This is a genomic window from Nostoc sp., assembly GCF_036917395.1.
Lineage (GTDB): Bacteria > Cyanobacteriota > Cyanobacteriia > Cyanobacteriales > Nostocaceae > Nostoc.
The window spans coordinates 1-89,476 of record NZ_JBALDI010000047.1 but is presented as its reverse complement, the minus strand read 5'-3'; the positions used below and the strand labels follow the sequence as shown (position 1 = coordinate 89,476).

Genomic DNA, 89,476 nt, shown 5'->3' with positions numbered 1-89,476 from the left:
GAATCTGACGTGAGAGGCTACGCGGCATCGGCTTTGGGTAATATTGGCAATGCAGAAGCTGTGCCGGAATTAATCGCCGCCCTCAAGGACTCTGAATCTGACGTGAGAGGCTACGCGGCATCGGCTTTGGGTAATATTGGCAATGCAGAAGCTGTGCCGGAATTAATCGCCGCCCTCAAGGACTCTGATTCATTTGTGAGAGGCGACGCGGCAGAGGCTTTGGGTAATATTGGCAATGCAGAAGCTGTGCGGGGATTAATCGCCGCCCTCAAGGACTCTGATTCATTTGTGAGAGGCGACGCGGCAGAGGCTTTGGGTAATATTGGCAATGCAGAAGCTGTGCCGGGATTAATCGCCGCCCTCAAGGACTCTGATTCATTTGTGAGAGGCTACGCGGCATCGGCTTTGGGTAATATTGGCAATGCAGAAGCGTTAAACGAAATCATCGGCCTTTCGGAAATAGACATTTATGAAGGCGAAATTTTTACTTCAGCAAGGACGTTAGCAGTTAGATTTAGCAAGCAAAAGGAGTTTTTTATTCCTGTTTATCCTGAGTTAGTTAGATTTAATCCAATACTGACATTTGTGAAGCGTCGTTTGCGAGTATTTAGATACCGAGTTCAAAAACTTGTTAACGAGTATCAAAGGTAGATTCATCCAGTTCAAAAACTTATTAAAGGAGTTCTGAGTTTCATTCACGATTATCAAAGACTCCACAATTACGTAGCTTGCTTTTTATGCTTTGGCGAGTATTACGTTAGCGTAGCCGATTACGAATTAGTCTTAAGAGGTTGTTTGAAAAGTGGTATGTTGTAATTTTAATCGAATTATTACCCCCCTTAATCCCCCCTTATAAAGGGGGGAAACCGTGAACTTAATTCCCTCCCCTTTGCAATATAAAGGGGGGAAACGGTAAAGTTAATTCCCTCCCCTTTGCAATATAAAGGGGGGAAACGGTAAAGTTAATTCCCTCCCCTTTCCAAGGCTACGGTGTACACACAAGTTATCGAATCATTACCAGTCCTCGAATTACCCCACCTTAACCCTCCCCGATGTATTGGGGAGGGAAGGAAAATCTCTTATTTCCCCCCTTCACAAGGGGGGATTAAGGGGGGTAATTCGACTTGTGTGTACACCGTAGCTTTCCAAGGGGAGGGTTAGGGTGGGGTAAAAAATATTTGATACATCAATCATGACTTCTCAAACATCTTCTAACTGCGTTGCCAAATTTTAATAGTCTTATCCAAACTCCCGCTAACTAACATCTCGCCGGAAGCTGTGAAAGCTAATGCTGTGACTATATGAGTATGACCTGTAAACGTACCCAGCAATTCCCCAGTTTGTAGATGCCACAATTTGATGGTTTTATCAGCACTACCGCTAGCGATTATTTGCCCATCAGGACTTAAAGCGATCGCATATACTCTATCTCTATGTCCTCTCAGAGTATGAAGTAATTCCCCAGTCTCCAAATGCCAAATTTTAATCGTTTGATCCCAGCTACCACTGACGAGTATTTTACCATCTGCACTAATCGCCAAGGAACGAACGATGTGAGAATGACCCATGAGGGTATGCAGCGGTTGTGCATCCTTTAAACTTTTAATCCCCGTCTTAGGTAAGGTGCGCCAGACTTTGATTTTGCGGTAGCTACCTGTCACCAGAGTTTCCCCGTCTCGACTCAAAACCAGGGAATGAGCTGCTGTATCATCTAAAGAGAGGGCGATCGCAACCTGACGTTGCATCAAATCCCAAAATAGAATTTTCCGATCATCTCCGCCTGTAGCTAACATTCTGCCATCTGGGGTGAAGGCAGCACACCGCACTACCCCATTATGTTTGTGCAAAATATCAATCAAGTCTAAAGCGCCGACGTGCCAAAGTTTAATTGTGGAATCTGCACCGCAACTCACTAAAGTCTGCCCATCTGAACTAAAAGCCAGAGAATTCACTTCATCCACTAGCCCAGATATCACCCAAGGATACTCTGATAATGTATCTATTAATTCACCCTTGCTTAAATCCCAGAGCTTCGTCTCTCCCCGACTACCACTTGCCAATATGGGTAAAGCTTTGCCATTCTTACACGCAGAACTGAAAGCCAAGCAATTAATCCCTCTGTTGTGCCCTTGTAAAGTCTGCCAGCATTCCCAGTCACCGATTATACCCTTAAGGCAATGCTCTGATGGTAGAGTTTGTATTGTCTCTGCGATCACTTTCTCATTAATTAATGGCGACGTATCTTTTTTAGCAACTAGTGATTCTAAATACCAACTCAACCCCCCCGCATACAATAAATTACTCGGACTGATATCCAGTTTTGCTTCAGTAAGTTCAAGGATATTTGTAGGTAAAAAGCCTGTTATTATACTTTGCTTTTCGTAACCTAATTTACCTGTAGATGGATAAAACAAACAAAGAAAAATTAATCCTTGGTGATTTCTCAAATCTTCTTGAGTAACTGACCACTTAATTTTGTCTTTCTTAATACCATTAAAACTTTCTCCATCAGCAACATAAACTTGAATACTCAGCTGAGGATTATCTTTTAGGACATAAGGAAATTTACTTTCGCCACACAAATTTCCTTCATCATCTAAAATCATGTTTTGCAAGGTATCTTGTGATACCTTTTTTACCAACTTCCCTAAGCGTTCAGTTATCACCCAGTCAACGATTTGCTCCCGCAAAAAATAATCTTCCGCTTGTCGTTGGAAGTATTTGGGAAAAGGTATCGTCCAGTCGGGAGGTTCAGGATATTCAGGCGGCGTCGGCGGCGGATTTTTGGCGAGAACTTCTGCTTGTTGGCGAGAAAGTTCTTGGAGTTTTGCCAAAGGCTCACCCCGAAATCCTATTATTTCAGTGTGAGAACCTTTAACTTGACTTTCCAGCAAAGATAAGTCATAAGTTTTAGGTTTTTTCACACGTTGAAGGAAGTCAGTTTGTTGAGCTTTGAGTAAGCTAATCCAATCCATCAGCATTCCTGCGGCAAACTATTGCATACCTAAGGTAAGCTATACCAATGCAATTACTCAAGTTTATAACCTTAGTTAATTAAAAATTCAGTAATGTTAGTAGTCTAAAAAAACACAGCCATTGGCAGATGTTTGCGGGAAAGAGATAGATGGATAGCACTTAGACATTTCATTCACTGATGCAACTGAAGTATATAGAATTAGTTGATGTCAGTTAATTCTAACGGAGATGGAGAGCGAGATACTGTTTCCCTAGAAACAGTTCTAGTTGCAAATAAAAGTTTTATGTGAGAGGGATTTCAAAGGTTGCAGTAACGTTAAGTCAACAAATACCTACATAAAAATAACCTAGTAGCGCTGATTCTAGGAAAGATCATCTGAAACAAGTATAAATGGTAAAGATTGGTTAATTTTAACCTTTGCGTTTTGGTTGTCTGGGTGTAGTACTTACATCAGAGGAGTTGCCAAAAGTATCACTTGCCTCTATATGTTTAATTTTCATTTGCAAGTTCAAGTCATCACTGCTAACAATTGTTTCTAAATTCGCTAATCTTTGCTCTAACAGTTCTATTTGCTGTTGTTGCAAATAGTTAGTTTTTGATTTTTGCTTATCAGAACGCCAAACAGCAACTGTACCAACAGCTGCGCCACCAATAGCAACTAAAGGAAGAATAGCACCGCTTCTGGTAACAGCTGACAGTGGGACGCAAACTCCGAGAATGGCGACTGTAATTACCCAAATTCTTGTGGTGGCAGATAATCTGACATCTTGATATTGTTCTAGATTAGGTTGAGATTTTTTAGCCATAAGTAAATCCCTTGAAAAGTTATTCGCTAGATTGGCACAATTGTTTACTAAAATACTTCCTACAATTGGGTTAAGTATAATTATTGTACTAATATTTTTAATTACCAATAGGTAAACAGAATTCAACATTAGGACTTACGCAAAAAACCTCTCAAATCATTCCTCCGTGTCGCGCCAGTTGCTTCTCCTAAGGGAGACGCTGCGCGTAGCAAGATTCCCGCAGGGGTACAAGTCTCTTAACCGCATCGCCCTTGGCGTCTCCCCTTGGGAGAAGGGCGCACTGGCTTCTCTGTGTCTGGAGTGGTAGCCTGCGGCAAGCCGCTTTGCGTCTACGTTCTTTCATAACCCGTGCGTAAATCCTGAACATAAAATCCCAATCAGCGAAATGATTTTCCTAACTCCTATACAGACGCGATTAATCGCGTTTTTACTGCTGCCTTCTGCTTTCTATTTAGTTACTTCGTTATTTTAGATCATTAGATTTTGCTTGCAAGGAACAGTTGTAGACTGAGAGGAAGATTTTCTTAAAGTCATAATCAGGAAGGTACAGATGACAGTTCGGGCTTTTTTTGAAGCTGCCAAAGTTGAGGGTGTCCAGTCACCTTACGATACCATTCACCTGAAAATTCTCTATCCAGCACAGATACCGGAGCAGCTAGAAAAAAGTACCCAAATTGAGCCAGCTAATCCAGAAAATGCACCTTTTCCAGTAGTAATTTTATTCAACGGCTTTAACTGTGATGCTCAACAATACCAATGGCTAGCGGTTAAACTCGTTGAACGTGGATTGGTAGTGGTTCTGTTTAATTGGATTACCGAAAGTCTACCAGGCGTAATTAGCCTCACACCTGGGATTGATTTGGAAAAGATGAAACCCACAATTTATCGTACTGCTCCCACAGCTTCGGCTTTGCCAGCACTCCTAGCTAAACTCGAACAGTTACAAAATCAGGGAATTTTAGCAGGAATGCTGGATTTACAACGGATCATTCTCGGTGGACACTCTGCGGGTGGTATAGTATCTATCGAAAATGCTGACCCTCGGTTTTTCCCTGGAGTTGTTGCATCTTTTGCTTATGGCGCAAGTAGCACAGGATTTCCAATCTTGGGGTATGAACCAGGAACCATCTTACCTTTACCAGATTCCCTACCACTTCTACTGATGGGAGGAACCCGTGATGGATTCATGGTTAAGAGTAGCGAAGTAAGTCCTGGGGATGCTACCACCCCAGTCATCCGTACATTCCAAGAAGCAATTACTGGGGGACGAAATGACACCTATCTAGTAATTTTAGAAGGAGCAAATCACTTTTCGATAGTTGATCAGCCAGACTCCACTATAGTTAGACCCTCTCTCGACTTAGAAGCTACTCAATCCCAAGAAAACTTGCGTTTGCTAATGAGTGAAATTATTGGTCTGTTTATTGACACTTATGTTCGCCACCAACCAGAAGCATCTCAGTTGCTTGAGCAATTATTGAATACTGCCAATCCTCTGATAAAATCCTTTGAGCGTAAGTAGTTAGGCTGATTATGACAAGTGCATCTTATATTTTTCTGGCTGGAGCAAGTCGCGGTGTTGGTCGAGAAATTGCCCAATCCCTCACAGGACAACAGCTAAAGGTCAAAGCACTCCTGAGAACAGCAGCAGTTGCTGCTGAACTAGAAGGAATCGGTATTGAGGTAGTTCTGGGAGATGCCTTGAATATTGGCGATGTAGAACGGGCAATACTGATAGATGAACCTATTGACACCGTTATCAGTACAATTGGCGGTTTACCAACAGATGTAGAAAGGCCGGATTACCCTGGTAATAAAAATCTGATCGATGCAGCAGTTAAAGCTGGGGTGCAAAAGTTTATTCTTGTGTCTTCCATTGGTGCTGGCAATAGTGTTGTTGCTGCGTCACCCCAAGTTTTAGAGGTACTGGGAAAAGTTTTAGCTGAGAAAGACAAAGCTGAACAACACTTAATTGCCAGTGGACTCACCTATACAATCATCCGTCCTGGTGGACTAAAGTTAGAACCAGCAACGGGTAATGGCGTTTTAACTGAAGATCCGCAGATTATTGGTAGCATTAATCGTGCAGATGTCGCGCAGTTAGTTGTTCGCTGTTTAAATAGCGATCGCGCCAATAATAAAATTTTGTCAGCCGTAGACCGAAACATGCTGTTTGGGCAAAGAGAATTTGCAGAATTTAGTTTAGGTTAGTGCCCCTAAAGCTTCTTCTCAATGCCCAATGCCCAATGCCCTTTTAGATCAACTTGTCAGGTGTAATGGGTAAATCACGGATGCGCTTACCTGTGGCATGGTAAACTGCATTGGCGATCGCAGCTGAAACACCTGTGATCGCAATTTCGCCTACACCTCGTACACCTGCTGGGTTGAAGTTGAAGTCAGGTTCGCCGACGAAGGCCACCTGAATGCGAGGAATATCTGCATGGGCTGGGAAGTGATAGGTAGCAAGGTCATAAACCACGGGGTAGCCGATGTTTGGATCAACTTGGCAATCCTCCATTAAAGCTTGCCCAATACCCATGATCACGCCACCACGGACTTGACTGGCGACTGTCTTAGAGTTGATGACTCGCCCGATATTCATCACTGACACCCAGCGCGTCACCCGCAAACGTCCGATTTCTTCATCGACGCTGACTTCGCAAAAATGTGCCCCCCAAGACTGGAATGCCCATTTCTTGGTTTCATCGCCAGGAGCGGAGGATGCTGTGGCCTCAATTGCTGCTTGGCCGGACTGACTCAGAGTTGCAAACGCCTCCTGTGCAGTCTTAACATTAGCAGTTTTCAGAACTTGCTCACAAGCTGACATGACCGCCGGGAGTAAAGATGCTGTCATCATGGAACCACCTGCCATGCCTCCATCTGGTAGCAAGGAGTCGCCCAACTCTACGTGTATCTGTTCGACGGGTAGCCCCAATGCGTCTGCTGCTGTGGCCGCAACAACGGTATATGCGCCAGTGCCCATGTCATTGCCGGCGGTGAGAATATGGGCAGTACCATCTGGTAGCAGCCGTACCTTGACTGATGCTTTCCCCCGCCTGCCAGGGTAAGTTGCTGCCGCCATCCCCCAACCAACGAGTTTGCCATCGCGTGTCAAAGAACGGGGCTGTTTTGGTCTGTCTTTCCAGCCAAATTGCTCCGCACCCAAGAGCAAACAGTCAGCAAAATGTTTGGCTGAAAATGGCTGACCTTGGCGTTGGTGTTCTTTAGTTTCATTTTTCAGGCGCAGTTCTACCGGGTCAATCTTTAGCATCCAGGCTAATTCGTCCATCGCCGACTCTAACGCCCACATTCCAGGATTCTCTCCTGGCCCGCGCATGAATGTTGGTGTACCGATGTTCAACACTGCTAGTTCCTGCTTCAGTTGCAAATTCGGTGCTGTGTACATAACTGGCGTGACCGCAGTACAGGGTTCTGTAAACACATCCACTGGTGAGGTATAGGATTTAACCTCATGGGCGATCGCAGTTAAACTACCATCAGCAGTTGCTCCCAAACGCATAGTTTGCTCGGTTTCGGAGCGGTGTCCGGCGTTCGCTGTCATTTGCCGTCGGCTGAGGACAACTCTGAGAGGACGCTGAATTTCACGGGCAGCCGCAGCACAGAGAATACCGTGGGGCCAGGGAAAAGCTTTAGAGCCGAAAGCTCCACCCAAAAAAGGTGTGACGACATGAACCTGTTCAGTGGGCACTCCAAAGAGTTGTGCATAGGTGCGCTGAGTTGCTAACACCCACTGAGACGGCTCATAAACAGTGAGTGAGTTTGCATCTTGCCAGTGGGCAATGATGGCATGGGGTTCCATCGGCGCGTGCATTTCCGTGGCTGTCTTGTAGGTGGCTGTAAGTTTCGTTGTTGCACTCGCCACCCCTGCTGCAAAATTCCCCTTTTCAAACTTTAGCTCTTGACCCATCTGCGGTGGAGCCTCCTTGAAAGTGGCTTTCGCAGCTTCCACGACTGGCTTTTGGCTTGTGTATTCCACCTTGACCAAATGCGCCGCATCACGCGCCCGCTCGAAGGTGTCTGCCACTACTAAACCGATAATTTGCCCTGCATAGTAAATTTTGTCATCCGACAACGGCAGACGAGCCTCGTAGATTTTCGAGGTCGTAAAGTCGTTGGCTGGCATAAACACTTTAGGCGAGTTTTTATGCGTGAAAACATCTATCACACCTACTGCCTTTTCTGCCACACTGGTGTCGATGCTTTTAATTTGCCCATTGGCAATACTGGCAGTGACAAGATAACCGTGAACCAGACCTGGAATTTCATGTTCTGCGGCGTAGGTTGCCGTGCCCATAACCTTTGCCCGTCCATCCTTACGGTTGATGGCAGTCCCAATTACTTTGTTCATACTACGCCTCCTCCTTTAGCTGATACCGCGAGTGCGCGACGAATTGCCCGCTTTGCCAAGTCAACTTTGAAACTGTTATAAGTTAATGGTTTTGCTTCTTGAAGTGCAATTTCTGCCGCCTCTTGAAACGTTGCAGTATTGGCACTCTTGCCGATCAAAAACTTTTCTGCTTCCTTTGAGCGCCAAGGTTTATGGGCTACACCACCCATTGCCAAGCGGACATTCTGAATCTGCTCACCCGCTAAGTCAACCGCAGCTGCCACAGAGACTAATGCAAAGGCATAGGAAGTGCGATCGCGTAACTTTAAGTAAACCCCTGATTTGGCAAACGGCACTGGGGGAACAATCACAGAGCTAATCAACTCACCTGGCTCTAAGTTTGTATCTCGCTGGGGTGTGTTCCCTGGTAGTCGGTGAAAGTCTGTCAATGGTATTTGCCGCTTACCGTTGGGGCCTTCCACAACAACAACAGCATCCAGAGCCGCAAGAGGAACACACATATCCGAGGGTTGAACTGCCACGCATTGGTCACTGGCCCCAAGGATGGCGTGCATCCGGTTGATGCCCGTTGCTGCCGGACAGCCACTTCCCGGTTGCCGTTTGTTGCAAGGGAAGGCGGTATCGTAGTAGTAGGGACAGCGAGTGCGTTGCAGTAGGTTGCCCCCTACGGTTGCCATATTGCGGATTTGCTGAGACGCACCAGAAAGAATCGCTCGTGACAGTATTGGATAATCGCGGCGAACATCAGGATGGTCTGCCACTGCTGTGTTAGTTACCAGCGCTCCAAGGCTCAGACCACCCTCACTTGTTTGTTCAATGCGCTTCATCTCTAATCGAGAAATGTCGATAAGTTGCGATGGCTCATCTAAGAAAACCTTGAGACGGTCAACCAAATTCGTACCGCCCGCAATCAATATCGCATTTTGGTCATTCGTTGCCCGTTCAACCGCATCTTTTACAGAAGTGGCACGGGCGTAAGTGAAGTTGTTCATCTGAGCATCTCCTGGGGTTCATTGACCATCACTGTTGCGGCAGGAGAGGGCGGTTTTTGTCCTATTACCTGCTGGACTGCTGCCACAATGCCGTTGTAAGCGCTACATCGACAGAGATTACCACTCAGTCGCTCTTTGATTTCAGCTTCAGAGAGTTCAGCAAACTGTGGGGGACTAGCCAAATCTGGGGTGACAACGCTGGCACAGCCGCGTTTGATTTCATCAAGTAAGGCAACAGAAGCACAAATCTGTCCTGGGGTACAATAGCCGCACTGGAAGCCATCGTTATCAATGAATGCTGCCTGCACTGGATGGAGAGTATCGCCTTTTGCCAGCCCTTCAATGGTGACGATCGCCTTGTCTTCTTGCATCACTGCCAAACTCAGGCAGGAATAAACTCGCTCACCATCGATCAGAACAGTACAAGCCCCACACTGTCCGTGATCGCATCCCTTTTTGCTGCCCACTAGCCCCAGGCGATCGCGCAGGGCATCTAAGAGTGTGACACGCGGCTCAAGGTCAAGGGTTTGCTGCTCACCGTTAACAGTAAGTTTTACGTTGATTTCACCAGGGTTACTTTGGCTAGCTTCCTTTGCTATAGTTGCCTGATTGAGTAATGAGGGAGCGGCTATAGCCGTTCCGGCAGCAGTCAGTGCCTGTCCCAAAAAACCGCCTTGGGATGTTATTTCTACCCTTTTTTCGTGTTCCATAATTCGTCCTTCTAGATAGAATAATGCGGTAATTCTGAGAACTTAGGGATATGCATTGCTATTTAGTATTGTGTACATAATTTAAGGTTGAGTGCAGGTAATAGTCTGGGTAAATAAGGAAAAAATCAGACAAAGTACACTTCCCCAAATAGCTGGATCATCTTCTCAGCCGTGGATTTAGCATAGGGCTTGCTGTTTGTCCCACCTCTATTAACTAGAGCGATCGTTGACTCAGTATTTCTTAACAAAACGAAATATTTTGTACTGGTTAAAATGTCTATTTGACGCTAAATTCTCGGTTTTGGTTTTTAGGCGATGTTTACGTCGTGGCAAGAGAAGTAAATCTGGTGTTGCAGAACAGTGGGATTACAGCTTTTTTAGGTAAATAGACCACGTGGTAGGGGCGCAAGACCTTGCGCCCCTACAACTGATGCGGTTCAAATACTTGAATTCTGCTGTAATTTGGGCAAGCAGGGAAAACAGGGGGAGAGATCAGCCTTAGTTGCTAAATCATCCCGCAAATATGCAACGCTGTAAATCTTAATTTTAAGCACGCCACCGGAGTATTTGACCCTTGACAGGATTGACAAATTCTCGTCTTTCAGCCACAGACCGAGCATACTCCCGCTTTAACTGGTAATACCACTGCGCCTGCATATCTGAGTCCTTAATCAGTCGCAGCACAGGATTATATTGCAAACCAATCTGCTGCTTTTCCACAACCGTTCGGTCTTGACCGAGGAAGGTTTGTGTTAGTACGTGCATCAATGGCTTGAAAAACCCTACCCAAGGCAGTGTCCAGTAAAGAGCAAAAGTTACCTCGGTTTCTGTGTCTGAAATGGGTGTAACTGCCGTTAAATTAACGACTCGATGGTTGCCAATCGTGGTTTCTTCAATTCTGACTCCAGGTAAACGAAAAGAAATTTCCGTTTCCGGCACACCACCGCCAATCAGCCAGTATAATCGACCCCCATTCGCTGGTAATCGGTGTCGTCGCATCGTGAAGCCATAGGGTGAAGCATCGAATTGCTTTACTTCCTCGTGCAGTTGTTCACTTCGCCACCACCAAGCGCGATGAACATAGGGTGAATGAGCAGGGTCCATCAAACCTACCACTGCATGATCTATAAAACAAGGGAATTTTACCACCTCTACGAACTGGTGCGATCGCTCATCAAATCCTGGAATGACCGGAATCTCCATGTCAGAAGCAGGCTGAGGGTTATCGGGATCAGTCATATATATCCAGATATTCCCTTGGGCTTCCCGAATTGCATAGGACTGGACATCGAAGCGACTCAAATCCATCTGCTGTTCTTCTACAAGAGACGGAATCGCAGTACAGCGCCCACCGGAGTTAAAGCGCCAACCGTGGTAGCAGCATTCCACTTCCTGCCCATCAAATCTACCACAACTCAAGGGCACGGCCCGATGAGGACAAATGTCCCGCATAGCAGAGACTTTGCCATCCTGGTCGCGGACTAGCAGCACCGGTTCTCCCAAGAAAATGCGGCTGATCATCATACCTGGCTTGATCTGATTACTAGGCAGAGCATAGTACCAAGTATTACGTAATACAAAATTATCGCTATTTTTCATAACTAATTGCGTCTGCCTTTGACACAACGAAAGTCCTGGTTTGTGGAAAGGAAGGTTATGCTTGAAAACATTCTTTCAGATTTTTAATTGCTGTAAGTAAATTTAACTGATACACTTGTTGGTCGTGTTCGTAATTCTCTCAGATTTGGGATAATCTGCGATCTCTCCAGGTGTTAAGTTGCATTATTCGCCAGAAATTTGCACAAATACCGTTCTTTTGCGCGGCCCATCCAACTCAAAAAACAACACAGATTGCCAGGTTCCCAAAGCTAATTTACCATCTACAACCGGAATTATCTCACTAGTAGTCAGCATCATTGCCATTAAGTGAGAGTGAGCATTAATCGGCTCATCTTCTGGGACATCTCTTAAATGCAAGTCATTATGCAAGTAACTGTCTGATTCAGGTGCTAATTTTAGCAAGAACATTTTTATGTCTTCTAACAATCTGACTTCATTTTCATTGATAGCTAAAGCTGTTGTTGTGTGTCGAGAGAATACTAAAATTTGTCCATTTTTAATTGATGTTGAAGCAAGAAAATCTTTGATTTGTGGTGTGATATTATAAATATTAATTTTTGGCTCAGTTTCAATTTCAATTAACTTATTAATAATTGGCATCTGTTCAATTTTATATTTGTAATTGCAAAGAAGGTACGCCAACACAGTTTAACGCCTTCATAAATTAAATATCAACTCCTGTACAGACGCGATTAATCGCGTCTCTCCTAACTCCTAACTATAGTTTCCAAACCTTGCACTAATCTTTCTATACCTTCTTTTGCCGTCTCTTTTTGTAGCGCCCCATAGGCAACGCGTAGGTAGCATCCATCATCCATACCAAAGGTTGTACCTGGAATGACTGCTACTTTATGTTCCTGGATTAGTCTTTTAACTAACTCAAAAGCATCCATCTGAGTATTAACCTTGAGGAAAAAATAGAAAGCGCCATTAGCGGGTGTAATGCTAGATAAACCTTGTAAGCGGTTAAGGGAGTCTAATACTAATTGCCGCACTTGAGCGATTGCACCTATATTACTCTTCAAATACTCCTCTTTTGCTTGTAATGCCCCGAAAGCTGCATATTGGGAAATCACTGGCGGACAAATCAAAATCGTATCCTGGACTTTTTTGACAGCAACAAATAAGTGTTTGGGAATCACCATGTAGCCAATGCGCCAACTGGCAAAACCGTATGCTTTAGAAAGGCTAAACAGAGAAATGGTGTACTTGCTACTATTCCCAAATGTACCAGGGGAAACGTGTTTTACCCCGTTATAGGTAAAGTATTCATAGGCTTCATCGCTGATGTGGTAAATGCCGCGATCGCCACAAATTTGATTTACTTGGCGCAATGCTGCTTCTGAATAGACAACTCCAGTCGGATTATTCGGGGAAATTGTAACCACAGCCCGTGTTTTGGGAGTAATTGCTTGAGCGATCGCTTCTTTTTGCAATTGATAATTTTCATCTGTCGCCACTAACACTGCACGACAACCAGCCATTGCGATCGCCATTTCGTGGTTGAAATAGTAGGGCGTATTCAGAATAATTTCATCGCCTGGGTTAGTGATAGCAAGAATGGCATTCATAAATCCCATATTGCTTCCCGCTGTCACGACGATGCAGTTTTCCCCATTGATTTCAATGTTGTTGAAAGCTTGCAATTTTCCTGCAAGTGCTGTCAACAATGGCGGAATTCCTTCAACTGATTTGTATAAATTATTAGTGGGTTCAGCGAAGAATTTGGGTAAAAATTCTCTGACTTCCGGTGGTGGGTTGTAATAAACAACACCCTGTCCTAGAGAGATTGTTCCAGGGGAGTTTTTAATCAGTTCCCCAACCACAGGAATAATTGGCGACTGTACCGCCTGCATACGAGAGGTTAGGGATTCCATATTTCCTTGCCACTTACCTAGCTTTAGTATCTCTTAATATGGAAGACATGGAAAGTTTCTCTGTGACAGACTCCCAGATTGATGCAAGCATACAGTGTGAGAGTCTGTCACCAAAATGATTAACCAGATTTGCGATTACCCAAAAATTTAGTCAATCGAAATCTGTTGAGGCCCACTTGCTTTGCCGTTATGTGCGTCTATTGTGGTGCTGGTGTAACTATTTGAGCGGATCTGTTGATCCAGCCAGCTTTTAACGGGATCGTCTGCAAGATTCAGCCGAAGCACACCAGAGAATAACCCACCCACAAATGAGACTGGATGCTGGATAAATTCTCTGAATATAGGTGACAATTCATTAATGAACATTAAAAGACTCCTGGCGGTGCCGTAAAAAATTATTACTTCTTAATTGATCGTAACCTGTTGAGCAATATATGGTTAGCGGTAGTGAAAGATACAAATTTTGTCTGCCATGAACTGGGAGTAAAGATGAAAGAAATAGCTAAATATTAGAATCGATTTTGAATGATCACAAATAATCGACGGTTCGTATTTGATACTAATGTGCTGATTAGGTTCCCATAAGGATAGGTGTAATTTGGACTTCAGTTGTACCTAGCGAGCGCTTTTCCATAACTGCTTCCTAATTCATTTCCCTAGATAGTTTCACACTTTATCGGTTTTAGGTTGAAATTAAATCAGAGTTACAGTAGATGCTGATGGAATTGACTACAACTTTTCATGCTCTCAAAGAATGGGCAGTCGCCATAAATGCTTTGGAAAATGGCAAAACAATTATGTTGCTCCGCAAAGGCGGTATCCATGAACGAAATGGACATTTCCAAGTTGCCCACAAGCAAATTTTGCTTTACCCTACTTATGAACATCAACAAGCTTTCATGCTCAAGGCTGAGTATGCCAATCATGTTTATCCAGTAACATCATGTTGGCATCCAGAGACAGTTCGCATCGGCAGTTGGGCTGAAATTACAGATATTTTGCCAATTAGTGACGAATTTCTTGTCAACGCCTTGCTTCCCTTCCATATTTGGAACGAGCATTTTATTAGCGATCGCCTCAAATGGAAACCACGCCAGCCGCTTTATATTCTCCTCCTGCGGACATATCAACTACCTGAACAAGAAATTCCCTACCACCCTAAATACGGCGGTTGTAAGTCATGGATTGATTTAGATCAACCAATTCACTTGCAAGGAGCAAAACCAGTTTTGTCTGACTTTGCATACACCCAATTAGTAGAGACAATTCGCAAGATTGTCGGCGATAAGTTGTATGCTCCATCTTTCTAATAACCCAACTTGCTGCCTAGATCCCCGACTTTTTGAAGAAGTCGGGGATCTAGGTTAAGTAACGCCATTCTACCCTACAGTTAATTTGATTTTTACTTTATAAATAATCTTGCTTCTAGATAAATACGGGATTGTGTCTAGTCATCAAACTGACGATTCAAACAACAAGCATTGCTGTTAGATTTTATATTGTTTGCTCGTAGTGTTTAATCAACAGAACTTTATAAGTAATTTCTCAAATCTGCGCTTATGTAACCAGAAATACAAATAGTCTGATTGTAAACTCTAGCTAAAATAGTAGTTATTGTTACACACACTCCTTAAAAGCGCGGATAACATTAGAAAAATCTCCCCTAGAAGCAAGGTGAGAGAAAGCTGTTGATCTTTGTGTCCTACAGCAGCTTTCTTAGGGTATGACTTGTTAAGTAATTATCCTGTAGTGGATAGAACTTAATTACACTTTGTCTAAAGTATTAGGCAAAAAAGTACTCTACAAAGGTGAGATTTAGCTTGACAAAAATCTGCCATTATGCGTTAGTTATTAGCTCAAAGCAAAGGAGTTTGCAATGCATCGACAAATGTGTTGGTTATCTAAGTCTGGTGGTGACGGAGAGAAAATTTTGTATTTGCAGACAGAACCCAATCAGCCTTGGCGTCCCTACACAGCTTTTGGACATTTTGCAGTCCCAGATTATCAAATACCAGGTGGTTCTAAAGGTTGGGCAACTTATCAAAAACTTCTCAAAGCAGGTTGGACACTAGTACCTAGCACACGGGCAAACGAGTTTGGCGGCAGCAGCTACGCAGAGTCAACAGCTCAAAATCAATAGAAAGACGCGATTAACCGCGTTAAGAGTAGAGACGCGATTAATCGCGTTAAGAGTAGAGACGCGATTAATCGCGTCTGTACAGGAGTTAGGAGTAGAGACGCGATTAATCATCGCGTCTGTTATTATTCTCCTTATCTGGCTCACAAGCCTTTTGGGGAACCTTCACCGCGAGGATCAGCCGCCCCTTCTAAAGTTCCATCGGCTGTAACCGCGATCGCGTTACCATTACCCCAAGGAGCAGTTTCCTTAATTTTATGCCCCCGACGGCGTAAGTCTTGCACAGTGAGAGCATCCAAACCCCAAGATTCGACGCGCAATTCATCTGGAAGCCATTGATGATGTATGCGTGGAACAGAAACAGCCGCACCAACATCCATGTTGTATTCCAGCACATTCAGGATCACTTGTAAAACCTGGGTGATAATGGTGCTACCACCAGGCGCACCTGCTGCCATGCGGAAATGACCGTTTTCTGTGACAATTGTGGGAGTCATGCTGGATAGAGGAGTTTTACGGGGGGCAATGCTGTTGGCATCGTTACCAACCAAACCAAAGGCATTAGGCACTCCTGGCGCAGAAGCAAAATCATCCATCTCATTGTTGAGGACAATTCCAGTTCCCGGTGTCACCACACCAGCACCAAAAATCAGATTAACCGTGAAAGTCAGACTTACGGCGTTGCGTTCTTCATCCACAACAGTAAGATGAGTGGTTTGGGGAGATTCATACCGAGTCGCGTTTGTTTGTAGAGATTGAGCAGATAACGGAATGATATTTTCTCCTAAACTCTGATTATTAGCTTGACTAAAACGTTGTAGTGTCTCTTTATCTACTGGCTTGACCTCGGTCGAGGGTCGAGCCACTTGCATATTAATTTCTTGACGACGTTTTTTGGCGTAAGCTAGACTGAGCAGTTCTTGTACAGGGACTTTGACAAAATCTGGATCGCCTAAATATTCTGAGCGATCGGCGTAAGCAATCTTCATTGCTTCTACTATTAAATGTATAGCATCGGGATGATGCCATCCTAAAGATTTTAAATCAGTGTCACCGATAATATTTAAAATCTGCAATAGATGAACACCTCCCGATGAAGGTGGTGGCATTGAGCAAATTTTAGCTTTACGAAAATTGCCACAAACGGGAGTGCGCCAGATTGGTTTATAGGCTTTCAGGTCTTCTAGAGTAATTAAACCACCATTTTTTACCATATCAGAGGCGATCGCCCGAGCAATACTTCCGGTGTAAAAACTTTGGGGATTTTGGGCAATTGCTGTTAAGGTGCGGGCCAAATCACTTTGCACTAGCTTCTCACCAGATTTGTAAAATTCGCCGTTGTGAGTGAAAATTTCCCGCAGTGCTGGATTCTTGAGAAGTGCTTGCTTGTTGGATTGGTTTGTTTGTAGAGAACGCCAAGTTGCTACATCGCCAATAATAAAGCCATCTTTAGCCAGTGCGATCGCAGGTTTCACCACCTCTTGCCAAGGTAGCTTACCATAGCGACGATGCACTTCATAAAGTCCCGCTACCGTTCCTGGTGTCCCTACTGCTAAATAACCATTGATACTTGCATTCGGACGCACCTTTCCTTCTGCATCCAGATACATATTTCTTGTAGCTTTCAGGGGGGCGCGTTCCCGAAAATCTAACGCTTTCATCTCGCCAGTTTTCTCAGAGTGCATCAGTAAAAATCCGCCGCCGCCGATTCCGGCTGAAAAAGGCTCAACTACCGAGATTGCAAAGGTTGTGGCTACGGCTGCATCCACTGCATTACCACCTTTGCGTAACATCAAAATTCCTGCTTCACTTGCTAGGGGATGGGCCGAAACTACCATTCCCTTTTTGCTGCGTAGGGGTAAAGTTAAGGCGGCTGATGCAACTTGGCTGTAAAGTAAGACGCCCAAAGAAAATATTACAAGCGTAACCCGTTTTGATTTAGCAACAGTAAGCATTTTTATGCCATTTTGTTTGATATTTCTTAGCCTACCGTTAAGGTGTGCATTTTATACGCTGCTTGTTGGTTACCCAGTTGCAGGGCGATCGCTAAATTCTGTTGAAATTTGTATCTATGTTTGTTACTATTAATTTGTAAGGACAAATGCCGTACACTGGATTTTTTTGGTAAACATTATTCTTATCACATAGAGGCTATGATGGCTAATACTCTGGCTCGAAGCCGCCGAGAAAATTTAACGCGCTCCAGAGATGAACGCCTGGAAGCTCGTATCAGCAAAGAACAAAAAGAAATTTTCCAGCGTGCTGCTGAGATTCAAGGTCGAACATTAACAGATTTTGTGATTAGCAGCGTTATGAATGTTGCCAAACAGATTATCCAGGAAAATGAAATGATGATTTTAAGCAGAGAAGACCAAGAAGTTTTTGTGGAAGCACTACTCAATCCACCAGAACCAAGTGCAAAATTAAAAACCGCAGCTCAACGCTATAAACAAAACATGGGTGTATAAGTGGCGTTATCTGATACTTTTGATGATTATTTAATAGAGCCGCTGGGAAAGCAAGACCGGGCGGCTTTTTCTTGCGATGTTGAAAAACTCGATATTTATTTAAAGCAGCAAGCAGGACAAGATGCCCGTAAACGGATGGCTGCTCCCTTTGTTTTAATTGAAAAAAGTTCTGGAATCGTTGCTGGGTATTACACACTATCATCAACAGGTATTAAATTTGATGAATTGCCAATTGAGATAACAAAGAAGCTGCCAAAATATCCAAATGTTCCTGCAACTCTTTTAGGTCGATTGGCAGTTGATAAAAACCATCGAAAAAAAGGGCTGGGGGAAATGCTGTTAATGGATGCACTATATCGCAGTCTACAAAGCGAAATTGCCACAATAGCTGTAGTGGTTGATGCCAAAGACGACGCAGCTCGCTCTTTTTATGAGCATTATAATTTTATTCAATTTCCTAATTTTCCTTATCGGCTGTTTCTGATGATGGAAACAATCAAAAAAATGTTTCATAAGTAATTTCAAATAACTTTTTAATGTATCTTGTAATCAACTGGCTAACTGAAATGGGTGAAACAGCCGAATATGGATACCGTAATTACACCACAAAGAATCGAGTTACCACCTGGTGCGGTGTTGAAACTTTTGGGAGACTGGCAAGACTATCAAGTATTGAGTCAACAATTAGGCGATCGCTCCTCGCCTCGGATTAAATATCGACCTGGAGAGATTTTACTGATGGCACCGCTACCAGAGCATGGAAGAGATGCGAGTTTGTTGGCAGATATTGCTAAGGTTTTGCTGGATCATTTAGAGCAAAGATACGACTCATTTACGCCCATCACCATGAGCTTACCAGAAATTAGTGGTATTGAACCAGACTATTGCTTTTACATTGAAAATTGGAGAGCAGTAGTAGGCAAAAAAAGAATTGATTGGCAATCAGATCCACCACCAGATTTAGCAATTGAAATAGATGTGACAAGCTACACCGATATTAATGATTTCTTACCTTATCGAGTGCCAGAGGTCTGGATATTAAAGAGTAATCAGTTATTAATTTATAGATTGCAAGCAGAAAGTTATCTGCTTACAGAAAGCAGCTACTTTCCTAATGTCAGAGAAATTGTACAGCAATGTGTCCAAATTGCAAACGAGCAAACAACAAGTGAAGCGATTCGGTGGTTAAGAAACTTTTTGCGTGAACAACATTAGACAAGCGGTAATAGTTAAACACGAAAAATGGTATAAGCGATTCCATCGTGCCTATGGTTGAGATGAACCTAATCCCTTAGATTTGCGAAAGTCGCGCACAACATCTTTAATATCTTGCAATTCGCCCTCAACTAAATAGTTTAATTGCCGCATTTCATCTGCCGAAATCTTTCCAGCAAGTTGAGCGATCGCTTTTCTTAATTCAGGATATTTTTTTAAAGTTTCTTGTCGAACAATTGGTGTAGCTTCGTAAGGAGGAAAATATTTTTTATCGTCCTTAAGTACAACTAAACCCAAGCGAGCAATCTGTCCGTCAGTAGAGTTACCTGCTACCATATCCACCTGTTTTTGAATCAAAGCCCGATATATTAAACCCAAGTCCATAATTTGGGGTGGTTTAGCAAAACGTAAATCGTAAGCTTTAGCTAATCCGGGAAAACCATCTTCCCGTTCTAAAAATTCGTAGCCGAAACCACCACGCCACTGCGGTGTATATTGAGTAGCTTCGGAGAGAGTTTGAATATTGTAGCGTTTGGCATCATTACCCCGGACAATCATCGCAAAAGTGTTTTCAAAACCCAAGCTTGGCATTACTTCCAGATTGAATTGTTGAGCATAAGCTTGCTTTAATCTTTCATAAACTTCTTTAGGATCATTAACTGCTTTTTGCTTCAGAATTCCAGTAAAAGCTGTGCCTGTATACTCAATATAGGCGTCAATTTTGCCAGCAGTAATAGCGCTATGACAAACAAAAGAACCACCCAAACGGAAACGACGATCCACTTTTAAATTAGTTGTAGCCTCAATTTGCTGTGCTAAAAGTTCACCTAAAATATCTTGTTCGGTAAAATCTTTGGAAGCAACGATAATATTGCCATTGCTACTACTATTTAAATTCGGTGTGCAGCTAGTGATTAGCAGTAAAAAAGCAAAAGTTAAAAAGCACAATGCTAAAAATCTTTTCATTATTAGCTTAATTTTTAATTTTTAATTTATTCTCCAACCAGCCAATTCCAAAGTCAGCCAGTAATGCAATTCCCGCCGCCGGAACTGCACCAGCTAAAATTAACTGATCGTTCACTACTGATATACCCCGAAAAATAAACACTCCTAAACCACCAGCACCAATTGCTGCTGCAATGGTTGCAATGCCAATGGCAATTACCGTTGCTACCCGCACTCCTGCTAAAATCACTCCCATTGCCAAGGGAATTTCAACTTGCAATAACAATTGTCTATCTGTCATCCCCATCCCTCTCCCAGCTTCCCGAATAGCTGGATCGACGCTAGTAATCCCTGTGTAAGTGTTACGAATTATCGGCAGCAAGGAATATACAATCAGGGCAACAATTGCTGGTACTGCGCCAATTCCGCCAATTATAGGAACCGGAATGAGTAAGCCAAACAGTGCCAAACTAGGAATAGTTTGCAGAATATTCGCTATGCCGAGAATTGGTTGGCGAAGATAGGTTTTACGTGTAATTAAAATACCTAAAGGAATGCCTACAAGTATAGCAATTCCGATCGCGATTCCTACCAAAAATAAGTGTTCTAGAGTATGCTGAAGAATTTCTGGGGCATACTTAACCAGGAAGAAATTTTTCATAAAGTGTCTTGGAAGGAACGCAGACATTGGAGAAAAGCTAGGCTTTCTGGGTGTTGCGATCGCATAAATTCATCTGTTGTCCCCAATACTACCAATTCTCCGCCATACATTAAACCAATTCTCGATGCCAAAACCAAAGCTTCTTGAATATCGTGGGTGACAAACACAACTGTTTTGCCTAACTCTTGCTGCAAACGTCGAAACTCTTGTTGAAGTTCTAGCCGCGTAATTGGATCGAGTGCGCCAAAGGGTTCATCCATCAACAACACTGGCGGATCTGCTGCTAAAGCCCTGGCTACACCAACTCTTTGCCTTTGTCCACCCGAAAGTTCGTGCGGGTAACGCCCTGCAAATTGTGCTGGTTCTAAACCCACCAATTGCAACAATTCATAAACCCGCGTTTTAATTTGTTTCGGTTGCCAACCTTCCAAAGCCGGGACTAAGCCCACATTGCGTTCTACAGTGAAATGGGGAAATAAACCAATTTCTTGAATTACGTAACCAATCTTGCGCCGCAGTTTAATTTCATCCCATTCAGTTGTCGGAATACTATCAAATAAAACTTCGCCTTGTGTGGGTGTGAATAGACGATTAATTAATTTCATTGTCGTGGTTTTGCCACTTCCACTGCGTCCGAGTAATACGAGTGCTTCTCCTTGGTGAATGGTGAAATTGAGATTTGACACCAATGGGCGATGATTCCGGCTAAAGGTGACATCACGGAATTCGACGGCGGTTTGGTTATTTTGCGGCATGAGTGGCTTTTGGTGGACGCTAGCTTGTTACTGGCTATATGTATTATGTGATGATTTTGCTAGCGTGCTAACGCCTAATTTGTCTTTATTAATTGGTTTATACCATTTTGGATTTAGGATTTTAGTATATAGCAATCCTAAATCATTTGTGAAATCTTCTCTTCTTACACTTTGCGCCCTACCCTGCGGGAAGCCACTTCGTGTCTATGCGTCCTTCTCTAACGAGACGCTGCGCGATTGCGGTTCGTTAAAAAAGATAATTTTTACAACTCAGATAAGATTTCTATATCTAAGGTGCGTTATGGCGCTAGCCTAACGCACCGTAATAGCTCAGAAAAACGGTTAGCCTAACGGCATAACACACCCTACTATCCTACTTTTAAGACTAAGACTTTCTATGCAGTTTTAGCATTCTCATCTAAGATTTGTTCTACAACATTTTTCAAGCGGCTCGACCTGATTTTGCGGGCGCGTTCGCTATTGCAAACACCACCCGCCATCTCTACTCACGGCTGTCTTTGCCGTACTTGATAGCAACCACCATCAGCTCTCAGAAAGCTGACTAAAGTTTTTTCCATCTCTTCAATTTCGTTTACTATTAACGCTGCCAATCATACATTAATCGTCCATGACGATCGCGCACAAGTTCCCATTCTCCATGACGATATCGTTGTCCGTGATAACGTATAGAGCGATAGTGTCGTCTATAATAATGTCGTCGATTTCGCTGGTGTCGATAATAATATTTTCCAGTCCTATGTCGTCTATGATAACGTCGTCGAGTGTGTCTGTGAGCTAACAAAAGCTCTTCACTTTGCTCTCCAACTAATTTTGTCTGTGCGTCAATGCTCTGTTGATTGAGAACATTATTTAGAGTATTATCCTTAGCTTCAGCTAAAGCAGGTGGATAAATGAAGGTTAATAGCAGCAACACAATTGAGGATAGCTTTTTGAAACGGTTCACGTCTTTGCTTTTCCTAAACTATTGGTAATATTTTTATTTAATACTTAAGTTGAATAATTATATAGTTCAGAGTTCACAAACTTGATGATTGCAAATGTCATAAAAGTACTTAATATGAAATGTAAAGATGCTTAACTACGACGGAAAATCAGGACAAATGAACACAACAGCACTCATACATTTTTAGCTTTACCATTAAAATACTAGATGTTATAGCTTGGCACTATATCGCTACAAGCTTTCAAAGCTGGCTATAGAATATTGATTTTTTCTAGATACCATACTCATCAATTGTCCGACTCTGAGATTTTCTGTTTCCTTAATAGTTTGAAACTTATAAAGGCTTACGGGATCTCAATGTTATTCATGATGAATTCGAACATGGTGCTGAACTGATGTTTGAGGAAAAAATTGGTATACGTGAAAGCGAGTTACAACAAATGTTGACTCCAAAATCTCAGCTAGCTATCTTTCGTCCCTTAAAACCAATAGATCCATTTAAGCCAGACTGTAGCAGTAAAGAAATTATGGATGAAGGAGCAAAAATAATGAGTGGCGACGTGTGTTATTGAAAAACTTTAAATGCTTCAGTCCAAAAGGGGAGCTTTGCGTAAAGCACGAAACTTGAGGTGAATATTATTATATAACAGTATTTAATATGCCTAAACCGGAGACAACAGTAAAAGTCTCCTATATACTATATAACTTATTTCTCTCAAAAACTGCTCTGGCTTCCGTCTAGAGCAGTTTTATATTGTACGGTAGAAGCCAGATTTTAAACTATACCCAATGGTGAATCATCTAACAGTAGCTGGCAGCAATCAAAATTTTATTACTACTGAAGATGCTTGTGTCAAACTTAAGCATTTTTATCCGGTTTTTAAAACCGACGATATAGATAACTCTAATGCAACAACATTTTAGGCTTGCTGTGCCACGACTATGCAGTTTTACTATTTTCATCTAATGCTTGTTCTGCAACATTTTTCAAGCGGCTCGACCTGATTTTACGGGCGCGATCGCTATTGCGAACACCACCCGCCATCTCATACTCACGGCTGTCTTTGCCGTACTTGATAGCAACCACCATCAACATCTTCTCAGAAAGCTGACTCAAGTTTTTTTCCATCTCTTCAATTTCAGTTCTAGAAGAGTCAACCATAGACAGAGCAGTATTATAAACATCAAGTTTGTTACGTAACTGCTCAATTGACTCAATCAGTTTTTCCAGACTATAATTTTCATCAAATTTGATGTTTGGAACAATCGATTTCAGTCCAGCGGATCTTAACTGAGCTTTTTCTAAAACGCGGGATGTACGTTTTTGACGAGACATAAATTTATTCCTTTAAAATGCTTATATAGCTAGCTTGCCTTAATGAAACCGCATTCCGGTTCAGCAGAACTCGCAATTTTTCTCATAAAATTTTTAGGTGATACCAGTAATTTTTCGGTATTTAATCATTAAATGTTGATTTCTGTAGAAATAATTGTCTAAGTTTCATAAAAGTTTTAAGGCAGACCGCTCCCGGCACGAGGAAGACCGCCCCCGGCACGAGGAAGACCGCTCCCGGCACGAGGAAGACCGCTCCCGGCACGAGGCAGACCGCTCCCGGCACGAGGCAGACCGCTCCCGTCACGAGGCAGACCGCTCCCGGCACGAGGAAGACCGCTCCCGTTTGTTGGGGAGTGCGTAGAGGCGCGATTTCTTGTTAGATATCGCTGCGTAGGCAAAACAACAACAGGCGATCGCAGTTTGTAGAAGGGCGATCGCTCATCGACAGTCTAGACAATTTCTGTGATGATTTTATGATTAATTGCGATCGCCCACTCATGGACACCAGAGAGAGTTTGTAAATTCGATACCTGCTTGATGGTTGAGTAGCTGTAAAAGGCGATCGCACTTCGCTTAAAACTATAGATCCTGCATCCCCTTATACCAATTGACCAAAATCAGGCTACAGATGCAAGTTAAATCTAACTTTCTTAAATTACAAATTAGGTTGCCGAGCGACCTGTACTGAGCGAAGTCGAAGTAAGCCGAGGTACGAATTATTTCCACCATCGCCCCACATCCACAATCGCATGAGCAATTTCTACCGTTGCTACTTCACCACCTAATGCAAAGATAACTGGAAACAATACTTTGATATCTTGCAGCAAATTAGAGCGAGTGCGAAGGGATAGCTGATGAAGTGTATCTTGCCAGAGAGGGAAAAGTTTGGCATTTGGCATTTGTGACAAACTGTCAGCTAAGGCACTCAAGGCATAGGCACGAGAAGACTCAGACTGAATTGCCCTGGCAGCAGCAAGGGCTTCTGGCAATAACTCTGGTGGCAGTTTCTCAGCTAAGGCACTCAAGGCTATGGCACGAGAAGACTCAAACTGAATTGCCCTGGCAGCAGCAAGGGCTTCTGGCAATATATCTGGCAGTTTCTCAGCTAAGGCACTCAAGGCTATGGCAGGAGAATACTCATCCTGAATTGCCCTGGCAGCAGCAAGGGCTTCTGGCAATATATCTGGCAGTTTGTCAGCTAAAACACTCAAGGCATTGGCACGATTCGACTTATCCTGAATCGCCCTGGCAGCAGCAAGGGCTTCTGGCAATATATCTGGCAGTTTGTCAGCTAAAACACTCAAGGCATAGGCACGATTCGACTTATCCTGAATCGCCCTGACAACAGCAAGGGCCTCTGGCAATATATCTGGCAGTTTGTCAGCTAAGGCACTCAAGGCATAGGCACGAGAATACTCATCCTGAATCGCCCTGGCAGCAGCAAGGGCTTCTGGCAATATATCTGGCAGTTTGTCAGCTAAAACACTCAAGGCATTGGCACGAGAATACTCATCCTGAATCGCCCTGGCAGCAGCAAGGGCTTCTGGCAATATATCTGGCAGTTTGTCAGCTAAGGCTCTCAAGGCTTCGGCACGATAATCCTCATTCTGAATCGCCCTGGCAGCAGCAAGGGCTTCTAGCAATAATTCTGGTGGCAGTTTCTCAGCTAAGGCACTCAAGGCTATGGCACGATAATCCTCATCCTGAATCGCCCTGACAACAGCAAGGGCCTCTGGCAATATATCTGGCAGTTTGTCAGCTAAGGCACTCAAGGCATTGGCACGATTCGACTTATCCTGAATCGCCTTGGCAACAGTAAGGGCTTCTGGCAATATATCTGGCAGTTTGTCAGCTAAGGCACTCAAGGCATCAGCACGATAATCCTCATCCTGAATCGCCCTGGCAGCAGCAAGGGCTTCTGGCAGTATATCTGGCAGTTTGTCAGCTAAGGCTCTTAAGGCATCGGCACGAGCAAACTTCTTCTGAATCTCCCTGGCAGCAGCAAGGGCTTCTGGCAATAAGTTTGGTGGCAGTTTTTCAGCTAAGGCTCTCAAGACATAGGCACGAAAAGACTCGTCTTGAATCTCCCTAGTAGCAGCAAGGGCTTCTGGCAATATATCTGGCAGTTTCTCAGCTAAGGCTCTTAAGGCATAGGCACGAAAAGACTCGTCTTGAATCTCCCTGGTAGCAGCAAGGGCTTCTGGCAATAACTCTGGCAGTTTCTCAGCTAAGGCTCTCAAGACATAAGCACGATTCGACTCATTCTGAATCGCCCTGACAGCAGCAAGGGCTTCTGGCAATAACTCTGGCAGTTTCTCAGCTAAGGCACTCAAGGCATTGGCACGAGAATCCTCATCCCGGATCGCCCTGGTAGCAGCAAGGGCTTCTGGCAATAACTCTGGCAGTTTCTCCGCTAAGGCTCTCAAAGCATTGGCACGATAATACTTATCCTGAATCTCCCTGGCAGCAGCAAGGGCTTCTGGCAATAACTCTGGTGGCAGTTTCTCAGCTAAGGCTCTCAAGGCTTTGGCACGATAATTCTCATCCTGAATCTCCCTGGCAGCAGCAAGGGCTTCTGGCAATAACTCTGGTGGCAGTTTCTCAGCTAAGGCTCTCAAGGCTTTGGCACGATAATACTTATCCTGAATCTCCCTGGCAGCAGCAAGGGCTTTTTGCAGTGCTAATTTTTGAAAATTTGGTGGCAAATAATTGACTAGTTGTGTCAGCGAGTTGACTTTCTCCTGTGGCTTTGGGTTTTGTAGAGCGTAAGCTAGTCCTTGTTCGGGAGTCCAGATATTATTTTTGACTAGTGCCACCAGCAGTTCTGCTGATAAATTAGCTGCCAAACTATTAAAGGAAGCAGTAATTAAAGCATAATGACACTGCCAACTTACAATTTGCGGCAGAGTTGATTCATTCCAATTCGCTTCTGCTAGTTCCCAGGCACGAGAAATATCTGTGATGTAACCGCCAGTTTGTGCCAATTGTTCTCGCGCTTCATACCAGCCATTGCTTCCAGTTGCAGACTCTTCCTGCAATAACTGGTGAATCTCTTCTAACTGTCCAGCCTTTTCCAAATGCCAAACTAAATACTGATGAATGTAACCATCATCGAGTAAAGTATGCCATAAACCATTCTGTGTTTTCTGCCGATACTTCTTTAAAAAAGCAGCGTGAACATCAGCAAGGTTTAAACCCAACCCAGCCAAATCTCCTCGGCGCTTAGGCTGGGAGGGAGCAGTTAACAAATTACAAGCTAAATCGTGGAATAAGTCATGTAAGCGATAGCTAGGCATACCATCAGCAAGCGGTACTCCTGTTAATAGCAATGCTTTATTCCGTAAATATTGCAACATCTTGGCAGCATCACGCTTATCCATCTGCCACAGCGTTGCCGCCATCATCTTATTAATGTTGACATCCTCCGGCAATACCCCTAACCAAGAGAAATGCTGCTGCTTTTCTGGTGGCATTCTTTTGACACTCAAATTTAATGATGCGGTTAAACTCAGGCGTTTTAAACTAGCCTCATCAGTAATTTCTTCGGCTTCCGGTCGGTCAAAACTTGTTAATCTGGCTATTTCTTGCTGAATATCCGCCAACAGTTCATTCCAAGTCGTACCACAGGCAACTTCGGCGGCTGCAAGTTCCAATGCTAAAGGAAGATAACCAACGCCTTTGGCTAAGTTTTCTGCTGAGTGACGTTCTATGCCTGTAATCTCGCGTCTTAATTTCTTCGTCAGCAATTCCATTGCCTGGTCTGGTTTCATTATATCCAGGCTGTAGATGCTGGCTGCTAAGGCATCGGCAATATGACCTTCACGAGTAGTTACTAAAACTTGACAACGCGCCCCACCAAAATTAAACGCTTGTGCATCTTCGGTATTCCAAGCATCATCCACCACCAGCAACACAGCCTTGTCATAAAGCAGAGTCCGCAAATGCGAGGAAGTTGCTTCAACACTTGTAGGCTTAAAGCTATAGTCTCCTAATGCTTGCACCCAGCCACTAAGTAAAGCCAGCACATTGGGTTGTTGACCTAATGTTGCCCAAAGAATGCCATCACCAAAACGAGATTGTATTTCTGCATTATGGGCTAAAGCCGCAGCTAAAGTAGATTTGCCCACCGAACCCAAACCGTGAATCGCAGTAATTACCAAAGTGCGACTATCAGACGATGAACCATTTAAAAGACGAGTCTTTAAATCATCGCTATACTCTGGGCGTTCTACAAAGTATGTGGGTAAAGGTGGCGCTTGAAATAGAGTAAGTTTAATTTGGGGTACAGTAGCAACACCCTCATCTTGGGTGGAATTGGCTGCTAATTTTTTCGATTTCTTTGGTCTTTTGTTTTCCCACGCTTCATCAAACCCTTTCAGGTTCTTCTCTCTATCTTTTGACCATAGCTTTAAAGTAAAGCGCCAGTCATCAGAACCTTGAGTTTGGAGACGGTTATCTTCCAGAATCTTCAAAAAATCCTTCAGCAAATTCAGCGCTTCTCGAATTTGCGCTTTAGTTAACTTGCCAGGATATTTGTCTTTTTGAGTCAGCAACTCCAACACGACTAACGTAGTCTGCACAGTCAGCTTGGGGTTAGCGCTGTCTGCTTCTTTCCAGTCAAACTCAATTTTAAAGTTACCTTCTTCAAATTCTCCATCAGCAAAACAAAGCAACGCCTCTAGTAGACGCTTGACTCGCTTTTGAATCTGAGGCCCATAGGTAGTTCGTGGCATTACATCCAAAAAATTGAGTAAGAAGTTTGAGGCTACCCCATATCGAAACTACCACCCCAAACTCATGTAATCCAGATTCTAAGGCATTTTCAGCAAGACTAGGGTATTTGCTTAGGGACACAACCCCAAAGAGAACCTGTATCTATCAACTCTTTGGGGTACAAACAAATGCAAGGTAAGCGTCAAAATATTCTCGGTAAAACTATTGCTTTGTTGCTGGCAATGCAACTATTCTTAATTGGTTTACAAGCTAAAAGCCAGATTGACCAAGGTAACTCAACCCTTGAGGCGTTAACCTGGATGATTCAACAATATATTCCAGTGCTGGTTAAATTTCGTAGCTTGCAGGATAAAAGGGAGAAAAACGATTCTCCAAAGATTAAAAGTAAAAGATGAAGTCGTAGGGTGTGTTAGGCAAAACACCGTAACGCACCACACTAGATATTTAAATGGTGCGTTGCGCCTTGCGACAACGCACCCTACATTGCAATACTGCTCGGTTAAGGCTAAAAAATAAAATAGCGCTAAGGAAAAATTCAGGGTTTGAAACCCAGGTCGGTGGGTTTTGTCTTTATAGCCGCGACTTCTAGTCACTCAGCGAGTTTATAAATATCTTCTAAAAGCGATCGCAATTTCAGGTATAACTAATAACTTTAAGAAACCTTCTAAAATAGAGCAACGTCTACAATAATAAGCATTTAATTTATGATAAAACCTTATGCTCAAACCTATTTTTAACTTCTTTTTGAGTGATATAACTACCAAAACTTTTGGAAATGTTACTGCCATTATATTGTTATGCGCTTTTAGCACTAAACCAGTACTTGCTAACGTGCCTATAAGCTTTACCGATATTAACAATGATGTATATGCCAAAGAGATTCAAGAGGCTGTTCAAACAGGGATTATTGCAGGCTTCACTTCTAATAATACATTCCGTCCCACGTTAGAATTAACACGAGAACAGATGCTGTCGATGGTAATAAACGCGCTCAGTAAGCTATCCGTCAGTCCTTTGACAGTACCACACGACCCACCACCAGCAGCAGGAAACTTATTGAAAGTGACCAGCAAACCTTACCGGGATGTAAAGGTAACTCGTTGGAGTGCTGCAATGATTGCGTGGGCAAAATTAAACGGGATTATACTCGGCTATTCTGATGGTACTTTTCGTCCTAGCCAAATAGTAACCCGTGCTGAGTTGATGGCGGTATTGCATAAAGCGGCTGAATATGGGCAAGATGGCGGAAGTTCAAGTATAGGAGCCAAGCAGCAGGCAGTAGCTTTTAGTGATATATCTAATCATTGGGCGGAGAATTCGATTAAAGAAATGTCTGCTTACTGCGGTGTCGCTTCTCCATTAAATGAAACAGGAAATGCCTTTTCTCCTAATCTTGCGGCAAAGCGCAATTATGCAGCAGCTGCCACATTACGGATGCTCAACTGTTTTAAGAGGTAAGATCAATTATAGCCAGGGTAAGCTCAACTCTGCGTTGTTTGATGTATTAAAAGCAAGAGTAAGCAATAGTTCTGTTAAGAATAATTGTAGAGTAGTGTATGCCATCCACACTAAAACTGCTGTATGAGTCGTCCCCGAATCATTCAACCCGGTCAAAGTTATACATTCAGCAAATATTTTGAGCTGCCGTTTTCTCCAGAAGATATTCTTGCTGAACTTAGCTGTTCGTATCAACGCGAACGGTTGCAATTACCAAAAACAGAATTTAACTCTGAGATAATTGCAGAATTACAGCGAGTAATTGAGCGTAATCTCCGACGCGTCAAGCTACTTAGTGAAGATGCACGCAAGCAAGCAATTATCGCACCAATATTACTAGAGGTTTGCGAAATTGCCCAAACCCAATTAAATATTGAGTATCCCATTAGTGTTAGTGACCAACTAAAAGGCAGCTTGGATTACTACATTGATAAAGGTAAGGGATTATTAGTAATTGAAGCGAAACAAGCAGATTTAAGTAGAGGCTTTACACAATTAGCAGTTGAGTTGATTGCACTCGATCAATGGATAAATTCAGAATTGCCAGTTCTTTATGGGGCAGTAAGTACTGGTGAAGATTGGCGATTTGCAATATATAACCGTCAGGAAAAACAGATAACGGAAGACCTCAAATTATATCGGGTTCCTGAAGAATTAACTGAGTTAACTCATATTTTAGTTGGCATATTGAGCAATTAGATTTTACATCTTGCAGCGAATAGCGAATAGTACCGGGCGAATGGAATTCGCGGCTACACAAACAAAGTCCGCCGACGCGGACTAATAAAAAATCAAGGGTTTGAACCCACGCAGGTGGGTTTTGTATATGTAGACGCGATTTCTAATCGCTAGGTATTTGCAAACGTGAAATGCTTACTATTAAGACTCCATCTCTGCCAATTCTAACCAGCGTTCAGTCGCCACATCGATCGCTTGCTTGAGATTTTCCACCTGTTCATACAATTTCTGTACTTGGCTATAATTCCCCGGTGAGACATTTGCTAGTGTTTTCTCGGTTTCTGCTTTCTGGACCTCTAACTGGGCAATTTTCCCTTCCAATTGCTCAAATTCTTTTTTTTCCCAATTGGATAACCTGCGCCGCTTTGTATTCTCTACATCTTTGGGTGCAGACGCACCATTTTGGGCTTCGACATTTTTAGGCTTCTCTTTAGCATTAGCAGCTTGTTGCTGTGCCTCTTCAGCCTTCTTATAGTCCAGATAAACTGAGTAATTACCTGGATATTGCCGGAGATTACCAGCTTCCTCAAAGGAAAATACTGTGTCGATGGTGCGATCGAGAAAGTAGCGATCGTGAGAAACTACAATTACACACCCGGCAAAATCCTCTAAATAATCCTCTAGTACTGCCAATGTCTGCACATCTAAATCGTTTGTCGGTTCATCTAAAATCAAGACATTGGGCGCACTCATCAGAACCCTCAACAAAAATAAACGGCGTTTTTCACCACCCGAAAGTTTATGAATTGGGGCATACTGTTGATTACCAGGAAACAAAAACCGCTCCAACATTTGGGAAGCAGTAATTTGAGTACCATCGGTAATTTTGACAAACTCTCCTTCCTCTTTGATATAGTCAATCACGCGCTGATTTTCGTTTAAGGCTGTGAGCAATTCTTCAGAATGCTGGTCAAAATAACCGATGTGAATTGTAGTACCAATTTCTGCAATGCCAGAATCTGGCTTAACCCGGCCAGTAATCATATCCATTAATGTGGATTTACCTGCACCGTTAGCGCCGATGATGCCGATGCGGTCTTCTGGGCTAAATTCGTAGGTAAAATTATTGATGAGGGTACGTCCATTGTATGCTTTAGAAATGTTATCTAATTCAATAACCTTTTTCCCAATGCGACGACCAACTGTAGAAATATCAACTTTCCCCTGAACTTGTTTAAATTCAGTATCCCGCAGAGCATGAGCGCGGTCAATTCTAGCTTTCTGCTTAGTACTTCTAGCTTTCGGTCCTTTTTTGAGCCATTCCAACTCGCGGCGCAACAAGCCTTGATGTTTACGTTGACTACTTACAGCAGATTCTTCAGCTAAAGCTTTCTTTTCCAGGTAATATGAATAGTTACCTGTATAGGTGTAAATGTCGCCTCGGTCGATTTCAATGATCCGATTGGTAACACGATCCAAAAAGTAGCGATCGTGGGTGATCAGAAAAAGTGCGCCGCGATAGCGATTTAAATAACTTTGCAACCATTCAACAGAAAGAGCATCAAGATGGTTTGTCGGCTCATCCATGAGCAAAATATCGGGTTCTGCTAGCAACGCTGATGCTAGAGCAATACGCTTGCGATAACCTCCAGATAAAGTGCCTATTTTAGCATCAAAGTCAGAAATTCCTAATTTTGTGAGGATGATTTTAGCGTTGGTTTCTAATTCCCAAGCACCACTCGTATCCATCCGTTGCATCACCACAGAAAGGCGAGACATCAGTTGGCTATCATCTGGATAGTGAACCAATTTATCTGACAGTTCTTCATACTCACGCACCAAAGCTGTATGTTCGCCACTGTCAGCGAAAACTTGCTCTAAAACTGTGTGATTTTCATCTAAATCTGGCTGCTGAGGTAAGTAGATAATTTTAGAACCAGAGTTGACTAAAACTTGACCGCTATCAATGGTTTCTAACCCAGCGATCATTTTTAATAAGGTTGATTTCCCAGAACCGTTAGTACCAATCAAACCAACTTTATCGGTAGCATCGAGGCTAAAGCTAGCATCTTTTAAAATTTCCTTGATGCCAAAGTCTTTTGTTACTGATTGTAATGTAATAATACTCATAATATTTAAGTCATTAATTATTTTTCATTAGTGAGTAGGCAAGGCACATACCCTACCTACATTCACCGAATTCTATACAAATAAATCCAAGGGTAAATGTCCATACATTTCGTTGATTCCATCTTCGTCGTCAGACTGGCAAGATACTAATACACCACGATGATGTCCAGCATAGGAATCAAGATAACACAAGCCGTTTTTACCATTTAATTTGATATAAACTGAACCTTCAGGCGTAGGTAAATTGTTTGGTGGTTCATAACCCAAAGCCAAAGAATAGGTCTTCATCGCCAGTATTCCTTCTTCTGCTGTATCAGCACAAATTCCTAAAATTTGATAATCAGCAAGCTTGGTGATTAAAATTAAGGCACTACGAATTACTGATTTTTCTGATGGCTTGAGGACAGGCGCAATGTCTAGACAGTTGAATTTATTCAGTAATTTTTTCGCTTCTTCGGCAGTGAGATTCTGAGAATTGGGGGTTGACATAAACTTCGATTATTATCTTGTTAGTTTTTCTGTTGTGTTTAAGTTGGAACTAGCCTAACTTAACTAAGTATTATTTACTCGAATTAAGGTTGATTTTGGACATTCCCAAGGTTGAACATGAAGGGGACACCGCTTTTTGAGTCACTACCCATAACGAGGACTTTTGGCATCTGAGCGCCGCCACTCTTCCAAGCTTCAATTGCTTCTTTTTGTAGAACCAACTGTCCTCCTTGGGCTTTGAGTGTCTCTGCTAAGAGTCTTTGAGATTCTGCCTTACCTTTGGCGCGATTCACATCCGCTTGTGCTTCTTGTTCAGCTTCCCGTGCTACATAAACGGCTCTTTGCGCCCGCTGTTCAGCAATTTGTTTTTCTTCCACTGCTTTGGCAAATTCTGGTGAGAACGCTAAGTCAACTACGCTAGTATCTAACACAATTATCCCATATTTGTCTAAGCGATCGCCTAAGGCATTATCAAAGTCTTCTTTCAATTCACTTCTTTTGGTAATTGCTTCTTCTACGGTTCTTCTGGCTGCGGCAATTTTAAATGCTTCTTGTGTCTGAGGTGCAATGATTTTCGATACAATATTTGCTAAGGTTCCTTGTTTCCTTCTAACTTCAACTACCTGTATGGGATCGAGGCGAAAGTTAATCGCAAATCTCGCAGATAAATTTTGCAAATCCTTAGTAGAACTCTCCGCTGGCACTTCAAACTTTTGCACTGTTAAATCATACACATCTATCACGGAGATAAAAGGCGGTTTCACGTGAATCCCTTCTAATAAAGCGCCATCTTTAGCTTTACCCAAGATGCTGATTACTCCTGCTTGTCCAGGGTTAATAATCACAAAGGAATTTAGTCCAAGAATCACTAATATTGCTAACACAATTCCTAAAACTGTGGTTTGCCAATTTCCCAATTGCTGATTTTTCAAATTCCTCTCTCCATCTGAGTGCTGAGTCGTGTTAGCGGATAGCTATGGTTTAGCCCGTCCTAACTAAAATAGTACGGATAAATCTGAGAGTAGTAAATAGTCAAAAGTTTTGCTTTGACTTGGGTAAACTCAGTTACTAGTTTAAGTTTCTCATCAGTTTGTCTGAATCAAGTCTTTAATCTTCAGACTCAGGACTTTGTTGTGTGGTAATATCAGTTGCACGAAACCGCAAAAAGCCGTGGCTACTTTATAGCAATCCGATCTGAGTTGTAAAAATTATTTTGTCTAACGTAGAGGCATTGGCGCAGCGTCTCGTTGGCGCAACCTCTTCAAGAGTTGAGAAGTGGCTTCCCGCAGGGTAGGGCGCAAACTGTGGAAAGAGAAGATTTTACAGATGATTTAGGATTGCTATAGCAGTCCTAAATGATTTATGAACTTTTCTGTTTCTCCTCTTGGCGCTCTTGGCGGCTTGGCGGTTCAAATAATTTTCATAACTCAAATAGGATTGCTATATATTAAAATTTATTCTATAAATAAATGATCAGTAGATGGTTTCTGTGTTGATGGCGGCTCTGGCAAACTCTTCCCTTGTGCTAGAATCCCTCTGTGAATAGGGTTTGAGACGCGCTAACTCTGGATCAGTTAGCATACCTTGAAAACCATCGTTGCAAACATAAGGGATATGCAAAACACAGATATAGTTGTCATTGGTAGCGGTATTGGCGGTTTGAGTTGTGCTGCTATTTTGGCACGATATGGCTTTGATGTGATAGTCTGCGAAAGCCACTCTATTGCTGGAGGCGCTGCCCATGCTTTTGAGCGCAATGGTTTCAAATTTGACTCGGGCCCGTCCCTCTACTCTGGACTGTCTTACAGCCCCTCTGCCAACCCTTTGCGACAAGTGCTAGATGCAATTGGCTCTGAATTACCATGCGTAACCTATGATACTTGGGGTTGTTGTCTGCCAGAAGGTGATTTTGACACGGGGGTTGGTGCCGAGCAATTTTGTGAAGTGCTGATGAAATTCCGTGGTGATAATGCTGTAGCCGAATGGCAAGAACTCCAACGCGTTATGCAACCATTCGCCAGTGCAGCAACTTCTATACCACCAGCCGCATTACGCTTTGATTTTGGTGCAGCTAGAACTGTGGGCCCATTTGTTCCATCTCTGACAAAAAATGTGGCGAATATCATCAAGCTGACGGGCCCCTTCAGCCGGATTATGGATGGCGTTGTTAAAGACTCGTTTACGCGAAATTGGCTCAATTTGCTGTGTTTTCTACTTTCTGGACTACCAGCAGATGGTACTAGCGCCGCAGAGGTAGCATTTATGTTTGCCGACTGGTATCGACCAGACGCAGTACTTGAATATCCGATTGGTGGTAGTGGTGCTTTAGTTAACACTCTTGTCCAAGGATTGGAGCGTCATGGTGGGAAGTTGATGCTGGGCGCTCATGTGGAGCAAGTGCTTGTAGAAGGTAATCATGCGGTGGGTGTGCGTCTGCGCGATCGCCAAGAAATTCGGGCGCGGCGGGCAGTGATTTCTAATGCATCGGTTTGGGACACACTGAAGCTACTACCAGAAAAGGCAATACCTAAACAGTACCGCAGCAAACGACAGGCAACGCCTGAGTGCGATAGCTTCATGCATCTACATCTAGGCATTGATGCTCAAGGATTACAGTCAAATTTGCGATGTCATTACATCGTAGTCAATAACTGGGAATTGGGCGTTACGGCACCTCAGAATGTTGTGGTGATATCAATCCCTTCAACTCTCGATCCATCCTTAGCACCAGCAGGTAAGCATGTGATTCATGTGTATACTCCTGGTAATGAGCCGTATGCTCTGTGGCAGGGAATGGATCGAAGGAACCAAGAATACGCCGAACAAAAGCGATCGCGTGCAGAAGTAATGTGGCAAGCGCTACAGCGAATCATTCCAGATATTCGCTCTCGTTGCGAAGTCACACTAGTTGGTACACCTCTAACCCACGAGCGTTATCTCCGTCGTCATCAAGGTTCCTACGGCCCAGCAATTCCGGCTGGTGCTGGTATGTTTCCTGGCCCCAGCACACCTCTACCAGGACTGATGTGCTGTGGCGACTCGACATTTCCCGGCATTGGTTTACCAGCAGTCGCCGCTAGTGGGCTGATTGCTGCGAATACCCTTGCGCCGGTTAATAAGCATTTAGCAATGCTTCAAGATATCAAGTGGATTTAATTTTTTGAGTATAAAATCTAGTTGCCAACAGAGCCGCACCTGCTGCCAAAACTGCTAGTACACTGTCAGGTTCGGGTACGGCAGCAACTTCAGCATCAATTCGTGCAGTTCCAGCAAACAAACCGGACAAGTCAGGTTTTTGCAGTATAGTTGCAAACTCTGGAGAAACTAGCAATTTAACATCAGGGATGGTTAAATTTTGACCATCAAATGCCACAGGTTCTGTAATACTCAAATCAAACAAAATTGTATTTAAAGAGAATGTGTCTCTTAAAACAAATCCGCTGCCACCTGTGACAGTACGTCCCGGAGCCAGACCAATTGATAGGTCACCAACAGTAATTTGATCATTGAAGGTAACAGTACCAGTACCCTCGATTGTACCTGAGAGCGGAGTAAAACCGCCCTCGTCACTAAACGTGAAGTTAGTAGCTGAGTCGATTTTGAAGCCAACTAAGTAATTGCTGGGAATTGGTGCAACTGTATTATTAGTGCCTGTTATGAGTAACCCGATACTTTTAAGAATCTCTTCGTGGTCACGATCAATGCTGGTAACTCCAGATATCACTTTAAAAGTTGCAGCTTCTACCTGTATGGGTGTAATTGATATAAAAGCTGCTGTAGTACAACCAAGAATCCCTGCAAATTGAGAAAAACGCATAGATACTCCTTATCTTCGTAGTTTATTCTATCTAAAAAAACGCTTTTTATTAATCTAAAAATTTAGGGAGTACCGCTAAGAAGCTGGTCTTAAAAGATAAAAAATACTTTTTAGAATTCGATATGAATTAATTATCAAGTTGATAACAAAATTCTAATCATACAGTTATAAATACAAAGTTAGATAAGTGGGTAAAAATAAATATCATTGCTGAGGATGAAGGAAAAAGTATGAGGCATAAGACGTTAAACATAAAAAACGAGAAAAATATAGTTACGTTTAATTATGTCCAATGTCAATTATTTAGCCTTAAACCTAACAATGATGATGTGGTAAAATATAAACTTTTCCTCTAATTACTGATAAAATTAGGTTAAGAGGCAAAGCACTGTCTTAAAGGCTATTTATAAAGTAAGGTGTGTTAGGCTGTTGATTTATAGGCTTGTTCTAATCCACCAGCTTATTTTCTCCAAATTAGGATCTATTTGCTGCCAAAAGCTTGCTGATGAGTCTGCTTCTCTCGCTGCTGTGAATATTTTATCTATACTATCAAAGTTTTTTTGAATCAACTGCTTATCTAGTTTAGGAATATCTAATTTAAGATACTTCAGACGGTTGGGTAACTCTACTTTCTCTCTTGTCGGCAAGTTGGGAATCTGATCAACTTGTTCTATAATTTTATCTATTGATGCAATTACTTCTTCAATATTCGGTTTTTTAATTTTTAATTGTAAATCTTTTTCTTCAAAGGTTTCTTCTTGATCACCTAATTTTACTATCACTATTTTAACAAAGAAAATATTGTAATCAACCTCACTAACTTCACCTACTTGTTGATGATATTTTCCACTTTTATTTATAAGTACTATGTCACCTTTCTCAATTCTCTCTTTCATAATTTCTACAACCTCTAAATTAAATTGCTAAATAATCTCCTCTACAGAAAATACTACTCTAAAGCCACAAACCCTCAATCCACCGTCTGACTCATTCCAGCTACGACTGGCGCTGCGACAAAGTTCTGCACTGAAACTCCAAGAACCACCGCGTAAGACTCGGCGATTAATATCACCGTCAACTTCCCAAGCTGTTCCATCTAAGGGTGCGTCGTTATAATTGTTGTGCCAAGAATCAGCGCACCATTCCCAAACTAGCCCATGCATATCGTACAATCCAAAAGCGTTAGCTACTTCAAAACTACCAACGTTTGTTGTTTCTTTACGGAATTTGCTTTTTGGTTCGACAGCACAACTGACTAACTCAGAGGTAATCGTTTCACCAAAATGGAAGGATGTTGTAGTTCCAGCCCGACAAGCATATTCCCATTCAGCTTCACTCGGTAAACGATAGTCGCGTCCGGTTTTTTCTGATAGTCTGAGACAGAATTCTACAGCCTCATACCAAGATACATTTTCCACTGGTCTATCTAGACCTTTGAATTTCGATGGATGGGGATTTAAAGCTTGTTTAACTTTGGGTAAAGCCGCTACTACTCTCCACTGTGCTTGAGTTACAGGAAATTTTCCCATAAAAAATGGTTCGACGCTAACTTCGTGTCGAGGACGTTCGTCAGCATCCCCTTCAAACTCTGGTGAACCCATCATGTAAGTACCACCAGGAATTGATACCATTTCTAATGTGACAGACTTACCCAATTCTTCAGCAAAGAAGTTTGCATTGCTGTTCACGCGGTTTACTTCTCTACCACCTGTGTCTACTGTCACTACATCAAATTCAAAGGTTTCTAAGGAGAGTAATGGTATTATTACTTTTTGCGGTAGCAGCGGTAATATAGATTGGGACATCGAAACAATTTTTAGGGCAATCGGTTCAATGTTCGATGTTGTAAACTTCAAATCGTTGAGAACTTCTACTGCTGTTTGATATCTTTCGCTCGGTAGATGTTTTAGTAGTTTATCTAAAATTTTCCCTAAGTCATCACTGATAGTAATACCTTTTTCTTGTAACCGTTGATGCCACAACCACTTAGCATTCATGGCATCATAAATAGGGTCATTAATCTGTCCAGAAGCATCCTGTAAAGGCAAACATCGAGTTAAAAGACGCACGCAAGTTACACCCAAAGCATACAAATCACTGGCGTGACAAGCAAATCCAGCCATTTGTTCTGTTGGGGCATAACCAAGGGTATAAATTACTGTAGCTTGTCTTCCTAAACTGGTTTGTGTTAGCTGTTTAGCACCACCAAAGTCAATTAATACGGGTTTTTCATCACTTGCACGGCGGATAATATTTTCTGGTTTTATATCCCGATGAATGACATTATGGGTATGAATGAATTCCAGAACTGGCAATAAATCAGTTAAAAGTTCCCAAATTTGTTTTTCACCATAGCTTTTTTGCTGAACTTCTTGTAAGAGAGTTTTTCCTTGAATAAATTCTTGTACGAGATACAAGCTAGTACCTTGTTCAAAATAAGCTAGTAATCTGGGAATTTGCGTATGATTTTCTCCCAATTCATACAACCGAAAAGCTTCTTCTTTGAAAAATTCCGCTGCTTTGGTGCGTTGTCCTGTTCCCTGAAATTGTGGGAAAAATTGCTTGATGACACAAGGCGCATTTAGTCTGTCTACATCTTCAGTTGCATAGGTTCTGCTAAACCCACCTTCACCTAAGAGTCTCAATACGCGGTAACGGTTTCTCAGAAGTTTGCCAAAGTTGCTTTGTCCGCAACTCACGCAAAATCTATTGCCATCAGAGTTGAATGGATTTGAGCAATTGGGATTTTGGCAGATTTGCATAATCAGGAGGAAATAGCATCTTCTCCAAAGTTAGCCCCAATATTATCTAATTGAAAACAGTTTTGTAGAGAAGCGAACACGGAATTTTTTATATGTGCTTAAAAACTATCTTTCCCATGAGGATAGAAGGATGATTAAAATAATTCGTACTTAAGTTTTATAAGGGTGATTTAAACCTACCACAAAACTTGCCGCTTGTTAGTTGTGGGGGACTTAAAGCCCCAAAATTAGTTAACAATTCCAAATTTAAAATTTAAAATTTAAGAGAGTTACATAAGAGGATTTAAACCCTGAATTAAACTTATATTGGTGCATTAGGCTTGCCGTAACACACCCTGCATTTTAATATAGCTCTTGTTCACTAGCCAAAAAAGTTCGCAAAGAACCAAATGAACATAGTAGGGTAGCATAGCTGTGCTACCCTACCCGTGTACCTGATTCAAATGAGAATCGCTATATCAGATAACTTAATTGACCTTACGTTGAAAACTAAATGTTCCAGACTGTCCAGGTTGAAGTGGCCCAGGAATTGTGTCTAGATAGGTGGTAATATTAACGCCAATCACATCCGTTACAGCTACTCCCAAATTTAAATAAGTTACAATTCCGGCAGGATCAATTGCAGTATTAAACACATGACTGGTATCCACCGTTCCATTGCCATCATTGTCTTTCGCCCAGTTATTATTAGTGGAATTACCATTTTCAGTAATAATGATTCCAGTTGCACTTATAGTAGCGTTATTTGAGCCGATGGCAACTGATGAAATATTGGTATAAGTAATCCGATACTCAATAATGTTGCCTACACCAGGCTTTTTCGGTGTTGTGCTAAAAGTGCTATCATTCGTAGCAACAGCAGCTCCACTTCCTTGTATAATTCGAGATTCTTTCACAAGTTTCAAGAAACCTGTGTAAACTTGGTCAATAGTATTATTGTAAGATTCTCCAGAATTAAACGCTCCATCATTATTGCTATCCACAAAAGCTCGAATTGTCACAGGAAAAGCTTTACCTGTATCTGTTGATAGAGGCGTTCCTCCAGGTAAATCTACAGTTACGGTATAATCAACTGGGAGATTATTGAGGGTTGGTAGGACAATTCCTAAGCCAGAAGTTAAGGTGAAGACAGTACCATTGTATGTATAAGTGGCAACGTTGGCTCCAGAAGTCAACGTTACAGTTGTACCTGATGGAAGGTCACTAGTATTGGTTGGGGTAACTGGTACTAGTAAGACATTACTCAACAACGTTGGATCGGGGTTTAGTATAGTATTGAAGAAGCTGACAGCACCAGGATCGATGGTAGATCCTGGGGGCAGATAGAGTGAAACGATCGCTGATTGGTTTGAAAAATCATTATTATTATCAGTTGCTCCCACAGCGTCAGGGTGCAAATGCGGCCCATTCAAAATCGAAGTTTGGGCAGTCATCGTGAAGGTGTTAACTTCACCTCCAGGCCCTTGACCTGTGTTGTTATTACTGCTATCTGCTCCTTGACTGGCAACATTTGCTACCCCACTATTAGGAATATTTGAACCAACAGTACCATCATCATTAAAGTTGCTGGGGTTTTGGTCGCCTGACTCATCATAAACTAACTGATTGAGTGTATCACCTTGAGTTTGACCAAAGCTCTGAGCAATATTAGAAATCGTGGCTGTGGAAGTCAGAACTCCATTTGTCACCACTTGGAAGGATAATCCATTTACTGTTGTCCCGGCAGTGAGAGTGCCAGATTTAACAAATCCAACACGAGTTACCAATGTTAAATCAACGGGTACAATACTAGTCCAAAGGGCATTGTTTGCCGTCACTACTGTAGGCGTCACAGTGTAAACAACACTCCAACCTGTAGGAGGGGTAACTACACTTGCCAAGTGAGTATTTACGGGAATGGCATCAGATACCAAAATTTTGGCACCAATCAGCGCATCTACATTAATATTCGTACCTACCAAATTTGTGGGAGTTAATCCTGTACTACCTGCGGGACTTGTGGAATCAATTTTTAGACTCAAATCGTAGGTCAACTTATCATCACTCAGATTGTTGGGTGTACTGGAATCTGAATACCCAGAACGAACTTTTAAGACTTTAGCAAAGGCCTGTGGAGTTGCAGAGATGGTAGTTGTTTGTATAGCACTAGCTTCTCGTTCTCCATTCAACGGTATCCCTGCCGTTTCTCCTGCTGTTGCATCTGAATTATCAACGGTGCGGACTTCCGTAGTGTTTGAGCCATCAGGACTATCAGGTTGGTTTTGGGTAGTATTACTGTTATCGTTAGGGCCTGTATCACCTAGTAATACTGAAATATTAGAACCCGGCGTTGCCAACAAATTAACTGTGACAGGAACACGCACTTTGACAAATCCACTAACAGGAATGGAACCAGTGGTAAAACCAGCGTTGGGAATAGTAGTTTCAAATGTACCGTTGCCATCTAAATCTGCGGTAATTGCGCCAGCTGTTGCTGGCCCTGTAATAGTAGCTTTACCTGGAATAAAGAAACGGGTGGGATCATTCCCCACATTAGTAATCAAAAAATCGTAGTACAGCAAATCATTAGAAACAACACTACCACCTGTTGTATCTGTCATGCCTTGAGAAGTCACCGTAATTCCTGCTATCTCTGCTACAGTAATTGTTACAGTATTGGAAGTAGTTTTATTAAGAACATTTACTCCCAAATTATTCACGTAATTATATTCAGCAGTTGCGGTGTTGTTGATAACAGTACCAGCAGTTGTACCATCTGCTAAAGAAGGCATTACTAGTGTAAATAGCCCTCCTAAAGAAATTGCTGTTGCTAATAAAAAACGGTACTGATGCAATTTCTGAGCGAAAAAGTTGCATGATGGTTTCATGATTTATGAACCGATTTTCAGTTTTTTAATTTTTGTTATCTAAGATTTTGCACCCAGTTTTTTTAAAACTTTTTTAGAGAGTAGACACTGCTTACTATTCACTTAAATACTAATTTTTAAGCACTCCTGACTCTACGAATGTTCAGAATGGCTGATTTAGAACTAAACTTCACATATTCAATTTTGTTTGTAAAACCTAATACTTAACACCGAAAATTTGCTTAATTTGAAGTATTGCCTAATTTTAAATAATTGGTATAAATACTAATTATTGACCCTTGAGCCTTAACTTAACTCAGTACTCTCTATGCCGAATGGCACTAAAAAAAGCTCAAACACTTGTGGTTTAAGCAGTTTGTAATTTTACGTAATTCCGATTGAATACAACTTAAAGAATTCTCAGTGTTCTCATCTATGATTGAATCAGGTATAGTACTTAAAGCCTTAGAAACTGCGATTCCATCTGATGCTATTGAACAGGCGAAGATCGTAAAGATTGATTTGACTCTTATTTGAAACTTTTATTCTCTTCAGAAGCACGAATTAATTCAGCTACAAGAGCAACGATCGCAGATACTGAAATCAACATCACACTCAAAGCGTTAATATCAGGCTTGACTCCGGTTCTAATGCGGCTAAAAATTTCCATTGGTAGGGTGTTAGAACCGCTACCAGCAGTAAAACTGGCAATGAGAAAGTCATCTAAGCTAAGGACAAAGGCCAAGAGACAACCAGCTACAATACCAGGCATCAATTGAGGTAACAATACTTTGATGAAAGCTTGTGTGGGTGTAGCGCCTAAATCTAGTGCTGCTTCTTCTAAGTGAGGATCTAAATTAGTCAGTCGTGAAGCAACTACAAGTCCGACGTAGGCGAGACAAAACACCACATGGGCTGCAACTATTGTCCACAAACTTAAGGGTATTGCAAACGCCGCTAGGCATACTAAGGTAGCTACTGCGATCGCAATATCAGGAATAATCAATGGTAGGTAAGCAATACCACGATACAATTTTTTACCAGGAAATTGGTAACGCGCCAACCCAACTGCCATCAAGGTTCCCAGCACTGCTGAAATCCCCACTGCACAAACACCAACTATCATACTGTTTTGCAAAGCTGATAAGATGCGATCGTCACTGAACAACTTGCGATACCAATCGAGAGTGAATCCTTGCCAAGTTGCACTGTAGGGCGACTGATTGAAGCTATAAAAGCCAAGTACCAGTATAGGCAGGTACATGAAAATAAGTATTATGAGTGAGAAAACCGCCTGCCATGAGACACGCGGTTTTTTGAGATATGCAGAGATATTCACGTTTATATTTTATTTTATTGATAGCAACATAGAATATCATATTTAATGAAATAAGTCAATAATTTAACTCTCTTCTCTAGCCCTGTCAAGGTGGGCGCAAGTATTCTAAAACCCTTGATTTAGCGTTAATTTGATTTTGGCAAGCACGCATTTATTCATCTTTTACCGTCCGAAAATTATCACATAAATCTAGCCCTAATTTTGTCTCAAAGAGGCAAAACCTTGGCTGTAGACTTCGACCTACAAGGAAATCTAAGTCTGTGGCTTGGGATTAAGGTAAATAGGTTGATGGTATGGTAACCCTATCTTATGAAAATCTACCCTTTGGGCGGCTACGGGTTGTCCTTTAGGTACGGAAAGCCGCCCAAAGAGTGACTACACACTTTATTCTTTAATTAACATTTGAAAATCAGATAATTAACAGGCGATAATAGAGCTTTTTCGTCCATTATCACCATTTAGCTGAAATTTTGACGATTAAATAAAATTCATTCTTATAAAAAAACTATATTTAAAATTGCACCAAATCACCAAAAATTAATAAATTAGAATGGATTTACCTCTTTAGGAGTGGGTAATTTCCGTACTAGGATAGATAAAAAATATAAAAAAATGAGCATAAAATTTGAATGGAATTGTTAATCAGTTTAGGATCTGAAGTTACTTTCTGATGCAGAGTGAATCAATTACAAGCACTAGAGCAACAGAAAGAAAAAACTTCTAATTCAATTTTTATTTTTTAGGAGGTTTGTGATGCGAATTGCTCAAGTAGCTCCATTATGGGAAAGAGTTCCGCCTCCAGCTTATGGTGGTGTAGAGTTAGTAGTGGGGTTACTGACCGATGAATTAGTTCGACGCGGACACGAAGTAACTTTATTTGCATCGGGAGATTCTATTAGTCTGGCAAAACTAACGTCAGTTCATCCCCGTGCCCTCAGACTTGATCGCACTATCAAAGATTACAGCGTTTACGAAATGCTGAATCTAGCTTCAGTGTATGAACGTGCAGAAGAGTTTGATATTATTCACTCTCATGTGGGGCATGGGACACTGGCCTACGCAAATCTCGTCACAACCCCTACAGTTCATACGTTACACGGTATTTTTACCCCTGACAACGAAAAGATATTTAGTTTTGGGAAAAAACAACCCTACGTCAATATTTCCGATGCACAACGAGAACCAAGGTTAGGGTTAAACTATCTAGCAACGGTCTACAACGGGATTGATGTCAGCAGTTATAATTTTCACGCCCAACCAGAAGATCCGCCCTACCTGGCGTTTTTAGGTCGGATGTCTCCAGAGAAGGGAGTGCATTTAGCAATAGAAATTGCCAAAGAAGCTGGTTGGCATTTGAAAATGGCAGGTAAGATAGATGCCGTTGATGTAGAATACTTTGAGAAGGAAATTAAACCGCACATTGACGGCAAGCAAATTGAGTATCTAGGTGAAGCTAACCATACTCAAAAAAATGCCCTGATGGGAGGTGCGGTAGCAACTCTGTTCCCGATCACTTGGCGGGAACCGTTTGGGTTGGTAATGGTTGAATCAATGGCTTCGGGTACGCCAGTGATTGCGATAAAATTGGGGTCTACTGAAGAGGTAATTTCCCACGGCAAAACAGGTTTCCTCTGCAATAATATTCAAGAGTGCATCAGTGCTATTGACCAAGTAACAGAGTTAGACCGCTATGCCTGTCGTCAGCATGTCGAAAATATTTTCAGCGTTAAGCATATGACTGATGGCTATGAGGCGGTTTATCAACAAGTAATAGCAGAACGATTTTCTCAGAATGGGCATTCCCGCAGTTTGCTTAGTTTAAGTAGCGATCGCATTTAAATTGTCTGCCCCAGATCCCCGACTTCGTAAAAGTTGTCGCGGATCTTGTTAGTCAAATCAAAAGACCTCTAAGAGGTTTTACTACGCAAAACCTGTCTCTCTCTGAGTCTCAGAGGCACAGACTTGAACTTTAGTTCAAGCTAGAAAGAGGTTTATCGAACTCACGTTAAATAAAGACTGCTACCAAGTAACTCGTTCGCTCCATTTTTCTACAGTTCTAGTACTAACTGGAACTCTTTTTAAGTCTTGTAAAGATGTAAATTTTTGCTGTTGACGGCTAAGAATTATCCGCTGTGCTAACTTCTTACCCACGCCAGGGAGAGTTGCTAATTCTTCCAGACTTGCAGTGTTGATATTTATTTGTTTAATTGCTTGTAGTTCACTTGATGAAGAAGTTTTTATCTGCGGACACCGTGTTTGTTCTAATTTAATTTTTTCTTGAATTGCTGGTGGTAAACCGGGTTTAATTTTGGCATAAAGACGAGCAAATTCTCGCACATAATGAGTAGCAACTATGGGATTTTTAATCACTACAAGTGTCTCATCGTTACCATTATTCGCAGCGTCTGACCAATTATGAGAACCTGTAATTACTATTTGGCTATCAATCACACCAAATTTGTGATGCAATAAATCGCCTTTGGGTAATACAGGTACGCCTACGGTGGTAATTGGATTTTGCCAAGGATGGTTATCAACTTCATATTTACATTTGTTACTAAGAGCAACCCCCATCATATCCAATGCTTCGCTGTAGGGACGATAGGCAAATTGTGGTTCAATCAAAGCGCGAATTTGGACACTTTGTTGATGGCGATTTTCTAAGATATTGGCAAGACGTTGATCGGAAAGGACAAATAACGCCATATCAACAGATTTAGTTGCTGAATCTAAAGTTTTACCAATTAAACCATTACTACTGTTATTCCAGGCTTGAGTTGGAGAAGTAGGCGAAAATTGCACAGTAATTGTGGTTTGATTTAATGTAATTTGTTTAGGCGATCGCATCGGTTTTTGCAAACCAAATCGACTATCTGGCTTACCTCCTGGCCCATCTCCCCACATAACGTTAAACTCTTCTGTAAATAAAGATGCTAATTCTGGGCTATCAATCTGCAATAAATTATTGGCATTTCCTAAACTGCTAGAATTTGTAAAATCACCAGAAGTATCACTTAAAGTAAAATTCGCCGAAGTGATAATTACAAGACGATTGTCCACAATCACAAATTTGTGATGCATCAAACTACTACCTGCTGAACCATCTGCTTGATCATCTATCCAGGGAATTTTGGCATTTTGCAAAATTATCAAAGCATCTCTTTGATTAATCTCTGCTGGACTAAGTTGATTATCTTGGTTAATATCGATAAATTGGCGAAATTCGTGATAGCGTTCCTGTTCTCTTTTATTTAACTTACCTATTTCAGCAGATGTTAAACTACTCCAAGGTCGGCTATAGGTATTTTCTAAAATTATCCTGACTTTTACCCCAGCTTTTTGTCTATCAACCAATGCTTGGGCAACTTTGGGTAAACGTAATTCTTGCACCGCCACATCTACTGTAGATTTAGCGTGCGTAATAGCATTGACAATTTGTTTTTCTAAATCATCCCCCAGGCGAGTTTGCTGACGGTAAGCTTCCTTGTATTCTGAAGACTCAGAATGGTTAAAGTAAACTTGAACTAAAGGGTCTTGTGGTAAGGGTGCTGGACGCTGATTGTAGGACTCGACTCGTTGACAACCAGCGAAGGGAAATATCAGTAAAAAGATATATAAAAAATATCTTTGTCTAGAGAGAAGTTGCACTGTAATCTGTTAAAAATGGATTGAGAGTGGACATATTTATCATTCCCAAAATTTTGTATTTTGAATTAAGTAGATAAATAGCTTTCCAAGCAAAGGGAAAAATCCCCTGTTAGAGGCATTACAGAGATTTTTTTATAATTTGTCCACTAAAACTGTATATGCTGACAAGATCAGCAGCCTACTACTAACGTGTGTTCTCACGATTATTCAGTTATATGCAAATTTATCTAGATTACAGCGCCACCACTCCCACTCGAAAAGAAGCGATCGCAGTTATGCAAACAGTCCTCACCCAACAGTGGGGCAATCCTTCCAGCTTACACGAGTGGGGACAACGGGCTGCAACGGTTGTGGAACAAGCCAGAGTCCAAGTTGCTGGTTTAATTAACGCCACCGATCCGGCATCCATAATCTTTACCTCTGGCGGCACTGAGGCAAATAATTTAGCAATTATGGGTGTGGCTCGGTTGTATGCTGTTCCTCAACATCTAATTATCTCCAGCGTCGAGCATTCAGCAATTTCTGAGACAGTGCGGTTCTTAGAAATGTGGGGTTGGGAAGTTACGCGCTTGTCTGTAGATATTAAAGGTAGAGTCAATCCCCTAGATTTAAAGGCAGCCTTGCGACATAACACAGTTTTGGTTTCAGTGATTTACGGTCAAAGTGAAGTAGGGACAGTGCAACCGATCGCAGAACTGGGTAAGATTGTGCGATCGCATGGTGCTTTGTTCCACACAGATGCGGTGCAAGCTGCGGGACGCTTACCCATAAATGTGCAACAACTCCCAGTAGACTTACTTAGTCTTTCCAGTCATAAAATATATGGACCCCAAGGTGTAGGGGCGTTGTACGTGCGTTATGGTGTGGATTTGATGCCTCTACTGGGTGGTGGTGGGCAAGAAATGGGACTGCGTTCTGGTACGCAGGCAGTACCGATAATTGCGGGGTTTGGTGTAGCAGCAGAATTAGCAGCCGAAGAATTAGCTATGGAAACACCACGGTTAATTGAGTTACGCGATCGCGCCTTTGCCCAATTAGCTGAGATTCCTGGTTTAATTGCTACAGGGGATGGCTGCGATCGTTTACCTCACCATGTCAGTATGTGTCTAGAACACGCCGATGGCGAAAAATTCAGCGGTAAAGCCTTGGTACGACAGCTAAACCTTGCTGGCATTGGTATCAGTGCTGGTGCTGCCTGTCACAGTGGTAAACTTAGCCCTAGCCCGATATTGTTAGCGATGGGCTATTCTGAAAAAGCCGCTTTGGGTGGAATTCGCATCACATTGGGGCGTGATACAACGGAAGCTGATATAGATTGGACAGCGATGGTGTTGAAGCAAGTTTTGCAGAGGCTAACGCCGGATTTATCTTTAGTTAAGCGTTAGTCCGTCATACTAAAATTTAGATACAGCATTTGTCGGAGTGTTTTCTATGTCCCTGCAAGAGCTTAAAGAGCAAGCCCGTCAACTGCCAGTGAGCGATCGCCTTGAACTCGTCCGTGCGATCATCGAATCCTTACAAGATGTTCCAACCCAACCACCTGAGCGATCGCGTATTATCAAGCAGATGAAAGGTTTATTGAAGACTGACCAGCCAGTGCCGACTGATGAACAGGTGGAGTCCATGCTAGAAGAACGTCGGGTGGAGAAGTATCTTTAGTGAGAGTTTTGATTGATACCAACATTGTTTTAGATTATTTGCTAGACCGAGAGCCATTTCTGCAAGATGCCCAAGCCGTGTTTAATATGATTGATTCTGGACAAGTGGTTGGATACGTGAGTGCAACAACACTCACTGATATTTTCTACATCGCCCGCAGACAAACTCAAAGTATTGAACTTGCTAGACAAGCAGTTTCAACCACACTGGCGGTTATGGTGATTTGCTCTGTAAATCGGGCTATTTTAGAAGCAGCTTTCGCATCTGGTTTAGCTGATTTTGAGGATGCGGTACAAATTTATTGTGCAGTTGCTCAGAATTTAGACGCGATCATTACTCGCGATTTGCAAGGGTTTTCTAATTCAGCGATACCCATTTTGTCAGTGCGTCAGCTATTAGAGCAGCTAGGGTCAGATGAAGAGACGCAGAATTAGTTGCTTCAGCATAACGAAGAAGTGCGATCGCCAGTTTCGTGCAAGTTTCTGAGTAGGAGAGGGGTGAGCGTAACTCCCTATGTCACGGCTGCCGAAAGGGTTAAACGAGTCTTTTACAATCAGGTAAATTTTGAGCCTAATGTAATTTTTTAAGGTTGATTGCATACTTTGTTAGCTTTGGAAACTTCGATTCTCCTTCAATCTGACTGCTGCTACTGGAAACCCATTTGGCCCATCAATATGATAGACTTCTACCTTTTCTTGTTGCTCAAGTTGCTTAATGACGGAGTATGAAGCAGAGTAATCATAGCCTATTAATCCCAAATGATTCTTTACAAAACTAGCTAATCCAACGAAACCGTTAGTACGAGAGTAATGTTCTTGTCTTTCTCTCAAATCATTTAACAGTTCGTCTTCAGAAATGACTTTATATGGATCAGCTACTTCAATAATATTAGATTTTATTGTTTCTAAATCATTTGCACTAAAGGCGATTGTTTCAATTTTTAAATTAGCATCTTCAATGGTTTGTAGTAATGATGTAGCAAGCCTCTGACAGTTCTGAAGATCATCGTTAGTGAAAAGATTATTATGTGCAACTTTATGCCGCAGCTTTTCAAGTTTCTCCCACTGATGTTGAAAATCTTGATCTTTAAAAGTCTCTCTAAAAAACTTTGTATAGTTGCTCTGTAACTCCTCTTTAAGCCTATCAACAGCATTTACACTACTTTCTATCTCAAGAACTTTTCGGATGATATCTTCTCGATTAATGTAACCTGATGACTGTTGGTAAACGATCTTACCTAATTCTCCAAAGTCTATAAGGTAGACTTTATTATCAATTACTGAACCAAAAATTGTTTCATTATTCTTTCTTTGACTGGCTTTCTTTTTCATCTCAGCATCAGCAGTGACCTCCCACCAGTTAGGACCAAGCTTTGTGACAAAAAACTTAATGATATACTTTCTCAGCCGATTCTCAACTCTGTTAATACTAGGATATATTTGCTGTGCAATAAACTCCGATATTTCATCAAGAAGAATATATACAAATTCAAATCCTTGAGACTTCAAATACTGACAAACAGGTAGCCTTACCTTTTCCAGTCCTTCGTAAGAGCCAGAACACTTAACTGAAAAGGCTCTTTTCAGAATAGATTCCGAGGTAGACTCTATCTCTAACTTCTCTACAGTCAATGATATATCCTCATCTCGAATTTCTAAGTTCGGAGAGATCCCAGTCAAAGATGCAGATTGCCATAATGTCGAATTTGCAAATAAAACATGAATAACATTTTGGGATTCTTGCAAGACTGTTTTATTCTGTGAATCCACGCAAAGAACTTCAAAACTATATGTCTGGCTCATTCACCCTTCCCAAATTTTGCCTTATCAAAGCTAACATGGACTCAATATTGATCGTCAATAGGCGATTGCCTTTACCACATTGATCCTTTTGCCACCGTCATATTCCTTAGCAGAACTGCTAAGGCGATCGCAGCACTCTATGTCACTGCTGTCGAAAGCATCACCCCAGTTTTTTACAAATAAGTACAATTTTGAGCGTGTCTCCCATGCGATCGCCAATCTCGTGCAAGTTCCTGAGTAAGTGCGATATTTATGCAGTTTCCGATCGCTTTTTGCAAGAAATAACTGGTCATAGGCGATCGCCTTTACGATATTGATCCTTTCGTCACCATCATATTCCTCGGCAGGGCTGCTAGGATTTCCATAGATTCGGTTTAACAATGAGCTACTCAAGCAAATTTCACAGCTGCATTTATCAAATTTCATGCTAACCAGACCATAAATATTAGCTAATTTCAGGACAATAACACCATGAACACTGCCAAACTCACCACTGATGGCACTCACCAAATCGTTATTTTGCCCGAAGACTTTCAACTGACTGGTACTGAAGTTTATATCAAAAAAATTGGTAACGCCATTGTCCTCATTGCTAAAGATAACCCCTGGCAATCCCTCATCGATAGTCTAGACAATTTCTCCGATGACTTCATGAATTATAGAGATTAGCCGCTCCTTGACACCAGAGAGAATTCATACATCTAATCAGCAACGCCGCCGAAAGTGTTAAACGAGTCTTTTCCCAAAAGGTAAGATTTTGAGTCATAAAGGAGTTCAACCATGACTTATTTTCATTACTTTTGATTAAGGCTTTTCTTGAATGAGTAAAACTATCATTGGAATTGGGATGTTTATTGGCTCTACGATTGGCAGCTACATCCCTGCATTGTGGGGTGGAAGTTTGCTATCGTTCACCTCGATCCTCTTGGGCGTCATTGGTGGCTTTGTGGGGATTTGGCTTGGGTATCGCGTATCAAAATATCTAGGTTTTATCTGATATTGCGCTGTATCTCACTGTTGCTGAAAGCTTTAAACGAGTCTTTTACTAACAGGTAAAATTTTGAGTGTGTCTTATATGCGATGTCTACGACAGGCTACGCCTACGCACTTCTGCAATTGGGATGTGAAGTATTTTTGTGTTTACTCCTATGAACTTTTCTCCTCAACTTCAATAGCAGATATAAAAATGGGCAAGCAGTCAGCGAATCTCAACTGAGCAGTTTGTTTTGCAAGGGATCTCTGCTACCCTTTAAAAACAATGCCCAGAAATAAACCCACCAGTCTTTTCCCAAAGAAAAGCCAATCCAACCAAAATATAATATGAATAGCTACTATTACCCAAAATACAACTTGGTATGAAACCTTGCTACTTTTGTGACGTAATCTTCGTTGGGCGATAAATCCCCCCAACCATCCACCCATGAATTCACACAAATGTAATGTCTTTTCTGGTACTCTCCAACGCCCCTGCTTTGCACGAGATTTATCATCCGCATACAGTGCAAAAGTAAGAAAACTCATTACAGGATAGAGAATCAGAGGAATTGGGTTAAAAGTTGTCAATGCAAAATGCATTGCTCCTAAACCTGGTAATAAAGATAAGAGCAATACCTCAAACATTAAAGAAGATTTTGCTTTAAGCTGGAATGTTTCTTTCTTGATTGCGGACGATGAGGCTCTCAGCAGAGGTTTAGATACAATTCCCTCAATGAAGGCGTTACAAGCATGAATTCTGCCGTCTTTATCAACCGTTAGCTGATAGCAAATCACATCACCAACTTGTGGATGATGATTTGTTTCTTTGAGTGCAGTGATATGAAGAAAAACGTCTTGAGTGCCATCACTGGAGCGGATGAAGCCAAAACCCTTGTCATCCTTCCATGTTGTTAATTTACCTTTACGCAAAACAGGTTTCATCAAAGACCTTGATATCAATACTTCATTTTTATGCTTCCCATATCAAGAGCAAATGATTCATATTCAAATTTAGCAACGCCAAAATCAGAGCTAATACTGAAACAATGGAAGTAATGCTAGAGTGACATATAAACTATGAGTGAACTTCCAAATACTCTTGAAGATGCGATCGCCCAATCTCAGACAGCCGTCCAAGCTGCCCTTGCAGATGGTTGTACTCGCATCCAAGTTGAGTTCCTGTTCCCAGAACTCAAGTTTATGCCCGTGGCGGAACAATTTCTGCCCGTGTTTACAGAATATGATTCCCGTTTGAAGATTTTCTTTGCTGACGCTGGTGCTGCGGCCCTAGCCCGCCGCAATTGGGCTGATGCACCATTTCAAATTTTGGATATTGGTACAGGTAGGGCTGCTTCTTTGCAGACAAAAATTCAACCAGAGGATGAAATTTTCTTATTCATTGCCCCCACTTCCGTAGAAGTGCCGCAGTTGGAAAAGTTATCTGAAGTAATAGGCGATCGCCCTTTAGTCTTGTTGAATCCCCGCCTAGAAGATTCTGGAACTGTGGGCATTGGTTATACAGCTAGAAAAATCCGCGATCGTTTTATCAGTACCATTGAATCCGCCTATTACCTCCGCCCCGTAGACGATGAAAGCGCCCTACGTCGCTGCTACCCAGGACAGTGGGAAGTTTGGCTGGAAACCGGCGGTGAATATCAAAGAATTGCCGAATTACCCACAAAACCATCGGGTGATGAGTTGGATCTCATCCTCATGAAGGGACAACCGCAAACAACAACAGACGCTGCACCTGCGAAAAAGCCCAGTGTGTTTAAGAGTTTGCAACGGTTTTTAAAGGCGTTGAGTAGTTAGGAGAAAAGCGAAGCAATCCCAGTCTTGACGAGATTGCTTCGCTCGTAATGACCAATCATCGCTGCTTACAGCAATTTTCACAAGCGTGAAACACACATAATTGTAGGGGCACAATATATTCTGCCCCTACACGTGTAGTCTATTCAATTGAAAACTGCTGTAAGTCCTATCTAAATTTATTTTGCCAAAATCATGGGAGAAGAGGAGTTAGGAATTTTACTATTAACTTCTAACTCCTAACTCCTAACTTTTTTAATTTCCTTGCAACGGCGCATTCAAGACTTTCTCAATGCGATCGCGCGTTTCTAGTAAATGCGCTTTGGTGTATTCATCCTCGGAATTAACCCCCTTGAGTTTCTCGTCAAGCTGTTTTAGTTTATACCAAGCTAGTGTGCGGGCATCTTCTGGAACAGATACTTTTCGCAACACCATACCAGTCAAAATATCCAGGTATTGCCGCTGCAAGCCTCGCCGCAAACTAGAAATCTTCATTGGTTTACCTTTTGGTTTGATTACTTCTGTCCAGATACCTGACTGCAAAGTGTCAAATAGTTCCGGTAGAGTCAATGCATTTTCGGACTTCGTTTTCAGTTCAATATCCTTGAGGCGAGAGAGGCGATCGCCTGAGAGTAAATCTCGCAACACAGAACCTTGAATGAGTTGCACCAAGTCATGAATTGGAAAATCCAAACGACCAACTTGGGGAGAAGCACCCCAATGTCGCCAACGGGAAGGTGCTAATTTATTCAGTAGTTCTGGTGAAAAACTCAGGGCATCTTCTGCAAACACGTACTTTTGCAGCGTTTCTAAAGCCTGCCGTTGTTCTTCAACTGGTATTGGTTCAAATGGTAATCGGTGTTGGCTAACTCCAGAGGGGATTTCGCTAGGGTGAATGCGATAGAAAGACTGTCCGCCGATATATTTTGTCGTGTAAAATATTTGCTGGAAATAGTTACCCAATACTGTGCTAAAACGTTCGCTCACATCGCTGTAACTATCACCAGCCATTGGGTAACGCTGATCGAGACGTTCCCACATCACCCGCGAATTATTCAACTGCCACTGAGAATAAAGCAGTACATTGCTACTGTTATCCCAAGCATCAGCAGTTGGGTCAAGGTCATACACATCTTCATCTGTGGAATAACTCAACTCTGGCTTGTAGGATTGTGCAGCAATTTGCTCCAAAATTGGCTTTTGAGCTATGGGAGTTGATGTTTGAATTGGTATGTAGCCGTACTTAATCGCCCATTCATCATAAGGCCCCACCATGCTAGGAAAATAATCTCCCTGTTTTGTACCTTGAGGAGCAATATTTGGGGGAATATAGTCCATTACGGAACTTGTCAGACCTTTAGTTTTGGTAATTTCCGTATTATTCATCTCCTGTGGTGCTAGCAGGGTACTACCACGGAAGTTATGGCGTAAACCAAGAGTATGTCCAACTTCGTGAGCGATGATTAAACGTAAATATTGATTGATATATTCTTTCACCTGGTCTGGAGTGGCCATGGTATCTGGCAATAGTGACATTGCCAGTGAACCAAAGGCAAACTGGTTAGCAGCTTCCATCCCGTAGCATAAATCGTATTCGCCTGCCATTTTCGATAAACTACTCAACAACCCCTGTTGCCCTTGCATCTGCTGAGGGACACCATTGTTTTTGGCATCTAAACCATTGGCGCAAAGTAGACGATTTTGCATCAAAGCTGATAAAGTAGTCTGATTTTGTGTTTGGCTAGGTTGGACGATTTTGCGATACTCATTCTTGAGTACCCGCACAAAGCTGGCATCTACGAGAATGTCTGCATCCAAAATTTCCCCAGTCAATGGGTTAACGCGGGATGGCCCCATTGCAAAATAACCATCGACTGTGTTAATCCAGCGAATCGTGTTGTAACGAATATCTGCTGGGTCCCATGTGGCATCATCGGGCATTTGGCGGACTTCAATTGCATCTTTGAATCCCGCCTTGAGAAAGGCTTTGTTCCACATCAGGACGCCTTCTTTCATCGCATCGCGGTATTCTAAAGGCACAGCGTTATCAATCCAGAAGACAATCGGTTTTTTCGGGCGAGAAATTACTGCTTTTGGGTCTTGTTTTTCTAAGTTCCAGCGATTGATGTAGCGGACAAAAGAATCGCCGCGATCGTCTTTGGATAAATCTTGGTAGGCAGTGATAAAATAGCCGATGCGATCGTCAGCAAGGCGCGGTCGATAATCTTTATCAGGTAGTAGGGAGAGACTATAGTGGACGCGCAGGGTAAAGCCACGGTTGTCAGGTAGTGACGCAAAGCTTGGTAGTTCAGTCTCGTGGCCAGCGCCACCAGAGAAATTCAAAACTGACTCAATTTCTAAGTTTTGGGGAAAAGCTTTAGCAGTACCAAAATAGGACTGGTCTGTGATAGCCGGGACTCCTAAACTTGCAGATAATCCACCTAAGTCTGTGAGTAATAAATCGCCCAAGTCGATGAGAAGAGTTTTGCGTTGTGGATGAATACTTTTTATGGAAACGGTGTAAAGAACAGAGTCACTAAACGATCGCACCAGCGATCGCACTTGAGGATCTCCTTCACGAGTGCGAAAATTGACATTGCGGATGACAAAGTTTAATTTATCATCCACCCGTTGGAAATAAAACAAAAAATCTTGCAAAGGCATACCGCTGTAAATACCCCGTTCGCCAATCCCTGATTCCAGGGTTGCTGTAGCTAGGTAATTTTTATTGAGTTGCTCTGGCTTAATTTCTAGATAAATTTTATTCTTTTCTTTATTGCGATAAAGGGTAAACAGTCCCCCTGACTTTTGGGTGCCTTTGATTACTTCAGCAAACGCCTCTAAATCATCCTTTGCTGGTGGTTTGGCACTAGGATTAGGCTTTGAATTCGGTTTCTCTGGGGGTTTTGCAACTTGCAAAAATGGTTGCTGTGCTGCTTTTTTAAGGTCTTTTACTACCCAAATAAACGGTTGAGGCTGTACGTGTTTATTTTGATTAACTACCCAAACTTGCCCTGACGGTAGCCTCTGTTTCTGGGAAATATTGATATTCTTTGGCGATAAGGCTGAGACTTTAGTTGAAGAAGTTTCCGTGGTTAACTGACTATTAGACTTCTCTCCACCTCTGGCTGTAACGACGGCTTCTAAAACCCGCACAGGCTTATGGTTGGCTGACAATTCTGTATCAACATTTACAGATGGTGACTTGGCGCTAGCCGTTACTATTCCTAAAAACAAACCATGTAACAAAATCATATAAAAGGTTAATCTGTTCATCGCATCAATCCCCCGATAACTATACCGTAGTTAATTTTTAACTTTTCCAAAGCTATGTAGCCAGCTTTTTACCGATTCTCTCAGTTGCTTTATATCAAGCAGTAAACTTTAGACTTCAATTTTAGTTGCAATTTTTCAGCCTTGTTACACTGTTATCCTGGAGGATTTTTCATAACAATTGCATCTCTCACAAACAGGAAGTATTATTTTTAGATCAGACTAATAAATATTGGGGAAAAAAATCTAATAAATTAACCAAATTTGGGAAAATAGTTGATTTTTGAAAGAATTTTTCCGATGATCCTTTATTTGCATCAGGAGAAGAAGTTTGAGGTTACTTCGGGTTAGCGATAAGCCGCCCTCCAGGAACGCCGTCAGTGTAGCCCATCGTAGATATCGCCAACGCATGAGATTTTTCGTGTAGTATTTATTGATACTATTAATTTTTAGCAATGAAAAGCAAACTAGCACAGAAAAATTTTTAGTTCAGGATTATCAAAATAGTAATTTAAATGTAACAACGGACACAGAAATGTCAACATATTTATCTCAAGTCTGGCAACTGCTGAGAAATTATGTGAGGGATATAAGTTTACAAGAGATGCCAAAGACCACATCTGTGGAAACCGAAGCAGTTTTACCTCTAGAAAAAAGCATTAAAAAACCAGACAAAAGCGTTAAATTTGCTCAAGATAATTTGCAGTCAGATTTATGCTTTCAAAGACTCCAAGAAAGCTTAAAAAAATGGACAATATCAAAGAGCGGTTTGACTTCTAAGATAGGTGATCAGACATCGGGCACGCTACCATCAGAGTTCTGTTTGAGAGTAGGCGATCGCCAGATGCATGAAGAGATTTATGATTTACTGGGCAATGGAGCGCTGAAACCAGAAATAGTCAACGAACTCATGGAATTACTAGTGACAGGTAAAAAAATTCGCCTAGAACTACTTTTCTGGCGGCTAGAAGATTTTTATCGTCGCTGGTGTCAGGGAGAATTTATCGATGGGACACCAGATGATAACCTGCCTCAAAAAACAAGATTAAAGTTGGCGGCACAAAATATTGCTCTTGGGCTGAGACAGGTAGATATATATACAGGGCTGAACGTACTGATTTTACTGTTAGAGTTACATCGTTACGCCCAACAGCAAGATGAACTCAAACAAAAAATCACCTTCTATCCATCTACTCAACCAGACACAGACAATTTTTTCACATCCCAACTGCTGCGGATCATCAACTATAGCGATGCCTTGGAAATTGGTAATTTTAGCAGTATAGTTGGGCAATTCCTCAAAGGCGGCAACTTTCGCAGTGCTTACCTGGGCGATGCCAACCTGACTGGGGCAGACTTTAGGGGTGCTGACCTCAGCCGTGCTTATCTGGGTGATGCCAACTTAACTGGGGTAAACTTCAGCGGTGCCAATCTTAGCGGTGCTAACCTCGGTGATGCCAATCTCAGCAGTGCCAACCTCACTGGTGCTAACCTCAGTGGTACCGACCTCAGCAGCACCAACCTCAGCGGTGCTAACCTTAGCTGTGCCAACCTTAGCCGCGCCGACCTCAACCGCGCCGACCTCAGCAGCACCAACCTCAGCCGCGCCGACCTCAGCCACGCCGACCTCAACCGCGCTGACCTCAGCAGCACCAACCTTAGCCATGCTGACCTCAGCAACGCCATCCTTTTCGGTGCGAATCTAAGTGAAGCCAACCTTAGCAGCACTAACCTTAACCATGCCGACCTCTGTCGCGCCGACCTCAGTGGTGCTGATTTGAGTCACGCCATCCTCAACGGTACTAACCTGAGTGACACAATTCTTTTCAGTACCAACCTCAGCGACGCCATCCTTGTTGCCGCAGACCTTAGCTACGCTAAACTTAACGGTGCCAAGCTTAACAATGCCAAACTCAACGGTGCAATGTTCTTAGGCGCAGACCTCAGCGGTGTAGACCTGAGTCGGGTAACTCTCAACGACGCCGACCTCAGTGGGGTAATTCTCAGCGACGCCGACCTCAGTGGTGCCGACCTCACCGACGCTATCCTTTTGGGCACAGACTTCAGCTATGCCAACCTTAACAGTGCTAACCTCAGTGGCAGTAACCTCAGTGGTGCTATCCTCAACAGCGCGGATCTCAGCCACAGTAACCTCAGTTATGCCATTCTCGGCGGTGCTGACCTCAGCGACGCCAATATGGAAAAAATGACCTGGGGTAAAAAGCAGCAGTGGGAAGATGTGCGGGGATTAGAGAAAGCAGTTAATGTGCCGGAGGCGTTGAAAGAAGAACTGGGATTGAATTGAGATGAGGGGAAAGGTAAAACCCAAGCTTTGAACACCACCTTTCGAGTTCCGAACACCACCTTTCGAGTTCTGAACACCAACTTTCGAGTTCTGAACATCAACTTCCGAGTTCTGAATACCAGCTTCCGAGTTCCGAACATCAACTTCCGAGTTCTGAACACCAACTTCCGAGTTCCGAACATCAACTTTCGAGTTCCGAACATCAACTTCCGAGTTCTGAACACCAACTTCCGAGTTCCGAACATCAACTTTCGAGTTCCGAACATCAACTTCCGAGTTCCGAACACCATCTATGGATATCTCAGCTTGAATGATCAACTCAGAAATAGCAAATGTCTAATTATTAGCACGATACGATCGCCTTTTCTCTTCCTCTATGTCCTCTGCGCTTCCGTAGTAGCCTGCGGCAAACCGCTGCGCGTCGTTCAAAGCAGCTTTCGCCAGTAGGTTGCAGACTCTTCATAGCCCAATGCCTTGTAGAAGTTCCCTGCCCGACGTGTAGCCAATGCCACAAGCTTGGCATCTCGATCAGTAGCCCAAGCTTCAAAGCTTTGCATCAGTGATCTGCCAATCCCCATTTTTCGGTAGTCTGCGTCAACCATAATTTCCTCTACCCAAGCCACCCGCCCGTTTGCATAGAACGTGTAATGGTCAAAGCCAAGAATATAACCCACAATATCTTTGTCTACCTCAGCTACAGCGAGGTAGCCTGACGGCGAAGACAAGAGTTCTGAAAATGCGACACGAAAAGCCTTCGGGTCAACGACGAACGATGTCGCCAAGGTTTTGGCCAGAACTAGTAACGCTTCAGCATCTCTTGCTTGTGCTACACGGATAATCGTCATTTTCAATAATTCAGTTAGGTTGTGTACCAGCCTCAAATGATGGTTCACAACGTACAGGGAAGTTCATTGAGTTGGCAATAAAACACAGGTGATGCGCCTTTTCATGTAACTGTTTAGCGATCGCTGGATCTTTACAGTCTTTCACTGTTACAACTGGCTTAAGAATCACTTCAGCGAATTTTCCGCCACTATCGTCAGTCTCAATCATTTTGCCAACTGGGTGATCAACATAGCTAGTAACAACAAGCTGCACCTCAGCACACAAATGTAAATACCAAAGCATATGACAAGTAGACAGCGATGCAACTAGTAATTCTTCTGGATTGTACTTAGTTCTGTCTCCACGAAAAGCAGAATCAGAGGAACCGAAAATTAGGGGTTTACCTACAACTGAAATCTCATGCGATCGCTCATAAGCTTTATAATCAACAGTTCCCTGTCCAGTATTTCCAGTCCACGTTACTTCAACTTGGTAAAAGTGTGTTTTGTGTTCTGTTGCCAAGATTTTTCTCCTTTAGTGGGTGACAGTTTCCATCGTACATACAGCAACTACAAATCAAACTTTCAAGTTCTGAACACCAACTTCCGAGTTCTGAACATCAACTTTCGAGTTCCGAACACCACCTTCCGAGTTCTGAACACCACTTTTCAAGTTCCGAACACCAACTTCCGAGTTCCGAACACCAACTTCCGAGTTCCGAACACCACCTTTCGAGTTCCAAACACCAACTTCCGAGTTCTGAACACCACCTTCCGAGTTCCGAACACCATCTTCCGAGTTTCAATCTCAAAAGACGAGTATATTAGCTTGAATGATCAACTCAGAAACAGCAAACATCTAATTATTAACTCAATGCGATCGCCTCTTCTCTTCCTCCGTGTCCTCTGCGCCTCTGCGGTTCGTCATTCTTCCTACACCCATCAACCCCAAATTTTACACTAGACTCTAAATAAGCAGTAATTATACGAGTCTGAGCGAATGAACAAGCGTTTATCGCAAACCTGGCAGAAGTTTCGGCAATCCTTCTCAGTAGAAGAGACTGTAAACGCCACAGTTGAGACTGGTAAAGCAGTTTTAGAAGCCGCAAAAACCCTTAAAGAACAAGGTGCCAGCGTAAAACTCTTGAAACCTCTGTTACAAAATTCATCTTCACTGCTAGATGTGTTGTGTTTACCCTTAGCGCAGGTAGTGGGTGCGGGTTTGCCATTCGTGCCACTTGGAATAGCCTTGCTGAAGTATTCCCGCGACATAACTAAGCAAGATATTTCTCTAGAAGACTGCGTATTTATAGTTAGTCAAGCTGCTTATTTGGAAAGTGTCAAAGAAATTTTATCCTTAGACCCATCTATTAACTCGGATGATGACCCCAATATTAATAAAGCGCTAACCAAACAACTACAAAAACTCAATAATATTGAATTAGATTATGAAAGTGCAAGCAATGCTGTAGCCTGTTTCCACGAATCAGAATTAGCGAAAGCATTTAATCAAGTATTATTGGCACGGTTAGCAGCAGCAAACATCCCCAACGCTAATGCTAAGATTTTGACGCAACGAGTAGCTTGGAATACTCACCGCTATATCATTAAAGCCTGGATAGAATCAGGCGATGCTATCAAAAATATAATTCAACCTTCCTTTGGAGACTGGCAGAAAGAACAGCAAAAGTTCTCTAGCATTGATGAATACCTAAAAACTCATATTGCTAGCAAGCCTTTAGACTTAGTTTTTGACGAAAGTTTCTCATTTAAAGATATTTACGTACCTTTAAAAGCCAAACCTGTAGATAAAAATGGGGACATAGATAAAAAAGCCGACTCATTAGAATTAGAAACATGGGCTAAGGAAATTCTCCTAAATCCAAATAACCTAGAACAAGTGATGTTTGTTCAAGGAGGCCCAGGAAGGGGCAAAAGTGTCTTCTGTCGGATGTTTTCTGATTGGGTACGGCAGCATTTGCATCCCATTTGGACACCAATTTTGATTCGGTTACGGGATCTAGACTCCTTTGAATCGCGTTTAGAAAACACTTTAGAAGCAGAACTTAAAATTGGTTTTATTCAAAGCGATAAAAACTGGTTGACGAATAAAAACACCCGTTTCTTGTTTATCCTTGATGGGTTTGATGAATTGCATATTGAGGCTAGAACCAACGTCAATGTAGAAGCATTTATCAAACAAGTCTCTGGATTTCAGGATGAGTGCAAAAATTACCGCGACATGGGACATCGGGTATTAATCACTGGTAGGTCGATGTCTTTACAAGGTATCCCTTACTTGCCCCGCAATTTAGAGCGGGTGGAAATTGTCGAAATGGATGGACAACTCCAACAAAAATGGTTAGATAAGTGGGAAGAATTAGCAGCTCCTAAAGGAAAAACCGCAGCCTTTGGGCAGTTTTTACAAAGTGATAAATGTCCATCTGAGGTGAAAAATTTAGCCCAAGAGCCGCTCTTACTTTATTTGTTAGCGGCAATGTATCGAGATGGAAAATTGGCAATTGATAAATTAGAGCAAGCAAGCCATAGCACAGCAAAAATTGTAATTTACCAGGAGGCTTTAAACTGGGTACTGACAAAACAGCGTTCTCAAACGGATGGGACTAATTTAAATATTGAGTTAACCCAACAAAAACCCGAAGATTTAAAACGTATTCTCACAGAAGCGGCTGTTTGTGTTGTGCAGTCGGGAGGCGAATTTGCTTCCATGTCAATGTTAGAGCTACGTTTACAAGACGACGAAACAGCAAAAGCCTTAATTGAAAAAGCTAAAGAAAAATTAGGTAACGAAGCTCTCAAAACAGCTTTAGCTGCTTTTTACATTCGTCCTGCTGATAAACAAGAGGGTGGGGTTGAGTTTTTTCATAAGAGTTTTGGCGAATTTCTCTTTGCAGAACGCTTGAAAGCACGCCTGAAAGTTTGGACACAATACTACAAAGCAGAAGACGGAAAACAACTAGTTACTGCCGAAGCCCAAATGAATTGGGAAATTTATGATTTGCTGGGTTTTGGTAAACTCACACCAGAAATTGTGGAATACTTGATGGGGTTGCTGACTGAAAATCAAGATTTCCCTTGGGAGCAGTTATTTAAACGCTTAGAAAAGTTTTACGGTAAGTGGTGTAAAGGGAAATTTATTGACTCTGCGGAAGAGACTTTACCTCAGAAAAAGCTGCGACAGTTGCAAAAGTATGGAATTCAAGGGCTAGGTCAGCGTCAGGTAGATATTTATGCCGGGTTGAATGTGATCATTTTGCTCTTGGAGCTGCACCGTTATGCTAAAGGGCGAGATGACCTCAAACAAGAAATTGTCTTTTATCCATCTGGTCAAACAGAAGCAAATTTTATAACAACCCAACTACTTCGCATCATTAACTACAGTGAGTGCATTCAACTTAAAACTTTCAATAGTGTAGTCGGGCAATTCCTCAGGGACGCAGACCTCAGGGGCGCAGACCTCAGGGGCGCAGACCTCAGGGGCGCAGACCTCAGCCGCGCAGACCTCAGCGGCGCAGACCTCAGCCGCGCAGACCTCAGCGGCGCAAACCTCAGCAACGCAGACCTCAGCCGCGCAGACCTCATCGGCGCATACCTCATCGGCGCATACCTCAGCAGCGCAAACCTCAGCCGCGCAAACCTCAGCCGCGCAAACCTCAGCCGCGCAAACCTCAGGGGCGCATACCTCAGGGGCGCATACCTCAGGGGCGCAGACCTCAGCGGCGCAGACCTCAGCGGCGCAGACCTCAGCGGCGCAGACCTCAGCGGCGCAGACCTCAGCGGCGCAGACCTCAGCGATAAAGATTGGGGGGATATTCGCTGGGATAAAAATACAAAATGGGATGAAGTCAAAGGGCTGGATACAGCAAGGAATGTGCCAGAAGCCTTAAAACAACAGTTGGGGCTGAGTTGAGAAGAAGTGGGAGCAAAGGAGCAGGGGAGAATCACTATATAACTGTAATTGAACGTGAATTCGACGGCTCATATAGTGTCCGCCTAATTAACTCAATGAAAGAAAAGACCTCTCCCTGGTTTTACTACGCAAAACCGTCCCTCTCCGATTCGGAGAGGGACAGACTTGAACTTTAGTTCAAGACAGGGAGAGGTTTGTCGAACTCACGGTGAACATCATCTTCCGAGTTCCGAACACCAACTTCCGAGTTCTGAACACCAACCTTCAAGTTCCGAACACCATCTTTCAAGTTCCGAACGCCATCTTCCGAGTTCCGAACACCATCTTTCAAGTTCTGAACACCATCTTCCGAGTTCCGAACACCATCTTCCGAGTTCCGAACACCATCTTCCGAGTTCTGAACACCATCTTCCTACTTCCAATCTCAAAAGATGGGTATCTGGGCTTGAGTAATGAGCAATACTACCTCAAAGCCAGTTGTGATACCAATTCACGAAAACCCTGATACAGATAGATTTCTCGTAGGGGCATGGCAATGCCATGCCCTTACCAACGTATTTATATCATTATTAAAGTGAAATGGTATGAGTGTGTTAACTGTACATCAGAGGGCTTATTCCCGCTTGCTAGAGTGTGAGTAGTTCACGTAAAATATAGTGCCATTGTTGCAGCACTTCTCATGACCTCATCTGCGTCGTTTGACACATCAGAGTCTTTGCAGGCGGATATCGCTGAATTGATCGCTCGTTTACCGACATTAAAAAATCGGCAACTTATTCAGCAAGCACTTGCTACTATTGTTCGTCTAGCTGATACCGAAATTGAGCGTCTCGATTGGAAAATATTGTCCGCTGCTCTAGTAGATATGGAGCGTGGTTTCCAGCTTTTTTATAATTATCGACACGTTCGCAAAATCACCGTCTTCGGTTCTGCTCGTCTAGCGTCAGATACGCCAGAGTACCAAATGGCCCTTAAGTTTGCTCGTGCTGTTTCTCAATTAGGATTTATGGTGATGACAGGCGGTGGCGGCGGGATTATGCAAGCGGGTCACGAAGGTGCTGGGCGAGAAAATTCTTTTGGATTAAACATTCAGTTACCCTTTGAACAGCTAGCGAACCCATTTATAGAAGGCGATCCCAAGCTAATTAACTTCAAATATTTCTTTACCCGCAAGCTGTTTCTCCTCAAAGAAAGTGATGCTATAGCCTTGTTTCCGGGAGGCTTTGGCACTCAAGATGAAGCTTTTGAATGCATGACATTAACCCAAAATGGTAAATTTGGCCCAGTACCTCTAGTTTTAATCGATCGCCCTGGTGGTGATTACTGGTGGTCTTGGAGCGAATATATTGAGAAGCAATTAGTACAAAATGGTCTTGTCAGTCCTGAAGACCCCAGCCTTTACACAGTGACAGACAACTTAGATGTAGCTTGTGATGTGATTACTCGTTTTTACCAGGTTTATCACTCCTGTCGATATGTTGGCAATAAATTAGTCATCCGCCTCAAGACAGATATATCAGACGCTCAGGTAGAGCAACTCAATGCTAATTTTAGCCAGATTATTGTTCAAGGACGGATTGAAAAAAGTCAAGCATTACCTCAAGAAGCACAAGATGAAACTGTTGGACTACCCCGGCTGATTTTGTACTTCAATCAACGCGACTTGGGGCGCTTGTATCAGATGATTGCCACAATTAACCTGATGGGTACTCCTTCACCAGAGGATGCAGCACATCCAGAAAGAAAGTAGGTATTAAGAAAGGGAAGGGTAAAGGGAATAATTTTTTTGAATCCCTTCCCTTTTTATTGTTTCAAAATTATAGAATTGCGCCGCCGATAGCAAAGCGTTAGCGAGTATTCGTACCCCTACGGGGAAGCAAGCTGGCAAGAGCGTCTCGTAAGAAAGCGTCATAGCCCAATACGCTTGGGTTAAGGTTAAAACTCTTTATCAAAGTCAATTTTTTTAACGAACCGCAGAGGCGCTGAGAACACAGAGAGAAGGAAAAAATGCTTAACTGAACTGTATTGCGTCATAGCCCGTCGTAGACATCGCTAGTTCCTGAATCAGGCTAACGGCGTAGTCTCTCCACATATCAAAAATGTCTGTATAGAGCATTTATCAGCTATTTAGACCACGACTGAGCCGGGGAATGGGGAATAGGGAGGAGAAAGTGGTGTAGTTCAATTACTCATGCGGCTATCTTGACGAGCGATCGCATTTTGGCATTGTCAAAGGAGCCAGGAAAACAATATGATTCACCCTACTTACAGATGAGAAAAACACCAGTTATTATGACTCAATACTGATTCTGGTAAAAAAGCTTGTATATTAGCACAGGAAACAATATATCAAATCCTAATAGAGGAATAAAAGATGCTGGAATTATTGGGTTCAGGTTTGGTGTCGCTCTGGCTGGAAATGGCCGGGGTACGAATCAAGCCTCTAGATGCCTTAGATGCATTGACTTGGCAAAGTAGCCCTGGCTTGGTTCTTGCCCCTGATCCCAATCCATCTGGGGCAACGACGGTGCAGGAATATCTGAAAAAGCTCATAACATCAAAAGTCGTGGCACCAAATCTGGCTGAGAGTCAGGGAATTTGGATGCAGTCGGGGCCGATGCTGATGGCAAATCACCAAGGTACAACACCTCTGCCGGCTGCCTCTTTAACCAAAATTGCCACTTCACTAGTTGCTTTGAAAACTTGGGGACCAGATTACCAATTTGATACTTTGGTGAGTGTGACTGGCCCAGTGGTAAATGGGGTTGTGCAGGGCGATTTGGTAATTACAGGCCGTGGCGATCCGATGTTTGTTTGGGAAGAAGCGATCGCACTTGGTAATACTCTCAATAAAATGGGCATCAAGCAGGTAAAGGGAAATTTGATCATTACTGGCAATTTTGCCATGAATTTCCAACGCCAGCCGATGCTAGCAGGTTTGATGCTCAAGCAAATACTAAATCGTGCGACTTGGGGCCGCCCCGCTATTTTCAGGTACTCAATTATGCCCAAGGGAACGCCCAAGCCTCAAGTTGTGATTACAGGTGGGGTGAAAGTTGAGGCGCAACCAAACCCTCAACAAACTTTGTTAATGCGGCATCGCTCATTGCCTTTGAAGCAACTGCTTAAGGAGATGAACGTTTACAGTAACAACGATATGGCACAGATGCTGGCAGACTCACTGGGAGGAGCAAGTGTAGTCCAATCCACTGCTGCTAACCTTGCTAGGGTGCCACAAGTGGAAATTCAGTTAATCAATGGTTCAGGACTGGGCCCGGAAAATCGCATTTCCCCCAGGGCTGTCTGTGCCATGCTGATGGCTATTCAAGTTGAGGCATCTGCCCATCAGCTGAATCTGGCTGACTTGTTCCCCATGTCTGGGTTTGATCACCGAGGTACACTACATACCAGACACATTCCCCTTGCTACTGTGATCAAAACTGGCACTCTCCGCGATGTTAGCGCTTTAGCAGGAGTGATGCCCACACGCGATCGCGGTTTGGTTTGGTTTGCGATTATCAACCGGGGGACAAATGTCTGGGGTTTCCGGACTGGACAAGACCAACTATTGCAAAGTGTTGTAAAACAATTACAACTACCTTTGGCTGTTCCTACTGCCCTCACTCCCCACTCAGTTATCAACTCTTTACCCCAGCTAGGTGCAACCAGTCGAAATGAAATTTTATCCAAAAGTTAGTTTATCGTCCAGAGTCATCATCTGACAAAGTTTTGAACCAAAAGTGAGCATGGCTATCCTTTGTCCCTTTTTCATCAGTGTGACTACCTTGAAAGGTCTAGTATCATTAGCAATCCAAAAGTTTTATTCATGGGTAAAAACCGAACTTGTAAAGTGTAAATGTCCATAATAGCTTTTGGGTTAAATTTTCCATTAAGTTGATTAAAGGTAGTTCGCAAAATGCCTTAACCCCAGTATTGGGAAAAGCAGGCGAAACCTGAAGTAAAAATAACTGTAAATAGATTTGTCACGACGAAGCTTCAATTAGGCTTAATAAATTAGGTTGTGATTATGCGAATTCCCAAATTATTCCGGTCTTTACGTCAACTTAGTTCTTATGTGTTAGCGATCGCGCTAGGAGTTGTGCTAACTGTTAGCACCCTGCAAGTGTTGCCCTCTCAAGCCGAACCAGCACCCCCTATGACTGCTGGAGATACTTCAAAAGTGATTGCCCAACGGCAATCACCAACCACTGCTGCGATCGGTAGCACTAGCTTTGTCACAGCAGCAGTGAATCGTGTGGGCACAGCAGTTGTTCGGATTGATACTGAGCGCACAATTACTCGTCGCGTTGATCCATCTTTTGAAGACCCCTTTTTCCGCCGGTTTTTTGGTGACGGTTTTTCCCAACAGATGCCTTCTGAGCAGCAGTTGCGCGGTTTAGGCTCAGGTTTCATTCTTGACAAGAGTGGGTTAGTTCTGACTAATGCTCATGTGGTTGATAAGGCTGATAAAGTAACAGTCCGGCTCAAAGATGGTCGCACCTTTGAAGGGAAAGTTCAAGGCATTGATGAAGTCACAGATTTGGCAGTAGTCAAGATAAATGCTGGTAACGATTTACCAGTGGCGCCCTTGGGTTCTTCTAATAATGTACAGGTAGGAGACTGGGCGATCGCAGTTGGTAATCCTTTAGGATTTGATAACACCGTTACCTTGGGAATTGTCAGTACCCTCAAACGTTCCAGCGCCCAAGTCGGCATTAGTGATAAACGCTTAGACTTTATTCAGACAGACGCCGCGATTAACCCTGGTAACTCTGGAGGACCACTATTGAATGGCCAAGGTGAAGTGATTGGCATTAACACAGCCATTCGTCCTGACGCGATGGGTATTGGGTTTGCGATTCCCATCGATAAAGCCAAAGCGATCGCAGCCCAACTGCAACGTGATGGTAAAGTTGCTCACCCGTATCTAGGTGTGCAAATGCTAACTTTAACACCCGATCTTGCCAAGGAAAATAACACCGATCCCAACTCTCCTATTCAGATACCAGAAGTTAATGGTGTTTTTGTAATGCGAGTTGTCCCCAATTCTCCAGCCGCATCTGCGGGTATCCGGCGCGGCGATGTAATTCTTCAAGTTGATGGTAAAGCTATTACCAGTGCTGAACAATTGCAGAACTTTGTGGAAGACAGTCGGCTTGGTCAAATATTACAGGTGAAAGTGCAACGAGGTAATCAGACACAGCAGCTTTCAGTCCGCACAGCTGAGTTGCAAAATGCTTCGTAGGGGGACATATCTGTTACTGGTGTTAACTTACAGCAGAATTCAAGTATTTGAACCACATCTGTCGTAGGGGCACAGCATTGCTGTGCCCGTAGAGCGTGGTCTATTTACCTGAAAATAGCTGTAAGCATGGAATCTAAGAACATCAAACCAGATGTACCTAGATTACATTTTATGCTGACTTTTTGCTTAAGTTGACACCAATGTAGAGATGTGCACCCCTACTTTTACCTGATTCCAATGAGAAACGCCAAAAAAATGATTGCTCGTCATATAGTGGCAATCATTTCCTTAGGCTTGTTGTAACTCATCAATACCTTGGAAAAGGTGCGTTAGCTGTCTTCATAACGCACTATCCATTAGCAGTTGCAGATTAATAAATCTCCACTCGTTATTCTTCTGGCTCTAAATCGACTTCTTCCTCTTCCTCTCCTTCACTGGGTTTAGCTACAGAGTTAGCAGAAACAACAGCGCCTTTATCTAGCTTTTCACGCACCAGTTGCTTAATTTGTTCAGCAAATTCAGGCTTTTCTTCTAGATACTTAATGGCATTGTCTCGTCCTTGGGAGATATTATCGCCGTTGTAACTATACCAAGCTCCTTTGCGGACAAGCACGCCAGTTTCTTCTGCCAAGTCTACAATACAACCCAAGGTAGAAATTCCTTTGCCAAAAATAATGTCAAATTCCGCTATTCTGAAGGGCGGCGCTACTTTGTTTTTGGCGACTTTGACTTTAACGCGGTTACCAAATTCATCTGTACCTTTTTTCAAGGTTTGAATCCGGCGAATATCCAAGCGCACCGAAGCGTAAAACTTCAATGCATTACCTCCAGTCGTGGTTTCTGGGCTACCATAGGTAACACCGATTTTTTGCCGCAACTGGTTAATGAAAATTACTGTACAACCAGATTTACCAATATTACCCGTAATCTTACGTAGAGCTTGGCTCATCAACCGCGCTTGCAGACCAACGTGAATATCACCCATATCCCCTTCAATTTCAGCGCGGGGAACCAGTGCTGCTACTGAGTCAATGACTACAATATCAACCGCAGCAGAGCGAACAAGCTGATCGACAATTTCCAAAGCTGATTCGCCTGTGTCAGGTTGGGAAATCAGTAAATTGTCAATATCTACACCTAATGCCGCAGCATAGGTAGGGTCAAGGGCGTGTTCAGCATCAACAAAGGCAGCAATACCGCCATTTCTTTGCACTTCGGCGAGCGCATGTAGCGCTACTGTAGTCTTCCCGGAACTTTCGGGACCATAAATTTCAATTACCCGCCCCTTGGGTAAACCACCACCCAATGCTAAATCTAGGGTGAGCGCTCCACTGGAAATCGTCTCCACCCGCATCCGGGTGGCATCGCCCAGGCGCATGATTGCTCCTTTACCAAAGCTGCGCTCAATCTGGTTGAGCACCATAGTCAGCGCTTTTTGCTTGCCAGAAGTATCGGTGTTGATAGCCATTCCTGCCTCTAATGCCTCTAAATATATGGTTTTAAGGAGTGTTGCTCTGGGAGTCTGAGTAGAACAGATATACTATTTTAACCAGAAAATTCTGGAATAGGACTTCTCAAATCAAAAAAAGGGTGTGACAAGATCGTAACTCGATCGCTACCAGATTAGAGTAGTCTTGCACAATGATACCAACTTGCATTCAGAGATAGCTTTTTTTGGCTGGGTAAGCAAGGGATTTCAATAAAAAATTATCTAAATATACAGTGTCAGTAGAACCGTACTCGTGAGCATTTGCGGAGGTTGAAAAATTAGGAGCGATCGCCATGCCAATCAGCATATCATCTACAGCAGCTTCATCGGTCAAGGCAAGATGTAGATAGCTTAGTGAAGGTGTATTAATTTGGCATTTATACTTAACCAAAATTCAAATGCTTTGCTCACCTAACAGCTATATATCAAACTTGTTGAGGGCATCGACAACAGGAGTAGCAGTCATCAACTGATCGTAACAAAATATAAGTTATACTAATTCTCCATGAAGATGCACAGAATGATCTGCCTTAAATCCTTGCTATATAAGGGATTATTCTATGCAGGCTCACATAGAATTGGTATTATATTCATTGCTGAATTATTCTCTACATAACTATTCTATTAATATAAACGAGCAGCAAGTTCTGTTAAGTCAGAATTGAGATGAGAAGAGTTATCTGCTAAAATATAGTCAAAATGTCTAAAATAGTCACAATTACTATGCAGACCTACACTCTGACTGATGCGCGCAACAAACACGGTGAGGTTTTTGATAAGGCTGCTACTGAGCCAGTTCTACTAACTAAGCAATCACGGCCTAGTCATGTGATTATTTCAGCTAAGAGCTACCAAAAATTAATTAATCGGCTGGAAGAATTAGAGGATATGGTTTTCGGTCAATCTGCTGAAGTTGCGCTGAGTCAGTCCAAAATGATTGGTACAGAGACTTTTACATCTGCATTAGAGCATTTAGCTAATGGCGAAACTTGATGGCACTTCATGCATCACCCTTGTTACTATAAACGCCAGTTATCTAGTCTTAGTGAATAATCTAAATCCTGAATCCTTTGATAATGAGATAAATTACCAGTAACTAAAGTTAGATTATAACTGATGGCAATTGCTGCAATCATACAATCAGGATAACCAATTCTTTTTCCGGTTGTCTCTAAATCAGCGTAGATTTTTCCTGCTAATACTGCTTCTGTCAAATCAAAGGATAATATCTCCTGTGAATTCACGATAGTTAAAAATTGCTGAAGGCGTTGTTCTTGCTTACGTTTTTGCCAACCTTCTACAATTTCCATAACTGTAATTACAGAAATTGTATATTTATCAAACTGGTTTAAGTAACTATTGGCTTTGGCAATAATATGAGGATTTACTCGTTTAATAATTTCTGACAGAATATCCGTATCAAATAGGTATTTTTCTACTTTATTCATCTGATACAGTATATCCTCTTTTTTCCATCGCTTCAGCAACAATTTCATCAACAATTTCTGGGACATCCGCATATAATCCCATTAATGGATCTTTTTTCTCCTGAATTTCTGCTAACCGTTCAATTACATCAGTAATCAATTCTGATAGAGTTGATTGATTGACTATTGCCAAAGTTTTTGCTCGTTCAAAGGTGAGTCTATCTAGTTCAATTTCTATCTTTTCCATGATGGTTTTAAACTCCCATATAAATTATTAGGGTTTATTAGTACAGTGTAACTCAGCATTAATGGCGGTGCAGTGGGGCACCAATATTTGTTAAAAGTGCAAAGTTGTTTGCTTATAAGGAATAAATCGGTGAATAAGTTTATTATCTACCTATTAAAATTAAACAAGTCTTTGCATGATTTACTAAATTAATTTATTTCTAATGGAATTTTGGAGTATTTATAATTTGATAATTCAACACAATAGCTATTAATTAACGTTATTTGCTAAGATTTGACTAGGTTTTTGCTCCCGCGCATCTTTGATGACTTTCGACCTTCCCGACTCTCTGATTCTCGATACAGCGCTTTCAGTATCTGGATTAACTGACTATATCCGCTTGCTGTTAGAGCAAGATGAACAATTACGGCAAGTTTGGGTAACTGGCGAAGTTTCCAGTGCTAACCATCATCGCAGTGGGTTATTTTTTACCCTGCAAGATACCGATCGCACCGCTGGAATTAAGTGTGTGGTATGGAATAGCCAATTGCCAAAACTCGCCCAGATACCCGTTCCCGGTGAGCAGATAATTATTTTGGGTAGCATTCGCCTGTATCCGCAACGGGGAGAGTATCAGTTATCAGTTTGGCAGACTCTACCTGCTGGTGTCGGTTTACAGGCGTTGCGCTATCAACAACTCAAAAATCGCTTGCTAGCCGAAGGGTTGTTCGACGCGCAAAGAAAGCGATCGCTCCCAACCCACCCTCAAACGATCGCTGTCGTCACTTCACCAACGGCTGCTGCTTGGGGTGATATTCAAAAAACTCTCAAGCAAAGGTATCCAAGTTTACACGTTTTATTTTCTCCAGCTACAGTACAGGGTGAGCAAGCACCGGAATCTATCGTCAAAGCAATTGAGCGGGTGGAAAACGATGGTCGCGCCGAAGTGCTAATTTTATCGCGGGGTGGTGGTGCGGTTGAGGAATTGGCTTGTTTTAATGATGAACGAGTAGTGCGATCGCTTGCTAGTTGTTCTATACCCGTAATTACTGGTATCGGTCATCAACGAGATGAATCTTTAGCAGATTTAGTTGCAGATGCTTGTGTGCATACACCGACTGCGGCGGCGGAAAGAGTTGTGCCAGCACTTTCAGAGTTGTATACTGAGCATCGGCAGCGAGTTGTAGCTTTAGATGAAGCGGTGCATGACTTTGGGGAAAATTCTCTTAATAAACTGCAAGTATTGCGGAACCGTTTGCGGCGTTTGCGGTTAGATCGACAAGTGCAGCAAGAGGTGCAAAAGCTAGCTTGGAAGCGTCAGCATTTGGTGCAAATTACGACGGGGCGATCGCAGCAAGCAACGCAGCATCTAGAGTTATTGCGGGAAAAGTTGGTTAGTCTTGACCCGAAAGCGGTATTGCAGCGTGGTTATGCGGTGGTGAGGCGGGAAGATGGGGCGATCACGCGTTCTGCGGCGGAGTTAGCTGTGGGAGAAGATTTGTTGATTCAGTTGGGGCAAGGTGGGGTTAAAGTGAAAGTTATGGAATTAACGAACCGCAGAGGCGCAGAGGACACAGAGAGTTGAATGGTTAAACGTAAGGGTGCTTCTAGTTCTGAGGAAGGTTGGAATTATGAGGCGAAGGTTATTGAAATAGAGGGAATTATCGCTCGGATTGAGGCGGGTGAGTTGGAATTGGAAGAGGTTTTTGACCAATTTGCTAAGGCTGTAGAGTATTTGCGTCAGTGCGAAAGTTTTTTGCAGCAGCGACAGCAGCAAGTAGATTTATTAATTGAAACTTTGAGTGATGAGTAGAAATTAGGACTTACGCATTGACAGGAAAGACCAAATATGGATGATTTGAAAAATACACATCTGTCGTAGGGGCACAGCATTGCTGTGCCCGTAGGGCGCGGGTCTATTTACCATCAAAGAATGATTAAGAAAAACCTGAAACGACGTATTTACGTTGATACACAACATCATTGTTTTGTACAGTGCGTAAGTCCTAGAAATATTCAAATTTGTTAGATAGCGTGATTGCCCCCTGGTGTAGTGTCAGGGATGCGATCGCTCGATTTTGTAAGCAATGCCAAAAATTGATCGTAGGTATCATAACAGAGATAGCTATAAACCAGATTTAGATATATGCGATCGCTACATCTCAAAGCGCGATGTCTACGACGGGCTATCGGCGTCGCCTAAATTCGCAATATCCCAAATAGCGATCGCTTTAGCTATTATCTCAAGGCGCGATCACTAAGAAACTTACATGAAAATAAAGTACCAGTAAACCGAGTTTCGACTGCGCTCAACTCTCGACGGCCGAGGGTTGAGCGCAGTCGAAACCCGGCTAGTTGGGACACTATTAACCCGCAGATCGCCAACAAGTGATAATTTAGTATTTTTCGCTAATCAGTTAAGATAATCTTCATCAATCTTCTTTCCTTTTACCCTTCTCCTTCGAATTATGACGCAGGATGAGTTGTTAGTACTGATAGATCGCGCTGTGGCTGAGGGTTGGCAAGAGTTAGACTTGTCGGGACAGGAGTTGACTGAGTTACCTGTAGAAATTGGTAAGTTGAAGCAGCTTGAGTCTTTGATTTTGGGAAAGAAGGTTGAAGGTTATGAAGTAGTAGGAAACCGCTATCTCGAAAAGGTTTCGGGCAATAATTTAAAAACGCTTCCACTCGAACTATTGGGTTTGCCTAATTTGCGTAAGTTGGATATTAGTGGCAATCCTTTAAAGAGCATTCCCGATGTGGTAACGCAAATACTACATTTAGAGGAACTTATCTCAATTCGAGTAGAGCTAACTGAAATACCTGATGCGCTCACTAAATTAACCAATCTGACGCAACTTCACCTCAGTGACAACCAAATAACCCAGATTCCAGAGGCGATCGCTAATTTAACCAATCTGACGCAACTTCACCTCAGTGACAACCAAATAACCCAGATTCCAGAGGCGATCGCTAAATTAACCAATCTGAGGGAGCTTATCCTCTATAAAAACCAAATTATCCAAATTCCAGAGGCGATCGCTAATTTAACCAATCTAACGCAACTTCACCTCACTAACAACCAAATTACCCAGATTCCAGAGGCGATCGCTAATTTAACCAATTTGACGAAGCTTTCGCTCAGTTACAACGGAATTACCCAGATTCCAGAGGTGCTCGCTAAATTAACCAATTTGACGCAGCTTCACCTCTATGAGAACCAAATTACCCAGATTCCAGAGGCGATCACTAATTTAACCAATTTGACGAAGCTTGATCTCATGGGCAACCAAATTACCCAGATTCCAGAGGCGATCACTAATTTAACCAATTTGACGAAGCTTGATCTCATGGACAACCAAATTACCCAGATTCCAGAGGCGTTCGCTAAATTAACTAATCTGATGTATCTTGAGCTCAGTGACAACGAAATAACCCAGATTCCAGAGGCGTTCGCTAAATTAACTAATCTGATGTATCTTGAGCTCAGTGACAACGGAATTACCCAGATTCCAGAGGCGTTCGCTAAATTAACTAATCTGATGTATCTTGGCCTCAGTTACAACGAAATAACCCAGATTCCAGAGGCGCTGGCTAAATTAACCAATTTGACGCAGCTTGACCTCAGTTACAACGAAATAACCCAGATTCCAGAGGCGCTGGCTAAATTAACCAATTTGACGCAGCTTGACCTGCGTGACAACCAAATAACCCAGATTCCAGAGGCGCTGGCTAAATTAACCAATTTGACGCAGCTTGACCTTAGTCACAACCAAATAACCCAGATTCCAGAGGCGCTCGCTAAATTAACTAATCTGACGCAGCTTGACCTTAGTTACAACCAAATAACCCAGATTCCAGAGGCGCTCGCTAAATTAACTAATCTGACGCGGCTTGACCTTAGTTACAACCAAATTACCCAGATTCCAGAGGCGCTCGCTAAATTAACTAATCTGACGCGGCTTGACCTTAGTTACAACCAAATTACCCAGATTCCAGAGGCGCTCGTTAAATTAACTAATCTGACTTGCTGCATCGACTCGGCTTAGTTCTCAACTTCCGCGATCATCCCATCCTCAAAGATACCAACGTCCTCAAACCCAACTGGGTGACAGAAGGCATTTACGCGCTCTTGAGCGATGAAAACCTCAAAACTAAAACAAAAGGCATTTTCACCCCCGCCAATCTCACCTGCATCCTCAATCCAGAGCGATACCCCACCAAGCGCCATAGCTATTTGATCGGGCTGATGAAAGAATTTGAGCTTTGCTTTGCACTAGAATGTCAGCCACCACAATTTCTGATTGCGGGACTTTTGCCTAAAGACCAACCAGAGGAAACAGAACTCGACGACGAAACCCTGGAATTTCAATACCATTACAAAGTTCTCCCCGAAAGCATCATCTCCCGCTTCATCGTCATCACCCACGAAAAAATTCATAGCCAAATCTATTGGCGCAGTGGCGTAATGCTGCAATATCAACAAAACAACGAAATCTACAACATCGCTCGGATCAAAGCTGATCCCGAAGACAAAAAAATCTTCATCACCATTAGCGGACGTAAAGAAACCCGCCGCTTATTTCTCGGCATCCTCCGCGATGTCTTCCAAAAAATCCACAAAAGTCTTCCCAATCTCGAAATCACCGAATGGGTTCCCGTTCCCAATCACCCCAAACATCCACCCCTCGACTACCAAGAACTCCTCGGACAAGAATCAATGGGTGAAAGTACAATCACCATCGGCAAACTAAGATTAAAACTCGATTTGCGTCAACTTTTAGATGGCTATGAAGACATTGGAATACGTCAAAGAAAGTTAAAAGGCGATCAATTTATTGATATAGAAACAGACGACTCATCTCTTACAGTTAATGTCAATGTTAGCGATCGCCGTTCTAAAACTATTAACCAACATGGAGAAGGCGATAACTTTGCTGGCGATGAGGTCGAAGGCAATAAAATTGGATGAAGTTACCCAACTTTGAATTAGCCTTTATTGATCGCAACAAACTGCAAAACTATAGCCTCAACTCCCAACACGATCGCGGAAAGCATAAGGCCAGACTGTTTGCCGCTATCCCAGACTTAGGTAGCGATGATGCAGAAATTCCGCAACTGCTAATCGAAGATGCGATTCAAAATTATCAAGCAATTCCCAGCCTGTTAGATGAATATGGTCAACGCTATATCGTCGATTTACCCATCACCCGCAACCAAAACACTGCTAACATTCGCACAACTTGGATCGTCCGCCCCACCGAAGATTTTCCCCGTCTCGTTAGTTGCTATATTTTGAGATAATGCCCATGCTTGCGACCCCAAACAAATTCAATTTATTAGATATTGTTGCTCTTAAAACTCCCTTATCCGAACATAACCTCCTTGCAGGTCAAGTGGGAACCATTGTCGAAATTCTCGCCCCCGAAGTATACGAAGTAGAATTTAGTGATGATGACGGTCAAACCTATGCTATGCAAGCCTTACCAGCCCATAAACTCCTAAAACTCCATTACAAACCCCTAAAAACTATGTCTAACAATATCAATCAATTCGGCAAAGGCGACAACGTTGCAGGTGATAAAATCCAAAATGACTTCAAAGGCTCAAATATCGGCAACTTTGCCAACGAAGTTAAAGACAACGCTAGACAGCAAGCCTCTAACTTCACCCAAACAAGCGGCGCAAACATCAGCGAAATTCTGCAACTGATCGGCAACCTGCGCCAAATTGTAGCCCAATTCCCGCCAGAAACCCGCGACGACATCATCATTGATATTGATGATGTAGAAGTAGAAATTCAAAAGCCAGAAAAAGAACGCAATTTACCCAAACTGAAAAAGCGTCTACTAGCTTTACTAACTGCTGCTACTCTAGTCGCTGCCCCGATCGCAGGTATGACAGACTTTGCAAACAATGTTATGGAAATAGGGAACAAATTAAATATCGAACTACCGCTTCCCTCTGGTAAATAGACTTTTCTCACTCCAGGGGCGATCGCAAATTCAAGCTTTACAGCTATTAAAGAACAAATAAGCGATCGCTATTCATCAATAACTTTTAGAGGATGTTTGAAAAGTCATGATTGATGTATCAGATATTTTTTACCCCATCCTAACCCTCCCCTTATAAAGGGGAGGGAACCGGATTTTCTTATTTCCCCCCTTTATAAGGGGGGATTAAGGGGGGTAATAATTCGATTAAAATCACAACATACCACTTTTCAAACAACCTCTAAGCCGATCGCATAGCTTGAAATGATGCCTGCCTTTGATTTGATGAGAATTGAACTAGCGATCGCCGAAATAACAAATGGGTTCGCCGAAATAACAAATGGGTTCGCCGAAGTAACAAATGGGTTCGCCGAAATAACAAATGGGTTCGCCGAAGTAACAAATGGGTTCGCCGAAGTAACAAATGGGTTCGTCGAAGTAACAAATGGGTTCGCCGAAATAACAAATGGGTTCGCCGAAATAACAAATGGGTTCGCTGAAATAACAAATGGGTTCCCCGAAATAACAAATGGGTTCGCCGAAATAACATAACCCAACCTACGAATCAAGGCATTTTTGGATTTGGCAAAGGTATTGTAAATCAGCTATTGTTCAACTGCTGAGTAAACGCTTGATGTTCAACTGAAGTTAGTCCTTTGTCCAATACTGCCAACACCTGTTGCATATTTCCCGCAACTAATCCTGAGACATCAAGCCACAATCCTGGAAACACTTGACTTTCAATTATTCCTGACGTATTTGGTATCAATGCCACATATTCACCATCCTGCAAGTGCAAAAAGGACATAAACTTTTTGATGGTAAAGCGAAGCATAAGAGGTGGTTATGGCTAAATTTCTTTTTGTAACTGACTTGGATGACACCCTCGTATATCGCACTGTAGGCGATGACAGCGCTTTACCAGAACTAAATCAACTGCTGGAGAGACATCGCCAAGAATACGGTACGAAAATTGTTTATGCTACTGGGCGATCGCCTGTACTTTACAAAGAACTCCAAACTCAAAAAAATCTTTTGCAACCAGATGCCCTCGTTCTTTCTGTGGGTACAGAAATCTACCTTGATGGTACTGATACACCAGACTCAGGTTGGTCAGAAATCCTCTCTCCGGGATGGGAACGGGAAACTGTATTATCTATTACTAGAAAATATCCTGAGTTAGTTCTGCAACCAGATTCAGAACAGCGTCCCTTCAAAGTGAGTTTTTTCTTACAACAAGAGGCATCTGCAAGTGTGATACCACAACTTGAGGCGGAGTTGCAGAAATATAAATTAAATGTAAAGTTAATCTACAGTAGCGGAATAGACCTTGACATTGTACCCCATAGTAGCGATAAAGGTCAGGCAATGCAGTTTTTACGCCACAAGTGGAAATTTGCAGCAGAACAAACAATTGTCTGTGGTGATTCAGGTAATGATATTGCTTTATTTGCTATAGGCAACGAACGGGGAATCATTGTGGGGAATGCCCGAAAAGAGTTACTCCAATGGCACGATGAGTATCCCGCTGATCACCGCTACCTGGCTTCATGTTTTTGTGCAGGTGGAATTATCGAAGGATTAAAATATTTTGGTCTCTTGTAATGATTAGTTATCTAAAAGGTATAGTTGCTGGTATCCAAACAATTGGCGCTAATCGCGTAATCCTGACTCTGGAAGTGAATGGCTTGGGGTATGATTTGCAAGTTCCTCAACGGCTAGCAAACCAGTTACCTGAGTCGGGAGGAGTGACGCAAATTTTTACGCATTTCCAAATTCGTGAAGAAGTGCCCTTCCTATATGGCTTTGCTTCGCCATCCGAACGCGATTTATTTCGCCACTTGCTGACTGTCAGTGGTATTGGTGCAGCCTTAGCGATCGCCCTCTTGGACACTCTGGAACTACCAGATTTAGTCCAAGCTATTATCGCTGGCAATACACAAATCTTAATTCAGGCTCCCGGTGTCGGTAAGAAAATCGCCGAACGCATCTGTTTGGAACTGAAAAGCAAATTAGTCGAGTGGCGCAAATCAGCCGGCTTCTTCGTCGCCACAGGTGGCCCAGCACCTGGAATTCTCGAAGAGGTGCAAATGACCCTCTTCGCCTTGGGATATACTGCCCATGAAGTCAGTCACGCCTTGCATGTAGTGAGTGAAGATATCGGACTACCCAAAGACGCCTATGTAGAAGATTGGATTAAACAAGCGATCGCTCATCTCAGTAGCGAACAAGTTTAATCTTGTGCATTAATTTTGAATTTTGAATTTTGAATTTTGAATTATTATCCCCCATGCCCACTGACCCTTATGCCTGGCTAGAACATTCCTTAGCAACAATTCATCGGGCAGACTGGTATCGTTCAGTACAAACAATCCACGGTCGTCCGGGTGCAACGGTGGTTTTAGCTGGCCAAGAGGTAATTAATTTTGCCAGTAATGACTATTTGGGGCTGACTGGGGATAAGCGGTTGATCGCAGCCGCAACTGCTGCGATCGCAGAATTTGGAACTGGTAGTACTGGTTCTAGATTACTCAGTGGGCATCGAGAATTACACAGGGATTTAGAAGAGGCGATCGCATTTACCAAACAAACAGAAGATGCTTTGATATTTAGTTCAGGGTATCTAGCCAATTTGGGTACAATTACCGCCCTTGTTGGCAAGCGTGATTTAATTTTATCTGACCAGTACAATCATTCCAGTCTGAAAAATGGGGCGATTCTCAGCGGTGCAGCAGTTGTGGAATATCCGCACTGTGATCTTGCAGTACTAAAAATCCAGTTGATGCAGCGACAAAACTACCGACGTTGTTTGATTCTTACTGATACTGTCTTCAGCATGGATGGCGATTTATGTCCGTTGCCAGCACTGTTGGATCTGGCTGATGAGTTTAGCTGTATGCTGCTAGTTGATGAAGCTCATGCCACTGGGGTACTAGGAAAAACTGGCGCTGGGTGTGTGGAACATTTTGGGTGTACAGGAAAGCAATTAATTCAAGTTGGCACTTTGAGTAAAGCTTTGGGTAGTTTAGGCGGGTATGTGGCAGGAAGTAGCGCCCTAATTGACTTCTTGCAAAACCGCGCACCCACTTGGATTTACACCACTGGGCTTTCACCTGCTGATACAGCTGCGGCCTTAGCAGCAATCAAGATAGTGCAACAAGAACCGCAACGCCGTGCCCAATTGTGGCAAAATGTACATTACTTAAAAAAGTTGCTGCAACAATTACCTAATTTAAAATTACTGCCTTCAGAATCACCTATATTATGTTTTCAATTGCCCAGTGCGACTGATGCTCTCAAAACAGGAAAACAGCTAAGAGATGCTGGCATTTTTGCTCCAGCAATTCGTCCTCCCACAGTGCCCACAAGTCGGATCAGAATATCTTTAATGGCAACTCATGAAGCAGCACATATTGACAAATTGGTAGCAGTGCTGAAGGATATCTCTTCACTCGTGAGGTTTTAAGTAAGTGGGCAAAAATAAATCAACCTATATTACGCAATGTAAAATTAATTAAATTGGAATGTAGAAAGCGGCTCCAATTTAATTATTCACGCCTACTTACTTATAGCAATCTTAAACAGCATCTCTGACTTATTTGAGAAGTCAGGGATTCTATAGCTTTAAATTTTTACAAATCAAACAGGATTGCTAGATATAATTAACGATAAATTTTTACTTTTAATACTATATTCTTGAGGAATTAGCTTCTAACAAAAGAGGTTATTAAAACTAAATAAAAATCTATCTGTGGATAAGTTACTAAAATATACAAACTAGCTTAGGGTATGTACAGCCGCTGCAATAAGTATTGGTTGATCCAAGACATTTTCATGCCCCATATTCATTATTCCCAGTTACTGCGTTCTGGCATTGTTGTATTAATTGTTGCATTTACATTAGTGCCAATGTTGATACTAGACCTCTGGTTCAGCATGAGTGGAACTCCTTTCTTGCTGTTTTTTAGCGCTGTAATGGTGAGTGCTTGGTATGGTGGTTTGAAGTCAGGGCTGTTAGCAACTTCCTTGTCTGTGTTACTGATCGATTACTTCTTTCTTCCTCCAGTTTATGAGTTGAGTTCGGACTTATCCAATTTTGTGCGAATTGGGTTGTTTGGATTACAAGGATTACTTTTTAGCATCTTATGTGAGGTATTAAAGATTGCTAAAAGATGGGCTGATGGAAATCTCCAAAAGCTGAAAGTTAGTGAGGAGCGATTTCGATTAACGTTAAGCAGTTCAGATATCGTCGTCTTTCAGCAGGATCGCGATTTGCGATACCAGTGGATTCATAATCCTCAAGGTTTAAACACTGCTGAGGAAATGTTAGGAAAGTCTGATGATGAATTATTTCCAGTAGTAGCAGAGAAGTTGAGGGCAATTAAGCTGAAGGTACTAGAGACTGGTGTTGCAACCCGTGAAGAGGTTTATCTGACGATTGCTGGAGAAGACCGCTACTATGATTTGCTGGTTGAACCGCTAAGGGATACAGACAATAGCATTCAGGGTATTACCTGTGCAGGTGTAAATATTACTGGGCGCAAACAGGCAGAACTAGAAACCGCCAGGTTGCATCAGGAACTTCAGCAAGCTATTCAGCAAAAAGACGAATCTCTGGCGTTGCTTAATGCTTGGGTTACTAGTTCACCAGTGGCGCTGGCTTTTCTGGATACTGAACTTCGCTATGTTCATGCTAATGAAGCGCTAGCCGCGATTAACGGTGTACCGCAAAGTCAACATATTGGTCGTACCTTTAGGGAAGTACTACCGGAATGGGCAGCGCAAATTGAGCCTGTTTTTGAGCAAGTGATGAGAACTAGGCAATCCTTGCTTAACCAGGAAATGAGCGGTGATTATCCGCCTGGGGTGTATCGTTATGCTCTTATCAGCTACTATCCAGTGTGTTTGCCGGATGGGCAGTTGTTGGGAGTAGGCATTAGTTCAATTGATATTACTCAACTCAAACAAACTGAGCAAGCACTGCAAGAAAGCGAAGCGAAGTTTCGCAGCGTGGTTGAGTCAAATATGATTGGTATTGGTTTCTGGGATAGAGACGGTAGGATTACAGACGCGAACGATGCCTTGCTAAGTATGGTGGGTTATACTCGTGAAGAATTACTTGCCGGAACACTTCGCTGGCAAGACTTGACTCCTACAGAGTACGTGCCACTCGATAAGCAAGCACTGACTCAATTTCAAGACAGCCCCTTTTGCACACCCTATGAAAAAGAATATATCCGTAAAGACGGCTCACGCTTGCCGATTTTGGCAGGTGGTAGCCATTTTGAAGGGACTGTAGATCGAGGAGCTTTTTTTATTCTCGATACTACAGAGCGCAAGCAGGCTGAGGAAACACTCCGCTATATCGCCAAAATTAGTAGTGTACTCTCTACTTCGCTAGATTATGAACAAACATTACAACAGATCGCCAAAATTTCAGTTCCCCAGCTAGCTGATTGGTGTAGCGTTGACATTTTAAATGAAGATGGTTCGATTCGCCGCCTACCTATTGCTTATGCAGACCCATCTAAAGCGGAGTTGGCGCGTAAACTTCAGGAGTATGTGACAAATTATCAGGTTGTAAGTGCAATTACTAGAGTACTGCAAACCGGGCAAAGCGAATTAATCTCAGAGGTATCTGACTCGCTATTAGTAGCAACTACTCAAAATCAGGAACACTTAGAACTTGTTCGGCAATTGGGGATGAAGTCTGTGATGATTGTGCCGTTAATCGCACAAGGGCGAGTCCTGGGCTGCATCAGCTTTATCATCGCTCAATCAGACCGTCGCTACGATCGCTCTGATTTGACTTTAGCAACAGATATTACCAATCGTGCTGCCTTAGCAGTGGAAAATGCGCGACTTTATCGAGATATCCACCAGGCTTTAGTCCATTATGCCGAATCTCTATCTCTTCTAGATGCGCTCTTAGGAGCTGCTCCTGTTGCAGTATGCTTTTTGGATCGGGAACTGCGATATATCCGAATTAATCAAGTTTTTGCTGAGATTAACGGTTTGACCATAGAAGAACATCTAGGACGCAAATTTGGGGAAGTGTTGCCAAAGATGGCGGCTGAGTTAGAGCCACTCTTACAGCAGGTCTTGGATAGTGGAAAACCTCTGCTGAATGTAGAAATTAGCGGTGAGATAAGGGGACGACCCAAACGTTATGGCTACTGGCTGGGCAACTATTACCCAGTCAACAACACAATAGGCCAAACGGTAGGAATTGGAATTATTCTGGCAGAAGTGACAGCAGCAAAGCAAACAGAAGTTGCTTTGCGGGAAAGCGAAGAAAGGTTCCGGGCAATGTTTAACCAGGCAGCTGTGGGCATTACTCTAATAGGATTGGATGGACAATTTCTGCAAATTAATTCTGCTCTGTGCAAAATTACTGGGTATAGTCATGAAGAGTTAATTAAAATGAACTTTCAGGAAATTACCCACCCTGACGACTTAGAAGTTGATTCGGAGAATGCTCGGCGAGTTTTGGCACAAGAAATTAGTGATTATTCCTTAGAGAAGCGCTACATCCGCAAAGATGGTTCCATTGTTTGGGTAAACCTAACTTCATCAGCAGTTTGGGATGCCAATGGACTTCCAAAGTATGCATTAGGCATTATTGAAGATATTAGTAAACGCAAACGAGTTGAAATTACACAAAACTTTTTAGTTGAAGCCAGCACCTTACTAGCTGCCTCATTGGATTATGAAATTACCTTGGAAAGTGTGGCTAATCTAGCAGTTCCTACTCTAGCTGACTGGTGTATTGTAGATGTTTTCCAAGAAGATTGGTCAAGTAAACAAATTGCGATCGCAATTGCCGATCCCATAAAACAAAATACTTTAAACGAAATGCAACGGCGTTATCCACCCCAAATCAGAGCAGAACAGCTTGTGCAGCAGCTAAGGCGGGGAATATCTGTCTTTTATCCGGAATTATCTGAGTCTCATCTTGTCCAGATGGCTGAAGACGATGAACATCTGCAATTGCTGCGAAGTCTGGGTATTCATTCTCTAATGGTGATTCCAGTTCGTTCCCGTGGGCAATTATTTGGAGCAATCTCTTTTTTTACAGCCGAGTCAGGTCGGCACTACAAACAGACAGACTTGGCTTTAGCAGAGGATATAGCTCGTCGGGCGGCGACAGCCATCGACAACGCCAGACTCTACCAGGAAGCTCAACAGGCAAAACAGGCAGCTGAACGGTCTGTCAATCGCACGCTACTTTTACAAAGAATAACTGCTGCCCTCTCGGAAGCGCTAACTCCCCAACAGGTGGCTGATGTGATCGTAAACCAAGGGATTGCCGCCTTGGAAGCCACTGCTGGTTCTGTTGTCTTACTTACTGAGGGAGGTACTACCCTGAAGCTTGTGCAAGCAATTGGCTATTCACAATTACTCATAGATGCCTGGACAAATTTTCCGATCACTGCACCTAACCAAATAGCAGAAACAGTCAGAACTAGGCAGCCGATTTTTTTAGAAAATTTAGCAATCATGGCTGCTAAATATCCCAACTTAGCAGATGCTGTGGCTCTACCAGGGAATAATGCCTGCGCTTCCATTCCCTTGATAGCAGAAGGCAAAGTAATTGGGGGACTGGGATTAAGCTTTACCAATGAACAAATATTTAATCAAGAAGACCGGGGATTTATGTTGACATTGGGACAGCAGTGTGCCCAAGCGATCGCTCGCGCTCAACTTTACGAAGCTGAAAAGACTGCAAGGGCACAAGCCGAGACAGCCAATCGAATTAAGGATGAATTCCTCGCTGTCCTTTCCCATGAACTCCGAACTCCTCTGAATCCTATTTTAGGGTGGGCAAAGTTACTCAGAACCCGCAAGTTTGATGAAGCCGCTACAATCCGGGCATTGGAAACAATCGAGCGCAATGCCCAGTTACAAACCCAATTAATTGGAGATTTACTTGATGTTTCGCGGATTTTACAAGGTAAAGTCAACCTAAATCTTTACGCAGTGGATTTGAGAGTGCCGATCGCAGCTGCACTAGAGACGGTGCGTTTAGCAGCAGAAGCTAAGTCAATTGAAATTCAAACGGTGTTAAGTAATGATATCGGCAAAGTTCTGGGCGATGGCGATCGCTTGCAACAAGTGATGTGGAATCTTCTCTCTAATGCCGTTAAATTCACACCCACAGAAGGACGAGTAGAAGTGCGTTTAGAGCAAGTTGGGTCAGATGCTCAAATTCAGGTGATTGATACAGGTAAGGGAATCATCGTAGAATTTTTGCCTTACGTATTTGACTACTTCCGACAAGCAGATGCCAAGACAACCAGGATATTTGGCGGACTGGGATTGGGACTGGCAATTGTGCGTCATATAGTAGAACTTCACGGTGGTACAGTTCAGGCTGAGAGTCTGGGAGAAGGACAAGGGGCTACCTTTACAGTCAGGCTACCTTTACTCAAAAATTCTGAGTTGCGAGTCAGCAGTGCTAAGGCTTCTCAACCAGAACTCAGTACTGAGGACACATTACTTGCTGGAGTGCAAATCCTGCTGGTGGACGATCAAGCTGATGTGCGAGAGTTTTTTAGCTTTGCGCTAGAACAATATGGAGCAACTGTAACAGCAGTTGAATCAGCCGCCCAAGCGTTGGAAACATTAGCCCAATCAAAACCAGATATCCTGTTAAGCGATATTGGAATGCCCTTGATGGATGGTTATATGTTGCTGCACGAGGTGAGAAAATTACCGCCAGAGCTAGGGGGGCAAATTCCCGCGATCGCTTTGACTGCTTATGCTGGAGAAATTAACTACAACCAAGCAATGGCAGCAGGGTTTCAAAAACACCTACCTAAACCTGTCGAACTAGGGGATTTAGCTACAGCGATCGTCAGTCTGATCGGGCAAAATCAACCTTGAAGGAGGCAGGAGACAACAAGGTTTGGTCAACCAATGGGGCGATTACCAGGATTGACTGCATGAATATATTCACTACCCGATCGCGGTCTTCCTCGTTTATAATAAGCTTCTTCTGGTTTACCCCATCCTAGCTGCAAAATCATTTCCAAAAAGTTAGAATTTTCCCACTTGCACAAACTTGCCCATTCTGTTCTTTGAACAATTCTCTCTACATCAAATGTGAGAATTTGTTGGTATTGTTTACTATTATTGAAACTCAAGTATAAATCCATCCCCATAGAGACTTCATACCAAAATTCGACGATGGAATTTTTAGCAGATTTTAATATCTCTAAGTCACTGGTGAGGGCTATTAACTCAGTGCTTACTTCGGGATAGCTCAAGTTTTTAGCTTTGACTGTTACTTGCCGCCAGATAATACCTGAAACTTGATTTTCTTTCTGATAGTCGTGAATTGCAGCTTTGAAATCTTGATAGGCTGTGAATTGTTGCAGTCCATCAGTTCTGATAAACTGGTCAATTACAGGATTGCCAGATACTGTGATTTCTAATTTTAGGCGTTTTCCGTTGAGGCAAGCTTGGCGTTCGGCTGCCAAAATTTGAATTAGCTCCTGGGTGGTGTAAACCTTTGACATCAGAATACACTTTATAAGGGACTATAGATTAACTTCCTAAATGGTTAACACAGATATTCTAATATTATGCTTTTACATCAGCATAAATGTAGTAACAAGCACGAAAAGTTAAGGCAGACCAATTTGGTCTACCCCATAAGTTACCTAGCTAACTCACTACTGAACTCATTGAAAGCTCGGCGCTTTAGCTGTGCTGTTTCTGTGCGTGGTAACAAATCAAATATTTTGCGAAATTCATCGTCTATATCTTCAAAAGGTACTTGACCCTTTTTATTCAAAACTACCTGACCTGATTTATTAAACACCACAACTTGAGGAACAGTCCCAGAATAGTAATATCCTGGTTCTGTAGGGTCGTAGGTCTGTTTAGGTGGGATACCATCTACATTAATAGGCATAATCTCTGCTACCCGACCATAGAATTCCTGTACCCGTGAAATGGAAATGGCATATCTTTTGGAATCGCTGCTGTCATCCACATAAAAGGCCAAAAATATGGGTTTATGTTCCGCTAAAGTCTGTGCAAGTGTCTGTCTGGGAGGAACCAATGAACCATTGCCAGCATAAACGACAAAGATGTTGCCATCATATAAATCATTATTGAGACCAGCATATGCAGGTTGCATACTTATAATGAAAAGACTTGCAAGCAACAACAAGCATTTGGACAGCAACCTTCGCCAGTCAGTAATTTGTTTATGTAAAAAAAGAAACTTTGTGCTATTCATCAAAAGGAACCTTGCAAGCTACTACTTGTCGTGAGTTTGTGCTGAATTCGGCAAACTGGGCTGGATATGTAATTATGCCCGCGCACTATTTTTTAAGATAACGCCTACTGAGATTATCTCTCGTAAGTGGGGAGTGGGGAATCAGGGAAGAGTTAGAACTTAAAGTGTTAGCGTCAAAGGCTCAAGTTTCGACCTCAAAGGCTCAAGTCTCAGCCTCAAAGGCTCAAGTTTCGACCTCAAAGCCTCAAGTTTCGACCTTGAAGGCTCAAGTTTCGACCTCAAAGCCTCAAGTTTCGACCTTGAAGGCTCAAGTTTCGACCTCAAAGCCTCAAGTTTCGACCTCAAAGCCTCAAGTTTCGACCTCAAAGCCTTAAGTTTCGACCTCAAAGCCTTAAGTTTCGACCTCAAAGCCTCAAGTCTCAGCCTCAAAGCCTCAAGTCTCAGCCTCAAAGCCTCAAGTCTCAGCCTCAAAGCCTCAAGTCTCAGCCTCAAAGCCT

77 protein-coding genes and 4 pseudogenes are annotated in these 89,476 nt (G+C 42.6%); 40 read left to right on the top strand and 41 right to left on the bottom strand.

All coding sequences use genetic code 11. The features are described from left to right. Nucleotides 1–651 (top strand): HEAT repeat domain-containing protein (locus V7K46_RS16865; protein WP_335115044.1); only part of this gene is annotated, 651 nt, incomplete at its 5' end. 560 nt (nt 652–1,211) lie between these two features. On the opposite strand, the gene V7K46_RS16860 is transcribed toward V7K46_RS16865, so the two are convergent. Beyond that, nucleotides 1,212–2,975, bottom strand: a complete 1,764-nt coding sequence (locus V7K46_RS16860) for a WD40 repeat domain-containing protein (protein ID WP_335115042.1) — start codon at nt 2,973–2,975, stop codon at nt 1,212–1,214. Nucleotides 2,976–3,387: 412 nt separating this feature from the next. Further along, nucleotides 3,388–3,783 carry a hypothetical protein gene (locus tag V7K46_RS16855; protein WP_335115040.1) on the bottom strand — a complete coding sequence of 132 codons (396 nt, stop codon included), beginning with the start codon at nt 3,781–3,783 and terminating at the stop codon, nt 3,388–3,390. 550 nt (nt 3,784–4,333) lie between these two features. On the opposite strand from V7K46_RS16855, the gene V7K46_RS16850 reads away from it, so the two are divergent. Further along, on the top strand, nt 4,334–5,305 hold the full coding sequence (locus tag V7K46_RS16850) for an alpha/beta hydrolase family protein (RefSeq protein WP_335115038.1): 972 nt from the start codon (nt 4,334–4,336) through the stop codon (nt 5,303–5,305). 11 nt (nt 5,306–5,316) lie between these two features. Beyond that, on the top strand, nt 5,317–5,994 hold the full coding sequence (locus V7K46_RS16845) for an SDR family oxidoreductase (RefSeq protein WP_335115036.1): 678 nt from the start codon (nt 5,317–5,319) through the stop codon (nt 5,992–5,994). Between the two features lie 43 nt (nt 5,995–6,037). Here the strand turns inward: V7K46_RS16845 and V7K46_RS16840 are convergent, their stop codons facing one another. From V7K46_RS16840 to V7K46_RS16810, 7 genes are all read right to left on the bottom strand, one after another. Beyond that, entirely contained in the window at nt 6,038–8,152 is a 2,115-nt protein-coding gene (locus V7K46_RS16840; RefSeq protein ID WP_335115034.1) for a xanthine dehydrogenase family protein molybdopterin-binding subunit, read from the bottom strand. Further along, nucleotides 8,149–9,144 (bottom strand): FAD binding domain-containing protein, encoded by a 996-nt coding sequence (locus tag V7K46_RS16835; RefSeq protein ID WP_335115032.1) that lies wholly within the window; start codon nt 9,142–9,144, stop codon nt 8,149–8,151. The genes V7K46_RS16840 and V7K46_RS16835 overlap by 4 nt, the downstream gene beginning before the upstream one ends. Then, nucleotides 9,141–9,854, bottom strand: coding sequence for a 2Fe-2S iron-sulfur cluster-binding protein (locus V7K46_RS16830; RefSeq protein WP_335115030.1), 714 nt, complete (start codon nt 9,852–9,854; stop codon nt 9,141–9,143). The genes V7K46_RS16835 and V7K46_RS16830 overlap by 4 nt, the downstream gene beginning before the upstream one ends. Nucleotides 9,855–10,400: 546 nt before the next feature. Further along, the gene (locus tag V7K46_RS16825) at nt 10,401–11,453 is read right to left on the bottom strand and encodes an aromatic ring-hydroxylating dioxygenase subunit alpha (RefSeq protein WP_335115028.1); all 1,053 of its coding nucleotides are present in this window, start codon (nt 11,451–11,453) and stop codon (nt 10,401–10,403) included. 183 nt (nt 11,454–11,636) lie between these two features. Further along, nucleotides 11,637–12,074 carry a secondary thiamine-phosphate synthase enzyme YjbQ gene (locus V7K46_RS16820; RefSeq protein ID WP_335115026.1) on the bottom strand — a complete coding sequence of 146 codons (438 nt, stop codon included), beginning with the start codon at nt 12,072–12,074 and terminating at the stop codon, nt 11,637–11,639. Between the two features lie 107 nt (nt 12,075–12,181). Next, entirely contained in the window at nt 12,182–13,351 is a 1,170-nt protein-coding gene (locus V7K46_RS16815) for a pyridoxal phosphate-dependent aminotransferase (RefSeq protein WP_335115024.1), read from the bottom strand. Between the two features lie 147 nt (nt 13,352–13,498). Next, nucleotides 13,499–13,717 carry a hypothetical protein gene (locus tag V7K46_RS16810; protein ID WP_335115022.1) on the bottom strand — a complete coding sequence of 73 codons (219 nt, stop codon included), beginning with the start codon at nt 13,715–13,717 and terminating at the stop codon, nt 13,499–13,501. 347 nt (nt 13,718–14,064) lie between these two features. Here V7K46_RS16810 and V7K46_RS16805 point away from each other — a divergent pair, with 347 nt between their 5' ends. Both V7K46_RS16805 and V7K46_RS16800 read left to right on the top strand, forming a co-directional pair. Next, nucleotides 14,065–14,661 carry a DUF1802 family protein gene (locus tag V7K46_RS16805; RefSeq protein ID WP_335115020.1) on the top strand — a complete coding sequence of 199 codons (597 nt, stop codon included), beginning with the start codon at nt 14,065–14,067 and terminating at the stop codon, nt 14,659–14,661. A gap of 566 nt (nt 14,662–15,227) precedes the next feature. Continuing rightward, entirely contained in the window at nt 15,228–15,491 is a 264-nt protein-coding gene (locus V7K46_RS16800; RefSeq protein ID WP_298916704.1) for a hypothetical protein, read from the top strand. Between the two features lie 140 nt (nt 15,492–15,631). On the opposite strand, the gene ggt is transcribed toward V7K46_RS16800, so the two are convergent. Then, complete coding sequence (ggt, locus tag V7K46_RS16795; RefSeq protein ID WP_335115018.1) at nt 15,632–17,443, bottom strand: gamma-glutamyltransferase; 1,812 nt, start codon at nt 17,441–17,443, stop codon at nt 15,632–15,634. 198 nt (nt 17,444–17,641) lie between these two features. Here ggt and V7K46_RS16790 point away from each other — a divergent pair, with 198 nt between their 5' ends. The 3 genes from V7K46_RS16790 (at nt 17,642) to V7K46_RS16780 (ending at nt 19,171) form a co-directional block, all read left to right on the top strand. Continuing rightward, nucleotides 17,642–17,956 carry a type II toxin-antitoxin system TacA family antitoxin gene (locus tag V7K46_RS16790; protein WP_335115016.1) on the top strand — a complete coding sequence of 105 codons (315 nt, stop codon included), beginning with the start codon at nt 17,642–17,644 and terminating at the stop codon, nt 17,954–17,956. Further along, complete coding sequence (locus V7K46_RS16785; protein WP_335115014.1) at nt 17,957–18,475, top strand: GNAT family N-acetyltransferase; 519 nt, start codon at nt 17,957–17,959, stop codon at nt 18,473–18,475. Nucleotides 18,476–18,541: 66 nt separating this feature from the next. Continuing rightward, a complete protein-coding gene (locus V7K46_RS16780) occupies nt 18,542–19,171 on the top strand; it encodes a Uma2 family endonuclease (RefSeq protein WP_335115012.1) in 630 nt (209 codons plus the stop codon). Nucleotides 19,172–19,222: 51 nt separating this feature from the next. Here V7K46_RS16780 and V7K46_RS16775 read toward each other — a convergent pair whose 3' ends face one another. The 7 genes from V7K46_RS16775 to V7K46_RS16745 form a co-directional block, all read right to left on the bottom strand. Then, entirely contained in the window at nt 19,223–20,137 is a 915-nt protein-coding gene (locus V7K46_RS16775) for a glycine betaine ABC transporter substrate-binding protein (protein ID WP_335115010.1), read from the bottom strand. A gap of 7 nt (nt 20,138–20,144) precedes the next feature. After that, nucleotides 20,145–20,777, bottom strand: coding sequence for an ABC transporter permease (locus V7K46_RS16770; RefSeq protein WP_335115008.1), 633 nt, complete (start codon nt 20,775–20,777; stop codon nt 20,145–20,147). Continuing rightward, on the bottom strand, nt 20,774–21,532 hold the full coding sequence (locus V7K46_RS16765; RefSeq protein WP_335115006.1) for an ATP-binding cassette domain-containing protein: 759 nt from the start codon (nt 21,530–21,532) through the stop codon (nt 20,774–20,776). Before V7K46_RS16765 ends, V7K46_RS16770 begins: the two co-directional genes overlap by 4 nt. Nucleotides 21,533–22,130: 598 nt before the next feature. Then, nucleotides 22,131–22,496: a hypothetical protein gene (locus V7K46_RS16760; RefSeq protein WP_335115005.1), complete on the bottom strand. Its 366-nt coding sequence runs from the start codon at nt 22,494–22,496 to the stop codon at nt 22,131–22,133. A 940-nt stretch (nt 22,497–23,436) separates the two neighbouring features. Beyond that, nucleotides 23,437–23,832, bottom strand: coding sequence for a hypothetical protein (locus tag V7K46_RS16755; RefSeq protein ID WP_335115004.1), 396 nt, complete (start codon nt 23,830–23,832; stop codon nt 23,437–23,439). A 376-nt stretch (nt 23,833–24,208) separates the two neighbouring features. Beyond that, nucleotides 24,209–24,400: a hypothetical protein gene (locus V7K46_RS16750; RefSeq protein ID WP_335115002.1), complete on the bottom strand. Its 192-nt coding sequence runs from the start codon at nt 24,398–24,400 to the stop codon at nt 24,209–24,211. A 148-nt stretch (nt 24,401–24,548) separates the two neighbouring features. After that, on the bottom strand, nt 24,549–28,565 hold the full coding sequence (locus V7K46_RS16745) for an NB-ARC domain-containing protein (RefSeq protein WP_335115000.1): 4,017 nt from the start codon (nt 28,563–28,565) through the stop codon (nt 24,549–24,551). Between the two features lie 168 nt (nt 28,566–28,733). Here V7K46_RS16745 and V7K46_RS16740 point away from each other — a divergent pair, with 168 nt between their 5' ends. From V7K46_RS16740 to V7K46_RS16730, 3 genes are all read left to right on the top strand, one after another. Then, on the top strand, nt 28,734–28,961 hold the full coding sequence (locus V7K46_RS16740) for a hypothetical protein (protein ID WP_335114998.1): 228 nt from the start codon (nt 28,734–28,736) through the stop codon (nt 28,959–28,961). A 322-nt stretch (nt 28,962–29,283) separates the two neighbouring features. After that, the gene (locus V7K46_RS16735) at nt 29,284–30,024 is read left to right on the top strand and encodes an S-layer homology domain-containing protein (protein WP_335114996.1); all 741 of its coding nucleotides are present in this window, start codon (nt 29,284–29,286) and stop codon (nt 30,022–30,024) included. Nucleotides 30,025–30,147: 123 nt separating this feature from the next. After that, complete coding sequence (locus tag V7K46_RS16730) at nt 30,148–30,762, top strand: hypothetical protein (RefSeq protein WP_335114994.1); 615 nt, start codon at nt 30,148–30,150, stop codon at nt 30,760–30,762. Nucleotides 30,763–30,942: 180 nt separating this feature from the next. Here V7K46_RS16730 and V7K46_RS16725 read toward each other — a convergent pair whose 3' ends face one another. The 3 genes from V7K46_RS16725 to V7K46_RS16715 form a co-directional block, all read right to left on the bottom strand. Continuing rightward, nucleotides 30,943–32,871, bottom strand: a complete 1,929-nt coding sequence (locus V7K46_RS16725) for an ABC-F family ATP-binding cassette domain-containing protein (RefSeq protein ID WP_335114992.1) — start codon at nt 32,869–32,871, stop codon at nt 30,943–30,945. A gap of 72 nt (nt 32,872–32,943) precedes the next feature. After that, a complete protein-coding gene (locus V7K46_RS16720; protein ID WP_335114991.1) occupies nt 32,944–33,360 on the bottom strand; it encodes a DUF1824 family protein in 417 nt (138 codons plus the stop codon). A gap of 83 nt (nt 33,361–33,443) precedes the next feature. Next, complete coding sequence (locus V7K46_RS16715; RefSeq protein WP_335114989.1) at nt 33,444–34,292, bottom strand: prohibitin family protein; 849 nt, start codon at nt 34,290–34,292, stop codon at nt 33,444–33,446. Nucleotides 34,293–34,953: 661 nt separating this feature from the next. Between V7K46_RS16715 and V7K46_RS16710 the strand changes: the two genes are divergently transcribed. Beyond that, nucleotides 34,954–36,516: a phytoene desaturase family protein gene (locus V7K46_RS16710; RefSeq protein WP_335115048.1), complete on the top strand. Its 1,563-nt coding sequence runs from the start codon at nt 34,954–34,956 to the stop codon at nt 36,514–36,516. Here the strand turns inward: V7K46_RS16710 and V7K46_RS16705 are convergent. The 5 genes from V7K46_RS16705 to V7K46_RS16685 all read right to left on the bottom strand — a co-directional run bounded on the left by V7K46_RS16705 (nt 36,503) and on the right by V7K46_RS16685 (nt 44,049). Further along, entirely contained in the window at nt 36,503–37,177 is a 675-nt protein-coding gene (locus tag V7K46_RS16705) for a hypothetical protein (protein WP_335114987.1), read from the bottom strand. The genes V7K46_RS16710 and V7K46_RS16705 overlap by 14 nt on opposite strands. A gap of 434 nt (nt 37,178–37,611) precedes the next feature. Next, the gene (locus V7K46_RS16700) at nt 37,612–38,073 is read right to left on the bottom strand and encodes a hypothetical protein (protein ID WP_335114985.1); all 462 of its coding nucleotides are present in this window, start codon (nt 38,071–38,073) and stop codon (nt 37,612–37,614) included. A 27-nt stretch (nt 38,074–38,100) separates the two neighbouring features. After that, nucleotides 38,101–39,939 (bottom strand): bifunctional serine/threonine-protein kinase/formylglycine-generating enzyme family protein, encoded by a 1,839-nt coding sequence (locus V7K46_RS16695; RefSeq protein WP_335114983.1) that lies wholly within the window; start codon nt 39,937–39,939, stop codon nt 38,101–38,103. A gap of 467 nt (nt 39,940–40,406) precedes the next feature. Beyond that, on the bottom strand, nt 40,407–42,806 hold the full coding sequence (locus V7K46_RS16690) for a beta strand repeat-containing protein (RefSeq protein WP_335114981.1): 2,400 nt from the start codon (nt 42,804–42,806) through the stop codon (nt 40,407–40,409). Nucleotides 42,807–43,314: 508 nt separating this feature from the next. Continuing rightward, nucleotides 43,315–44,049 (bottom strand): ABC transporter permease, encoded by a 735-nt coding sequence (locus V7K46_RS16685; RefSeq protein WP_335114979.1) that lies wholly within the window; start codon nt 44,047–44,049, stop codon nt 43,315–43,317. Nucleotides 44,050–44,877: 828 nt separating this feature from the next. Between V7K46_RS16685 and V7K46_RS16680 the strand changes: the two genes are divergently transcribed. Beyond that, entirely contained in the window at nt 44,878–45,963 is a 1,086-nt protein-coding gene (locus V7K46_RS16680) for a glycosyltransferase family 4 protein (RefSeq protein WP_335114977.1), read from the top strand. 180 nt (nt 45,964–46,143) lie between these two features. On the opposite strand, the gene V7K46_RS16675 is transcribed toward V7K46_RS16680, so the two are convergent. Next, nucleotides 46,144–47,772, bottom strand: coding sequence for a DUF655 domain-containing protein (locus V7K46_RS16675; protein ID WP_335114975.1), 1,629 nt, complete (start codon nt 47,770–47,772; stop codon nt 46,144–46,146). A 215-nt stretch (nt 47,773–47,987) separates the two neighbouring features. Here V7K46_RS16675 and V7K46_RS16670 point away from each other — a divergent pair, with 215 nt between their 5' ends. Genes V7K46_RS16670 through V7K46_RS16660 form a run of 3 tightly spaced genes read left to right on the top strand, consistent with a single transcriptional unit; the run spans nt 47,988 to nt 49,865 of the window. After that, nucleotides 47,988–49,157, top strand: coding sequence for a cysteine desulfurase family protein (locus V7K46_RS16670; RefSeq protein WP_335114973.1), 1,170 nt, complete (start codon nt 47,988–47,990; stop codon nt 49,155–49,157). A 46-nt stretch (nt 49,158–49,203) separates the two neighbouring features. Next, nucleotides 49,204–49,431 (top strand): hypothetical protein, encoded by a 228-nt coding sequence (locus tag V7K46_RS16665; protein WP_335114971.1) that lies wholly within the window; start codon nt 49,204–49,206, stop codon nt 49,429–49,431. Further along, nucleotides 49,431–49,865 (top strand): PIN domain-containing protein, encoded by a 435-nt coding sequence (locus tag V7K46_RS16660; RefSeq protein ID WP_335114969.1) that lies wholly within the window; start codon nt 49,431–49,433, stop codon nt 49,863–49,865. Before V7K46_RS16665 ends, V7K46_RS16660 begins: the two co-directional genes overlap by 1 nt. Before the next feature lie 171 nt (nt 49,866–50,036). On the opposite strand, the gene V7K46_RS16655 is transcribed toward V7K46_RS16660, so the two are convergent. Together V7K46_RS16655 and V7K46_RS16650 are read right to left on the bottom strand one after the other, a co-directional pair. Further along, nucleotides 50,037–51,233: a hypothetical protein gene (locus V7K46_RS16655; protein ID WP_335114967.1), complete on the bottom strand. Its 1,197-nt coding sequence runs from the start codon at nt 51,231–51,233 to the stop codon at nt 50,037–50,039. 54 nt (nt 51,234–51,287) lie between these two features. Then, nucleotides 51,288–51,614, bottom strand: coding sequence for a hypothetical protein (locus tag V7K46_RS16650; protein WP_335114965.1), 327 nt, complete (start codon nt 51,612–51,614; stop codon nt 51,288–51,290). A gap of 90 nt (nt 51,615–51,704) precedes the next feature. Here V7K46_RS16650 and V7K46_RS16645 point away from each other — a divergent pair, with 90 nt between their 5' ends. Then, a complete protein-coding gene (locus V7K46_RS16645; protein WP_335114963.1) occupies nt 51,705–51,902 on the top strand; it encodes an antitoxin in 198 nt (65 codons plus the stop codon). Between the two features lie 151 nt (nt 51,903–52,053). Continuing rightward, on the top strand, nt 52,054–52,230 hold the full coding sequence (locus tag V7K46_RS16640; protein ID WP_334721672.1) for a hypothetical protein: 177 nt from the start codon (nt 52,054–52,056) through the stop codon (nt 52,228–52,230). 245 nt (nt 52,231–52,475) lie between these two features. Here V7K46_RS16640 and V7K46_RS16635 read toward each other — a convergent pair whose 3' ends face one another. Then, nucleotides 52,476–53,150: a cold shock and DUF1294 domain-containing protein gene (locus V7K46_RS16635; RefSeq protein ID WP_335114960.1), complete on the bottom strand. Its 675-nt coding sequence runs from the start codon at nt 53,148–53,150 to the stop codon at nt 52,476–52,478. Between the two features lie 135 nt (nt 53,151–53,285). Between V7K46_RS16635 and V7K46_RS16630 the strand changes: the two genes are divergently transcribed. Next, nucleotides 53,286–54,020, top strand: coding sequence for a DUF1995 family protein (locus tag V7K46_RS16630; protein ID WP_335114958.1), 735 nt, complete (start codon nt 53,286–53,288; stop codon nt 54,018–54,020). A 252-nt stretch (nt 54,021–54,272) separates the two neighbouring features. On the opposite strand, the gene V7K46_RS16625 is transcribed toward V7K46_RS16630, so the two are convergent. Continuing rightward, a complete protein-coding gene (locus tag V7K46_RS16625; protein WP_335114956.1) occupies nt 54,273–57,293 on the bottom strand; it encodes a zinc-dependent metalloprotease in 3,021 nt (1,006 codons plus the stop codon). Between the two features lie 532 nt (nt 57,294–57,825). Here V7K46_RS16625 and V7K46_RS16620 point away from each other — a divergent pair. Then, a complete protein-coding gene (locus V7K46_RS16620) occupies nt 57,826–59,595 on the top strand; it encodes a pentapeptide repeat-containing protein (RefSeq protein ID WP_335114952.1) in 1,770 nt (589 codons plus the stop codon). A 27-nt stretch (nt 59,596–59,622) separates the two neighbouring features. Further along, nucleotides 59,623–60,042 carry a hypothetical protein gene (locus V7K46_RS16615; protein ID WP_335114950.1) on the top strand — a complete coding sequence of 140 codons (420 nt, stop codon included), beginning with the start codon at nt 59,623–59,625 and terminating at the stop codon, nt 60,040–60,042. On the opposite strand, the gene V7K46_RS16610 is transcribed toward V7K46_RS16615, so the two are convergent. Together V7K46_RS16610 and V7K46_RS16605 are read right to left on the bottom strand one after the other, a co-directional pair. Further along, complete coding sequence (locus tag V7K46_RS16610; RefSeq protein ID WP_335114948.1) at nt 60,021–60,440, bottom strand: GNAT family N-acetyltransferase; 420 nt, start codon at nt 60,438–60,440, stop codon at nt 60,021–60,023. The two genes, V7K46_RS16615 and V7K46_RS16610, sit on opposite strands and share 22 nt — an antisense overlap. Nucleotides 60,441–60,450: 10 nt before the next feature. Further along, on the bottom strand, nt 60,451–60,942 hold the full coding sequence (locus tag V7K46_RS16605; RefSeq protein WP_335114946.1) for an OsmC family protein: 492 nt from the start codon (nt 60,940–60,942) through the stop codon (nt 60,451–60,453). On the opposite strand from V7K46_RS16605, the gene V7K46_RS16600 reads away from it, so the two are divergent. Beyond that, complete coding sequence (locus tag V7K46_RS16600) at nt 60,928–61,383, top strand: hypothetical protein (protein WP_335114944.1); 456 nt, start codon at nt 60,928–60,930, stop codon at nt 61,381–61,383. The genes V7K46_RS16605 and V7K46_RS16600 overlap by 15 nt on opposite strands. 36 nt (nt 61,384–61,419) lie before the next feature. Then, nucleotides 61,420–64,104, top strand: a pseudogene (locus tag V7K46_RS16595) (NACHT domain-containing protein); the annotation flags it as partial. Here the strand turns inward: V7K46_RS16595 and V7K46_RS32080 are convergent. Further along, nucleotides 64,053–64,172: pseudogene (locus tag V7K46_RS32080) on the bottom strand (hypothetical protein); the annotation flags it as partial. The pseudogenes V7K46_RS16595 and V7K46_RS32080 sit on opposite strands and share 52 nt — an antisense overlap. Between V7K46_RS32080 and V7K46_RS32075 the strand changes: the two are divergent. The 5 genes and pseudogenes from V7K46_RS32075 to V7K46_RS16575 all read left to right on the top strand — a co-directional run. After that, nucleotides 64,129–64,350 (top strand): annotated as a pseudogene (locus tag V7K46_RS32075) (pentapeptide repeat-containing protein); the annotation flags it as partial. The pseudogenes V7K46_RS32080 and V7K46_RS32075 sit on opposite strands and share 44 nt — an antisense overlap. Nucleotides 64,351–64,558: 208 nt before the next feature. Next, on the top strand, nt 64,559–64,855 hold the full coding sequence (locus V7K46_RS16590) for a hypothetical protein (RefSeq protein ID WP_335114940.1): 297 nt from the start codon (nt 64,559–64,561) through the stop codon (nt 64,853–64,855). A gap of 174 nt (nt 64,856–65,029) precedes the next feature. After that, nucleotides 65,030–66,100 (top strand): LOG family protein, encoded by a 1,071-nt coding sequence (locus V7K46_RS16585; RefSeq protein ID WP_335114937.1) that lies wholly within the window; start codon nt 65,030–65,032, stop codon nt 66,098–66,100. Nucleotides 66,101–66,724: 624 nt separating this feature from the next. Continuing rightward, nucleotides 66,725–68,047, top strand: coding sequence for a D-alanyl-D-alanine carboxypeptidase (locus tag V7K46_RS16580; protein WP_335114935.1), 1,323 nt, complete (start codon nt 66,725–66,727; stop codon nt 68,045–68,047). 330 nt (nt 68,048–68,377) lie between these two features. Then, complete coding sequence (locus V7K46_RS16575) at nt 68,378–69,595, top strand: HhoA/HhoB/HtrA family serine endopeptidase (protein WP_335114934.1); 1,218 nt, start codon at nt 68,378–68,380, stop codon at nt 69,593–69,595. A gap of 388 nt (nt 69,596–69,983) precedes the next feature. On the opposite strand, the gene recA is transcribed toward V7K46_RS16575, so the two are convergent. After that, nucleotides 69,984–71,063 (bottom strand): recombinase RecA, encoded by a 1,080-nt coding sequence (gene recA / locus V7K46_RS16570; RefSeq protein WP_273769243.1) that lies wholly within the window; start codon nt 71,061–71,063, stop codon nt 69,984–69,986. A gap of 190 nt (nt 71,064–71,253) precedes the next feature. Further along, nucleotides 71,254–71,475, bottom strand: coding sequence for a hypothetical protein (locus V7K46_RS16565; protein ID WP_335114932.1), 222 nt, complete (start codon nt 71,473–71,475; stop codon nt 71,254–71,256). Between the two features lie 308 nt (nt 71,476–71,783). On the opposite strand from V7K46_RS16565, the gene V7K46_RS16560 reads away from it, so the two are divergent. Further along, entirely contained in the window at nt 71,784–72,077 is a 294-nt protein-coding gene (locus V7K46_RS16560) for a type II toxin-antitoxin system Phd/YefM family antitoxin (RefSeq protein WP_335114930.1), read from the top strand. Between the two features lie 26 nt (nt 72,078–72,103). Here V7K46_RS16560 and V7K46_RS16555 read toward each other — a convergent pair whose 3' ends face one another. Both V7K46_RS16555 and V7K46_RS16550 read right to left on the bottom strand, forming a co-directional pair. Continuing rightward, nucleotides 72,104–72,532 carry a type II toxin-antitoxin system VapC family toxin gene (locus V7K46_RS16555; protein WP_335114928.1) on the bottom strand — a complete coding sequence of 143 codons (429 nt, stop codon included), beginning with the start codon at nt 72,530–72,532 and terminating at the stop codon, nt 72,104–72,106. Further along, a complete protein-coding gene (locus V7K46_RS16550) occupies nt 72,525–72,758 on the bottom strand; it encodes a hypothetical protein (protein WP_335114926.1) in 234 nt (77 codons plus the stop codon). The genes V7K46_RS16555 and V7K46_RS16550 overlap by 8 nt, the downstream gene beginning before the upstream one ends. A 304-nt stretch (nt 72,759–73,062) precedes the next feature. On the opposite strand from V7K46_RS16550, the gene xseA reads away from it, so the two are divergent. From xseA to V7K46_RS16510, 7 genes and pseudogenes are all read left to right on the top strand, one after another. Continuing rightward, the gene (gene xseA / locus V7K46_RS16545) at nt 73,063–74,322 is read left to right on the top strand and encodes an exodeoxyribonuclease VII large subunit (protein WP_335114924.1); all 1,260 of its coding nucleotides are present in this window, start codon (nt 73,063–73,065) and stop codon (nt 74,320–74,322) included. Next, nucleotides 74,323–74,550, top strand: a complete 228-nt coding sequence (gene xseB, locus V7K46_RS16540; protein ID WP_335114922.1) for an exodeoxyribonuclease VII small subunit — start codon at nt 74,323–74,325, stop codon at nt 74,548–74,550. It abuts the gene before it with no gap. 274 nt (nt 74,551–74,824) lie between these two features. Beyond that, nucleotides 74,825–74,998 carry a hypothetical protein gene (locus V7K46_RS16535; RefSeq protein WP_335114920.1) on the top strand — a complete coding sequence of 58 codons (174 nt, stop codon included), beginning with the start codon at nt 74,825–74,827 and terminating at the stop codon, nt 74,996–74,998. A 207-nt stretch (nt 74,999–75,205) separates the two neighbouring features. After that, nucleotides 75,206–77,568: pseudogene (locus tag V7K46_RS16530) on the top strand (leucine-rich repeat domain-containing protein); the annotation flags it as partial. 137 nt (nt 77,569–77,705) lie between these two features. Continuing rightward, nucleotides 77,706–78,041, top strand: coding sequence for a DUF6883 domain-containing protein (locus tag V7K46_RS16520; protein ID WP_335114914.1), 336 nt, complete (start codon nt 77,706–77,708; stop codon nt 78,039–78,041). A 5-nt stretch (nt 78,042–78,046) separates the two neighbouring features. Further along, nucleotides 78,047–78,712 (top strand): DUF4926 domain-containing protein, encoded by a 666-nt coding sequence (locus V7K46_RS16515; protein ID WP_335114912.1) that lies wholly within the window; start codon nt 78,047–78,049, stop codon nt 78,710–78,712. Nucleotides 78,713–78,994: 282 nt separating this feature from the next. Beyond that, the gene (locus tag V7K46_RS16510; RefSeq protein WP_335114910.1) at nt 78,995–79,282 is read left to right on the top strand and encodes a hypothetical protein; all 288 of its coding nucleotides are present in this window, start codon (nt 78,995–78,997) and stop codon (nt 79,280–79,282) included. 49 nt (nt 79,283–79,331) lie between these two features. Here the strand turns inward: V7K46_RS16510 and V7K46_RS16505 are convergent, their stop codons facing one another. Next, complete coding sequence (locus tag V7K46_RS16505) at nt 79,332–79,538, bottom strand: hypothetical protein (protein ID WP_335114908.1); 207 nt, start codon at nt 79,536–79,538, stop codon at nt 79,332–79,334. Between the two features lie 38 nt (nt 79,539–79,576). Here V7K46_RS16505 and V7K46_RS16500 point away from each other — a divergent pair, with 38 nt between their 5' ends. From V7K46_RS16500 to V7K46_RS16485, 4 genes are all read left to right on the top strand, one after another. Beyond that, complete coding sequence (locus V7K46_RS16500) at nt 79,577–80,335, top strand: sucrose-phosphate phosphatase (protein ID WP_335114906.1); 759 nt, start codon at nt 79,577–79,579, stop codon at nt 80,333–80,335. Further along, nucleotides 80,335–80,967: a Holliday junction branch migration protein RuvA gene (ruvA, locus tag V7K46_RS16495; protein ID WP_335114904.1), complete on the top strand. Its 633-nt coding sequence runs from the start codon at nt 80,335–80,337 to the stop codon at nt 80,965–80,967. Before V7K46_RS16500 ends, ruvA begins: the two co-directional genes overlap by 1 nt. A 53-nt stretch (nt 80,968–81,020) precedes the next feature. Beyond that, nucleotides 81,021–82,196 carry an 8-amino-7-oxononanoate synthase gene (gene bioF / locus V7K46_RS16490; RefSeq protein WP_335115046.1) on the top strand — a complete coding sequence of 392 codons (1,176 nt, stop codon included), beginning with the start codon at nt 81,021–81,023 and terminating at the stop codon, nt 82,194–82,196. Between the two features lie 368 nt (nt 82,197–82,564). Beyond that, a complete protein-coding gene (locus tag V7K46_RS16485) occupies nt 82,565–87,616 on the top strand; it encodes a PAS domain S-box protein (RefSeq protein WP_335114902.1) in 5,052 nt (1,683 codons plus the stop codon). 26 nt (nt 87,617–87,642) lie between these two features. Here the strand turns inward: V7K46_RS16485 and V7K46_RS16480 are convergent, their stop codons facing one another. The 3 genes from V7K46_RS16480 to V7K46_RS16470 form a co-directional block, all read right to left on the bottom strand. After that, the gene (locus tag V7K46_RS16480) at nt 87,643–88,251 is read right to left on the bottom strand and encodes a hypothetical protein (protein ID WP_335114900.1); all 609 of its coding nucleotides are present in this window, start codon (nt 88,249–88,251) and stop codon (nt 87,643–87,645) included. Nucleotides 88,252–88,391: 140 nt separating this feature from the next. After that, nucleotides 88,392–88,979: a thylakoid membrane photosystem I accumulation factor gene (locus V7K46_RS16475; RefSeq protein WP_335114898.1), complete on the bottom strand. Its 588-nt coding sequence runs from the start codon at nt 88,977–88,979 to the stop codon at nt 88,392–88,394. A gap of 159 nt (nt 88,980–89,138) precedes the next feature. Beyond that, nucleotides 89,139–89,476 (bottom strand): coiled-coil domain-containing protein (locus V7K46_RS16470; RefSeq protein WP_442939845.1); only part of this gene is annotated, 338 nt, incomplete at its 5' end.

Bases quoted from the DNA above. Each gene is read 5' to 3' on its own strand.
- V7K46_RS16640 (WP_334721672.1), top strand. From the start codon at position 52,054: ATGAGTAAAACTATCATTGGAATTGGGATGTTTATTGGCTCTACGATT.
- V7K46_RS16550 (WP_335114926.1), bottom strand. From the start codon at position 72,758: ATGGAAAAGATAGAAATTGAACTAGATAGACTCACCTTTGAACGAGCA.
- V7K46_RS16840 (WP_335115034.1), bottom strand. From the start codon at position 8,152: ATGAACAAAGTAATTGGGACTGCCATCAACCGTAAGGATGGACGGGCA.
- V7K46_RS16720 (WP_335114991.1), bottom strand. From the start codon at position 33,360: ATGTCAACCCCCAATTCTCAGAATCTCACTGCCGAAGAAGCGAAAAAA.
- V7K46_RS16690 (WP_335114981.1), bottom strand. From the start codon at position 42,806: ATGAAACCATCATGCAACTTTTTCGCTCAGAAATTGCATCAGTACCGT.
- V7K46_RS16810 (WP_335115022.1), bottom strand. From the start codon at position 13,717: ATGTTCATTAATGAATTGTCACCTATATTCAGAGAATTTATCCAGCAT.
- V7K46_RS16815 (WP_335115024.1), bottom strand. From the start codon at position 13,351: ATGGAATCCCTAACCTCTCGTATGCAGGCGGTACAGTCGCCAATTATT.
- V7K46_RS16745 (WP_335115000.1), bottom strand. From the start codon at position 28,565: ATGCCACGAACTACCTATGGGCCTCAGATTCAAAAGCGAGTCAAGCGT.
- V7K46_RS16625 (WP_335114956.1), bottom strand. From the start codon at position 57,293: ATGAACAGATTAACCTTTTATATGATTTTGTTACATGGTTTGTTTTTA.
- V7K46_RS16695 (WP_335114983.1), bottom strand. From the start codon at position 39,939: ATGCAAATCTGCCAAAATCCCAATTGCTCAAATCCATTCAACTCTGAT.
- V7K46_RS16480 (WP_335114900.1), bottom strand. From the start codon at position 88,251: ATGTCAAAGGTTTACACCACCCAGGAGCTAATTCAAATTTTGGCAGCC.
- bioF (WP_335115046.1), top strand. From the start codon at position 81,021: ATGCCCACTGACCCTTATGCCTGGCTAGAACATTCCTTAGCAACAATT.
- V7K46_RS16730 (WP_335114994.1), top strand. From the start codon at position 30,148: ATGAGTCGTCCCCGAATCATTCAACCCGGTCAAAGTTATACATTCAGC.
- V7K46_RS16775 (WP_335115010.1), bottom strand. From the start codon at position 20,137: ATGAAAAGATTTTTAGCATTGTGCTTTTTAACTTTTGCTTTTTTACTG.
- V7K46_RS16560 (WP_335114930.1), top strand. From the start codon at position 71,784: ATGTCTAAAATAGTCACAATTACTATGCAGACCTACACTCTGACTGAT.
- V7K46_RS16685 (WP_335114979.1), bottom strand. From the start codon at position 44,049: ATGTACCTGCCTATACTGGTACTTGGCTTTTATAGCTTCAATCAGTCG.
- V7K46_RS16805 (WP_335115020.1), top strand. From the start codon at position 14,065: ATGCTGATGGAATTGACTACAACTTTTCATGCTCTCAAAGAATGGGCA.
- V7K46_RS16500 (WP_335114906.1), top strand. From the start codon at position 79,577: ATGGCTAAATTTCTTTTTGTAACTGACTTGGATGACACCCTCGTATAT.
- V7K46_RS16665 (WP_335114971.1), top strand. From the start codon at position 49,204: ATGTCCCTGCAAGAGCTTAAAGAGCAAGCCCGTCAACTGCCAGTGAGC.
- V7K46_RS16635 (WP_335114960.1), bottom strand. From the start codon at position 53,150: ATGAAACCTGTTTTGCGTAAAGGTAAATTAACAACATGGAAGGATGAC.
- V7K46_RS16655 (WP_335114967.1), bottom strand. From the start codon at position 51,233: ATGAGCCAGACATATAGTTTTGAAGTTCTTTGCGTGGATTCACAGAAT.
- V7K46_RS16780 (WP_335115012.1), top strand. From the start codon at position 18,542: ATGGATACCGTAATTACACCACAAAGAATCGAGTTACCACCTGGTGCG.
- V7K46_RS16505 (WP_335114908.1), bottom strand. From the start codon at position 79,538: ATGTCCTTTTTGCACTTGCAGGATGGTGAATATGTGGCATTGATACCA.
- V7K46_RS16770 (WP_335115008.1), bottom strand. From the start codon at position 20,777: ATGAAAAATTTCTTCCTGGTTAAGTATGCCCCAGAAATTCTTCAGCAT.
- V7K46_RS16850 (WP_335115038.1), top strand. From the start codon at position 4,334: ATGACAGTTCGGGCTTTTTTTGAAGCTGCCAAAGTTGAGGGTGTCCAG.
- V7K46_RS16790 (WP_335115016.1), top strand. From the start codon at position 17,642: ATGATGGCTAATACTCTGGCTCGAAGCCGCCGAGAAAATTTAACGCGC.
- V7K46_RS16555 (WP_335114928.1), bottom strand. From the start codon at position 72,532: ATGAATAAAGTAGAAAAATACCTATTTGATACGGATATTCTGTCAGAA.
- V7K46_RS16535 (WP_335114920.1), top strand. From the start codon at position 74,825: ATGCCAAAAATTGATCGTAGGTATCATAACAGAGATAGCTATAAACCA.
- V7K46_RS16725 (WP_335114992.1), bottom strand. From the start codon at position 32,871: ATGAGTATTATTACATTACAATCAGTAACAAAAGACTTTGGCATCAAG.
- V7K46_RS16585 (WP_335114937.1), top strand. From the start codon at position 65,030: ATGACCTCATCTGCGTCGTTTGACACATCAGAGTCTTTGCAGGCGGAT.
- V7K46_RS16845 (WP_335115036.1), top strand. From the start codon at position 5,317: ATGACAAGTGCATCTTATATTTTTCTGGCTGGAGCAAGTCGCGGTGTT.
- V7K46_RS16765 (WP_335115006.1), bottom strand. From the start codon at position 21,532: ATGCCGCAAAATAACCAAACCGCCGTCGAATTCCGTGATGTCACCTTT.
- V7K46_RS16645 (WP_335114963.1), top strand. From the start codon at position 51,705: ATGAACACTGCCAAACTCACCACTGATGGCACTCACCAAATCGTTATT.
- xseA (WP_335114924.1), top strand. From the start codon at position 73,063: ATGACTTTCGACCTTCCCGACTCTCTGATTCTCGATACAGCGCTTTCA.
- V7K46_RS16740 (WP_335114998.1), top strand. From the start codon at position 28,734: ATGCAAGGTAAGCGTCAAAATATTCTCGGTAAAACTATTGCTTTGTTG.
- V7K46_RS16755 (WP_335115004.1), bottom strand. From the start codon at position 23,832: ATGTCTCGTCAAAAACGTACATCCCGCGTTTTAGAAAAAGCTCAGTTA.
- V7K46_RS16800 (WP_298916704.1), top strand. From the start codon at position 15,228: ATGCATCGACAAATGTGTTGGTTATCTAAGTCTGGTGGTGACGGAGAG.
- V7K46_RS16680 (WP_335114977.1), top strand. From the start codon at position 44,878: ATGCGAATTGCTCAAGTAGCTCCATTATGGGAAAGAGTTCCGCCTCCA.
- V7K46_RS16735 (WP_335114996.1), top strand. From the start codon at position 29,284: ATGCTCAAACCTATTTTTAACTTCTTTTTGAGTGATATAACTACCAAA.
- V7K46_RS16475 (WP_335114898.1), bottom strand. From the start codon at position 88,979: ATGAATAGCACAAAGTTTCTTTTTTTACATAAACAAATTACTGACTGG.
- V7K46_RS16485 (WP_335114902.1), top strand. From the start codon at position 82,565: ATGCCCCATATTCATTATTCCCAGTTACTGCGTTCTGGCATTGTTGTA.
- V7K46_RS16520 (WP_335114914.1), top strand. From the start codon at position 77,706: ATGAAGTTACCCAACTTTGAATTAGCCTTTATTGATCGCAACAAACTG.
- V7K46_RS16855 (WP_335115040.1), bottom strand. From the start codon at position 3,783: ATGGCTAAAAAATCTCAACCTAATCTAGAACAATATCAAGATGTCAGA.
- V7K46_RS16610 (WP_335114948.1), bottom strand. From the start codon at position 60,440: ATGACGATTATCCGTGTAGCACAAGCAAGAGATGCTGAAGCGTTACTA.
- V7K46_RS16580 (WP_335114935.1), top strand. From the start codon at position 66,725: ATGCTGGAATTATTGGGTTCAGGTTTGGTGTCGCTCTGGCTGGAAATG.
- V7K46_RS16700 (WP_335114985.1), bottom strand. From the start codon at position 38,073: ATGAAAGAGAGAATTGAGAAAGGTGACATAGTACTTATAAATAAAAGT.
- V7K46_RS16510 (WP_335114910.1), top strand. From the start codon at position 78,995: ATGATGCCTGCCTTTGATTTGATGAGAATTGAACTAGCGATCGCCGAA.
- xseB (WP_335114922.1), top strand. From the start codon at position 74,323: ATGGTTAAACGTAAGGGTGCTTCTAGTTCTGAGGAAGGTTGGAATTAT.
- ruvA (WP_335114904.1), top strand. From the start codon at position 80,335: ATGATTAGTTATCTAAAAGGTATAGTTGCTGGTATCCAAACAATTGGC.
- V7K46_RS16575 (WP_335114934.1), top strand. From the start codon at position 68,378: ATGCGAATTCCCAAATTATTCCGGTCTTTACGTCAACTTAGTTCTTAT.
- V7K46_RS16860 (WP_335115042.1), bottom strand. From the start codon at position 2,975: ATGGATTGGATTAGCTTACTCAAAGCTCAACAAACTGACTTCCTTCAA.
- recA (WP_273769243.1), bottom strand. From the start codon at position 71,063: ATGGCTATCAACACCGATACTTCTGGCAAGCAAAAAGCGCTGACTATG.
- V7K46_RS16630 (WP_335114958.1), top strand. From the start codon at position 53,286: ATGAGTGAACTTCCAAATACTCTTGAAGATGCGATCGCCCAATCTCAG.
- ggt (WP_335115018.1), bottom strand. From the start codon at position 17,443: ATGCTTACTGTTGCTAAATCAAAACGGGTTACGCTTGTAATATTTTCT.
- V7K46_RS16620 (WP_335114952.1), top strand. From the start codon at position 57,826: ATGTCAACATATTTATCTCAAGTCTGGCAACTGCTGAGAAATTATGTG.
- V7K46_RS16825 (WP_335115028.1), bottom strand. From the start codon at position 11,453: ATGAAAAATAGCGATAATTTTGTATTACGTAATACTTGGTACTATGCT.
- V7K46_RS16820 (WP_335115026.1), bottom strand. From the start codon at position 12,074: ATGCCAATTATTAATAAGTTAATTGAAATTGAAACTGAGCCAAAAATT.
- V7K46_RS16830 (WP_335115030.1), bottom strand. From the start codon at position 9,854: ATGGAACACGAAAAAAGGGTAGAAATAACATCCCAAGGCGGTTTTTTG.
- V7K46_RS16835 (WP_335115032.1), bottom strand. From the start codon at position 9,144: ATGAACAACTTCACTTACGCCCGTGCCACTTCTGTAAAAGATGCGGTT.
- V7K46_RS16705 (WP_335114987.1), bottom strand. From the start codon at position 37,177: ATGCGTTTTTCTCAATTTGCAGGGATTCTTGGTTGTACTACAGCAGCT.
- V7K46_RS16670 (WP_335114973.1), top strand. From the start codon at position 47,988: ATGCAAATTTATCTAGATTACAGCGCCACCACTCCCACTCGAAAAGAA.
- V7K46_RS16515 (WP_335114912.1), top strand. From the start codon at position 78,047: ATGCTTGCGACCCCAAACAAATTCAATTTATTAGATATTGTTGCTCTT.